113 protein-coding genes, 1 tRNA gene and 1 pseudogene (2 of these 115 running past the window's edge) are annotated in these 110,832 nt (G+C 73.0%); 41 read left to right on the top strand and 74 right to left on the bottom strand.

What is annotated here, in order from left to right:
- On the top strand, positions 1-1,074 hold the 3' portion of the coding sequence (locus QP089_RS13490; RefSeq protein ID WP_285911898.1) for an alpha/beta hydrolase. 450 nt of this gene lie to the left of the window's left edge; the window shows 1,074 of its 1,524 coding nt (coding positions 451-1,524); its start codon lies off the left edge, out of view; it ends in the stop codon at positions 1,072-1,074.
- Here QP089_RS13490 and QP089_RS13485 read toward each other — a convergent pair.
- The 3 genes from QP089_RS13485 to QP089_RS13475 form a co-directional block, all read right to left on the bottom strand.
- Positions 1,068-1,760, bottom strand: coding sequence for a maleylpyruvate isomerase family mycothiol-dependent enzyme (locus QP089_RS13485; RefSeq protein ID WP_285911897.1), 693 nt, complete (start codon positions 1,758-1,760; stop codon positions 1,068-1,070). The two genes, QP089_RS13490 and QP089_RS13485, sit on opposite strands and share 7 nt — an antisense overlap.
- Positions 1,761-1,771: 11 nt before the next feature.
- Entirely contained in the window at positions 1,772-2,443 is a 672-nt protein-coding gene (locus tag QP089_RS13480; protein ID WP_285911896.1) for an SDR family oxidoreductase, read from the bottom strand.
- Between the two features lie 83 nt (positions 2,444-2,526).
- Positions 2,527-3,144 (bottom strand): alpha-ketoglutarate-dependent dioxygenase AlkB, encoded by a 618-nt coding sequence (locus QP089_RS13475; RefSeq protein ID WP_285911895.1) that lies wholly within the window; start codon positions 3,142-3,144, stop codon positions 2,527-2,529.
- 105 nt (positions 3,145-3,249) lie between these two features.
- On the opposite strand from QP089_RS13475, the gene QP089_RS13470 reads away from it, so the two are divergent.
- Entirely contained in the window at positions 3,250-4,398 is a 1,149-nt protein-coding gene (locus QP089_RS13470) for an MFS transporter (RefSeq protein WP_285911894.1), read from the top strand.
- A gap of 16 nt (positions 4,399-4,414) precedes the next feature.
- Here the strand turns inward: QP089_RS13470 and QP089_RS13465 are convergent, their stop codons facing one another.
- Together QP089_RS13465 and QP089_RS13460 are read right to left on the bottom strand one after the other, a co-directional pair.
- Complete coding sequence (locus QP089_RS13465) at positions 4,415-5,980, bottom strand: DEAD/DEAH box helicase (protein WP_446474026.1); 1,566 nt, start codon at positions 5,978-5,980, stop codon at positions 4,415-4,417.
- A gap of 206 nt (positions 5,981-6,186) precedes the next feature.
- The gene (locus QP089_RS13460) at positions 6,187-6,390 is read right to left on the bottom strand and encodes a cold-shock protein (protein WP_067460243.1); all 204 of its coding nucleotides are present in this window, start codon (positions 6,388-6,390) and stop codon (positions 6,187-6,189) included.
- A gap of 256 nt (positions 6,391-6,646) precedes the next feature.
- Here QP089_RS13460 and QP089_RS13455 point away from each other — a divergent pair, with 256 nt between their 5' ends.
- On the top strand, positions 6,647-6,874 hold the full coding sequence (locus QP089_RS13455; protein ID WP_285911892.1) for a hypothetical protein: 228 nt from the start codon (positions 6,647-6,649) through the stop codon (positions 6,872-6,874).
- 82 nt (positions 6,875-6,956) lie between these two features.
- On the opposite strand, the gene QP089_RS13450 is transcribed toward QP089_RS13455, so the two are convergent.
- From QP089_RS13450 to QP089_RS13425, 6 genes are all read right to left on the bottom strand, one after another.
- On the bottom strand, positions 6,957-7,568 hold the full coding sequence (locus QP089_RS13450; protein WP_285911891.1) for a GAF domain-containing protein: 612 nt from the start codon (positions 7,566-7,568) through the stop codon (positions 6,957-6,959).
- A gap of 91 nt (positions 7,569-7,659) precedes the next feature.
- On the bottom strand, positions 7,660-8,076 hold the full coding sequence (locus QP089_RS13445; RefSeq protein WP_285911890.1) for an STAS domain-containing protein: 417 nt from the start codon (positions 8,074-8,076) through the stop codon (positions 7,660-7,662).
- A 430-nt stretch (positions 8,077-8,506) separates the two neighbouring features.
- A complete protein-coding gene (locus QP089_RS13440) occupies positions 8,507-9,586 on the bottom strand; it encodes an XRE family transcriptional regulator (RefSeq protein WP_285911889.1) in 1,080 nt (359 codons plus the stop codon).
- Positions 9,586-10,227 carry a hypothetical protein gene (locus QP089_RS13435; RefSeq protein WP_285911888.1) on the bottom strand — a complete coding sequence of 214 codons (642 nt, stop codon included), beginning with the start codon at positions 10,225-10,227 and terminating at the stop codon, positions 9,586-9,588. Before QP089_RS13435 ends, QP089_RS13440 begins: the two co-directional genes overlap by 1 nt.
- Before the next feature lie 10 nt (positions 10,228-10,237).
- On the bottom strand, positions 10,238-10,819 hold the full coding sequence (locus QP089_RS13430; RefSeq protein WP_285911887.1) for a hypothetical protein: 582 nt from the start codon (positions 10,817-10,819) through the stop codon (positions 10,238-10,240).
- Between the two features lie 59 nt (positions 10,820-10,878).
- Positions 10,879-11,166 (bottom strand): hypothetical protein, encoded by a 288-nt coding sequence (locus QP089_RS13425; RefSeq protein WP_285911886.1) that lies wholly within the window; start codon positions 11,164-11,166, stop codon positions 10,879-10,881.
- A 172-nt stretch (positions 11,167-11,338) separates the two neighbouring features.
- Between QP089_RS13425 and QP089_RS13420 the strand changes: the two genes are divergently transcribed.
- Together QP089_RS13420 and QP089_RS13415 are read left to right on the top strand one after the other, a co-directional pair.
- A complete protein-coding gene (locus tag QP089_RS13420) occupies positions 11,339-11,914 on the top strand; it encodes a dihydrofolate reductase family protein (RefSeq protein WP_285911885.1) in 576 nt (191 codons plus the stop codon).
- Positions 11,915-12,223: 309 nt separating this feature from the next.
- Complete coding sequence (locus QP089_RS13415; protein ID WP_285911884.1) at positions 12,224-15,832, top strand: WD40 repeat domain-containing serine/threonine protein kinase; 3,609 nt, start codon at positions 12,224-12,226, stop codon at positions 15,830-15,832.
- A gap of 7 nt (positions 15,833-15,839) precedes the next feature.
- Here the strand turns inward: QP089_RS13415 and QP089_RS13410 are convergent, their stop codons facing one another.
- The 3 genes from QP089_RS13410 to QP089_RS13400 all read right to left on the bottom strand — a co-directional run bounded on the left by QP089_RS13410 (position 15,840) and on the right by QP089_RS13400 (position 19,086).
- Positions 15,840-16,382, bottom strand: coding sequence for a TetR/AcrR family transcriptional regulator (locus QP089_RS13410; protein ID WP_285911883.1), 543 nt, complete (start codon positions 16,380-16,382; stop codon positions 15,840-15,842).
- Positions 16,379-17,578, bottom strand: coding sequence for an acyl-CoA dehydrogenase family protein (locus QP089_RS13405; RefSeq protein ID WP_285911882.1), 1,200 nt, complete (start codon positions 17,576-17,578; stop codon positions 16,379-16,381). The genes QP089_RS13410 and QP089_RS13405 overlap by 4 nt, the downstream gene beginning before the upstream one ends.
- An 80-nt stretch (positions 17,579-17,658) precedes the next feature.
- Entirely contained in the window at positions 17,659-19,086 is a 1,428-nt protein-coding gene (locus QP089_RS13400) for an alkyl sulfatase C-terminal domain-containing protein (protein ID WP_285911881.1), read from the bottom strand.
- A gap of 186 nt (positions 19,087-19,272) precedes the next feature.
- On the opposite strand from QP089_RS13400, the gene QP089_RS13395 reads away from it, so the two are divergent.
- A complete protein-coding gene (locus tag QP089_RS13395; RefSeq protein ID WP_285911880.1) occupies positions 19,273-19,698 on the top strand; it encodes a DUF7144 family membrane protein in 426 nt (141 codons plus the stop codon).
- 645 nt (positions 19,699-20,343) lie between these two features.
- Positions 20,344-21,333, top strand: coding sequence for a YihY/virulence factor BrkB family protein (locus tag QP089_RS13390; protein ID WP_285911879.1), 990 nt, complete (start codon positions 20,344-20,346; stop codon positions 21,331-21,333).
- A gap of 27 nt (positions 21,334-21,360) precedes the next feature.
- On the opposite strand, the gene QP089_RS13385 is transcribed toward QP089_RS13390, so the two are convergent.
- Genes QP089_RS13385 through QP089_RS13375 form a run of 3 tightly spaced genes read right to left on the bottom strand, consistent with a single transcriptional unit; the run spans position 21,361 to position 22,615 of the window.
- On the bottom strand, positions 21,361-21,528 hold the full coding sequence (locus QP089_RS13385) for a hypothetical protein (RefSeq protein WP_285911878.1): 168 nt from the start codon (positions 21,526-21,528) through the stop codon (positions 21,361-21,363).
- A 36-nt stretch (positions 21,529-21,564) separates the two neighbouring features.
- On the bottom strand, positions 21,565-21,924 hold the full coding sequence (locus tag QP089_RS13380; RefSeq protein ID WP_285911877.1) for a PRC-barrel domain-containing protein: 360 nt from the start codon (positions 21,922-21,924) through the stop codon (positions 21,565-21,567).
- A gap of 25 nt (positions 21,925-21,949) precedes the next feature.
- Positions 21,950-22,615: a hypothetical protein gene (locus QP089_RS13375; protein ID WP_285911876.1), complete on the bottom strand. Its 666-nt coding sequence runs from the start codon at positions 22,613-22,615 to the stop codon at positions 21,950-21,952.
- 437 nt (positions 22,616-23,052) lie between these two features.
- Between QP089_RS13375 and QP089_RS13370 the strand changes: the two genes are divergently transcribed.
- Together QP089_RS13370 and QP089_RS13365 are read left to right on the top strand one after the other, a co-directional pair.
- Positions 23,053-23,631, top strand: coding sequence for a DUF5994 family protein (locus QP089_RS13370; protein WP_285911875.1), 579 nt, complete (start codon positions 23,053-23,055; stop codon positions 23,629-23,631).
- Positions 23,632-23,805: 174 nt separating this feature from the next.
- Positions 23,806-24,246, top strand: a complete 441-nt coding sequence (locus QP089_RS13365; RefSeq protein ID WP_285911874.1) for a hypothetical protein — start codon at positions 23,806-23,808, stop codon at positions 24,244-24,246.
- Positions 24,247-24,349: 103 nt separating this feature from the next.
- Here QP089_RS13365 and QP089_RS13360 read toward each other — a convergent pair whose 3' ends face one another.
- Entirely contained in the window at positions 24,350-24,661 is a 312-nt protein-coding gene (locus QP089_RS13360) for a DUF6458 family protein (RefSeq protein WP_285911873.1), read from the bottom strand.
- A 382-nt stretch (positions 24,662-25,043) separates the two neighbouring features.
- Complete coding sequence (locus QP089_RS13355; RefSeq protein WP_285911872.1) at positions 25,044-25,289, bottom strand: hypothetical protein; 246 nt, start codon at positions 25,287-25,289, stop codon at positions 25,044-25,046.
- A gap of 116 nt (positions 25,290-25,405) precedes the next feature.
- On the opposite strand from QP089_RS13355, the gene QP089_RS13350 reads away from it, so the two are divergent.
- Positions 25,406-25,636 (top strand): hypothetical protein, encoded by a 231-nt coding sequence (locus QP089_RS13350; protein ID WP_512699680.1) that lies wholly within the window; start codon positions 25,406-25,408, stop codon positions 25,634-25,636.
- A gap of 173 nt (positions 25,637-25,809) precedes the next feature.
- Here the strand turns inward: QP089_RS13350 and QP089_RS13345 are convergent, their stop codons facing one another.
- On the bottom strand, positions 25,810-26,088 hold the full coding sequence (locus tag QP089_RS13345) for a UBP-type zinc finger domain-containing protein (protein WP_285911870.1): 279 nt from the start codon (positions 26,086-26,088) through the stop codon (positions 25,810-25,812).
- 82 nt (positions 26,089-26,170) lie between these two features.
- Positions 26,171-27,268: a fatty acid desaturase family protein gene (locus QP089_RS13340; RefSeq protein WP_285911869.1), complete on the bottom strand. Its 1,098-nt coding sequence runs from the start codon at positions 27,266-27,268 to the stop codon at positions 26,171-26,173.
- Between the two features lie 246 nt (positions 27,269-27,514).
- Between QP089_RS13340 and QP089_RS13335 the strand changes: the two genes are divergently transcribed.
- The 3 genes from QP089_RS13335 to QP089_RS13325 all read left to right on the top strand — a co-directional run bounded on the left by QP089_RS13335 (position 27,515) and on the right by QP089_RS13325 (position 29,838).
- The gene (locus tag QP089_RS13335) at positions 27,515-28,486 is read left to right on the top strand and encodes a LysR family transcriptional regulator (RefSeq protein WP_285911868.1); all 972 of its coding nucleotides are present in this window, start codon (positions 27,515-27,517) and stop codon (positions 28,484-28,486) included.
- Positions 28,487-28,701: 215 nt separating this feature from the next.
- Entirely contained in the window at positions 28,702-29,325 is a 624-nt protein-coding gene (locus QP089_RS13330) for a hypothetical protein (protein WP_285911867.1), read from the top strand.
- Positions 29,326-29,328: 3 nt separating this feature from the next.
- On the top strand, positions 29,329-29,838 hold the full coding sequence (locus QP089_RS13325; RefSeq protein WP_285911866.1) for a hypothetical protein: 510 nt from the start codon (positions 29,329-29,331) through the stop codon (positions 29,836-29,838).
- Between the two features lie 142 nt (positions 29,839-29,980).
- Here QP089_RS13325 and QP089_RS13320 read toward each other — a convergent pair whose 3' ends face one another.
- The 3 genes from QP089_RS13320 to QP089_RS13310 all read right to left on the bottom strand — a co-directional run bounded on the left by QP089_RS13320 (position 29,981) and on the right by QP089_RS13310 (position 31,994).
- The gene (locus tag QP089_RS13320) at positions 29,981-30,805 is read right to left on the bottom strand and encodes a serine/threonine-protein kinase (RefSeq protein ID WP_285911865.1); all 825 of its coding nucleotides are present in this window, start codon (positions 30,803-30,805) and stop codon (positions 29,981-29,983) included.
- A 68-nt stretch (positions 30,806-30,873) separates the two neighbouring features.
- Positions 30,874-31,143 carry a hypothetical protein gene (locus QP089_RS13315; RefSeq protein ID WP_285911864.1) on the bottom strand — a complete coding sequence of 90 codons (270 nt, stop codon included), beginning with the start codon at positions 31,141-31,143 and terminating at the stop codon, positions 30,874-30,876.
- A gap of 509 nt (positions 31,144-31,652) precedes the next feature.
- Positions 31,653-31,994: a GlsB/YeaQ/YmgE family stress response membrane protein gene (locus QP089_RS13310; protein ID WP_285911863.1), complete on the bottom strand. Its 342-nt coding sequence runs from the start codon at positions 31,992-31,994 to the stop codon at positions 31,653-31,655.
- Positions 31,995-32,393: 399 nt separating this feature from the next.
- Here QP089_RS13310 and QP089_RS13305 point away from each other — a divergent pair, with 399 nt between their 5' ends.
- Together QP089_RS13305 and QP089_RS13300 are read left to right on the top strand one after the other, a co-directional pair.
- Positions 32,394-33,398, top strand: a complete 1,005-nt coding sequence (locus QP089_RS13305; protein WP_285911862.1) for an acyl-CoA desaturase — start codon at positions 32,394-32,396, stop codon at positions 33,396-33,398.
- A 101-nt stretch (positions 33,399-33,499) separates the two neighbouring features.
- On the top strand, positions 33,500-34,195 hold the full coding sequence (locus tag QP089_RS13300) for a hypothetical protein (protein ID WP_285911861.1): 696 nt from the start codon (positions 33,500-33,502) through the stop codon (positions 34,193-34,195).
- Positions 34,196-34,288: 93 nt separating this feature from the next.
- Here QP089_RS13300 and QP089_RS13295 read toward each other — a convergent pair.
- Together QP089_RS13295 and QP089_RS13290 are read right to left on the bottom strand one after the other, a co-directional pair.
- A tRNA-Glu gene (locus QP089_RS13295) sits at positions 34,289-34,361 on the bottom strand.
- A gap of 71 nt (positions 34,362-34,432) precedes the next feature.
- Positions 34,433-36,019, bottom strand: coding sequence for a metallophosphoesterase family protein (locus tag QP089_RS13290; protein WP_285911860.1), 1,587 nt, complete (start codon positions 36,017-36,019; stop codon positions 34,433-34,435).
- A 31-nt stretch (positions 36,020-36,050) separates the two neighbouring features.
- Between QP089_RS13290 and QP089_RS13285 the strand changes: the two genes are divergently transcribed.
- On the top strand, positions 36,051-36,392 hold the full coding sequence (locus QP089_RS13285) for a metallopeptidase family protein (RefSeq protein WP_285911859.1): 342 nt from the start codon (positions 36,051-36,053) through the stop codon (positions 36,390-36,392).
- A gap of 112 nt (positions 36,393-36,504) precedes the next feature.
- Positions 36,505-37,839, top strand: coding sequence for an MFS transporter (locus tag QP089_RS13280; protein ID WP_285911858.1), 1,335 nt, complete (start codon positions 36,505-36,507; stop codon positions 37,837-37,839).
- A gap of 27 nt (positions 37,840-37,866) precedes the next feature.
- Here QP089_RS13280 and QP089_RS13275 read toward each other — a convergent pair whose 3' ends face one another.
- A complete protein-coding gene (locus tag QP089_RS13275; RefSeq protein WP_285911857.1) occupies positions 37,867-38,184 on the bottom strand; it encodes a PspC domain-containing protein in 318 nt (105 codons plus the stop codon).
- Positions 38,185-38,440: 256 nt separating this feature from the next.
- Between QP089_RS13275 and QP089_RS13270 the strand changes: the two genes are divergently transcribed.
- Both QP089_RS13270 and QP089_RS13265 read left to right on the top strand, forming a co-directional pair.
- Complete coding sequence (locus tag QP089_RS13270; RefSeq protein WP_285911856.1) at positions 38,441-39,460, top strand: aspartate-semialdehyde dehydrogenase; 1,020 nt, start codon at positions 38,441-38,443, stop codon at positions 39,458-39,460.
- 108 nt (positions 39,461-39,568) lie between these two features.
- A complete protein-coding gene (locus QP089_RS13265; protein ID WP_285911855.1) occupies positions 39,569-40,180 on the top strand; it encodes a hypothetical protein in 612 nt (203 codons plus the stop codon).
- A 53-nt stretch (positions 40,181-40,233) separates the two neighbouring features.
- Here the strand turns inward: QP089_RS13265 and QP089_RS13260 are convergent, their stop codons facing one another.
- Positions 40,234-40,452 carry a DUF2277 domain-containing protein gene (locus tag QP089_RS13260; RefSeq protein ID WP_285911854.1) on the bottom strand — a complete coding sequence of 73 codons (219 nt, stop codon included), beginning with the start codon at positions 40,450-40,452 and terminating at the stop codon, positions 40,234-40,236.
- 451 nt (positions 40,453-40,903) lie between these two features.
- Positions 40,904-41,938, bottom strand: a complete 1,035-nt coding sequence (locus QP089_RS13255; RefSeq protein ID WP_285911853.1) for an alpha/beta hydrolase — start codon at positions 41,936-41,938, stop codon at positions 40,904-40,906.
- Between the two features lie 230 nt (positions 41,939-42,168).
- Here QP089_RS13255 and QP089_RS13250 point away from each other — a divergent pair, with 230 nt between their 5' ends.
- Together QP089_RS13250 and QP089_RS13245 are read left to right on the top strand one after the other, a co-directional pair.
- Positions 42,169-42,900: an isocitrate lyase/PEP mutase family protein gene (locus tag QP089_RS13250; protein ID WP_285911852.1), complete on the top strand. Its 732-nt coding sequence runs from the start codon at positions 42,169-42,171 to the stop codon at positions 42,898-42,900.
- Between the two features lie 104 nt (positions 42,901-43,004).
- Complete coding sequence (locus QP089_RS13245; protein WP_285911851.1) at positions 43,005-43,835, top strand: oxygenase MpaB family protein; 831 nt, start codon at positions 43,005-43,007, stop codon at positions 43,833-43,835.
- A gap of 25 nt (positions 43,836-43,860) precedes the next feature.
- Here QP089_RS13245 and QP089_RS13240 read toward each other — a convergent pair whose 3' ends face one another.
- Positions 43,861-44,736 carry an alpha/beta fold hydrolase gene (locus QP089_RS13240; RefSeq protein WP_285911850.1) on the bottom strand — a complete coding sequence of 292 codons (876 nt, stop codon included), beginning with the start codon at positions 44,734-44,736 and terminating at the stop codon, positions 43,861-43,863.
- Positions 44,737-44,821: 85 nt separating this feature from the next.
- Between QP089_RS13240 and QP089_RS13235 the strand changes: the two genes are divergently transcribed.
- A complete protein-coding gene (locus tag QP089_RS13235; protein WP_285911849.1) occupies positions 44,822-45,382 on the top strand; it encodes a CGNR zinc finger domain-containing protein in 561 nt (186 codons plus the stop codon).
- A 35-nt stretch (positions 45,383-45,417) separates the two neighbouring features.
- On the opposite strand, the gene QP089_RS13230 is transcribed toward QP089_RS13235, so the two are convergent.
- From QP089_RS13230 to QP089_RS13220, 3 genes are all read right to left on the bottom strand, one after another.
- The gene (locus QP089_RS13230; protein ID WP_285911848.1) at positions 45,418-45,765 is read right to left on the bottom strand and encodes a VOC family protein; all 348 of its coding nucleotides are present in this window, start codon (positions 45,763-45,765) and stop codon (positions 45,418-45,420) included.
- 94 nt (positions 45,766-45,859) lie between these two features.
- Complete coding sequence (locus tag QP089_RS13225; RefSeq protein ID WP_285911847.1) at positions 45,860-46,405, bottom strand: hypothetical protein; 546 nt, start codon at positions 46,403-46,405, stop codon at positions 45,860-45,862.
- The gene (locus tag QP089_RS13220) at positions 46,402-46,524 is read right to left on the bottom strand and encodes a hypothetical protein (protein ID WP_285911846.1); all 123 of its coding nucleotides are present in this window, start codon (positions 46,522-46,524) and stop codon (positions 46,402-46,404) included. Before QP089_RS13220 ends, QP089_RS13225 begins: the two co-directional genes overlap by 4 nt.
- A gap of 247 nt (positions 46,525-46,771) precedes the next feature.
- Here QP089_RS13220 and QP089_RS13215 point away from each other — a divergent pair, with 247 nt between their 5' ends.
- Complete coding sequence (locus QP089_RS13215) at positions 46,772-47,335, top strand: dihydrofolate reductase family protein (RefSeq protein WP_285911845.1); 564 nt, start codon at positions 46,772-46,774, stop codon at positions 47,333-47,335.
- Positions 47,336-47,863: 528 nt separating this feature from the next.
- A complete protein-coding gene (locus QP089_RS13210; RefSeq protein ID WP_285911844.1) occupies positions 47,864-48,613 on the top strand; it encodes a class I SAM-dependent methyltransferase in 750 nt (249 codons plus the stop codon).
- A 110-nt stretch (positions 48,614-48,723) separates the two neighbouring features.
- On the opposite strand, the gene QP089_RS13205 is transcribed toward QP089_RS13210, so the two are convergent.
- The 3 genes from QP089_RS13205 to QP089_RS13195 all read right to left on the bottom strand — a co-directional run bounded on the left by QP089_RS13205 (position 48,724) and on the right by QP089_RS13195 (position 51,415).
- Complete coding sequence (locus QP089_RS13205) at positions 48,724-49,998, bottom strand: HNH endonuclease signature motif containing protein (protein ID WP_285911843.1); 1,275 nt, start codon at positions 49,996-49,998, stop codon at positions 48,724-48,726.
- Positions 49,999-50,516: 518 nt separating this feature from the next.
- On the bottom strand, positions 50,517-50,963 hold the full coding sequence (locus QP089_RS13200) for a nuclease-related domain-containing protein (RefSeq protein ID WP_285911842.1): 447 nt from the start codon (positions 50,961-50,963) through the stop codon (positions 50,517-50,519).
- Positions 50,882-51,415: a hypothetical protein gene (locus tag QP089_RS13195; protein ID WP_285911841.1), complete on the bottom strand. Its 534-nt coding sequence runs from the start codon at positions 51,413-51,415 to the stop codon at positions 50,882-50,884. Before QP089_RS13195 ends, QP089_RS13200 begins: the two co-directional genes overlap by 82 nt.
- Positions 51,416-51,570: 155 nt before the next feature.
- On the opposite strand from QP089_RS13195, the gene QP089_RS13190 reads away from it, so the two are divergent.
- On the top strand, positions 51,571-52,008 hold the full coding sequence (locus tag QP089_RS13190) for a hypothetical protein (RefSeq protein ID WP_285911840.1): 438 nt from the start codon (positions 51,571-51,573) through the stop codon (positions 52,006-52,008).
- Positions 52,009-52,105: 97 nt separating this feature from the next.
- On the opposite strand, the gene QP089_RS13185 is transcribed toward QP089_RS13190, so the two are convergent.
- Complete coding sequence (locus tag QP089_RS13185; RefSeq protein WP_285911839.1) at positions 52,106-53,233, bottom strand: cytochrome P450; 1,128 nt, start codon at positions 53,231-53,233, stop codon at positions 52,106-52,108.
- Between the two features lie 119 nt (positions 53,234-53,352).
- On the opposite strand from QP089_RS13185, the gene QP089_RS13180 reads away from it, so the two are divergent.
- A complete protein-coding gene (locus tag QP089_RS13180) occupies positions 53,353-54,216 on the top strand; it encodes an SAM-dependent methyltransferase (protein WP_446474027.1) in 864 nt (287 codons plus the stop codon).
- A gap of 1 nt (position 54,217) precedes the next feature.
- Here the strand turns inward: QP089_RS13180 and QP089_RS13175 are convergent, their stop codons facing one another.
- From QP089_RS13175 to QP089_RS49025, 9 genes and pseudogenes are all read right to left on the bottom strand, one after another.
- Positions 54,218-55,114, bottom strand: coding sequence for a coiled-coil domain-containing protein (locus QP089_RS13175; RefSeq protein ID WP_285911838.1), 897 nt, complete (start codon positions 55,112-55,114; stop codon positions 54,218-54,220).
- Positions 55,111-56,235 (bottom strand): hypothetical protein, encoded by a 1,125-nt coding sequence (locus tag QP089_RS13170; RefSeq protein WP_285911837.1) that lies wholly within the window; start codon positions 56,233-56,235, stop codon positions 55,111-55,113. The genes QP089_RS13175 and QP089_RS13170 overlap by 4 nt, the downstream gene beginning before the upstream one ends.
- Complete coding sequence (locus QP089_RS13165; RefSeq protein ID WP_285911836.1) at positions 56,232-58,805, bottom strand: hypothetical protein; 2,574 nt, start codon at positions 58,803-58,805, stop codon at positions 56,232-56,234. Before QP089_RS13165 ends, QP089_RS13170 begins: the two co-directional genes overlap by 4 nt.
- Positions 58,802-59,938 carry a hypothetical protein gene (locus QP089_RS13160; RefSeq protein WP_285911835.1) on the bottom strand — a complete coding sequence of 379 codons (1,137 nt, stop codon included), beginning with the start codon at positions 59,936-59,938 and terminating at the stop codon, positions 58,802-58,804. The genes QP089_RS13165 and QP089_RS13160 overlap by 4 nt, the downstream gene beginning before the upstream one ends.
- 32 nt (positions 59,939-59,970) lie before the next feature.
- Complete coding sequence (locus QP089_RS13155) at positions 59,971-61,800, bottom strand: hypothetical protein (protein WP_285911834.1); 1,830 nt, start codon at positions 61,798-61,800, stop codon at positions 59,971-59,973.
- Positions 61,787-64,285, bottom strand: coding sequence for an AAA family ATPase (locus tag QP089_RS13150; RefSeq protein WP_285911833.1), 2,499 nt, complete (start codon positions 64,283-64,285; stop codon positions 61,787-61,789). Before QP089_RS13150 ends, QP089_RS13155 begins: the two co-directional genes overlap by 14 nt.
- The gene (locus QP089_RS13145) at positions 64,275-65,648 is read right to left on the bottom strand and encodes a hypothetical protein (protein WP_285911832.1); all 1,374 of its coding nucleotides are present in this window, start codon (positions 65,646-65,648) and stop codon (positions 64,275-64,277) included. The genes QP089_RS13150 and QP089_RS13145 overlap by 11 nt, the downstream gene beginning before the upstream one ends.
- The gene (locus QP089_RS13140) at positions 65,645-66,214 is read right to left on the bottom strand and encodes a 4Fe-4S single cluster domain-containing protein (RefSeq protein ID WP_285911831.1); all 570 of its coding nucleotides are present in this window, start codon (positions 66,212-66,214) and stop codon (positions 65,645-65,647) included. The genes QP089_RS13145 and QP089_RS13140 overlap by 4 nt, the downstream gene beginning before the upstream one ends.
- Positions 66,215-66,234: 20 nt before the next feature.
- A pseudogene (locus QP089_RS49025) lies at positions 66,235-68,207 on the bottom strand (DUF4407 domain-containing protein).
- A gap of 670 nt (positions 68,208-68,877) precedes the next feature.
- On the opposite strand from QP089_RS49025, the gene QP089_RS13125 reads away from it, so the two are divergent.
- Positions 68,878-69,561, top strand: coding sequence for a class I SAM-dependent methyltransferase (locus QP089_RS13125; protein WP_285911829.1), 684 nt, complete (start codon positions 68,878-68,880; stop codon positions 69,559-69,561).
- Between the two features lie 305 nt (positions 69,562-69,866).
- The gene (locus QP089_RS13120) at positions 69,867-70,634 is read left to right on the top strand and encodes a glucose 1-dehydrogenase (RefSeq protein WP_285911828.1); all 768 of its coding nucleotides are present in this window, start codon (positions 69,867-69,869) and stop codon (positions 70,632-70,634) included.
- Positions 70,635-70,704: 70 nt separating this feature from the next.
- Here the strand turns inward: QP089_RS13120 and QP089_RS13115 are convergent, their stop codons facing one another.
- From QP089_RS13115 to QP089_RS13100, 4 genes are read right to left on the bottom strand one after another with little or no spacing between them, the layout of a single operon-like run.
- A complete protein-coding gene (locus tag QP089_RS13115) occupies positions 70,705-72,165 on the bottom strand; it encodes a cytochrome P450 (protein ID WP_285911827.1) in 1,461 nt (486 codons plus the stop codon).
- Between the two features lie 58 nt (positions 72,166-72,223).
- Positions 72,224-73,003 (bottom strand): ABC transporter permease, encoded by a 780-nt coding sequence (locus QP089_RS13110; RefSeq protein ID WP_285911826.1) that lies wholly within the window; start codon positions 73,001-73,003, stop codon positions 72,224-72,226.
- Entirely contained in the window at positions 73,000-73,905 is a 906-nt protein-coding gene (locus tag QP089_RS13105; protein WP_285911825.1) for an ATP-binding cassette domain-containing protein, read from the bottom strand. The genes QP089_RS13110 and QP089_RS13105 overlap by 4 nt, the downstream gene beginning before the upstream one ends.
- Entirely contained in the window at positions 73,905-74,069 is a 165-nt protein-coding gene (locus tag QP089_RS13100) for a hypothetical protein (protein WP_285911824.1), read from the bottom strand. The genes QP089_RS13105 and QP089_RS13100 overlap by 1 nt, the downstream gene beginning before the upstream one ends.
- A 236-nt stretch (positions 74,070-74,305) precedes the next feature.
- Here QP089_RS13100 and QP089_RS13095 point away from each other — a divergent pair, with 236 nt between their 5' ends.
- Positions 74,306-75,091, top strand: coding sequence for an SDR family NAD(P)-dependent oxidoreductase (locus tag QP089_RS13095; RefSeq protein ID WP_285911823.1), 786 nt, complete (start codon positions 74,306-74,308; stop codon positions 75,089-75,091).
- Between the two features lie 42 nt (positions 75,092-75,133).
- Here the strand turns inward: QP089_RS13095 and QP089_RS13090 are convergent, their stop codons facing one another.
- Positions 75,134-76,546, bottom strand: a complete 1,413-nt coding sequence (locus QP089_RS13090; protein WP_285911822.1) for a GntP family permease — start codon at positions 76,544-76,546, stop codon at positions 75,134-75,136.
- Between the two features lie 172 nt (positions 76,547-76,718).
- Here QP089_RS13090 and QP089_RS13085 point away from each other — a divergent pair, with 172 nt between their 5' ends.
- Both QP089_RS13085 and QP089_RS13080 read left to right on the top strand, forming a co-directional pair.
- Positions 76,719-77,426: a FadR/GntR family transcriptional regulator gene (locus QP089_RS13085; RefSeq protein ID WP_285911821.1), complete on the top strand. Its 708-nt coding sequence runs from the start codon at positions 76,719-76,721 to the stop codon at positions 77,424-77,426.
- Between the two features lie 28 nt (positions 77,427-77,454).
- The gene (locus tag QP089_RS13080) at positions 77,455-78,102 is read left to right on the top strand and encodes a nitroreductase family protein (RefSeq protein ID WP_285911820.1); all 648 of its coding nucleotides are present in this window, start codon (positions 77,455-77,457) and stop codon (positions 78,100-78,102) included.
- Positions 78,103-78,138: 36 nt separating this feature from the next.
- Here QP089_RS13080 and QP089_RS13075 read toward each other — a convergent pair whose 3' ends face one another.
- Positions 78,139-78,597, bottom strand: a complete 459-nt coding sequence (locus QP089_RS13075; protein WP_285911819.1) for a hypothetical protein — start codon at positions 78,595-78,597, stop codon at positions 78,139-78,141.
- 219 nt (positions 78,598-78,816) lie between these two features.
- On the opposite strand from QP089_RS13075, the gene QP089_RS13070 reads away from it, so the two are divergent.
- The 4 genes from QP089_RS13070 (at position 78,817) to QP089_RS13055 (ending at position 81,577) form a co-directional block, all read left to right on the top strand.
- Positions 78,817-79,683 (top strand): helix-turn-helix domain-containing protein, encoded by an 867-nt coding sequence (locus tag QP089_RS13070; protein ID WP_285911818.1) that lies wholly within the window; start codon positions 78,817-78,819, stop codon positions 79,681-79,683.
- Positions 79,670-79,879, top strand: coding sequence for a DUF397 domain-containing protein (locus QP089_RS13065; protein ID WP_285911817.1), 210 nt, complete (start codon positions 79,670-79,672; stop codon positions 79,877-79,879). Before QP089_RS13070 ends, QP089_RS13065 begins: the two co-directional genes overlap by 14 nt.
- Positions 79,880-79,964: 85 nt before the next feature.
- The gene (locus QP089_RS13060; RefSeq protein ID WP_285911816.1) at positions 79,965-80,798 is read left to right on the top strand and encodes an SAM-dependent methyltransferase; all 834 of its coding nucleotides are present in this window, start codon (positions 79,965-79,967) and stop codon (positions 80,796-80,798) included.
- Positions 80,799-80,845: 47 nt separating this feature from the next.
- Positions 80,846-81,577, top strand: coding sequence for a TetR/AcrR family transcriptional regulator (locus QP089_RS13055; protein WP_285911815.1), 732 nt, complete (start codon positions 80,846-80,848; stop codon positions 81,575-81,577).
- Here the strand turns inward: QP089_RS13055 and QP089_RS13050 are convergent.
- From QP089_RS13050 to QP089_RS12970, 17 genes are all read right to left on the bottom strand, one after another.
- Positions 81,571-82,326: a maleylpyruvate isomerase N-terminal domain-containing protein gene (locus QP089_RS13050; protein WP_285911814.1), complete on the bottom strand. Its 756-nt coding sequence runs from the start codon at positions 82,324-82,326 to the stop codon at positions 81,571-81,573. The two genes, QP089_RS13055 and QP089_RS13050, sit on opposite strands and share 7 nt — an antisense overlap.
- Complete coding sequence (gene carB, locus QP089_RS13045) at positions 82,323-85,508, bottom strand: carbamoyl-phosphate synthase large subunit (protein ID WP_285911813.1); 3,186 nt, start codon at positions 85,506-85,508, stop codon at positions 82,323-82,325. Before carB ends, QP089_RS13050 begins: the two co-directional genes overlap by 4 nt.
- Position 85,509: 1 nt before the next feature.
- Positions 85,510-86,559: a glutamine-hydrolyzing carbamoyl-phosphate synthase small subunit gene (carA, locus tag QP089_RS13040; RefSeq protein WP_285911812.1), complete on the bottom strand. Its 1,050-nt coding sequence runs from the start codon at positions 86,557-86,559 to the stop codon at positions 85,510-85,512.
- Between the two features lie 43 nt (positions 86,560-86,602).
- Positions 86,603-87,823, bottom strand: a complete 1,221-nt coding sequence (locus QP089_RS13035) for a pyridoxal phosphate-dependent aminotransferase (protein ID WP_285911811.1) — start codon at positions 87,821-87,823, stop codon at positions 86,603-86,605.
- Between the two features lie 65 nt (positions 87,824-87,888).
- Positions 87,889-89,301: an MFS transporter gene (locus QP089_RS13030; RefSeq protein WP_285911810.1), complete on the bottom strand. Its 1,413-nt coding sequence runs from the start codon at positions 89,299-89,301 to the stop codon at positions 87,889-87,891.
- A 60-nt stretch (positions 89,302-89,361) separates the two neighbouring features.
- Positions 89,362-90,300 carry an aspartate/ornithine carbamoyltransferase family protein gene (locus QP089_RS13025; RefSeq protein WP_285911809.1) on the bottom strand — a complete coding sequence of 313 codons (939 nt, stop codon included), beginning with the start codon at positions 90,298-90,300 and terminating at the stop codon, positions 89,362-89,364.
- Positions 90,297-91,184 carry a ThiF family adenylyltransferase gene (locus tag QP089_RS13020; RefSeq protein ID WP_285911808.1) on the bottom strand — a complete coding sequence of 296 codons (888 nt, stop codon included), beginning with the start codon at positions 91,182-91,184 and terminating at the stop codon, positions 90,297-90,299. The genes QP089_RS13025 and QP089_RS13020 overlap by 4 nt, the downstream gene beginning before the upstream one ends.
- Before the next feature lie 465 nt (positions 91,185-91,649).
- Positions 91,650-92,006 carry a monovalent cation/H(+) antiporter subunit G gene (gene mnhG, locus QP089_RS13015; RefSeq protein WP_285911807.1) on the bottom strand — a complete coding sequence of 119 codons (357 nt, stop codon included), beginning with the start codon at positions 92,004-92,006 and terminating at the stop codon, positions 91,650-91,652.
- Complete coding sequence (locus QP089_RS13010; RefSeq protein WP_285911806.1) at positions 92,003-92,296, bottom strand: MrpF/PhaF family protein; 294 nt, start codon at positions 92,294-92,296, stop codon at positions 92,003-92,005. The genes mnhG and QP089_RS13010 overlap by 4 nt, the downstream gene beginning before the upstream one ends.
- Positions 92,293-92,850, bottom strand: coding sequence for a Na+/H+ antiporter subunit E (locus QP089_RS13005; RefSeq protein ID WP_285911805.1), 558 nt, complete (start codon positions 92,848-92,850; stop codon positions 92,293-92,295). Before QP089_RS13005 ends, QP089_RS13010 begins: the two co-directional genes overlap by 4 nt.
- Positions 92,847-94,364, bottom strand: coding sequence for a Na+/H+ antiporter subunit D (locus QP089_RS13000; RefSeq protein WP_285911804.1), 1,518 nt, complete (start codon positions 94,362-94,364; stop codon positions 92,847-92,849). Before QP089_RS13000 ends, QP089_RS13005 begins: the two co-directional genes overlap by 4 nt.
- On the bottom strand, positions 94,361-94,912 hold the full coding sequence (locus QP089_RS12995; protein ID WP_285911803.1) for a Na(+)/H(+) antiporter subunit C: 552 nt from the start codon (positions 94,910-94,912) through the stop codon (positions 94,361-94,363). Before QP089_RS12995 ends, QP089_RS13000 begins: the two co-directional genes overlap by 4 nt.
- Positions 94,909-97,779, bottom strand: coding sequence for a Na+/H+ antiporter subunit A (locus QP089_RS12990; protein ID WP_285911802.1), 2,871 nt, complete (start codon positions 97,777-97,779; stop codon positions 94,909-94,911). The genes QP089_RS12995 and QP089_RS12990 overlap by 4 nt, the downstream gene beginning before the upstream one ends.
- An 85-nt stretch (positions 97,780-97,864) precedes the next feature.
- Entirely contained in the window at positions 97,865-98,434 is a 570-nt protein-coding gene (locus QP089_RS12985; RefSeq protein ID WP_285911801.1) for a GNAT family N-acetyltransferase, read from the bottom strand.
- Positions 98,435-98,538: 104 nt separating this feature from the next.
- The gene (locus tag QP089_RS12980; RefSeq protein ID WP_285911800.1) at positions 98,539-99,312 is read right to left on the bottom strand and encodes an ABC transporter permease; all 774 of its coding nucleotides are present in this window, start codon (positions 99,310-99,312) and stop codon (positions 98,539-98,541) included.
- Positions 99,309-100,280, bottom strand: a complete 972-nt coding sequence (locus QP089_RS12975) for an ATP-binding cassette domain-containing protein (protein WP_285911799.1) — start codon at positions 100,278-100,280, stop codon at positions 99,309-99,311. Before QP089_RS12975 ends, QP089_RS12980 begins: the two co-directional genes overlap by 4 nt.
- Before the next feature lie 31 nt (positions 100,281-100,311).
- Positions 100,312-100,974 carry a DUF4097 family beta strand repeat-containing protein gene (locus QP089_RS12970; RefSeq protein WP_285911798.1) on the bottom strand — a complete coding sequence of 221 codons (663 nt, stop codon included), beginning with the start codon at positions 100,972-100,974 and terminating at the stop codon, positions 100,312-100,314.
- Positions 100,975-101,209: 235 nt separating this feature from the next.
- Here QP089_RS12970 and QP089_RS12965 point away from each other — a divergent pair, with 235 nt between their 5' ends.
- Positions 101,210-101,950, top strand: coding sequence for a GbsR/MarR family transcriptional regulator (locus QP089_RS12965; RefSeq protein WP_285911797.1), 741 nt, complete (start codon positions 101,210-101,212; stop codon positions 101,948-101,950).
- A gap of 38 nt (positions 101,951-101,988) precedes the next feature.
- On the opposite strand, the gene QP089_RS12960 is transcribed toward QP089_RS12965, so the two are convergent.
- Positions 101,989-102,828 carry an EamA family transporter gene (locus tag QP089_RS12960; protein ID WP_285911796.1) on the bottom strand — a complete coding sequence of 280 codons (840 nt, stop codon included), beginning with the start codon at positions 102,826-102,828 and terminating at the stop codon, positions 101,989-101,991.
- Between the two features lie 73 nt (positions 102,829-102,901).
- Between QP089_RS12960 and QP089_RS12955 the strand changes: the two genes are divergently transcribed.
- From QP089_RS12955 to argG, 3 genes are all read left to right on the top strand, one after another.
- Entirely contained in the window at positions 102,902-103,810 is a 909-nt protein-coding gene (locus tag QP089_RS12955; RefSeq protein WP_285911795.1) for a LysR substrate-binding domain-containing protein, read from the top strand.
- A 68-nt stretch (positions 103,811-103,878) separates the two neighbouring features.
- Entirely contained in the window at positions 103,879-104,271 is a 393-nt protein-coding gene (locus QP089_RS12950; RefSeq protein WP_285911794.1) for a styrene monooxygenase/indole monooxygenase family protein, read from the top strand.
- Between the two features lie 44 nt (positions 104,272-104,315).
- Positions 104,316-105,767 (top strand): argininosuccinate synthase, encoded by a 1,452-nt coding sequence (gene argG, locus QP089_RS12945; RefSeq protein WP_285911793.1) that lies wholly within the window; start codon positions 104,316-104,318, stop codon positions 105,765-105,767.
- A gap of 75 nt (positions 105,768-105,842) precedes the next feature.
- Here the strand turns inward: argG and QP089_RS12940 are convergent, their stop codons facing one another.
- Complete coding sequence (locus tag QP089_RS12940; protein ID WP_285911792.1) at positions 105,843-106,268, bottom strand: ChaB family protein; 426 nt, start codon at positions 106,266-106,268, stop codon at positions 105,843-105,845.
- A 170-nt stretch (positions 106,269-106,438) separates the two neighbouring features.
- On the opposite strand from QP089_RS12940, the gene QP089_RS12935 reads away from it, so the two are divergent.
- Positions 106,439-107,233 (top strand): FHA domain-containing protein, encoded by a 795-nt coding sequence (locus QP089_RS12935; protein ID WP_285911791.1) that lies wholly within the window; start codon positions 106,439-106,441, stop codon positions 107,231-107,233.
- A gap of 32 nt (positions 107,234-107,265) precedes the next feature.
- Here the strand turns inward: QP089_RS12935 and QP089_RS12930 are convergent, their stop codons facing one another.
- Together QP089_RS12930 and QP089_RS12925 are read right to left on the bottom strand one after the other, a co-directional pair.
- Positions 107,266-109,101 carry a serine/threonine-protein kinase gene (locus tag QP089_RS12930; protein WP_285911790.1) on the bottom strand — a complete coding sequence of 612 codons (1,836 nt, stop codon included), beginning with the start codon at positions 109,099-109,101 and terminating at the stop codon, positions 107,266-107,268.
- A 105-nt stretch (positions 109,102-109,206) separates the two neighbouring features.
- Complete coding sequence (locus QP089_RS12925; RefSeq protein WP_285911789.1) at positions 109,207-109,800, bottom strand: TetR/AcrR family transcriptional regulator; 594 nt, start codon at positions 109,798-109,800, stop codon at positions 109,207-109,209.
- A 62-nt stretch (positions 109,801-109,862) separates the two neighbouring features.
- On the opposite strand from QP089_RS12925, the gene QP089_RS12920 reads away from it, so the two are divergent.
- Positions 109,863-110,330, top strand: coding sequence for a nitroreductase/quinone reductase family protein (locus QP089_RS12920; RefSeq protein ID WP_285911788.1), 468 nt, complete (start codon positions 109,863-109,865; stop codon positions 110,328-110,330).
- Between the two features lie 79 nt (positions 110,331-110,409).
- Here QP089_RS12920 and QP089_RS12915 read toward each other — a convergent pair whose 3' ends face one another.
- Positions 110,410-110,832: the 3' portion of an SAM-dependent methyltransferase gene (locus QP089_RS12915; RefSeq protein WP_285911787.1), read on the bottom strand. Its footprint extends 315 nt past the window's final position; only the last 423 of its 738 coding nucleotides appear in the window; its start codon lies beyond the right edge, outside the window; the stop codon is at positions 110,410-110,412.

The following is a 110,832-nucleotide window of genomic DNA, read 5'->3' as shown; positions in this document are numbered from 1 at the left end:
AGCAACCCGGTGACGTGCTCGGCCGCACTCCTCGCGGCCCGTCCCGATCCGAACATCACGAGCCCTCGCGAGTTCAAAGCGACCCTCGCCTACAACGAGAAGCTCAGGGACGACTGCCGCAGGCGCACCGGTCCGCTGTACGACCATGCCGACACGATGAGCACCGTCCGTGACGTGGACGCCATCCGTGCCGCGCTAGGCGAGACGCAGCTGAGCTTCCACGGCAGCTCCTACGGGACGCTTCTGGGCGCGGAGTACGCGGAGACGTACCCGGGCCGTGTGCGCGCGATGGTGCTGGAAAGCGTCATCGACCACAGCGTCCGCTCCGCGCAGCCGTTCCTGGGGGCGGAGATGGACGCCGCGCAGGACTCTTTCGACCAGTTCGTCGCGTGGTGCGACCGGACGGCGAACTGCGCCCTGCACGGTCGCGATGTCCGGGCCGTCCTGCATGACCTGCGGGAACGTGCCGCACGCGGGGAACTCGCGGACCCGCAGACGCCGGGCCGCGCGCTGACGGAGTTCGAGCTGCTCGTGGTGACGTACAAGACGTTCTACGGGCCCGACTGGGCGAAGCTGGCCTCGCTGCTGTCCGCGCTGGAGGCGAGCAAGCCCGTCCAGCCCGCCCCGGCGAAGGCCGAGGGAACCGGGAACGATACCTTCACCGCGCAGTTCTGCTCCGACTGGAACCTGCCGGTCCGCGACTACCGTGAGTTCGCCCGCCTGTCCCGGCACAGCGAGCGGATCGCGCCCGACATGCACGGCACCCGTCCCGTCATGGCGCTCACCGCGTGCCTCGGCTGGCCGAAGCCCGTCGCGAACCCCCAGCACCGCGTGAAGGTGCGGACGGCCGCGCCGATCCTGTTGCTGAACGCGGTGCACGATCCCGCCACCCCGTACGCGTGGGCGCGGAACGTCGCGCGCCAGATCGGCCCGAAGGCGACCCTGCTCACCTACGCGGGCTCCGGTCACGGCGTCTACAACAGCGGCCCCTGCACGCGGAACGCGATCGACGGCTACCTGACCTCGCTGAAGGTCCCGGCGCGCGGGACGGTGTGCCCGGCCGTGCCTCAGTAGAGGAACGGCAGCGCCACGCCCTCGGCGCCGGTGAGCTCGCGGCCGTCCGTGCGGCCCATGAGCCACGCGAGCAGGGACGACGCCGGCCCGGACACCGCGACCTCGCCGTCGCCGTGGACGGCGCCGGTGTCGGTGGCGTGCACGCGCAGGCGCAGCGCGGCGTCGCGGCGGGCGTAGGACGCGACGATGTTCGGCAGCATCCGGGCGACGTAGTCCGCGGGCCAGTCGGCGGGCCCGAACCCGGCGTCGAGGTCGACGTGGTGGGTGAGCACCTCGGTGAGCCGCGCGTCCGAGGCCCGCGCGGCGGGGCGGCGGGCGCCCGACGTCCACTGGACGACGCGCTCCCACGCGTCGTCCGGCATCGCCGCGTACGCCTCGGCCCACCGCTCCGCGCTGTCGCGGACGTCGGCGACGAGGACGGCGGCGGGACGTCCGGCACCGGCCTCGATCTCGGCGGCGCGGGCGTCCACGCTCGGGTACTCCCGGCTCTCGACGCCGGTGCGCGCCCAGGTCAGCAGGCGGGTGCCGCCGTCGGCGTTGCGGGCGACGTGGGTGAGGACGTGGCCGCGCGTCCAGCCGGGCAGCAGCGACGGCGCGCGCATGGCGGCGTCGTCCAGCCGTTCGGCGGACGCGAGCAGGCCACGGGTCGCCGCGGTGATCGCGGCGAGCGGCTCCACGCGGGTCATGTCCGGTCCTCTCACCAGGGGAGCGGGCGGCCGTCCCGGAAGAAGCCGCCGGTCGGGCCGCCGTCGGGCAGCGTCGCGGCCCACACCACGCCCGCCGCGCCGTCGGCGACCGGCCGCCCGCCGGGACCGCCCATGTCGGTCGCCACCCAGCCGGGGCACACCGCGTTCACCAGCACCCCATCCGCCCGCAGCTCGGCCGCGAACATCCTGGTCAGCGCATTGAGCGCGACCTTGGACGCGCTGTAGGCGGGAGTGCCGGAGCCCATGCCGGCCAGCGAGGCGGCCTCGCTGGAGACGTTGACGATCCGGCCGTGCGGGCTGCGCCGCAGCACCGGCAGCAGCGCCTGCGTCAGCCGCCACGGCCCGTACAGGTTGGTCTCCGCGGCCTCCCGGACGACGTCCAGGTCCGCGTCCGACGCCCGCTGCCAGGTGTCGTAGGTGATCGCGGCGTTGTTCACCAGCACGTCCAGCCGCCCGACATCGGCCGCGACGCGTGCGATGTCGGCCTCGGACGTCACGTCCAGCCGGACCGGCGTCGCGCCGGCCTCCTTGGCGGCGCGCTCGGCGGCGCCGGGGTCGCGGGCGCCGAGCAGCACCTCGTGCCCGCGCTCCGCGAGCTGCCGGCACACCTCCAGCCCGATGCCCCGGTTCGCCCCGGTGACCAGCGAGATCGTCACGTCCATCGCCTCCCCGAACGGATACCGGAAATGATCACGTGCCGGAGGGGCGCGCGTCCACCGCGGAGGCGCGTTGGCGGATGCCTCAGTCAGCGGACGCCGCGCGGGCGGAACTGGACGCTGATCCGCGGGCCCACCGCGCGGGTGCTCTTCGGGATCGCGTGCTCCCAGGTCCGCTGGCAGCTGCCGCCCATCACGATCAGGTCGCCGTGCCCCAGCTCCCGCTTGATGGTCGGGCCGCCGCCGCGCGGCCGCAGCAGCAGCGGGCGCGGCTCGCCGACCGACAGGATCGCGACCATCGTGTCCTCGTGCGCGCCGCGCCCGATCCGGTCGCCGTGCCAGGAGACGCTGTCGCGGCCGTCCCGGTAGAGGCAGAGCCCGGCCGTCCGGAACGGTTCGCCCAGCTCCGCCGCGTAGTGCTCGTCCAGCGCCGCCTTCGCCTCGTCCAGGACGGGGTCGGGCAGCGCGGCGCCCTCGTCGTAGAACGACAGGAGGCGCGGCACGTCCACGACCCGGTCATACATGCGTCGCCTCTCCGCACGCCAGGGGACGGACGTGGAGAGCCGCTCGAACAGCGCGTCCGCACCGGGAATCCAGCCGGGTAGCACGTCGATCCAGGCGCCGTGGGCCAGCCGCGTCCGCCGCGCCTCGCTCAACGGGCGGGGGCCGGTCTCGTCGGCACGGTCCAGCAGCGAGCCTTGGAACATGCCTTCACTGTACCCATCGAGTCAAACACATGTTCGATCAGGGTGTGGATGTCAGTCGAGGTAGGAGCCCCCGAGACCGTCGGACGCGCCGCATAGCCTGCGCGGGTGACAAGGGGACTGCCGCGCCCGGTCAGGGCGCTGATCGGCGTGCGCGTGATCAACCAGCTCGGCGCGTACGTGATGGCGTTCCTGGCCGTGCTCGCCGGCCCGGACCTCGCCTCGGCGGCGCTGGCCGCCTTCGGCGTCGCGGCGCTCGCGTCCCGCTGGCTCGGCGGCGTGCTCCTCGACCGGATGGCGCCCCGCACGCTCATCGCCCTCGGCCTGGCCTCCACGGGCGCCGCACTGCTCGTCCTCGCCGCCGCGCACGGGCCGCCGCTGACGCTGGGCGCGGCGGCGCTGGTCGGCCTCGCCTTCGAGATCTACGAGCCCGCCACCCAGGAGGCGCTCGCCCGCGCCGCCCCGCCCGGCCGGCACGGCGACGTCTACGGCGCCCTCGGGACGTCGCTGGTCGCGGCCGGAGCCGTCGGCGGGCTGCTCGCCGCCGTCCTGCTGCCGCTCGGCGCCCGCTGGCTCGCCGTCGCTGACGCCGCGAGCTGCTTCGCCGCGGCCGTCCTGGCGCTGGCGTTCCTGCCGCGCGAACCCGTCGTCCGGCGGCGTGCGCGGGACGGCGCGTGGCGGCCGTCCGCACGGCTCGTCCGGCTGACCCTCGCGGGGACCGCGTTCGCCGCCGGCTACCTCGCCGTGGTCATGTACCTGCCGTTCGTGCTGCTCCAGCGCGGCGCGCCCGCCTGGCTGCCCGGCCTCGCCCTGACCGGCGCCGCCGTGCTGTCGCCGCTGACCGGACGCCTCGGCCGCCGCGTCCTCGACCGCCTGCCGCACGAACGCGCCCTCGCCTGCGGCACGCTCTTCCTCGCCGTGGCCGCCTTCGTCCTGGCCGCCGGGCGGTCCGTCCCGCTCACCGTCGCCGCGTACCTGGCCTGGGCGGTCGCCGACAGCGCGCTCCAGGGCCGCTGGCAGGCCCTGATCGCGGAGATCGCCCCGGAGCCCGAACGGCCCCGCTGGTTCGCGTTCTTCGGCTCGTCGTGGGGCGTCGCGCAGCCCGCCGTCCCCGGCCTCGCCGCCCTGGCCGGTGGCGCGATGCCGGTCGCGGGCGCCGCGTTCCTGCTCGTCCCGCTCGTCCTCCGCGGTCCGTCGTGCAACGGGCGCAAAAGAATCGCCGCCCCGCCCCGAATAGCTCGGAGCGAGACGGCGTGACGGCACTGCGGGTGCGTCAGGTGTTCAGGGTGGACGCGCGTCGTCGCGGCTTGCGCTGAGAGCCGCTGCCCTGGCCGTCCGCGCGCTGCGAGCTCCGGCCGCCGGCCTTCCGCACGCCGCCGGAGTCCCGGCCCGACGTACGGACGGTCTCGGCGTCGCGCTTGGGCGTGGTGCCGCGCGCGGAGGTGCGAACGGACGTCGTGTTCCGTCCCGAGCCGCGGTTGGACGCGGTGGCGCGTCCCGAGGTGGTGTCGCGCGCCGGGGTGCCGGGCTGCGCGGCGGCGTGGACGGGCTGCCGGGCGCCGGTGATGCGGGCCAGCTCGCCGTCGCCGGGGCGCACCTGCGTGACGCGCGGCGTGATGCCCGCCTTGACCATCAGGTCGGCCATCTCGCGCCGCTGCTCGGGCAGGACGAGCGTGACGACCGTCCCGGCGCGGCCCGCGCGGGCGGTGCGTCCGCCGCGGTGCAGGTAGTCCTTGTGGTCGGCCGGCGGGTCGACGTTGACGACGAGGTCGAGGTCGTCGATGTGGATGCCGCGGGCGGCGACGTTGGTGGCGACCAGCACGGTGACGTCCTCGGTGCGGAAGCCCTCCAGCGCGCGGTTGCGCTGCGACTGCGACTTGCCGCCGTGCAGCGCGGCCGCGCGGATGCCGCGGGCGGCCAGCTTGCGGACGAGCCGGTCCGCGCCGTGCTTCTTGCCGACGAACATGATCACCCGTCCGGCGCGGGCCGCGATGTGGGCGGTCGTGTCCTGCTTGTCGTCGTCGGCGACGTGCAGCAGGTGGTGCTCCATCGCGGTGACCGCACCGGCCGCCGGGTCGACGGAGTGGGTCACCGGGTCGTCGAGGTAGCCGCGGACGAGCCGGTCGACGTTGCGGTCGAGCGTCGCGGAGAACAGCATCCGCTGCCCGCCGGGCGGGGTCTGGTCGAGGAGCCGGGTGACCTGCGGCAGGAAGCCCATGTCGGTCATCTGGTCGGCCTCGTCCAGCACGGTGATCCGCACGTCGCCGAGCCGGCAGTCGCCGCGCTCGATGAGGTCGGCGAGCCGTCCGGGCGTGGCGATCAGGACGTCCGTGCCGCGCTTCAGCGCGTTCGCCTGGCGGGAGAGCGCCATGCCGCCGACCACGGTCGCCGTCCGCAGGCCGACGGCGTCGGCGTACGGCGCGAGCGCCTCGGTGACCTGCTGGGCGAGCTCGCGGGTGGGCACCAGGACGAGGGCGAGGGGGGCGCGCGGCTCGGCGCGGCGGCCGGCGGTGCGGGTGAGCAGCGCCAGGCCGAAGGCGAGGGTCTTGCCGGAGCCGGTGCGGCCGCGGCCGAGGACGTCGCGTCCCGCGATCGCGTTCGGCAGCGTCGCGGCCTGGATGGGGAACGGGTCCGTCACCCCTTGGGCGGCCAGCGCGGTCAGGATGCGCGGCGGCAGCGCCAGCTGGTCGAACGACTCGACCGGGGGCAGCGGCGGGGTGCGGGTCACGGGAACCGTGAACTCGGCGTCCGGCCGCTGCGCCTGTACGGCATTCGCCGGGCGGCGGCGGCCGCCGCGACGCGGTCCGCCACGAGTGGACGGACGATCGGCATGGGTCATTGCGAGGCCTTCCTCGGAAGCGGTGCGTTTCGAGGAAGTGCTCCGCTGCGGGGCCCGCCAACGGGGCCGGGCGAAGAGCTCACAAGAACGAACCGACGCGCGCGGGCCGTGTTCGCTCCGCGCGACTTCGATGTGGGGGGTCGTCCCCCTGGAAACAAGCATGACGGCGGGCGGCCTTGCCGGCGCGCCCGCCGCCTCGTCCGCGACTAGGCGGGGACGATGTTCTCCGCCTGCAGGCCCTTCTGGCCCTGCGTGACGTCGAACGACACCTTCTGGCCCTCCTGGAGCTCACGGAAGCCCTGGGCCGCGATGTTGGAGTAGTGGGCGAAGACGTCGGCGCCGCCGCCGTCCTGCTCGATGAAGCCGAAGCCCTTTTCCGCGTTGAACCACTTGACGGTGCCGGTGGCCATGGTCGTCTCCTTCTGGGTCGGTTCCCGGCCCGCACACCGTGCGCGGGCCGGACGCCGCGATGGCCCATCCGGAAGATCCAGAACAACAAAAAATGCGCCCGAGGTGGAACCGTCAGGCGCACATACATGTCTATGGGAACCGCAACTGCTCAAACGCTACCACAAGGTCCGGCGGACGGAACCTGCGCTGCGAATTTTCCCGCCATCTGCCGGGGAGACTCCCCGTCACCCCGCGGCGGGGCGCATACTGGCAGGAATGAAACCCTTCCGGCCCGCACAGCGGCGACACCTGCCCACCAGCCCCTTCGCGCCTCCGGCCGCGGCCCCGCCCGCCAAGGAGTTCGCCCCGGACGACCAGGTCACCCACGACAAGTACGGCCTCGGCCGCGTCCTGGAGGTCGAGTCCGGACGCGCCGTCCTGGTCGACTTCGGGACGCGCAAGGTCCGCATTCTGGCCCCGTACGCCAAGCTTTTCAAGCTCTGAGACCCGCCGTTCACCCGACCCGGCCATGGCGCAGATCACACCGCGGCCGGAAAGATCTACCCGGCATCCCGCCGGGCCCCGTTCACGTTCCCCGGGGCCGCGGCGGACGAAGGCCGTCGACGACGTGCGCGCCGTCCGCGGTGGCGCCCCCGCGGGAAGCGGGGCGCTCCTCGGCCAGCTCGACGAGGCGGGCGGCCATGTCGGCGAACAGCAGTAGCTGACGCGCGGTGCCAGGCCCGAACGGCTGCGCGCCGGGGTGGCCCAGCACCGCGAGCACCCCGCGCGTCGTCTCGCCGGTCTCCAGCGGCAGGATCAGGATCGGGCCGGCCGGCAGCCGGCTCAGCGTCTGGTCCGCGACGATCCGCGCCGACAGCGCCCGGCGCGAGGCGAACGCGCGGCCGAGCATGGACCGGCCGCGCCGCACCGTCAGCCCGCGGATCCGGTCGCCGCCGACGCCGTCGGCGACCTCGATCCGGAGCATGTGGCCGTCGTCGACGGGCAGGGCGATGAACGCCAGCGGGACGTGCGCCAGCGCCTTGGCCTGCGCGGCCACCAGGTCCAGCAGGTCGGGGAGGGGCGTCCCGTCCAGCACCGCCGCCATCAGGTCGAACGACGCCGCGAACCGCTGCCCGTCCGCCGCGTCCCGGGGCATCCGCGGCGGCCCCCACGTGCTCGTCGCCAGGTCTTCGCTCATCCCGCTCTCCTCATGCGCTCGGAGTTCCCTCTCGCATCAGCCGATCCCGGCCCGCGGCCGGGCTCGCCGGGCTGGGCGGCGGCCGCCGCGGTCAGGCCGCGGCCGATCGGGAGCGCGGCACGGCGACCTGGCCCGTAGCGGCGCTCTGGCCCGTACCGGCGGCCTGGCCCGTACCGGTGGCCGGTCGGACGGTGAACGTCCGGTCGAGCCCGGTGACGTTCAGCAGCCTGGCCATCGTCGGGCGCGGCGAGGCCAGGACGACGGTGCCGTCCGGGCCGGTCCGGCGGCGCGCGCCGACCAGCAGCCCGAGCCCGGACACGTCGCAGAACGTCACCCCCGACAGGTCGATGACCACGCGCGGGCCGGCGTCCGCCAGCGCGGCGCGCAGCCGTTCCCGCAGGGACGGCGCGGACGCGATGTCGAGCTCGCCGCTGAGGGCGATGACGGTGTGGTCCGCGAACCGCTCGCGGCTCAGCCCGGCCTCGGACGAGGCGGTGAGAGCGGGCATGGGGATCTCCGATCCGGAAAAGTCGGTGGGCGCCGGTCTCCCGGCGGTGATGGGGAAGGTCAGCGCGCGACGGCGGCGTCGCGTCCGCGCGACGGCCTGTCGACCACGGCGCGGGCGGCGCACGTCCGCGTGAGGGCGGGACGGTGTTGCGGCGTCATGAGCGCCGGACCTGTCTGGCCTCCCGGGGAGGCCGAGTAGCGGGGAACCAGGGGGACGCGGGCTTGGGCGCCGGCATCGCAGACCCCTTGTTCACCCACACCCTACGCCCACCGGCCCCCGCCGCCCATGCGCTTCACCGCCGCGCCGCAGTCAACGCCGCAGTCAGCGCGGCGGCGACGCGGGCGGTCAGTGCGGTGGTCAGTGCGGTGGCCTGCGCGGCGATCGACGTGGTGGTTTGTGTGGCAATCGACGTGGGCCGTTTGCGCGGTGGTCAGCGTGGGGGGACGAGGAGGTCCAGGTCGGCGCGGGTGACCCGGGCGCGTTCGGCGAGCGCGTCGCGGTCCGTGCCCGCGGCGGCCACCAGCTCCAGCGCCCGCGTGAGCATCGTCGGCTGCTCCAGCGCGCGGACCGGCCCCGGCTCCTGCCGCCGCCACCCGCGCGAGCTCAGCGTCCCCATCGCGGTGCGGTACGCGCCCTCGTCCATGACCCGCAGCGTGCGGGCCCGGTACAGCAGCGCCGCGATGCTGACGCCCCACTCCGCCTTCAGCGCGCCGAACCGGTCCCAGTCGGCGGACCGCGGCAGCTCGCCCGCGATCTCCTCGGCGGGCATCAGGAACTCCGCCGCGAACCGGTGCGCCTGGTCCTCGACGATCTTCCCGCCCGGTTCGGCGTCGGCGTGCATCACCAGGTGCCCCAGCTCGTGGGCCCCGTCGAACCGGTTCCGCCAGTAGTCGCCCTTCGCGGGGTTGAAGAACACCATCGGACGCGGATGCAGGTCGACGCTGAACGCGTCCACCCGGTCGGCCGCGTCGGGCAGGACGAGCACCACCACGCCCCGCGCCTCCAGCGTCCGCACCACATGCGGCACCGGACCCGGCTCGCCGAGCAGCGCCTTCCGCGCGACCCGCGCCGCCTCGACCGGACCGCCGCCCGCGATCTCATCCGGTGACACCACGTACTCGGGCAAATCGACCATCGGAAGATCGACGAAATCCTCCAGCGCTGTGACGACATCCGCCGCGATCCGCCCGTACGCCAGCGCCTGGTCGCGCTCGATCTGGCTGGTCGAGCGCAGCGACCGGAAGTGCGCGCCGTCCAGTGACACCGAACCGCGCCCGCCGCGGAAGAACTCGACCGGCACCCCGAGCGCGATGGCGAGCCGCGACACGACACGGTCCTCGGGCCGCTGCACCCCGGCCTCGTACTGCCCGATCGCCCGCGGCGTGCTCCCCACCGCCTGCGCGAGCTGGTTCTTGCGCAGCCCCCGGAGCCGCCGGGCCAGCGTCAGCCGCTCGCAGTCGAACAGCAGCCGCGCCTCGGCGACCCGCCGAGCCGTTCGCTCATCGTCCACTATGCCGTTTCAGTGCTCGTCTCTCCGCGCAGCCGCATCGGGACGTCGGCCTCGTCGTCCCAGAGCGGCATCGTCCGTTCGACGAGCTTACGGCGTGGATCACCTCCAAGCGCGTCGTCCAGCTCCCGGACCCAGTGCCACGCCGTCCCGCCGTCGGCGTTCCACCGGGGACGCCCCAGGAAGAGCTCCATCTCCAGCGGCTCGTCGCTCGCACTGTGCGCGAGCACCAGCGTCACGACCTCGGGCGTGTCGGCACCGAACCCGATGTCCAGCGCGAGCTGCCGGTCCTCGGCGTACTCCTGCCGCGCGACCGCCTGCTTGGTGGGACTGTCCCGGTCCCACCGGATCTTCCGCACGGCCCCGAACTCATGCCGCTTCAACAGCACCCGGTAGCGGCCGTACCGCCACCCGGGCGAACCGTTCAGGTCGTCCCGCGCCACCCGGTGGTCCCCGTCGAAGACCCGGTCGATCCAGGACGTCAGCACATCGAACGCGGTCACCCCGTAGGACCGCTCCGTGAACCCCGCCGCCCGGCTCAGCCCCCCGAACACGGCCAGCGTCGCTTCCCGGTGGGCCTCCCGCACCCCGTGCAGGAACCCGCCGGCCTTCAGCTCCCCCCAGACAACGGTCTCCTCGCTCACGTCCCGCACCTTAGAACCCGCCACCGACAGAACGTCCGATGGTGACCAGCCGGACCTCCCGCAGCCGCGGCACCGGCCCCGCGCGTCCCTCCCGCACCCACAGCGCCCGGACGGTCGTCAACACCAGGGTCCGCGCTCCGACGAACATCAGCACCGCCAGCGGCAACTCGCCGAGCAGCGCCGTGGCCACGCTCACGATGAACTCGCCGGATCCCCACGACAGCATCACGTCGAACCACGCGTCGCACACCAGCAACGTCCCGGTGATGATCTGCCCCAGGATCGCGATCTGCAGCCGTCGCCACACCGCGAACGCCGTGAACGCGAACGCGGCCGTCAATGCGACGTCGAACCCGATCCACGCGGCCCCCCACTGCTCCGCCTTGTAGTGCTGCGGCAACGTGAACCCCAGCACGACCGTCCAGGGAATGAGCCAGGCACAACAGGCCACGAGAAACGCCAGCACCAACCCGCGGCGCCGCCGATAGCGCGGCTGCTCCAGCGGGTCCTCGTCGCTCAACGCGATGAGCGCCCGCAGCAACTCGGCCCGCTCCTCGCTCGGCAACCGCCGCAACTCGTCAACCGAGACCACCCCGACCACCACCCTCCAGCCGTCACCAGCATAAGAAGGGCGTCCAGGACGAAGCGGCGCTACTTCACCGCCGCGTTCTTGACCGGCGTGGCCTTCCCCTCGGCGACGAGCCGCTCATGCTGCTGCCACCCCTGCAACCACTTCCACCCGGCCCCGAGCGCCGCCGTGGTCGCCGCGATCATGAACGAGGTCACCTGCGTCTCGTCCAGATGGGCCCCCGGCACCCAGTGCGCGACGACCCCCGCCAGCCACCCGGCCGCCACGGCGAACACCGGCGTGAAAAGCGCGACGCCCCGACCCAACCAGGACCCCTCGCTGACCGGCCCGGTCACCTCGACCTCGCTCACACGAATCACCATCCCGCTTCAGACGCGAACCGACATCGCCCCCATGGTGATCCGCAACCCGCCGCTCCACCCCCAAAAACCCCAAATCCCGCGCAACACCCTCGGCGATGAGTCTCACCGTGACGGCCAGTCAGTACGTCCAACACACTCAGATGCATCCGAGGAGAGCACCATGGCCACGTACACGTTCGACGTCTTCTCCAGCCTCGACGGCTTCGGCGCCGCCGGCGGCGACTGGACCGGGTACTGGGGCAAGCAGGGCCCCGAACTCCTCGACCACCGCCTCGCCCTCTACGACGAGGAGCAGCGAATGGTCTTCGGGGCCAACACCTACCGCGCGTTCGCGCAGATGCTGGCCGCGAGCACCGACGACTCCGACGTGCGCGACCCATGGGTGACCCGCATGAGGAACCTGCCGGCAACGGTGGTGTCGTCCACGCTGAAAGAACCCCTCGACTGGCCGGACGCGGAAGTCGCGAACGGCGACGCCGTCGAGGTCGTCGCCCGCCTCAAGCAGGAGTCCGACGTACCGCTGCGCTCGCACGGCAGCCTGGCGATGAACCGCGCCCTGATGGCCGCCGGCCTGGTCGACCGCGTCCAGGTGACGCTCTTCCCCGTAATAACCGGCCGCACCGGCCTGGACCCGATCTTCCAGAATGCGGCCGACTTCGACCTGGAACTGATCGAGAGCCGCACCCTGGACGGCCACATCCAAGAACTCACCTACCGCCCCACCCTGCACCCCTGATCCCAGCAGGCAACGCGGTCACGCCCCGCACCACTGCGTCAAGCAAGCCCCTTCAACCGCCGAACGAGCGCCGCGAACCGCTCGGGGACAGGGCAAGGTGACCGCCGTCCGGATTCTTGCCGTTGAGCTCGAAACCGGGCAGTTCCCGGGGCTCGGCGACCGGGTTATCGGATGCCGGTCTTCGCGGTGTGGGGCAGGGATGGGGTGGGTCACATTGCGGGGATGGGGGAGCAAAAGAACAGTGGTGTCTGTATATGCTGGCGGCCTTGAGGGCGCCCGGGGGGCGTCCCGGTTGCGAAGGGTGCCCGCATGCCTGCTCCTCTTCTGGACGGTGATCCGCGGCAGCTCGGTGGGTATTGGCTGGCCGGACGGCTGGGGGCCGGAGGGCAGGGGGTCGTCTACGAGGGGTACGACGCCAAGGGGCGCCGGGTCGCCGTCAAGGCGTTGCATGCCGAGACGGTCAGCGAGGCGCTGCGCAACGGGTTGCGCAAGGAGGTCGCGACCCTGCAGCGGGTCGCGTCGTTCTGCACGGCGCGGATCCTCGGCGCGGATCTCGACAATGCGCCGCCCTACGTCGTCAGCGAGTACGTGCCGGGGCCTGATCTGGCCGGGTGGGTCGGTGAGCGGGGGGCTTACGGGCCGGACGAGTTGCATCGGCTGGCCATCGGGATCGCGACGGCGCTGGCGTCCATCCACAGGGCCGGGATCATTCATCGCGACCTGAAACCGGCGAACGTGCTGCTGGGGCCGGACGGGCCGCGCGTCATCGACTTCGGCATCGCCAAGACGGACGAGATGTCGCGGAGCGCGACGGGTGCGCTCAAGGGGACGCCCCGGTGGATGGCGCCGGAGTTGTTCCGCGGGAAGCGGGCCACGCCGGCGGTGGACGTGTGGGCGTGGGCGGCGGTGGTGCTTTTCGCCGCGAACGGACGGCCGCCCTTCGACGGCGAGACCATGGCCGGCCTGCACCACCAGATCTTGAACGAGCGGCCGAAGACCGATGTGCTCGCGGAGCCGCTTCGGGGGCTCGTCGAGGCGGCGCTCAGCCAGGAGCCCGAGCAGCGGCCGAGTGCGCAGGAGGTCCTGGACGGGCTGCTCAGCGGGGTGAGCGGCGATGCGCTGGAGGCCGGCACGAGGGCGGCCGGGGCGGGGGAGCGGCCGTCGGTGACGTTGCCGCCCGCGCTCGGGGACGTCGCCGAGCACGTGTACGGGCGGCTCGACCGGGAGGCGCAGCAGGCCGTCCCGCGGGTGCTGCTCAGGATGGTCGCGGCGCCGGCGGACGCGCAGGGCGCGCTGCGTCCGGTGCCGGTGAGCGATCTTGTGGACGGGGTCACGAGCGAGCGTGCGCTCCAGGAGGTCCTCGACGGTTTCTGCGGCGCCGGCCTGGTCAGGCGGGACGGCGCCATGATCTCCATCGCGACGCCCGCACTGCTGCGGGCCTGGCCTCGGCTCGCCGACTGGGTGAGTGCGGAACGCGACGGGCTCGCCGCTCATCAGTCGCTGGCGGGCGCCGCGCGGTTGTGGAACGCGAACGGGCGCAAGCAGGCCGACCTGTATCAGGGGTCCGCGCTGGACGGGGCGCTGGCGTGGGCGTCGGTCGGGCGGCGGCAGCTCACGCTGAACCTGGCGGAACGGGCATTCCTGGACGCGTCGGTCCGCCAGACGCGCGACCGGGCCCGGACGCGGGCGGCCGTCACCGTGACGCTGGCCGTCCTGCTGGTCCTGGCCCTGGGGGCGGGGGCGGCCGTCGCCGTGCAGAGCCGCAGCCTGAGGAAGACCAACGCGACCGTCGCCCAGCAGCGCGACGCGGCGGTGGGGCGGCAGCTCGCCACGCAGGCCGTCCAGCTGCGCCGGACTGATCCGGTCCTGGCGCGCAGGCTGGCGGTCGCCGCGTCCGACCTGGCCGGGAACACGTTCGAGACGCGCGACGCGCTGCTCACCCTGACCGAGCAGTGGGAGGGGGGCATGTACCGGCCGGCGGGGGCGGGGACCGACTGGAACACCCTGAGTCCGGACAAGTCCGGCCCGTACGCCTGGGTCAAGGACAACACCATCATCCTCGGCAATCCCGACACGAAAAAGGCGCTGACCCTCCGCGTCGCCGGGGCGCCGGTGGCCGGCATGGGCATCACCCTGGACGGCAAGCGGCTGCTCACCCTGCAGAAGGACGGGACGCTCGCGCTCTGGGACACCGCGTCCGGAGCCCGCACCGGGCTGCCGTTCAAGCACGCGATGGGGGACGGCCTCTGGTTCAGCCCGACCGGTGCGCGGCTGGTCACGACCCACAGCGGGACGGTCAAGATCCTCGACACCGCGACCGGGAGGGTGCTGTTCACCGCCAAGGAGGAGTTCAGCATCACCGGCCCGGCCTTCTCCCCGGACGAGCGGTCCCTGGTCGGCGTCGCCAAGGACGGCGGGCACTGGCGGCTGGTCGGGCGCGATCTGACCACCTTCAAGCGGATCAAGATCCCGGACCCGGTGAAGGAGCTCACCCAGACGTCCAGGATCGCCTACAGTCCCGACGGCCGCCTCTTCGCCGCCACCGCCCCGGGCGGGGCGAAGGACCAGATCGCGGTGGTGGACACCAAGACGGGCGAACTGCGCACCTCGCTGATACGGCCGAAGGACAACGACGACTACGAGAACGAGATCGTCTTCAGCCCGGACGGCCGCTTCCTCGCGTCCGGCATGGCGCTGTGGAGCACCGACGTCGGCACGAACGAGCCGCCGTACCTGTTCTACAAGCCCGACGACATGTGCACCGACACGCGGTTCAGCGCGGACGGCCGGAAGCTGCGCTGCATGGACACCGAGGAGCGCGTCCAGTCCATCGACGTCACGGTGTTCGTCCGGCCCGTCCAGGTGTCGCGGCCGTACGGGGAGTCGGCGATCAGCGGCGACGGGTCCACGCTGGCCACCGTCGACCCCTCGCCCTCCAACGGCGTCCAGATCTGGGACACCGCGAAGGCGACCCGCCGCACCATCCTCCCCATCACCTACTCGAACAACTACGGCGGCGACCGGATGGCGCTGTCCCACGACGGGAAGCTCCTCGTCCTGCTGCGGCAGACGAGGACGGTCGAGATCTGGGACGTCCGGACGCGCACCAAGCGGACCACGTTCGACCTCGGGCCCGTCGCGTCGCCGGTGTCGCGTCCGCTGCCGTCCTTCTCGCCGGACGGCAAGGCCATCGCCACCGTCACCCTCGGCGGCCCCGCGACACCCGCGAACCAGAACCAGCCGCAGACCACCCTGCTGCAGTTCTGGGACACCGCGACCGGACGGCAGCTCGGCCAAGCGCGCGCGGCGAACCGCACCGGCGCATCGGACGGCACTCCCGACCTGAAGATCGTCTGGAGCGCGGACGGGAAGAGCGTCGTCTCCGCCAACGACCTCGGCGTCATCGCGTTCCCGTCGGGGAAGACGCTCGCCCCGCCGAACCCGCTGGCCACGACCGTCCAGGCCGTCAGCCGGCAGGGCACCCTCGTCACGGTGCAGGACCGGTCGGACCGGCGCTCGCTCTCCTTCTGGAACGCCCGCACGCTCAAGCAGATCGGCAGCCCCGTCGCGACGCCGGACGGCAAGTCCCCGATCGCGGCGATCTCGCCGGACGGCGCCCTGCTCGCCACGACCGACATGAAGGGCAAGATCGACCTGTGGGACGTGCACGGGCAGCGGCGGCTCGGGCTGCCGCTCACCGGCCACACCACGTCCTCGATCGACGCGGTGATCGAGTCGCTGGCCTTCAGCCCGGACGGCACCCGGCTCTACAGCGTGAGCGGTGAGGACGGCAAGCTCGTCGCCCACGTCGTCGCGCCGCGCCTGCTCGAGGCCGGGCTGTGCAAGCGGGTCGGCGCGCTGACGCGGCACGAATGGTCGCAGTACGTCCGGGAAGTCCCGTACCGGAAGACGTGCTGACGCCGCCTCACCGGGCCAGGAGGATCTCCAGCATGCGGTCGCCCGGATCGGCGCCGCCGCTCTTCCCTGAAGACGGGATCAGGTAGCCGCCGACCCACGAGCGCAGCATCAACTGCGCCCGCAGCCGCGCGTCCTCGGCGTCGAACCCGAGGTCCTCCAGGCACGCGGCGATGTGCCCGAGCAGGGCCCGGTCGGCGTGCCGAACCGCCTCCTCGGCCGCCGGGTCGTGCTGCGCCCACAGCCGCATCGCCCGGTCGATCGGCGAGATCTCCCGGCCGAGCGCCTGGATGCGGCGCAACCGCTCGCGCGGGTCGTCCGTGCTGCCGAGCGCCAGGCCCAGCACCTCGTCGGTCCGCTCGTGCGCCCACCGGTCCAGCAGCGCCCGCAGCAGCTCGCCGCGGTCCTTGAAGTGCCAGTAGAAGCTGCCCTTGGTGACGCCCAGCCGCGCCGCCAGCGCGTTGATCGCGACGCCCCGCTCACCGGCCCGGGCCAGCTCCTGGTAGCCGGCCTCCACCCAGTCCCGCCTGGCCAGCCTCGTCCGGGCCGTCATCGCGCTCCCCACGCTCGGTTCCGGACGCCGTCACACGAGCACCGTCGGCCCCTGTCCATCCCCAGCTCGATCCTGCCGTACAGGGCATACGCCGCGTCCGGGTCGAACACCACATGCCCGCTGATCGTATTCACATCGCGCTGCGCCCGCTGGAACGGCGAGTCCGCGAACTGGGTGCTCGCTCCGGCCGCCGAGCACAGCTCGTTCACCACCCTGCGGGCGGTGCCGGCCACGTGCGCGGCGACGAGCCGGGCCCGCGCCCGCCGGTGCATGTCGATGCCCTCGTCCGCCGCCGCGGCCTCGGACACGTCCCGCAGCGCGTCCTCCAGCAGCAGCCGCGCCGCCGCGAGGTCGGCGGTCGCCGTGGCCAACCGGATCTGGCCGCTCATCAGGTCGCGCTGCCGCTCGCCGCTGTAGGCCATCCTCCGGCCGCGCATCCGCTCGCCGAACCGCGCCAGCACGCCCTCGGCCATCCCGAGCACGGGCGCCGCGCTGGTCAGCGCGAACACCGGCACGAGCGGGACCCGGTACAGCGCCGCCGGATGGACCCGCGACCCGGGGGAGCGCCCCTCGGCCAGCGCGGTCAGCGGCACCGACCGATGCTCCGGGACGAACACGTCCGCGACCTCGATGTCGTTGCTGCCGGTCCCGCGCATCCCGCTGGTGTGCCAGACGTCGTGGACGGTCACGTCCGCCCGCGGCAGCAGGAACAACCGCGGCTCGATCGCGCCGTCCTTGCCGACCAGGCCCATCACCATCGCGTGGTCGGCGTGCATGACGCCGCTTCCCCACGACCAGCGGCCGGTCACCCGATGCCCGCCGTCCACCGGCTCCGCGGTACCGGTGGGCGCGAGGACGCACGGGATCAGCGCGTACGGCCGCTCCGCCCAGACCTCCTCCTGCGCCCGCTCGGGGAACAGCGCCACCATCCAGTTGTGGAGCGTGTAGATGACCGACAGCCATCCGGTGGACCCGCAGCCCGCCCCGGCCTCCCGGCACGCCGCCGCCATCGCCCCGAACCCGAGCTCCGCGCCGCCGTACCGCTTCGGCACCAGCATGCCGAACAGTCCCGTCCCGGCGAGGTCCTCGATGGTCCGATCCGGCAGCCGCCGGAGCTCCTCGGTCTCCCGAGCCCGCTCCACCAGCACCGGCCCCAACTCCCGAACCCGCCGCACGATCTCATCCCCATACTGCATGGTATGGAACCGTACTCTCAGGTATGGAAGCTGTACACCCGTGCCGCCGAGGAAGGCGCGAAGCCCTGAACGGGCGGCTGCTACCCCTTGATGGCCAGATGGACGACTTCGGCGATGTTGTAGCCGAGGATGCCCGCCACGTCGGCCAGCCCGGGAGTGCTCAGCACCCCGTGGGCGTCACCGGCGTTGATGCTGTTGTGCCAGCGGGTGTCCTCCTGCGGCTTGTCGTCGTTCCAGTACGCCCGCGCGTGCCTGATGAAGTCCTCGGCGTCCGTGCGGCCGGACCCGTGGAGCTGCTGGATGAACTTCTCGAGCTGGTCCCTGCCGACGTACGGGACGAAGGAGCTCCAGTTGCCGCCCGTGTCGTGGATGCTGGTGTTGTCCGGCTTGGGGCTCAGCGGAAGGTGCAGGAAGGCGGCCAGGCGTTCCAGCGAGCGCTCCCGGTCGGCCATGTAGTCCTCGTAGCGCATGACCAGCTGCGGGAGCCCGTGAGCATTGGCGGTGCGGAGGGCGTCGACGTAGGTGTCGCGCCAGATGCCGGCGCCCCTCCACAGCGGTTCGCCCGTCCGGTTCCGGTAGCTGATCGCGAAGGCGATGGGGTTCCGCACCGTGATGATCGCGCTCACCGCCGTCCGGCTCGCGGAGTCGGCGCCGCGCTGCTCGACGGCGCGCCGCATCCAGGCGACGAACTTGCTGCCGTCGACGATCGCCGAAACGCCCAAGGACCGCGCGAACTGCTCGTGCATGCCGAGAATGTCGTCGTAGGAGACGCGGTCCCGCAGCGCGTCCGTGAAATGCCGGCACTGCTTGCCGAGCAGTGAACAGGGCCCGCATCCCCGTCCGGAGTCCTTGTGGCTGAAATCGGGGACCTGCGTGAAGTTGTTCAGCTCGCCGACGTAGTGGGCCATCTTGATGCGGGTCGTCATGTCGCGCCCCATCAAGGTCGAGCCCGAGAACAGGGTGCCGACGACGAAGACCGACGTCAGAGACCGCTCCTGCGGTTTGGGGAGCCTGGATCGGAGGTTCGTGAGCCTTCCAGGCAGTACGGGAGCCGCTTGCGTCTCAGCGTCCATGTTCACGTCCACGAGAATGATGTACGGAATTCTGTGTTTCTGCCCGGTTTTCGGCTTGCGGGGCGCCTCGCCGCGGCGCGATCCGGTCGCCGCGCGCCCCTCCCGGCCGGCCCGGAAGGAACGAGATGACGGTACCGGACATTGCGCCCGTAGCCGGAGAGGACCTCGGGCTCGGGGGTCGCCGTCGGCTTGGGTATCGCCCAGGTCGTGGGTCGCGACCAGGTGGAGCAGTTGCGGCTTGGTCGGGGTGAGGGTGAGGTCGGCCGGGGTGCCGTCGTGCGCGCGGGACTGGGTGAGGACGCCGTTGGCGAGGCTGAGCCTGACCTCGTCCTTGAGGTCGGTCAGGGTGCAGTCGATGGTCAGGCGGGCGTCCCAGGCGCGCGGGCCCTTGAGGCGGATGGCCAGGGAGTCGAAGATCCGCTCGACAAGCCCCAAGAGGCCACGAACCCGATCGGGCCGGCCGTGGTGTGGGGCGCCTCGGTTGGTCCGTCAATCGTCGCCCACATTTCCCTCCATAGTCGGGCAAATGAGTGTCCGCCCCGGTTTGCGGCCGACCGGGAAACGGGGACCTTCCAGGGCATCCCGACACGGCCGGACCGGCCGCAGGGGTGAGGAGGCCCAATGACGACCCGAATGGCGCACGACTCCGGCCCGACCACGACGCGGCAGCACCGGCGGATGTCCGGGTGGCTGACGTTCGCCGGCACCCTCGCCATGGTGATCGGCGCGTTCAACGTCATCGACGGGCTGGTCGGCCTGTTCAACGACGACTACTACCTCGTCGGCGACAACAAGATCATGGTGTTCGACTTCACCGCCTGGGGCTGGTTCTGGCTCGTCCTCGGCGTCGTCCAGCTGGCCGTCGGCGCGGGGATCATCGCCGGACGGATGTGGGCGCGCGCCGTCGGCGTGCTGTTCGCCGTGCTGGCGGCCATCGGGCACCTGGCGTTCCTCCAGGCATTCCCGCTCTGGTCGGTGCTGACGATCGCGATGTGCATCCTGCTGATCTACGCCCTCACCGCACCGCCGTCCGGCTCGCGCGGATAGCCGACGCGCAATCCGGACAAGGCCGTCGCTCCCCAGGAGCAGCATCTGCGCGACGCGGTCGAGGCCGCCCTCAGCCCTCAGCCGGCGTGAGGGCGGCTTCGTGGTTCTCATGCCGGTTCGCTGTTGTGGTGGCGGCGATCTCCTCGTTTGCCTGGGAGAGCACGCCCCGGACCCAGCGGCGGACCTTCCCCTCCGGTGCCGGTTCCTTGGTCATCTGGTGGGCGACGTAGCCGTACAGACGCTCGGTCCCGTCCTCGAGGAGTGCTGCGACCAGCGCGTCCTTCGAGGGGAAGTGCCGGTAGCAGGCGGCGCACCTCGCCGGCGTAGTCCGCGCCCCGTTTGGCGAGGGCGCGCTGAGCGATGCGGCTCGCGACGTCGTCCGCCTGGTTCTGGTTCATCGGACCACTCCCGCGCGCCTCATGCCGCTCGCCCATCGCCAGGATCAGAATTACATTCTCGTTGGTAAGAATAATATTTTCAGGTGTTCCACGGCTTCCTGCGCCCAGGGGGCTTGGCAATGACGAGGAGGGGCAGAGTCCGCCGACGACGCCGCGCCGTTGGACGAGGCCGCGGCGCAGCATTGGAATCGGCGTGGGCGAAGTGGCTGCCGCAGGGCGGAGCGCTGGCCGGTGGTAGAGAGGGAAGATGGACCGTGTGGGAGTGGTCGGCCGTGTGGACGCCTATCAGAGGCGGCATCGTTGGGTGGGGTTGCCGCTGGCGGTGGTGTACAAGTTCGTGGACGACCAGGGCGCGTACCTGACGGCGTTGATCACCTATTACGGGTTCGTGTCGCTGTTTCCGTTGCTGCTGCTGTTGGTCACCGGTCTGGGGTTCGCGTTGGAGGGCAATCCGGGGTTGCAGCAGCGTGTGCTGGATTCGGCGCTCGCGCAGTTCCCGGTCATCGGGGATCAGATCGGTGCGAACGTCCATTCCTTCCACGGCAGCGTCCTGGCGCTGGTGACGGGTGTGGCGGGCAGTCTGTACGGCGGTCTGGGCGTCGTGCAGGCCGTCCAGAACGCCTTGAACAAGATCTGGGGTGTGCCGCGCAACTCGCGCCCGAATCCGGTCGCCGCCAGGGTGCGCAGCCTGGTGTTGCTGGCGGTCGGCGGTGGGGTGGTGCTGGCGACGACCCTGCTGTCGGCGGTGACCGCGTCCGGTGGCGTCTTCGGTGCCGGCGTGCGGGCGGGCGCCATCGTGGTGGCGGTCGCGATCAATGTGGTGCTGTTCACGGTGACGTTCCGGGTGCTGACCGCGCGGCCGCTCACCGTCGCGCAGGTCCGGACCGGCGCGATCGTCTCGGCGCTGGTCTGGCAGACCTTGCAGTGGGCCGGCGCGTTCCTGCTCGGTCACATGCTCAAGGGCGCGACCGCCACCTACGGCATGTTCGGCATCGTGCTCGGCCTGCTGACATGGATCTATCTGGGCGCGGTCACCTTCGTGGCCGGCGCGGAGATCAACGTGGTGCGCGAGCAGCGGCTGTGGCCTCGCAGCCTGCTGACGCCCTTCACCGACAATGTCGAGTTGACCGACGGGGACCGGAGGGCCTACTCCTCCTATGCCGAGACCGAACGCCACAAGGGGTTCGAGAACGTCGACGTCGACTTCGAGCCGCCCGGGCGCGACGGCGCGGACTGACGCCGGGAACCGGTCGCGTGCGGGCGGTCAGCGAAGCGGCCGTTTGCGCCTGGTCGAGCGCACGCCGAGGAACACCAGGTCGGCGACGAGAACGATGACGCCGATGATCAGCAGGTAGAACAGGCCGTGGACGAGGATGCCGAGGATGCCCAGCACCAGCGCGGCGATGATCACCACGAGGGCGAAGACCATCATGTGCCTTGACTCCTTCGGTCGGGGGACGGGGGGCGCTCAGCGGCGGGCGAGCTGGCGTTCGCCGCCCGTGCCGGGCCGGTAGTCCAGGCCGTAGTGCCGGAAGAGGGCCTCCTCGTCCTCGGCGGGCAGGACGTCGTCGGTGCCGATCGCCGGGCAGTGCTTGACCAGCGACCTGTCGTGGGCGACCCGCACGTAGTCGGGTCCGGCGGTCGCGCCGTCCAGCGGCACGAAGGTCAGCCGGTGGCGGGTGGGCAGGCCGACCCGCACGGTGGCCATGGCGGGTCGGTCGGTGCTGGTGTCGACGTAGATCGATTCCAGTGTGCCGATCTTGTGTCCGCCGGAGTCGAGGACGGCGCGGGTGCGCCATTCCCGGATGTCGGCCAGCTGGATCATCATGGCTCCTTCCATCGACGCGATTGGGTCATCCTCCCCAGTCATCATCGTCCGACTCGTCCCAGGACGGCCGGTCCCCTCGCGGCCGGCGGAGGGGCGCGTTCCGGGCGGTGGTGCGTCCGGCCGGCGGCGGCGACGGTGCGGCGGCGGGTTCGTCCAGGCGGGGTTCGAGCTGCCGGTGGCGTTCCTCGGCCTCCTCGACGCTGAGGTCCAGGACGGCGGCGATCTGTTCGAAGCCCATGCCGGCGGCCCGCGCGGTGTTGAGCAGGCGCGCCTCGGTCTGGTCCAGGGCCAGGCGGACCGCGCTCAGCACCAGCAGTGCCGCGGCGACCTCGACCGGCTCGGGGCTGTCGCCGGTGCCGTGCCGGGCCCGTTCGCCGGCGGTGATGACCGCGTCGATGGCGTCGCGGTCGGGCATCGGCCGTTCCCTGGACTGCCAGAGGAGTCCGTCCACGCCGGTCGCGTGGCGGGGGGTCAGGTAGGCCCGCGCCTGCTGGACGATCTGGGGTGCGGGCGCGGGCAGGCCGACGGACACCACCACGGGCGGGCGGGGAACGGCGTCCGCGCTCGGGGACCGCCGCTCGCGGTCCGCGCCCGGGGACCGCCGCTCGCGGCCGGCCCGGTCCGGGGCGGCGGGAGGGGGGCGGCATTCCGAGGTCCGGTTCGCGGGGACTCGGTCTGGGATGATGGTCATAGGGCTCATTTCCGGTTCACCGACCCTGCCGATGTCCTCGTTCGCCAGAAAAAAAAGGGGGCGGTTCAGGGCCGCCCGGCTCGGGGAGGAGCGGACGGCCCTGGACCAGCCGGCGCAGCCCCCTGCAGCGGCTGGCCACTTCTCATTCAACCCGGACGGCTCGAGGGCGGAAACAGGCGATGCGTGCACACGCCATCACTTGCGCCGATGACCGTCGTCCTGGAGGGAAATGAATGCCGGCGCCGGACCCCTGGCCGCCGCCCGGGAAACATTTCCGAATAATCACGGAACTTAATGATTTGACGAGTAGAATCAAATTATCCGGCCACGGCGAGATCCTCGTTCCGAGGTTGCTCCGTCGCCCCGGCTCTCCCCCCGAGGGCAGCCGTGCCGACCTCGTACGAGCCTCGTACCCAGCGGAACAGAAGGTGCCGGCCATGTGGACCACCACCGAACGCCGCACGACGATCAGCCTGTCACCCCCCTCGGCTCCGCGGCTGCGGCTGCGCGGCCCGGCCTCTCCCGGCTCGGCGCGGACCGCGCTGGACGGCGCCTGGTGGCCCCGCTCGGCCGACCCGGTCGCGGAGCTGCCGGGGCTGGTCCTCGCCCTGCAGGACCACGGCCCCATCGACGACCACCGGCCCATCACCCATGTCCTGCTCCGGGCGGGCGACTGGGACGGCCGGCCGCGGCGGCTGCGGATCGACGGTCCGGCCGACGCCCGGGTGGTGCGGCTGAGCTGGTTCGACTCCCTTCCCGCCGGGCTGCTCATGGCGATCCATGCCGACGGGCGGCGCGTCGACCTGCTCACCGTCCCGGCCGCCACGTCCCGCGCCGAAGCCGAGGCGGTGATGGAACTGGCGTCCCACCCCGCCAACCACCTGCACACCCCCGGCCTGCTGGCCGCCCTCACCGCACCGCCGGGCCGGACGGACCGGCCCGGCGGTGGGGAGGACTCCGAGGGCGCCTGGGAATCCGAGGGCGGACGGCTTCGGGGAGACCGCGCGACACGGTGACCCGGCCCGTCCGCGAGTCGCCGGCCCGCTCGGGAAGTCCGCGCCTGATTCACCGCATGACCGCATGCGTGCCGGGCACAGGAGGGGCGAGGTAAGCAGACCGCGCCCGGTTCCGCAGACGCCGACCCTACGGCGCACGTTCCGGTCCGGGCCCGCTTCTGATCGGAGAGCACTGTGACCGCCCCCGCCGAGAACGACGTCGATGCCGCCGCGCGTCCCGGTCTGCGCACCGGCCGGTGGCGGTTGCCCGCCGGCCGGGCGGCGGCCGGACAGGTCCGCCGGGTGGTCCACGATGCGCTGCGGACGTGGGGTCTGGGGCCGGCCGCAGGCGAGCTCAGCGATCATCTGACGGCGCTCGTGCAGGACCTTCTCACCCGTGCCGCCGCGCGCGGCCCGGTCGATCTGCGGCTGGAACTGCGCGCATCCGCCCGCCTGCTGCTGGGGGAGATCCGCGACGCCGCGCCCGCCCCGTCCGGGGCCGCCGACCGGCCGTCCGGCCACGCGGACGGCCACGGCATCTTCGCCTTGACGTATGGACGCCGGCCCTCCCGCAAGCGCGTCCGGTACATCCACTCCTTCGCCTGGTGGCAGCAGGACCCCGTCACCGACCGGTGATCCCCGTCAGGAAACGATGACGGCGACCACCGCGATGAGCGCGCAGACGAGGGCCACCGCGACGGCCATGCCGCCGATGAGTCCCATCATCAGCCGAAGGTATTCATCCTTCATGGTCATCGGGCACCCTCTGCCGTCCTTGCCCGGCGTCCGCTTCGTCGATGGCGTCCTGGCGGCTGCGGGCCGGCCATCGCCTCGGACGCGGCCCGCCGCGCAAGATCGGCAGAAGCAGCAGCAGGGCCACGCCGGTGATTATGAAGACGGTGCCCACCACGTGCAGATCGATACCGCTTATGGATCCGGTGACGGCGAATTCGAGGATCGCGCCGATCACGAGGAGGGTGATACCGGCCATCGGCGTCACATGGGCGCCTTTCGGTGAGGTCAAAACATGAACCAGAAACCGCAGGTTCACCCGCCATTCAACCAACACCGACCGCCCGGGGAAACAGTGGATTTCCGAACATCTCTTCTCTTCAGGAGATGACCGGCCGGCGCAACCGGGAGGTCTCTGGTGGGAAAACCGTCCATGGGCTTCGGGACGGCGCCGAAGAAGGTGGCGCCGCGGGTGCCGTTGCGGCAGGGGGAGGGCGACAAGGATCACCTGACGAGCTTCGGGGGCCTGGCGGCGCTGTCGCTGGACGCGCTCAGTCGGTGGCGTACGGGCCGGAGGGCATCGTCCTGGTGCTGGCGCCGGCCGCCAACACCAGCTTCGGCGGGCTGCCGGTACTGATGAGCCTGCTGTCCGCCGACGACCGGCTGCCCCATCTGTTCGGACTGCGGGCCGAACGGCCCGTCTACCGGTACGGCGTGGTCGCTCTGGGCCTGCTCGCGGCCGTGCTGCTCGTCGCGACGTCCGCCGACACCCATCGGCTGATCCCGTTGTACGCGATCGGGGTGTTCATCGGCTTCACCATCAGCCAGACGGGGCTGGTACGGCACTGGTACGGCCTGCGCTCCCGGCGTTGGAGAACGCGAGCCGTGCTCAACGGCACCGGTGCGGTCATGACCGCGACCGCCACCGTCGTCTTCGTCGCCGGCAAGTTCACCTCCGGTGCCTGGGTCGTGATCCTCGCGATGGCGGTCAGCGTCCACCCCGGACCGGAGGAGAGCGCCGCCTTCCGCGCGCGGTGGGACGCATGGGAGCCCCGGCGTCCGGCTGGACACCATCGACAGCCCGCACCGGTCGCTGGTCCATCCGATCGTCCACTACGTGAGACGAGCTCAGCGAGGGGACCGGCAGGTCGCCGTCCTCGTCCCCGAAGTCAGACCGCGCCGATGGCGCCACCGGATCCTGCAGAACCAGCGAGGTCTGCTCCTCGCGACCGTCCTGCGCGCCAGTACCGACGTCATCATCTGCACCATCCCGCACCGCCTCACGGCCCGCTAGCCCGGACCGCGCCGGCCCCGGCCGGAGCGCCGCGGTCACAGGAACGGCCTGGTGAGGTGGCCGGCGGTGCCGCCGAGCCATTCGATGAGGAAGAGGGTGGCGTCGCCGATGGTGATCCCTCTACTTTCTCGCAGCCGACGGCAGCGTGCCGGGGCGCAGAGGGTCGGGAGACCTCAGACCTTGCGTTCGTGGACGTAGCACCATCTCCAGGACGAATCCGGGTCCATGGCGCCGGCGAGCGGATGGTCGGTCTCCTGGTAGTGCTCTCGCGCGTGCCGGTGCGGCGAGTCGTCGGAGCAGGCCACCCAACCGCAGGTCAGGCAGATCCGCAGGGCCGTCCACCCGTCGCCTTGTTTCTCGCACGCCTTGCAGCCGGGCGAGAGCGGCGTGACGGGTGTCAGGCCGTCCACGTGGCCGCAACGGGGTGCCGAGCCGTTCGTGCTGTACGGCACCCCCGAGCTCATTGCGTTGAATGACATTGCGTGCTTCATCGGGAGCCTCTCTTTCTGAGCGCTGCGGTGTGCTGCCGTCGGGTCAGTACTCCAGTTCCGGACGCAGGGGACCGCCGACCGCGTGCAGGTGCCGCAGTACCTGGGCGTAGGAGTCGGCGAGACTCGTCTCGCAGTAGGCGATGTCGTTGCGGGCGCAGAACGCGCGCACGACGGCTTGGGCGCGGCGCAGGTTGGGGCGCGGCATGGAGGGGAAGAGGTGGTGCTCGATCTGGTAGTTCAGCCCGCCGAGCACGAAGTCGGTGATCCGGCCGCCGCGGATGTTGCGTGCGGTCAGCACCTGCCGGCGCAGGAAGTCGGACCTGTGGTCCTTGCCGAAGATCGGCATGCCCTTGTGGTTGGGAGCGAACGAGCAGCCGAGATAGAGCCCGAAGAGCCCTTGCTGGAGCAGGAGGAAGCCCACGGCCTGCGCGGGGGCCAGCACCCAGAACAGGACGGTGAGGTACCCGGCGGCATGGGCGAGCAGCAGGCCGCCCTCGACCAGCCGGATCGTTCCCGAGGTGTTCGCGTGCGAGGCCGCGCCGCGGCCGACCAGGGCGCGGGCTCCCGCCACGTGCAGGTGGAACCCCTCCAGCAGCAGCATGGGGAAGAACAGCCGGGCCTGGTGCCGGGCCAGCCACACGCCGGGCGCGCCCCGGGCTTGGACGGTCGCGCGGGTGAAGGCGATGGCGCCGGGGGCGATGTCGGGATCGCGGTCGACCTGGTTGGGGTGGGCGTGGTGCCGGTTGTGCTTGGCGACCCACCAGCCGTAGCCGAGGCCGACCAGCAGGTTTCCGTGCAGCCGTCCGAGCAGGGCGTTGACGCGCCTGGAGCCGGAGATCTGCTGGTGGCCCGCGTCGTGGCCGAGGAACGCGGTCTGGGTGAACGCGGCCGCCAGGAACGCCGCCACCGCGAGCTGCCACCAGGACCGGCCGACCAGCATGAAGGCCGCCCATCCCGCGGCCAGAAGCACCAGGTTCGTCGTGGTCTTCGCCCAGTAGTAGCCGGGCCGCCGGGCCATCAGTCCGGCCCGTTTCACCTGCCGTGACAGCACCGCGTAGTCGCTGCCCCGCGGGCTCCCCGCGGCGTCGGCCCGGTCCGGTGCGCGGCTCTGGGGGCCGCCTGCGGGAACGATCGTGGTCATGTCTCCGACTCCAGATGAATGCCCTCCGGTGAGGGACGACCGGCTCGGACGCCGCCGGCGGGCTCGGGCGCGTGGAGGCGCCCACTACCAGTTGAGCCCGACTTTCGGCCGGACCGAACCGGGCAATGCAGGCAAGAGTCATCAGCAGCGGCGATAACCGTCGGCCGGCGACGCGGGTCTGCGGGCGCGCGCCGCGATGTACGCTGCTGGAGGGGGCTCGCTGTTTCGGCCCGGAAGGCGGAAGACGTGGAACTGCGCCAGCTCCGCTACTTCGTGGCCGTTTCCGAGGAGCTCAATTTCGGGCGCGCGGCGGCCCGCGAGCACATCATGCAGTCGGCGCTGAGCCAACAGGTGCAGCGGCTGGAACGGGAACTGGGTGTGCGCCTGCTGGAGCGCACCACGCACTATGTCGCGCTGACCCCGGCGGGAGCGGCGTTCCTGGTCGAGGCGCGGCAGATCCTCGCCCACGTCGAGCGCGCCGCCCAGGTGGCCCGGACCGCGCAGGGCACCTCGCCGACGCTGCGGGTGGGCATCATCGACGCCAGCTACGACTCGATGCCGCAGATCCTGCACGAGGCCCAGGCCCGCTACCCGGACCTCGTGATCCACCAGGTCGAGGTCGGAGTCCCCGAGCAGTACCAGCAGATCGCCGACGGGCGGCTCGACGTGGGCATCGGCCGCGCCGCACTGGCGCCGAGCGGGATCGCCTCCCACCTGTTCCGCCAGGACCGCCTCGGCGTCCTGGTCCCCCGCGGGCACCGGTTCGCCGACCTGGACGCGGTGCCCGTCGAAGCCCTCGCCCGCGAGCCGCTGCTGCTCGCCGAGGAGATGAAGGCCCCGGAGTTCAACCAGTTCACCGTCGAGATGTGCCGCGCCGCCGGCTTCACCCCGACGGTGCACCAGGGCACCGTCGACAGCATCCGCGCCGCGTCCACCCTGGTGGCCCAGGGCCGTTGCCTGTACTGCGTGCCCTCCTCCTGCATCTCCGCCCTCCCGGGAACGATCTGGCGGCCGCTCGCCGAACCGGTCTCCTTCTACCCTGGTCGATCCTGTGGCGCGCCGCCGACGACTCCGACCATGTCCGCGCCGTCGTCTCGTGTGCCCGCGGCATGTCCGAACGGCTCGGCTGGCTGCCCACCGCCGGCCAGCCGGCCCGCTGACCCGGCCGCCGCCGATCCGCCCGGCCCCGCGCTTTTCCAGTGTGATCGGCCTTCGTGATGAACCTTGCTCGACCCGCTCATTTCCATATGGACGGGGACGGTCTTTGATGAAGTCATGAGCGGTGAACTTCACCGGCATAAGCGCCGGGAAGGTCGTCATCGGCGCATGATTTCTACCCGGCCCCTTGCAGGGTGCCCGGGTTCCGGATGCGGAACAGAGACGTTCCTGATCTGACAATTGGATTGATGTTTTCGGAAGGGCAGGCAGATCGTATGACCGTTTTCCTGGTATTCGTTGTCATCGCCGTAGTGATCGTCGTGGTCGCGGTGGTGGCGCTCGTCGCGTGGACGATGCGGCGGCGCGCCAGGCTGCGCGGGCAGTTCGGCCCGGAGTACGACCGCACCGTGGGGGCCGTCGGAAACCGGCGCGAGGCCGAGCGGCAGTTGGTGAGCAGGCGGAACCATGTCGAGCACATGGACCTGCGTCCCCTGGACCCGTCGGCCCGCAAGGCCTACCACGCGGAGTGGGCCCGCCTGCAGGAACGGTTCGTGGACGCCCCCGAGGACGCCCTGTCCGGGGCCGACCGGCTCATCAGGCGCGTGATGGCCGACCGCGGATACGGAACCCCGGGCTACGAGCAGCGGGTCGCCGACCTGTCGGTCGGGCATTCCCGCGCACTGGACCACTACCGGAAGGCCCACCGGGTCAGCGCCCGCGCGGCCGGAAAGGACGCCTCGACCGAGGACCTGCGGCAGGCCACGATGCACTACTGGGCGCTCTTCGAGGAGCTGCTCGACGGCGACGCCGCCCGCACGGCACCGTCCACCGCCTGTGCCGGGGGCGACTCGCGGCACGGGACGGCCAACGATCACACCAACACCCCCAAGGATGGCTGAACCATGACCCAGTACGACCGCCTCACGCCGGAGAGGTCCACCGCCGTGGAGGACCTCGCGGAAGGCTCCGCGGACAAGCCGGCCGAGACCGGGCCCCGAGGACCGTCCGCGAGCGACGACGAGAGCGCCGTGGAGAACCCGACCGAGCGCCCGACCGAGCGCCCGACCGAGCGCCCGACCGAGGAGACCGGGGCGCAGGGCCGCGATGACGGGGGCGCGGAGGGCGCCCCGACGAACGGCGGGACGGAAGGTCTCGGATCGCTGTTCGAGAGCCGGCACACCACGGAGATCCAGCAGCGCTGGCATGACCTGCAGGCCGCCTTCGTCGACGACCCCCACCAGGCTCTGCGTCAGGCGCGCGAACTCAACGACGAAGTGGTGAGCCTGCTGGCGAGCGCGCTCGAAGCGCGCAAGCAGACGCTCGAGCAGGAGATCTCCAGCGGCGACACCGAGCGGCTCCGTATCGGGCTGCGGCGGTACCACCAGATGCTGGACCAGATCCTCGCCCTCTGAGCCGCCCCAGCGGCGTGAACACGGCCGGTATGCGGCGACGCCGCATACCGGCCCTCTCGTGCCGGGCGCCCGGACCGATCGGCGAACCGCGACGCGGGACCCGCGACGCGGGACCCGCGGCGGCAGGGATCGCCGGCGGCCTTCACCCGGGCGCGAACGCGCGCCGGGAACCGGCACCGGCCGAAGACAGGTCGCGCATCACCCGGCCGGCGTCGGGCCGCAGGGCCGGATCCTTGGCCAGGCACGCGGTGGCCAGGGCGCGCAGCCGTCCCGACAGCCGGCCCAGTTCGGGGTCCTCGTTGAGGATCCGCTGCATCACGGCCGGAATCGTGTCGTCGCCGAAGGCGGGGGATCCGTTCGCCGCGTAGGCCATCGTGGTGGCCCAGGCGAACATGTCGGCGGGCGGCCCGGCGCGTTCGCCGAAGAACTGCTCGGGGGCCATGTAGGAGGGGGTGCCGATCACCTGGCTGGTGGCGCTCGTGCTCGCCTCCAGCGCCCGCGCGATACCGAAGTCGATCACCCGGGGCCCGTCCGGGCCGATCAGCACGTTGGACGGCTTGAAGTCGCGGTGCACGATGCCGGCCTGATGCACGGCCGCCAGAGCGGCGGCCGTGCCCAGCGCCAGCCGGTCCAGTTCGCCGCTGTGGCGCGGACCCTGCCGGCGGACCAGCTCCCGGAGCGAGGGTCCGGCGATGTACTCGCACACGATGAAGGGGCGATCGCCGTCGGCTTCGGCGGCAAGCACGGTGGCGGTGCAAGAACCCGCCACGCGCTGTGCCATGGCCGCCTCGCGGGCGAACCTCGCCCGTGCCCGCTCGTCATCGGCGCGGTGCATCACCTTGACGGCGACCGGCTTCCCAGCGCCGGTCTCGCCGAGATAGACCATCCCCTGGCCGCCCTCGCCCAGCCGCCCGAGGATCCGAAAACCGCCGAGCCGTGGTGGGTCGCCGGGTCGCAGCGGCTCCATGATGTCCCACTCCCGTCATGCCGTGCGCGGTACGCCTTCCGCAGGAGCATGGGAACGGCTCGGTGGGCCTATGACCACAGTCCCGCGTCCTTCAGGTCCTTGCGGGCCCGCTGGAGGAGTTCGATCGTCGGGCCGTCCGGGGTCGCGGCGCGGTTCTCGGCGGAATCGGGATGGACGCGCCGGAGCGCTTCCCGGAAGACCGCGGGGAGGCGGCGGCCGTCATCGGTGATCCCGGCCGTCCGGAAGATGAAAGCGCGCGCCTTCGTCCCCGGCCCGGCCGCCACCGGTCCGCTCGCGGCGGGGCGGCCCGCCGGTGTCTCGGCCGTCGGGGCGAACACCCGCGGGCGGGATCGGCCGGCCGAAACCCGGGCCCCCTGCCGGCGGAGGCGTTGAGCGCGGATCCGGGCGGCCCCCTGGTCGGCGTCGCGTGCCCAGCGGCGGCGCTGCTGAGCCCGCCTCCAAGCGGCCTGCTCGAAGGCGTTCCGAACCCAGCGGCGACGCTGTTGCGACGCGGTTTCGTCGGACGCACTGAACGCCGGTGCGTAGCTGTCGGGTGCTTCTGGTTCGCTATGTAATGGTTCAGTGTGTTCTGGCTCGGTTCGCAATGGTTCGGTGTGCAGCGGTTCGGTATGCCTTGGTTCGGTGTGCATGAGATAGCCCTGCAGTAAATGGCGCATCGATTTGGTCTGCGGTAGCCCGGTGTGCCGGACTCGCCGCCCTGGTCGAGGACGCCAGGGCGGCGATTCCGCCGGCGATGGGCATTACGCGCCGCACTCGCCGGAGGCGGGGCCGGAGCGCGGGTCCATCGGTGTTCGGGCCGCCATGGTCCGCCGCCACGGGGGCCGTCTCACCTGCGGCCTGCCCAGCTGCGCGAGCGGCCGGAGCGCTGGCCGTTCCGGCGTCCGCCGTTCCCGCGCCCGCCGTGTCCGGCGCGGCGTGCGGTGATGAGGTGGTAGGCGAGGAGCAGGAGCACGGCTCCGGCGATGGCGGTGATCCAGGTGGAGATGTTGAAGAATCCCTGGACGCCGTCGACGTTGAACAACCGGGTGGCGAGGAAGCCGCCCAGCAGTGCTCCGGCGACGCCGATCAGAGTGGTGACGATCAGTCCTTGGTGGTCCCTGCCGGGGGTGATGAATTTGGCGATCACTCCGGCGACCAGGCCGAGGATGATCCAGGCGATGATGCCCATGACCGAACTCCTAGACGAGCCTTGAATCGGTGGCTGCCGGGAAACGGTCTTCCGGACCGGTCGAGGCAGGGGCCCCGGGATACGTTTTTCCGCAGGAGCGCGGAAAGGGGGCCGCTCGTTCACCCCTCAGCCAATCCCGCCGGCGCCGGGCGGGAAACAGCCGATCCGCGACAAGTGTCATCACCGCGACCGATGACCGCCTGGGCGTCGGAAGTCAGGTGATCGGCCCTGGTGATGACCTTTGCGCGAATCGCCCGTTTCCAATGACCGGCCGGTGGCCTTGACTAAGAGACGGTCGGCCATCCGCTGGAGGCCGCGCCGATATCCCGGGGTCGCCCGATGGTCCGAAGGCGGGCCGCCCCGGGGCCAGCAATCGTCTCGCTGCCGGATGAGGGGCTCATGAGCACCGATCAGGTCATTGCTCTACGACCGAGAGAACGGCGGCCCCGCCGCGACGACCCTTATGACGGCACCGCCGCCTTTCGCCCCGAAGCCGCGGCGCCCCGGACGGGCGCCCAGCGCGTCCAGATGGCGCTGACCGGGGCGATCGTGGTGGCGCCGCCGGCCGCGCTGGCGGCCGGGGTGTGGCTGGCCTGGGGACGCGCGATCACCGTCACCGACGTGCTGCTCGGCCTGGCCCTGTACACGGTGACGGGCCTGGGCGTGACGGTGGGGTTCCACCGGCTGATCACCCACCGCAGCTTCACCGCCCGCCGATGGCTGAGGGTCGCCCTGGCCGTCGCCGGGTCGATGAGCTTCCAGGGCGGCGTGATCGACTGGGTCGCGATCCACCGGCGCCACCACGCCTTCACCGACCGTCCCGGCGACCCCCACTCCCCCTACCGGTACGGCACCGGGCTGCGGGGGCAGCTCCGCGGTCTGGCGCACGCCCACCTGGGCTGGATGTTCGCGAACGATCCCACCGCCACCCGCCGCTACGCCCCCGACCTGCGAGCCGACCCGGCCATGATGCGCGTGGGACGGGCCTTCCCCGCGCTGTGCGCACTGTCGCTGACACTGCCGTTCGCGGCCGGATGGGCACTCGCCGGCAGCTGGCACGCAGGGGTGACCGCCTTCCTGTGGGCCGGGCTGATCCGTGTCGCGCTGCTGCAGCACGTCACCTGGAGCATCAACTCCCTGTGCCACATGATCGGCACGCGCCCGCACCCCACCCGCCGCCACGACCGCTCCACCGACCTGTGGCCGCTGGCCCTGCCCTCGTTCGGGGAGAGCTGGCACAACGGCCACCACTCCGACCCGTCCTGCGCCCGGCACGGCCGCGAACCCGGTCAGATCGACCTGTCCGCCGAACTGATCCGCCTCTTCGAGCGCCTCGGCTGGGCCACCGACGTCCACTGGCCCGATCGCGGCCACCGCCGCACGACCCCGCCGAGCCCGTCGTGACCGAGTCTTTGCGCGGCCGTGCCCGTCGTGCGGTGGCGCACCGGGTAGACCGTCTAAACGGCACAAAATTGGGCAATTCGACCTAACCGGGGAGGGTTCCTATGACGGGGAGCAGGAGCACGCCGCGCACCCGCATGTCGGGGATGCTGAAGACTCCGCGCAGCCGGGGCCTGCTCAACGGCCTGCTGCTGACGCTGCTGGCGCTGTGGGGAGGGTTCATTCCGTTCGTCGGCCCCTACTTCGACTTCGGGTTCGGGTCGGGCGACGCATGGGTCTACAACTCCGACCGCCTGGTGCTGTCCATCCTTCCGGCGGTCGCGGTGTTCGTGGGCGGGCTGTTCCTGCTGGCCAGCGCCAACCGCCCGGTCGCGGTGCTCGGTTCCTGGCTGGCCGCCCTCGGCGGCCTGTGGTTCGTCGTGGGCACCACGATCGCTCCACTGTGGAACGCCGGCGCGGGCAGGCCGCTCGGCGGCCAGACGCGCCAGATCGCCGAACAGCTGTCGTTCTTCCAGGGCCTCGGCGCCGTCGTCATCATGCTCGCGGCCGTGGCTCTGGGGCGCTTCCTGGTCGTCGGCGTGCGAGAGGCGCGGCGAGCCGAGGCGGGACAAGTGGAGAGGGAACGCGCCGCCCCGGCAGAAGACCGCGCTCACGGCTCGACCGCCGCTCCCCAGTGGGAGGACCAGGAACGCCCGCGCCACGACGGCCGACAGCCGGCAGGCCACGGGGGGCATGCCGGACCGGGCGCGCAACTCCGCCGTCGCCTCAGCGGCATGGGGCGCACCCGCGGTCATGAGTAGCAAAGGCGGTCGAACGACCTGACCGGTGAGCGCGGCGGCCCAATCGCAGAGATCGTCGTCCTGATACTCGCCGAACGCGCGCGGTTCCCGAAGTACCCCCTACCGGATTCGAACCGGCGCTACCGCCTTGAAAGGGCGGCGTCCTAGGCCGCTAGACGAAGGGGGCCCGTGGTGGCGATAACGCTGCCACTCAACCCGGTCAAGTGTAGAGGACATGGCGGGGCGGTGCGCAAACGGTTACCCCGGTTCGCGCGTGGGGGTGGGGGACGGGCTGCGGGACGGCCAGTCGGAGGGGAACCGGGACGGGAACGGCGCGGACGGCGAGGCGGGCAGAGCGGTGGCCGGGGGCTGCGGCTTGACGGCGCGGTCGGGGTCGGGCTCCAGGTGGCGCTCGATCTTGGCGGAGGTGAGGCCGAGGCCGCCGAGCTGCAGGTCGTCCCAGCCCTGGAGGCGGTGGGAGGCGCGGTTGAAGTAGAGGACGGACAGCTCGATGGGGGTGGGCTGCTCGTGTTCGAGGCCCCGCAGGCCGGCGCCGCCGGTGGAGCCCTGGACGAACAGGCGGGTGCCGGTGGGGAGGAGCCTCGTCTGGCGGGCGTGCAGGTGGCCGGAGAGGACCAGCGGGGTGAGGCCGGAGAACGCCTCGCCCTCGGCGGGGTCGTGGGTGAGGACGATGTCGGGCGTGGTGCCGGTCCTGCGGAGCCGGTCGGCGAGGACGCCGCCCTCGGCGCGGACCTGGTCGGAGCCGACGAGGTCGTCGCGGGTGCTCTTGTCGGGGGTGAAGCGGGGGTCGCCGACGCCGTAGACGCGCAGGCCCTGCACCTCGCGGGTCCGGTCGTCGAGGACGATCGCGTTCTTCTGGCGGGCCACGGCCTTCTGGGTGCTCTTGGAGTCGTGGTTGCCGCGGATGTAGACGTAGGGGATCGTCAGGTCGGAGATGGAGCCGGCGAACCTGTCCTCGGGCTTGCTGCCGTGGTCCATGAGGTCGCCGGTGTCGATGACGAGGTCGGCCCGGAACTGGGCGCTGACGGACTTGATCACGTTCCAGGCGGTCGGGTTGAGGTGGATGTCGGAGACGTGCAGGACGCGGATGGTGGACGGGTCCGGCTCGTAGGTCGGGAGGCTGGAGGTCGCCGCGTACAGCTTGGAGGCGTTGCCGACGAGGCGGGCGAGCTGGGCGCGGTAGTGGGAGAAGCGGGTGAAGACGCTCTCGGCGTTGCCGACGACCTGGGGCGCGTTGGCCAGCAGGCCGGTGTAGCGGGGCTCGGCGGCGGACTGCGGGTCGAAGGTCGTCCAGGCGAGGAGGGCGAGGGCGAGGACGTCGGCGGCGGACGAGCCGAGGGCCGCGAGGGCGCGCCGCCACGAGCGGAACAGGACCAGCGCGGCGACGAACGCGAAGACCAGCGCGAGGACGGCGGCGCGGATGAGCAGGACGGTCACGCCGTGCCGGATCTGGTCGGCGATCTTGTCGGTGAGGCGGTCGAGCGCGGAGTCGTCCTCGATGAGCCGCTGCACCTGGTCGGGGCGGACGTCGGTGAGGTGGGCCTCCACCGACACCGGTCCCGCGTGGGTGTCGAGGCGGACGGCGCCGAGCGGCGGCAGTTCGAGGGTGGTGCCGCCGTGCAGGGACGGGTGCAGGACGAGCTGGACGTTCGCGGGCCCGACGGGGGTGACGGTGCGTCCGCCGACGAGGAGGCCGACGTAGCCGCCGGCGAGGCCGATGACGACGGTGAGGACGACGCGCGCCCAGCGGCTGCGGGCCGCGCGGGCCGCGCGGGCGGCGAGGGTGCGGAGCCGGGCGGCGAGGGCGGTCGGCCGGGGCGGCAACGATGCTCCTTCCGTCGAGCAGAATGGCACTGTGATCGAGATGTCGCGGGAGGCGTTCGAGGACCTCGTCGGGGAGGCCCTCGACACCATCCCGGCCGAGCTGACCGCGCACATGCGCAACGTCGTCATCGTGGTCGAGGACGACGCTCCGGAGCCCGGCCTGCTCGGCCTGTACCAAGGCGTACCCCTCACCGAGCGCGGTGACTGGTACGGCGCCGTCCTGCCCGATCACATCTCGATCTACCGGCGGGAGATCCTCCGGATCTGCGACACCGAGGACGACGTCGTGTCGGAGGTGCGGATCACGGTGATTCACGAGATCGCGCATCATTTCGGGATTGATGACCGTCGGCTCCATGAGCTGGGGTATTGAGCCTCCCCGGCAACCGGTTTCAATAATTGGGCACGGTAGGTCACATAACTGCCACGCAGCGTGAGTTAATAGGAGGGTCGTCCACCCCTGGACGAGCCGAACTGGAGCGCGCGTGGCGGGAAGGCAGACCGGCCGGCATCGGCGTCCGGCGGAGGAGCAGGCGACCTACCGCGAGGTGTTCGCGGTGGGTGAGTTCCGCGCCCTCTGGCTGGCGCAGGCGCTGTCGTTCGTCGGGGACCAGCTGGCGCAGGTCGCGCTGGCCGTGCTGGTGTACCACCGCACCGACTCGGCGCTGCTGACCGCCCTCACCTACGCGATGACGTACCTGCCGCCGATCGTGGGCGGGCCGGTGCTGTCCGGGCTGGCCGACCTGTTCCCGCGCCGCACCGTGATGATCGTCTGCGACGTGCTGCGGGCGTGCCTGGTGGCGCTGATGGCGCTGGTCGAGATGCCGTTCGCGGGGCTGTGCCTGCTGGTGTTCGCGACCGTGCTGCTGGGCGCGCCGTTCACCGCCGCGCGCGCCGCCGTGCTGCCGGACGTGCTGGAGGGCGACCGGTACGTGGCCGGGACGGCGATCAACAACATGACCCACCAGGGCACGCAGATGCTCGGGTCGCTGGCGGGCGGCTGGATCGTTGTCGTGGTCGGACCGTACGAGGCCCTCGCGATGGACGCGCTGACGTTCGGCATGTCCGCGGTGATCCTGGTCGGCGGGCTGCGGCCGCGCGCCGCGCCGAAGCGCCGGGAGCGCGAGTCGCTCGGCCTGTGGCGCGGGACGCGCGACGGGGCACGGCTGGTGTTCGGCGACCCGGTGCTGCGGTCGCTGGTGGCGTTCGCGTGGCTGTGCGCGTTCTACGTGGTGCCGGAGGGGCTCGCGGCCCCGTACGCGGCGACGTTCGACGACAGCGCGGTGACGGTCGGGGTGCTGATGTCGGCGATGCCGACCGGGATGGTGATCGGCGCGTTCCTGTTCAGCCGGTTCGTCCGGCCGGGGAACCGGCTGCGGCTGATGGGCTGGATGTCGATGGCCGCCTGCCTGCCGCTGGTCGGCGCCGGGGTGCACCCGCCGCTGTGGGGCGTGGTGGTCCTGTGGGCGCTGGCCGGCGTGGGCAGCGCCTACCAGCTCGCGGCGAACGCGGCGTTCGTCGCGGCGGTGCCGCCGTCCGGGCGCGGCCAGGCGTTCGGCCTCGCCCAGTCCGGCATCCTCGCCGGCCAGGGCCTCGGCATCCTGGCCGGCGGCGCCGGGACGCAGCTCCTCGGCCCCGAGACGGTGGTGGCCCTCGCGGGCGTCACGGGGCTGTCGGTCGCCGCGATGCTGTCGCTGTCGTGGAACCAGGTCCGCGGCGGCGTCCTGTCCGCGATGAACGGGCCGGCCGAACCCGTCGAGGTCGCCGCGCCCCGCGACGACGACCTGCCCGGAATCCGCCGCTCCGCCCCCGCGCCCTGAGGCCCTGCGCGCGCCCTGGCCGTCCGGTCAGGCGTGCGTGCGGTTCTTGTTGACGGCGTCCTTGGTGCGCTGGACGGCGTCCTGCACGTTCGGGTTCTCCTGGGCCTTCTTGAACAGGTCCTCGGCGACGGTCGTCGCGGCGCCCTCCTCGGGGATCAGCAGCCAGGCGATCACGTAGAGCGCGATGCCCGCCCCGCCGAAGATCGTGAAGACGGCCAGGACGAGCCGGACGATGTTGGCCTCCACGCCGAGGAACTCGGCGGCGCCGGAGCAGACCCCGGCGATCATCCGGCCGTCGCGGGTGCGGCGCAGCCGCCGTTCGGTGGTGCCCTTGTTCATGTCCATGCCTCGATGATGCCCATCCACCGCGGAACCCGACATCAGGAACCGCCCTGATTCACCCCTGACCCGCGTCCCTGAGGGGGATCCCCGGGGTCGCGGGCACGGTTCTCGCAGGACGGTCCGGTACCCGCGTCCGTTGAGCGGCGCTTAAAGTCGGTGTGAAGGATTAATGGCTGGACGTCCCGGACCGGCCCTCGGCAGACTCGTCTGCCCAGGTCACGGGACGCACGGGCAGAGCATGACGAGCAGAGGGAGCGGCATGAGGATCGGGATCGTCGGGGCCACCGGCCAGGTCGGGGGCGTGATGCGCCGCATCCTGGCGGAGCGCGGGTTCCCGGTGGAGGAGCTGCGGCTGTTCGCCTCGGCCCGCTCGGCCGGGCGGAGGCTGCCCTGGGGCGACACCGAGATCACCGTCGAGGACGCGGCGGAGGCCGACTACGCGGGCCTCGACATCGTGCTGTTCTCCGCCGGAAAGGGCTCGTCGAAGGAGCTGGCGCCGAAGGTCGCCGCCGCGGGCGCCGTCGTGATCGACAACTCGTCCGCCTGGCGGATGGACCCGGACGTCCCGCTGGTGGTCGCGGAGGTCAACCCGCACGCCGCGACGGACCGTCCGAAGGGGATCATCGCCAACCCGAACTGCACGACGATGGCGGCGATGCCGGTGCTGCGGCCGCTGCACGCCGAGGCCGGGCTGAGCGCGCTGGTCGTGTCGACCTACCAGGCGGTGTCGGGCAGCGGCCTCGCGGGCGTGGCGGAGCTGCACGAGCAGGCGCGCAAGGTCGTCGAGACCGCCGACCGGCTCACCCACGACGGCGCGGCGGCGGAGTTCCCCGAGCCGCAGGTGTACGTGCGGCCGATCGCGTTCAACGTGCTGCCGATGGCCGGCTCGATCGTGGACGACGGGCTCGCCGAGACCGACGAGGAGCAGAAGCTCCGCAACGAGAGCCGCAAGATCCTCGAGATCCCGGACCTGAAGGTGTCGGGGACCTGCGTGCGGGTGCCGGTGTTCACCGGGCACTCGCTGCAGATCAACGCCCGGTTCGAGCGCCCGATCGGGCCGGAGCGGGCGAGCGAGCTGCTGTCGGGCGCGCCCGGCGTGGTGCTGACGGACGTCCCGACGCCGCTGCAGGCCGCCGGGCAGGACCCGACCTACGTCGGCCGGATCCGCCGCGACGAGACCGTGGAGAACGGGCTCGCACTGTTCTGCGCGGGCGACAACCTGCGCAAGGGCGCCGCGCTCAACGCCGTCCAGATCGCCGAGCTCGTCGCCGCCGAGTAACGTCGGTCAAGCCGGATAATTCCGGCGAAACCGGGCGAACTGAACCGATCACGTGCCGGCTCCGTCTGACTGCCGGCACGTGATCGTTTGTTCGTGGGGGGTGCCCGGATGAGGCGTTTGGTGATCATGACCGCGGGGGCGGCCGGGGGAGCGCTGCTGCTCGCGGCCTGCGGCGGCGGAGGCGGTGGCGGGGACGTCAAGGGGGCGGCGACCGCGGCGGTGTCTGCGCCGGCGATCGGCGCGACCAGCACCCCGGACCTCGGCGGCGGGCAGCCGCCCGCGCCGCGCAGGACGGCCGTCCAGCCACGCGCCGCCACGCTCGGCCCGCTCGGCTACGGGCCGCTCCGGCTCGGCATGAAGGCCGCCCAGTTGCGCGGCAGCGGGCTGCTGGTCGGCAAGGTCCGCGGCCCCGCAGGCGGCTGCACCGGCTACGCCCTGCGGACGCAGCGCACCCCGAAGGGCTCGGCCGGCGCCTACTACTCCGCCCGCCTCGGCATCGCGACGATCGTCGCGGTCGGCGGGATGCGCACCCCGCAGGGGATCGGGGTCGGCTCCCCGCTGCCGCAGGTCAAGCAGGCATACCCGAAGCTGGCCACCGGCGCGAACGGCTCGTCCGCGGCCGTCCCGGGCAACCCGAACGCCGTCTACAGCCTCCGGTTCAAGGGCGGCCGCGTCGCCTCCCTCGCGCTGGACCTGGTCGGCCAGAACTGCCACAACTGACCGGGAGCGGCGGGCGCGGCGGGTGCGGTGGGCGGTGGGCGCGGTGGGCGCGGCTACCCGGCGCGGCGGCCCCTGACCTCCAGGGAGTCCAGCAGCGCGGCGGTGGAGCGGGCGATCTCCTCGACGGCGCGGTCGAACGCCTCGGCGTTGTGGGCCGCGGGCGAGCGGAACCCGGAGATCTTGCGGACGTACTGGAGCGCTGCGGCCCGGACGTCCTGGTCGGTCACGTCCTCGGCGAACGGCGGGCGGAGCGTCTTGATGCTGCGGCACATGCCTCCATTGTGACCCGCGCCTCCGACAGATTCGCCGCGCACGCGTGAGGCCCCGGCGCCCAGCAGAGGTGGGGGCGCCGGGGCCCGGCGGGGGGCGGGTCCCCGGGAGGGCGGCGGCCGCGCGGGACGGGCCGAGATCCCGTCCCGCGCGGTCCGCCGGCGGCCGGCCCGGCGCGGTCGGCCGGCCACCGGCTACGGCGGCGCGGATACGGCCGGGCGGGGACGGCCGCATCCGCGAGCGTCCTGTCCAGAGGCGCGCGGTGGGGGCCGCGCGGACGTTCTCGGTGGACTGCCCAAAGCGTCCTGTCGGCGCCCCGCCGGTGTCAACGAATCCACCGGGCACTGGATTTTCAATCCCTGTGGACGGGCCCGCTGAAATCACTGAAAAGCCCGCTCGACCAGCGCGGACGGCATGCCCGGCGGGCCGCCGTCCGCGCTGGCCGCGAAGCCGCTACCGCTCGGGGGCGATGCGCTGGCAGAGCCAGGCGAGCGCGAGCGGGTAGCGGTAGTCGATGCCGCCGTGCCCCGCGTCGAACAGCTCGAAGTGGATCACGTCCTCGGAGACCCCGGCGTCCAGCAGCGCGTGGTGGAAGGCCTCGGCGCCGACGTCCAGGAACCACTCGTCGCGGGTGCCGCCGTCGATCCAGATCGCGCGCTGCGCCCGCATGGCGTCGGCGTGGTCCGGCACCATGCGCACGGGGTCCCAGGCGAGCCAGCGGTCCCAGACGTCCGGGCGGAGGACGCCGGTGACGGGGTCGAACGGCAGGTCCGGCGTGCCGTCCTCGCGGGCGGAGTAGCAGACGGCCATGCCGAGGATGTTGAGCAGCTCCATGTCCTCGGGCTTGGTGAACGCGACGCGCGAGTTGAAGTCGTCCCACCAGCGCGCGATGTCGCCGCCGTACTTGCGCAGGTGCCGGACGCACTTGGGGAACTCGGGCAGGTAGCAGTACTCGAACAGGGCGTCGCCGGCGTGCGTGGCGAGCGCGCCGAACAGGTCGGGACGGAGCATCGGCGTGATCATCGCGCCGTAGCCGCCGCTGGACTTGCCGCTGATCGCCCGGTGCTCTGGCGCGTCGAGCGTCCGGTAATGGGCGTCGACCCACGGGACGATCTCGTCGCAGATGTAGGAGTGGTACCTGCCGGTACCGGGCGAGTCGACGTACTGGCTGCCGCCGTGCGCCGTCCACGCGTCGACGAAGACGACGATCGCGGGCGGGGCCTCGCCGGAGGCGAACACGGCGTCGGCGGTCTCGGGGAACGGCTGGCGGTACGGCGTCCGGTTCCGCCAGATCCCGACATGCCCGGTGAAACCGGTGATGACGTAGACGGACGGATAGCGGCGCTCCGGCTCGTCGTCGTAGCCCGGCGGGACGTACACCAGCAGCGGGCGTTCGTGCGGATCCTTCAGCGGGTTGCCGCGCAGCAGCTCGCTGCCGACGACGTGCTCCTCAAGGCGTCCGGCGAATTCGGCGGACCACGGCAGCATGCGCACTCCCTCGTGTCACGGGCCACTCGATCATCTCGACGCTAGCCCAGCCCCCCGCCTCCCGCGAGACCGCATCCCGCCATGTGCGGGAGGATGCCGGGCGGGCAGGAGTCACACAGCCGGGCGGGTAGGAGTCACACAGCCGGGCGGGCAGGTGTAACACAGCCGGGCGGGCAAGTGTCACACAACGGCCCCCGCGCCGGTCCACCTCCTGACGGAAGGAGACACAGATGACCGAGAACGCCGCGCGGCTGCGGGACCTGCACCGTCCCGGAGACCCGCTGCTGCTGCCGAACGTGTGGGACGCCGCGAGCGCGAAGACCGTCGAGGAGGCCGGGTTCCCGGCGCTCGCCACGGCCAGCGCCGCGGTGTCCGCGATGCTCGGCTACCCCGACCACGAGGGCGCGCCGGTGGAGGAGATGCTCGCCGCGGCCGGCCGGGTGATCCGCGCCGCGTCCGTCCCGGTGACGGTGGACGCCGAGGCCGGGTACGGGCTGCCGGCCGATGAGCTGGTGGAACGGCTGCTGGCGATCGGCGCCGCCGGCTGCAACCTGGAGGACACCCGCGCGGGGACGCTGGCGGAGCCGGAGAGGCAGGCCGAGTACCTCGCGGCGGTCCGCGCCGCCGCGGGCGACGCCCTGGTGATCAACGCGCGCGCCGACACGTTCGTCGCCGGCCTGCCGGACCCGGTGGAGGCCGCGATCGCCCGCGGCCGCCTCTACCTCGAGGCGGGCGCGGACTGCGTCTACCCGATCGCCGCGCCGCCGGACACGGTCGCGACGCTGGTCAAGGGCATCCCGGGTCCGGTGAACGTGAACAACTTCCCGGGCTCGTCGCTCGCCGACCTGGCCGCCGCGGGCGCCGCCCGGGTGTCGTACGGGCCGGTGCCGTACCTGCGCGCCCTGGACTCGCTCAAGGAGTTCGCGGGACGCGTGCTGCGCAGGGAGGATCCGCACGCCTGACCGGGGCGGGGGCGCCCGGGTCCGCCGGGCGCCCTTGCAAGTGCTTGCTTACTGATGGCACAGTGATACGGAAATCGCTTCTCTGTACCAGGAGTGAGGCCCGGATGACCGCGACCGCCACGTCCACGGAACGCCCGCCGAAGATCGTCTTCGACGCGATCTCCGGCATGGCCCTGTCCGCCGCCGCCGCGAACGTCGTCATGCAGCTCTCCCGGCTGCCCGTCGGCCACGGCGTCGCCGAGAGCACCGTCGACAGCGGCCGCGTCGACAAGCACCCGCTCAAGCGCGCCCGCACCACGCTCAGCTACATCGCCGTCGCGATGCTCGGCAGCGAGGACGAACGCCTCGCCATGCGCCGCGAGGTCAACCGCTCCCACAAGCACGTCCGCGCGAAGGAGCCCGTCCCGTACAACGCCTTCGACCGCGAGCTCCAGCTCTGGGTCGCCGCGTGCCTGTACTGGGGCACCGAGATGATCTACACGATGCTCTACGGCGAGCCGACCGCCGAGCAGGTCGACGCCCTCTACCGGCACGGCGCCCGGTTCGGCACCACCCTCCAGATGACCGAGGACATGTGGCCCGCCGACCGCGCCGCCTTCGAGGAGTACTGGACCGAGTCCCTCAAGAAGATCGAGATGGACGACGTCACCCGCGGCTACCTGCGCGACCTCACCGACCTGCGCTTCTTCCCCGCACCGGTGCACTGGACGCTCGGCCGGCTGCACCGCTTCCTGACCCTGGGCTTCCTCCCGGAGCCCTTCCGCGAGGAGCTCGGCTACGCCTGGACGCGGCGCGACCAGGCCCGCTTCGACCGGTTCGCCCGGCTGCTGGCGCGCGCCAACCGCGCCATGCCCCGCCCGCTCCGCGAGTTCCCCTTCAACGTCTACCTGTGGGACGTTCGGCGGCGCATCAGGAGGAACCGGGCGATCGTCTGACCGGGCGATCGCCCGACCGGGCGCGTCACTTCCAGGCGCGGTCGAGGAAGCCGGCGACGAGCGGGGCGATCTCCGGCAGGTGGTCCTCGAGGGCGAAGTGGCCGGTGTCGAAGAGGTGGAGTTCGGCGTCCGGGACGTCGCGCAGGTAGGCGCGCGCGCCCGGCGCCGGAAAAAACGGATCGTTCGCGCCCCAGACGATCAGCGTCGGCGGGGTGTGCTTGCGCAGCCACGCCTGCCAGGCGCCGTAGTGCTCGACGTTGGAGTGGTAGTCGAACGCCAGCGCGACCTGGGCCTCCTTGCGTCCGGGCAGGTCGAGGAAGTGCTGGTCGAGCGTCCAGCCGTCCGGTGCGATCGCGGCGGGGTCGGCGACGCCCGACTCGTACTGGCCGCGCGTCCCCTCCGGGGTGAGCAGGCCGCGGATCGTCTCCTCGGCGCCGTCCTTGTGGGGGCGCAGGGCGATGAAGTCGCGCGCGCCGTCCGACAGGCCGTCCTCGTAGGCGTTGCCGTTCTGGACGATCAGCCCGGCGATCCACCCGGGGTAGCGCTCGGCCAGCCGGAAACCGACCGGCGCGCCGAAGTCGAAGACGTACATGACGAACCGGGACAGGCCGAGCCGCCGCACGAAGTTCTCGGTGACGTCGGCGAGGCGGTCGAACGAGTACGGGAAGCCGTCCGGGGCCTCGGTGTGCCCGAAGCCGGGGTAGTCGGGGGCGACGAGCCGGTAGCGGGAGCCCAGCACGTCGATGAGGCGGCGGAACTGGTGCGATGCGGACGGGAACCCGTGCAGGAGCAGCAGCACGGGCACGTCGGCGCGGTCGGGGACCGACTCCCGGTAGAAGACGCGGACGCCGTCGACGTCCAGGTGCCGGTGGACCGTCCGGGTCGCGGTGGGGAACGTCATGGCTAACGCCTTCCTTGGGTGAAGTTGCGTTAGTTATAGCCATGGACGATCTAACGCGTCAATTGGGAGATGTAGCATTAGGCGCATGAGCGATGTCATCCCGCTGACCGGGGAGCCCCTCGCCCTCGACCTGGTCAACACCCGCACGGCGGTCGGTGACCTGCTCGCCGCCCCGGACGACCTGCGCGCCTGGCTCGACCTCCAGGCCGATCGCCTCCCTGAGGCGCGGGATGCCGGCTCGCTCGACATACACGACGTACGTGCCATACAGGCCGTACGAGAGCACGTGGCGAACGCGGTCGAACGCGCCCGGCGCGGCGAGCGCCCGGACGGCACCGACCTGGACGCGCTCAACGACGCCCAGCGCGCCGCACCCGCCATCACCGAGCTGACCTGGGACGGCTCCGCGGTCGCCGCCCTGCGCCGCCGCTCCGGCCCGTGGGGAGCGCGGCTGGCCGCGGGGCTAGCCGAGGCCGCCGCCGGCCTGCTCGCCGACCCGGCGGTCACCCGGATCCGCCAGTGCGCGGCCGACGACTGCGTCCTGCTGTTCCTGCCCGCCCACCCGCGCCGCCGCTGGTGCTCCGCCGCCCGCTGCGGCAACCGCGTCCGCGTCGCCCGCCACTACCGGCGCCACAAGTCCGGCTGACGCGGTCGCGGTGCCCGGCGGGTGCCCGGCGGGTCTCAGCGGTGGGCGAGGACGTTGATCACGCGGCCGTCGGGGTCGCGGACGAAGAACCGCCGCACGCCCCACTCCTCGTCCTGCAGCGGATGGACGATCTCCGCGCCCCTCTCGCGCATCGCCGCGTAGGCCGCGTCGACGTCGTCCACCTCCACGCTGATGTCCGGGTTGACGGGTGCCGTCTTGTCCGCGGACATGAAGCTGATCTGCGCCGCCCGCTCCTCCGGGGACGCGAGCGTCATGATCCAGCCGTGGTTCATGACCTCCTCGAAGCCGAGCAGGCCGTAGAACTCGCGATTCTCCTCGACGGCCTCGGAACGGACAACGGGCATGACGCGGCGAACGGTCATTGGGCTGCTCCAGGGAAGACGTGTTCTCAGGGACGACGCTATGCGTCCGCGGCCCGACCGTCTTGGACGAATGGGAGCCGTGTCGCCTGGGCGCTCAGCCGTGGCGGTGGCGGCGTGCGGCATAGGCGGCCGTAACGGCGGCCAGCAGCGGACCCCACGCGACCAGCGGCAGGTAGCAGGCGTAGAGGATGGCGGCCTTGGCGCCGTGCGGCATCTCGGGGTCGCCGTCGCTCGCGAACCCGAACGCGAGCGGCGTCCAGATGAGCATCAACGCGATCGAACCGAGCGACGCGGGAACGATCGCGGCGAGCGGCCGGATCCGGCGGCCCCGCAGGACCGGCACCCAGCGCGGCCACACCTCGCCCCACGGCCGGACGAGACCGAGGCTGAGGAAGGCGAACGTCTCGGACGCCGCCGTCAGCGCGACCACGTACGGCAGCATGAACGAGGGGCCGTTCGCCGGGTCCTGCGACCCGGTGAAGCCGGCGGGCAGGCCGAGCGCGAACAGGATCCGCCAGATCCCGGCCGGAACCGCGCACCACATCGTCGCCTGCGCCGCCCAGTCGGCCCAGCGCGGCACCGGCCCCCGCGTCGCCGCGCCCGCGGCGTTGCCCGCCCGGCGCGTCCCGACGGCGGTCATCGGACGGCCCCGAGCGCGTGAGCGGTCGGCTCACCGGACCCGGTGGCCAGCATGGCTCCGGCGATGAGCGCGATCAGTGCGCCGACCACCACGATCTTGATCTTGGCTTTCCGGGACATCGCAGCCTCCAGTTCCTCGCGATGCCCCCAACACTCCCGCCCGGCCCGCCGCGCCCACCTCCCCCGCACGGGCGATCCCCTTCCCCCGCGCGGACGGCCCTGGGCCGCATTCCAAGGGTCACATCGTGATGATCTTCGTACGGGAATCAAATCTTCGTACGGGATCCGAGGGGATTTCGCGAGCAGCGATGAGTCGTGCGGCTTTCGGCGGTCGTACTGTCGAACCCGTTGCCGAGGAGGACTGCCGATGCGCAGCGTGACCTATTCGATGAGCGCCTCACTTGACGGCTACATCGTCGGACCGGACGGAGGCTTCGACTGGTCCGCGCCCGACGAGGAGGTCTTTCGCTTCCACATCGACCAGATACAAGAGGTCGGCGTCCACCTGCTGGGACGGCGGCTGTACGAGACGATGCTGTACTGGGAGACCGCCGACCAGGATCCGACCTTCGACGACTCCATGCTCGAATGGGCCGCGCTCTGGAATCCGCTCCCCAAGGTGGTGTTCTCCACCACGCTGTCGGCGGTCCAGGGCAATGCCCGCCTGGCCTCCGGCGGCCTGGTGGAGGAGATCGAGCGGCTGCGAGCCGAGCCGGGCGAGGGCGACATCGCGGTCGGCGGCGCGACTCTCGCTGCCGAGGCGGCCGCGTCGGACCTGATCGACGAGTACCGAGTCGTGGTGTACCCGGTGCTGGTCGGCGGCGGCCGTCCGTTCTTCCCCCAGCACGAGCGCCGGGTGGATCTCGACCTCGTCGAGACCCGCACCTTCACGTCGAAGGCCGTCTACCTCCGCTACCGCGTGGCGCGCTAAGGCTGCCGTCTCGGTTCGTTGACCTGGGCTGCTCCGGTTGTTGAGCCGGGAGCTGTTCTCGTGCGCTTGCCCTGGTTGCGCTCCAGGTCTTCTTCGTGGCGTTGGTGGTGCTGTGGTGTCACATTCCCGGGGGCCGTCATGGCGGCGGATGCATGGCGGTGGACGTCGTGCATGGCGTTCTGGGTGCGCTTCTGTGCTGGTGGGGTGTGCAGTGTTCGGGCAGCGGGAGTGGGCATGCGTAATGCGGGCAGAAGGGTGTTCGTGTCATAGGCGGAGGGGTTGGCCGTGCGGTGGGGTGGCGCTGGCGTACGGGGCCGCCCCTCCAAAGTCAAGGGCGCCTTCGGCGTCGCTTCGCGATGGACTTCGTCCACCCTTGACTTTGGAGCCTCTGCGGCCCCTGAGGCAGCGCCAAAGGGGCAGGCTCCGCCTGCCCCGCCCGGGTCGCGCCACCCCACCGCCCCCGAACCAGAGGACCAAGACCTGGGAGCGAGAGTGATGCAAGGAGAGGCTCTGACAAGCACGACGGACTTGGACCCCGCCGATTTCTACACGGGCATCGTCGCGGAGCTGTACCGACCGCTGAGGGCATTCTCTCCGGAGCCCGGGCCGTACGCGGCCTTCATAAAGGAAGCCGGAGGTCCGGCGTTAGAGCTGGGCTGTGGAGATGGCGATCCCTTACTTGAGCTGTGCCGACGCGGCCTGGAGGTCGACGGGGTCGACTCCTCGGCTGACATGCTGGACCGGCTTGGCCGCCGGGCACGCGAATACGGGGTTCGTGCCACCGTTTTCCACCAGCGCATGGAGTCGTTGAAGCTGTCGCGTCGTTATCGGGCGATCTTTCTGGCCGGGCCGACCTTCACCCTCCTTCCCGACGACGACGCCGCACTGGCCTCGCTGCGTGGCATCCGCGCCCACCTTGCCGAGGACGGCACTGCCCTGGTGCCCCTGTTCGTCCCCACGCTGACGCGGCTTGAGGAGATAGGCCGGGTGCGCACGGCGGTCGGCCCGGACGGCGCCGAGCTCCGGGTGTCCGTCCTTGCCGAGGAGCGTGACGAGGCCGCGCGGACCCAGACGGCACTGCTGCGCTACGAGCGCCACCACGGCGAGGACCACTCAGTGGAGGAGCGCCCCTGGATTCTGCACTGGTACTCCAGGTCCGATTTTCAGGCACTTGCTGCGGCTGCGGGACTGGTTGTTACTGCCGTTACCGATGCCCACGGAGCCCCTGCTCCCGCGAGTGCCTCCGACCTCAACTTCCGTCTCAAAGCCGCCGCCTGATCCAGCTCGCTCATCTCTCCTTCTCCCGGGAGAACTGACGCGGGCATGCCGACCCGCCCGTGATCCAGGGGGACCCGGGCGAGCCGGTGCTGTGGGGAGTGGCCGACTGGTTATGCGGCCCAGGTGATGGCGGGATCGGGTGGGCCGAGTGCGCCCGGCGGTCCGCTCCCGAGTTTGGTTCTTGATCTGGCGTCGGGTGGTGGCAGTAGCCGGTACACATACCGCCCGTCGGGATCTTTGCTGATGCCGATCTGGCGTGGGCTGCTGTGTTTGAAGCGGTTGTGCCACCCGCAGGTGAGCGTGAGCTGATCGATGTCGGTGGGGCTGCGGCCGAGGGCCCAGCCGTGGACGTGGTCGACCTCGCACAACGTCCCCGGGATCTCGCACTCGCGCACCGCGCAGGTCGGGTAGAGGGTTTCCAGGACCCGGCGTTGGGCGGGGCTGGCGAACCGTTCCCGATATCCCAGGTACAGGGGGTTGTGGCCGCGTCCCAGGATCAGGGGTGAGACTCCGGCCGCCAGGGCGATGCGGCGTACCTGCTCGGCCGGGATCGGCGTCCCGTCGATGAGATGGCCCGGGGCGTTGCCGCCGGTGAGGGTTTCCAGGTCGCAGATGACGGTGACCTTGGTGGCCTTGTGTCCGCCCGACAGCACACTCGACAGCGCCGCCGCCGTCCGCTCGGCGACATCGCGGTGGTCCTCGGGCCCGGCCGGCTTGGCCAGCGGAGCGAGTGTGCCGTCCCAGATGGCGGCGTCTTCGGCGTTCAGCCAGCCTTTGATGTAGCGGCCGCCGTCCAGCGAGCCGGTGCTGGTGATCCAGGACTTGGCGTAGCCGCGCTTGGCTTCCTCGGGTTCGCGGTCGGTGCCGTTGTTCTCGGCGATCACATCGCGGATGCGATTGCCGAACACTCCGACTTTCCCTGGTGAGAAGCCCTGGTCGACGAAACCCAGCAGGGTCCGTTCGGCCTCGGCGCACTCCTCCTCGTCCAAGCGGGCCACCGAGTCGCTGATGGTGGCGGCGTAGCCGTAGGACAGCTCCCCGGAGATGAGCCGCTCGGTCACCTGCGGCAGGCGATGCCGCTGCCGCGCCAACACGAGGCGCTCCTTGGCGCGGTTCTCGCGCATCCCCAGCCTCGACCGCAGCCACGCCCGCGTGGAAGGAAACCCCCAGCGTTGTTGTTCGCCGGTGGCGTCGACGCGGCCGATGAAACCGGCCAGTGCGCTTTCTTGCAGATCGCAGGCGGCGGCCAGGTCTTCGGTGAGTTCCAGGCACGCGGCCGCCGATTCCGGAGCCTCTCGCTGGGCGAGTTCAGTGGCGATCGTTGAGAGCGCGTTCACCAATTCCATGGTGGACGCGCCCGCAAGGTCGACCGTCACTGACTGCATACCTAAAGTGTACCCCAAGTGACCGACAATTGCGCGCCGAGAGGGGGGCTTCTTCTTTGCTGATCAGTGGAAAAATATTGCTCAGTGCGCCCCGGCTTCCTCCGCCTTTACCTGGTCGGCGAATTGTTCCTTTGGGGCGCTTTGTCGAGCACGCGTACGGATGGGGGCGGTGGGGTGGCGCGACCCGGGCGGGGCAGGCGGAGCCTGCCCCTTGGCGCTGCCTCAGGGGCCGCAGAGGCTCCAAAGTCAAGGGTGGACGAAGTCCATCGCGAAGCGACGCCGAAGGCGCCCTTGACTTTGGAGGGGCGGCCCCGTACGCCAGCGCCACCCCACCGCACGGCCAACCCCACCACCTATGACACGAACACCCATCTCGCGAACGCCAATCTCACGCGCACCCATCACGCGGAGACCCATCACATGAACATCGTCACACGCACGACCATTACACCCCGCACGAACAAACGAGCAGACCTGATGACGACTTCCCGCACAATCAAGCTTCATCAACGCATCGTTCATGACCTCCAAGTATTAGGTCGTCGGGCCGCGGCGTGTACGTCGACGACCTGTTCTGGGCTGAGTACGCGGCCGCGGCGGCGTAGCCAGCGGCGGAGGGCCTTCACGTTGGGCAGGACGGTGACGTCTTTCGGGCCGCCGTTCCGGACGGTGAAGTCTTTCGCGCCGACGAACACCACGACCGCATGCACCGGAACATGGCGTCCGCAGGCGGTGGCGAGCAGTGTCCGCGCGCGCTTGGCCTCGTGGCGGGAATTGCGCAGGTAGTCCACCTTGGTGGCGCCGACCATCATGCCGTTCTCCGCGACCCAGACCTTTCCGCGGGTGCTCTTGGTGTTGATCGTGACGACGCCGAACGGGCCGATCAGTACGTGGTCGATGTCGGCGCGCCGTTGCGTCCTACGGGAACGGCGTGCAGGACGTGCCAGCCGTGCTTGCGCGCCCATTTGTCGAGCTTGCCGCCCACGGTCCGTTCGGCCTTCGCGCCTACCGCGAAGTCACGGGACTCCGTGCGAGCGCCGAACATCGCGGCGAGCCATGCACGCCAATCGCGCAGCTCGTCGGAGCGGGCCTGGGCTGCGGCGCCGGCTCGGTTGAGTCCCAGATCGTCGTCAGGTTCGTCCGTGACTGCGGGCGACGGGATGGTCAGTGCCGACTCGGGATTGGCCGGGGGCGGCGGCGCGATGAGGTGCGGCGGCCCGGGTATGGACGGCGGGGGTTCGTTGAGGTTGTGGCATTCGGTGCGGACGGCGTCCCAGAACGGTGCCGCGAGTTCGGGAAGGTCGATCTCGTGGCGGCCCGTGCGAACGTCGTACCAGCCGACCTTCTGCTCGCCGCGTGACACGTAGATGCGCAGGTGGCCGTAACGGCGCCAAACCTTCGCCTCGAGATCGTCCACGACGTCCCCTAACGCGATCGTTGACGGAGATTGGCAGCCTATGTCATGGAGAAGCAGGGCGCCGGGGCTTCTGGACGGGCCAGACCGTCGAATGGTTACGGCCGCCGTCGGTAGCGTGGGCGCCGGAATCCCGGTCGGCGCCTTGGAGGCGGAAGATGGGCACGGTCGTTGTCGGCATCGTCGGGACGCTGCTCGGTGTCCTGGTCACCGGGACCCTGCAGCAATTGCAGGCGGCGCGGGCCCGGAAATGGACGCGAAGCGACTCGCTGACCGACGTCAAGCGGCGCGTCTACACCGAATACCTGCGGGCCGTCAGCGCGAGTTACGCCCAGGCGCTGTCGGGGAAGAGAGGCCGCCCGGACGATGCCGCGCTGCTCGTCGCGACGGCGGAGATCGAAATCCTCGCGGACGCCAGGGTGGCCGAGCCGGCCCGAAGGCTCGCGGACACCGTTCTGGAGGTGCACGCGCGGATCGCACGCGACGACGGCGTGACCGCGTCCGAGGTGGAGGACGTCGACCAGCGCCGCCGCGCACTCATCGGCCTCTTCAAAACCGATCTCGGCATCCCGACCCAGGCCGTGCCCACCGACTGAGGGTCTGGGCGTCGGCCGGGGGCGCGCCCACCGACTGAAGCCCTGCGTGTCGGCCGGGGCGTGCGCGGTGGCTGAGCGGCGCGCCCCGGCCTGCGGGTCAGTGGCGGGCGGTGATTCGGGTGGGCAGGGAGGCGAAGCCGCGGTCGTTGGAGGAGTGGATCCGCTCGGCGGCCGCCTCGTCGATCTCGTAGTCGGCGACGATCGCGGTGACCTCCTGCAGCGCGATGCGGGCTTCGAGGCGGCCGAGGTTGGCGCCGAGGCAGTGGTGGCGGCCGTTGCCGAAGGCGAGGGACGGGCCGGTGTCGCGGTCGAGGTCGAAGCGGTCCGGGTCGGGGAACACCGACGGGTCGCGGTTGGCGGCGCCGGTCAGCAGCAGCACCTTCGCGTCCGCGGAGATCTTGACGCCGTGCAGCTCGACGTCCTCGGTGGTGGTGCGGGCGAGGACCTGGGTGACCGGGTCCCAGCGGAGGGTCTCCTCGATCCAGTCGTCGATGCGGCCGCCGAACGCGCGGGCGCGCTGGTCGGGGTGCAGCCAGGCGGCGTGCCAGGCGTTGCCGAGCGTCAGCATGGTGGTCTCGATGCCCGCGCCGACGAGCAGGATCAGCACTCCGACGATCTCCTCGGGGGTGAGGCGGTCGTCGCCGTCCGCGGCGTCCAGCAGCCCGGAGAGCAGGTCGCCGCGGCGCTCCTTGGCGCGCTCGATCGTCAGGTCGGTGTAGTAGCCGACGAGGGCGCCGATGGCCTGCAGCGCCTCGGGCGGCAGGTCGTCGCCCTCCTCGCCGCGGTACATGATCGCCATGCCGAGGTCGCGGACCAGGCCGCGGTCGGCCTCGGGCACGCCGACCAGCTCGGAGATGACGTCGGTGGGGAAGCGGCCGGCGAAGTCGGTCATCAGGTCGAACGCGTCGCCGTCCAGGTGGGGGAGCAGGCAGTCGCGGGCGATCTCACGGATGCGCGGTTCCAGTTCCTGGACGCGGCGCTGGGTGAACGCGCGGGCCACCAGGCCGCGCATCCGGGTGTGCTTGGGCGGGTCCATGGCGACGAAGGAGAAGAACTTCTCCGCCTCGGGGCCCCAGAACGCCGGTTCGATGCGCAGCCCGTTCCGGCTGGAGAAACGCGCGGAGTCGCGGAGTGCCGACAGAACGTCGTCATACCGGGACAGCGCCCAGAAGCCGTCCGTTTCGTTGCGATGGACCGGTGACTTCTCGCGCAGTTCCGCGTACACCGGGTAAGGGTTTTCCTGAATCGCGAAGTCGAAGGGGCTGTAGAGGGGTTCCACCGTGTGCCTTCCCGGGTAGCCGATGCGCGATGGACCGATCCTGCCACGCATAATGGGGTCCTGGCATTTCACTTCCGTCGCGGTTTCGCGGCGGGCGACGAAGCGAGGCCGCCCTGGACACCGAGCGAGTTCCACCGGGCATCGACCCGACGAAGGCGCATCCCTCCCGCAGGTACAACTACTGGCTCGGCGGCAAGGACAATTTCGCGGTCGACCGGGAATCGGCGGAGATGGTCGCCTCGGCGTTTCCCACGGTCGGCCTGGCCGCGCGGGAGAATCGCGCGTTCATGCGCCGGGTGGTCGGCCACCTGGCGGGCGAGGCGGGGATCGGGCAGTTCCTCGACATCGGCACCGGGCTGCCGTCGGCGGGGAACGTGCACGAGATCGCGCAGGCGGTCGACCCGTCGGCGCGGATCGTGTACGTCGACAACGACCCGATCGTCCTGGTGCACGCCCGCGCGCTGCTGACGGGCGAGCCGGAGGGGCGGACGGCCTATATCGACGCGGACCTGCGCGATCCGGAGAAGATCCTCGCCGATCCGGACCTGCGGCGGACCCTGGACCTGTCGCGTCCGGTCGCGCTGATGCTGGTCGCGACGATGCATTTCATCACCGACGACCACGACCCGTACGGGATCGTCCGGCGGCTGCTCGACGCGCTGCCGCCGAGCAGTTACCTGGTGATGACGCATGCGACCGGTGACTATCTGACGCCGGAGGAGTACGCGGTGAGCGTGGAGGCGAACGAGCGGAGCGGGGTGCCGTTCCGGTTGCGCAGCCACGAGGAGTTCGCGCGTTTCTTCGAGGGGCTGGAACTGCTGCCGCCGGGTGTCGGCTCGGTCGTGGAATGGCGTCCGGAGGTGCCGGCGGAGGACCGTCCGGCGATCGAGGACGTCTCGATGCTGTGCGCGGTCGCCCGCGTCCCCTGACTCAGGTGAGGGGGAGGACGCGGCGGGCCTCGGAATGGGCCTGGTCGTGGATTTCCAGCGCGGTGGCGAGGGCGGCGTCCAGGTCGTCGAGGGTGCGTTCGACCAGGTCGAGGGCGTCGCGGGCGCGCTGGAGGCCGGACGTTTTGACGAGCGAGCCGCGGGCCAGGCCGTCCAGGAGGGCGCGGTCGGCGTCGCGGTAGAGGGTCAGCGCGGGCATCAGCCGTTCGGTGTCGGCCTGGAGCGCGGTGAAGCCGTCGGCGGCGGTGGCGAGTTCGGCGTGCTTCGCCTCCAGGGCGTCGCGTTCGGCGGCGAGGCGGCGCCGCGTGTCGGTGAGCTCGGCTTCGGTGGCGGCGGCCTTCTCGACGGTCTCCCGGAGCCGCTCGTCCAGTTGCTCCAGTTGCGCGCCGGTGAGGCGGAGCAGGGCGGTGGCGGACGCGGAAAGCTCTTCCTCCGCGTCGCGGGCGTCCTGCAACGCGGGCAGGCGGGCCTCGAACGCGTCGCGCTGGGCGCGGAGCGCGTCGAGTTCGACGCGTACGACGTCCAGGCGGTGCAGTTCGGCGAGTTCGGCGCGGACGGCGGCGTGCTCGTCGGCGGTCGCCTTCATCGCGTCCACGGCGGGACGCAGCTCGGCCAGCCGGCGGCGGTCGGCGGTGAGGTCCGCGCGCATCCGGGCGAGCTCGGCGGTGGTCTCTTCGAAGTGCGCGACGAGGTCGCGGCCGAGGTCGCCGCCGCGGGCGAGGGCGGGCATCGTCTCCAGCAGTTCCGGCAGGTCGTGGAGCGCCTCGTCCAGCTCGGAGACGAACCGGAACGCGGCGAGGTCGTCGCACGGCGGGACGGCGCGGGCCTCCTCCAGCGCGGCGGCCAGCGCGGCCTTCAGTGCGGCGAGCGCGTCGGTCATCGGGCGGGCCTTTCGAGGGGGACGGGCACCGGTTCGGCGTCGGGTGCGAGGGGGAACAGCACGACGACGGGCCCGCGGGTCGCCGCGCGCAGCCCGATCCGGTACGCGCCGGGCGGCAGCGCGCCGGCACGGCAGGGGGCGGGACGGCCGTCGACCTCGACCGGCAGCGTCCCGGCGTCGTCGAGCATGAGCGCGGGGGCGCCGAGCGCGGGCTCGCGGCGGTGGCACAGCAGCAGGTCGCGGCCGTTGAGGGCGGCGAACCGGCCGGGCCGTCCCGGCACGCCGATCTCGGCCTCGGTGGGCAGCCCGTCCCGGATCCGGTGGATCGGCAGCCGGACGTCGGGCAGCGGCGCCTCCCGGAACAGGCCGCCGGCGATCAGTGCGGCGCCCTCCACGGCGGCGTGCGGGCCGAGCCGGACGGCGTCCGGCAGCGCCTCGGCAACGAGCGGGAATTCGGCGAAACCGCCGGTCAGCACCGCGCGCGCGGACCCGGAGGGCCAGCGGGACGCCAGGGCCGCGAGCCGCGCGCCGACCGGCTCGAACGCCTCCAGCAGCGCCCCGGCGGTGATCTCCAGGTCGCCGGCGCGCAGCGCGAGCGCGTTGCGGAACAGCGCCTTCTCGCGGGCGGTGGCGAGCACGGTGGCGAGCCGCTCGGCGTGCTCGGCGGCGGACGCCGCGAACTCCCGGCGCCGCCCCGGCGCCACGGCCTCGGCGAACGCGTCGCCGCCCGCGCCCGCGTCGAAGGCGCCGTCCACGAGCCGGACGGAGTCGCCGAAGACCTCGCACAGCCCGAACCCGGTGCCGGACGCGCCCGCGTCGCAGACCAGGTAGCGGCCGGGGCCGGTGCGCGCGGCGGCGTGCGCGGCGACGGCGGCGAACCGGCCGATCAGCGTGGTCGGCCCGGCCGGCAGGACGGTCGCGTGCAGCAGTTCCTGCCGTGCGAGGCCGGCGCCGTGGTCGCGCCAGTGGTCGGGGACCACGCAGGTGACCGGCCGTCCGGTGCCGGCGGTCCGGGCGAGCACGGCCGGGATCGCGTCCGGTGGCGGCGTGCCGATCACGGTGAGGCCGGCGGACGTCCGGATCCGGGTGGTGGCGGTCCCGACGTCGACCGCCGCCGTCACGGCTTGCCGCCGCGGATCCACCGCCCGGGCTTGGACGCCTTGACGAGCTGCTGCGCCCACTCGGAGATCCGCCGCAGCCGGTCCCGGGTGTCGTCGCCGATCAGCACGTCGTCGTCCTCGCCGGGCCCGGCGGTGACGTCGATCAGCAGCAGCCAGAAGTCGATCTCGGCGACGGCGGTGGCGGCGGCCCGGGTGCGCAGCTCCGGGCCGAGGGCGTCCACCCGCGCGAACGTGCGGGCCAGGTCGAGGGCGCGGTTGACCGCGTCGGGCGCGCCGAGCTCGCCCAGCGACAGCCGGACCTCGTCGACGATCTGGACCACGGCGGCGCCGGTCAGCTCCAGCGGGCCGTCCAGCAGCATGCCGACGATCCGGTCGTTCGGCACGCCCCGGTACATCTCCTCCGCGCACAGCCTGCCGACGTGGTCGGCGGGGGCGTTGTGCGGCAGGTTCGTCAGCACCGTCATCAGGGACTCCTTCGCGAGTTCCGGGAAGCGTTGCGCGGCCTCGTGCCACCAGACCTGGTACTCGGCGACGCCGTCGAGGCCGGGCACGCGCGCGCGGGCGGCGAGCATCGCCTTCGCCAGCGGCCGCCCGTCGGCGACCGGCCCGGCGGTCAGGTCGCGGACCAGCGGCAGGACGGCCTCGGTCCCGCCCGGCGTCGCGGCCCAGCCGCCCGCCCGCAGCCAGGTCGCGAGGGCCTGGCGGCGCCGGTCGGCGCGCCCCTCCGGCATGGGCAGCCCCCATACCGAGCGGAATCCCTCCCGGTAGCGGGGGTGGTCCGCGGCGGAGCCGCCGGTCACGTGGTGCGGCGGCTCGCCGAGCCACAGCAGCAGGCCGTCCAGGACGCCCCGGTCGGCGGGGTCGGACGCCCGCACGCTCGCCAGCCGGCCGGTGAGCCGCAGCGCGTCCCCGGCGGGGATCCGGTCCAGGGAGGTCAGCCAGCCGGTGATGCCGCCCAGCACCAGGCCGAGGCGCCGGGCCTCGGCGGCCAGGGCGAGGACGTCGCCGACGCAGGCGGGGTCGTGCCCGGCGAGCCCGGCGAACCGTCCCGCGTCGACCGGGGTCAGCGGCACGAACAGCAGGTGGCGGAACAGCCCGAGCAGCGACTCGGGCAGGTGGTGGGTCAGCCGCGCGTACCAGTCCTGGAGCGGCTGCGCCGCGCCCCGCCCGAGGGCGGTCATCAGCGCGCACACGACCCGGGGGGCGCGGGGCAGCTCGCCGAGCGTCGCGGGCCACTGCGGGTCGGCCGGGGCGACCGACGCCGGGCCGATCACGTCCAGGACGAGCTGCCCGGCGGCCTCGGCGCCCGCCTCGTCCGCGCCGCGACCGGGCGGGACGACCAGCGACGCGAGCAGCGCGTCGGCGCCCCCGAGGTCGCCGGCGAGGTCGAAGTACGGCAGCGCCCGCTTCGCGCGCTCGGCGGGCGGGACGTTCCCGCCGTCCCAGACGAGCCCGCGCACGGCCGCGCACAGCTCCCGGAACGGCGTCACGGTCGTGCCCGCGATGTCCGTCCAGCACTTGCGCAGCAGCGGGACGTCGCCGGGTGCGCGCTCCTGGACGAGCGCGCGCAGGATCTTGCGGGCGTCCGCGTCGCCGAGTTCCCGGTACCGGCCGCCGTTCAGCAGTTCCCGCAGGTCGTCGGGGTCGTGCGCGCCGCGCTCGACCGCGCGCAGCACCGTGACGGGCCAGTCGAGCGAGCCGAGGATCCGCACCGCCGTGCCCGGGTCGGCGTCGGCGAGCGGCTCGGTGGCGTGCGCGAGGTGCGCGATGACGTCCTCGTGCGTGCGGCCCCGCTCTCCGAACAGGCCGGCGAGCATCTCCGCGTACGCCTTGCCGGCCGTGTCCTGCTCCGGCAGCCGCGGCGCCTGCCAGTCCAGTTCGGCGGTGCGCTCGCGGACCTGCCGCGCGAACGCCAGCGACACGTTCCGGTTGCCGCTCTGGTCCCAGGTCGCCGCGCTGAACCGGGTCCGCCAGCCGTAGGGCAGCAGGCTCGCGACGGCGTCGAGGAACTCCAGCCGGTCCCCGACGGCGAGGTCGCCCGCCCCGGTCACGGTGACGGGGCCGTCCAGCAGCAGCGCCGCCGCCGCGGCGACCCGCTGGACGCCGAACCGCCGGACGGCCTCGGCGGGCCGCGCCGGGTCGAGCGGCGGGACGCGCAGGTCGAGCCCGCCGGACGGGAACGGCGGCGCCAGCGCGGCCAGCGCCTCGCTCAGCCCGGTGAACGACACGGGCGTCCGCCGCATCGCCTCGTACGGGACGCACAGGTAGCGGGTCTCGGCGATGGGGCGGCCCGCGCCGTCGGCCTCGCCCGTCCAGTCCTCCAGCGCGACGCCGATGCGGGTGCCGTCGTCGGCGCCGCGCACCTCGCTGATGGTGATCCACGGCAGCGCGGCCGGGCCGGACCGTCCGGGCGACGGGGTGCCGAGCGCGTAGTGCCGCAGGATGTGCGCGTAGTCGGCGGCGGAGAAGTCGGGGCCGCCGCAGCCGGTGACGCGGTACTCGTCGTAGCTGCCCGGCGGCTTCCCGCGGATCGCCCACCCGGCCCGCAGCGCGGTCACCGGCCGGGTCATCGCGGTTCGCCCACGTTCCCGGCCAGCCACATGACCGGCTCCAGCACGTTGATCGGGGCGACGTCGCCGCGGATCCGGAACCGGTCCTCGCCGGCGAGGCCGTCCCCGCCGTCGGAGCGCTCGGCGATGTTCAGGTAGTCCTCCGGCAGGAACCGGTTCTCCAGCGGGTCGCGGTAGAAGCCGATCGCGGACGTCACGAAGTACCGGGTCCGGGACTCCCCGAAATGCGACCGGATGCCGTTGAGCAGCGAGTTCACCGGGTCGTGCGCGTGCGTGCCGCGGTAGAGGTCCTGGAAGAACTCCAGCGCCCGCGTCTCGTCCACCCGCGGCATCCCGAAGATGCTCGCCGGCGGCGTCACGTAGCCGAGCCGCACGGCCCGCTCGTACACCTCGGGGTGGTCGAACTTGGTGATGCAGACGGCCAGGTGGTGCGGGAGCTTGTGGTCGACGCCGCTGGTCCCGGCCAGCTCGGAGATCTGCAGGACCGTCCGCTGGAAGAACGCGTACGCGTCGTTCATCTCCCGCTCGCGGGTCGGGTCGAACAGGAACAGCAGCCCGTCGCAGCCCGCCAGGTGCCGGACGAGCCGCTCCTCGGCGTCGCCGCCCCCGCCGCCGTCGCCGGACCCGCCGTCATCGGATCCGGCGGAGCTGCTGAACCGCAGCCCGGACGACGGCGCGGGCGCGGCCCGGTCCTCCGGGCGGCTGCTGAACATGCCGCCGGGGGCGTCCATCAGGTCCAGCATCACCGTGTACGGGACGGGCCGGCGGCGCTTGAAGCGGAGCTTTCCGGTGTCCGGGCGGACCTTCTTGACGTGCGTGCCGTGCAGCTGCCAGGCCAGGTTCGGCGGCAGCTCCCGGGTCGCCGGGACGAACCGCCGCTCGATCTTCAGCTGCCGGGTGGTGTCGGCGAGGAACTCGGTGGACGCGCGGTTGCAGCCGACGAGCCGGACGTCGTGCTCGCCCTCCTCGGCGGCGATCCGCAGCGCCGCGAGGAAGGTGGTCTTCCCGCAGGTCGGCGCGCCCCACAGCCCGATGCGGCGGGGCCGCTCGGGCGCGGGCGGCGGCGGCCCGGCCGGCTCCTCGGGGCCGGCCTCCCCGGGCCGGGCTTCGTCGGGCGGGGTGGGTGCGGTCATGGCGGGCCTTTCACGGGGTCGCGCGGGAGAGGTCAGGGGACGAGGGGGAACGGCAGCGGCGGGGCGTCGTCGCCGGGCAGCACGCCGAGGATCTTGGCGAGGGCGGCGGCGTCCACGGAGTCGAGCCCGGTGCGGTGCGCGGCGCCGAGCACCTCCCATTCGGGGGCGTCGCCGCGCCCGCGGCCGGGCGCGGCGTGCGGGCCGGGCGCGTCGCGCGGGGCCGGCGCGTCGGTCACCGCGACGAGCCGCACCCCGGCCGCCTCCATCCGGGCCACGGCGTGCCGCCAGCTCAGCCGCCGCGGGCACGGCTCGACGGGCCGGAGCACGTCGCCGTGCCCGCTGCCCGGATGCGGCGGGCGGCCCGCGACGGTCAGCAGGACGCGGGCGCGGCCGTCGCGGGGGCCGGCCAGCAGCGCGGCGGCCCGGTCGAGGGAGTCCTCCAGCGGCGCCGCGCGCGGCCCGAACCGCTCGGACGGCGGGGACGGCAGGTCGGCGAGGGTGCGGGCGGCGTCGTCGGGCGGTTGCAGGGGGCCGCCGAACACCACGTCGCGGTCCTTGTGCTTCGGCTCGATCGGGTGGTCGAGGTGCCCGACGACGGCGACGCGGGCGGTGCCGCCCAGCTCGTCGCCGAGCAGTTCGAGCAGGTCGGCGACCAGGTCGCGGCGGCGCCGGGCGGTCTCGGGGCGTCCGCCCAGCTCCAGCACGCAGACCAGCTCGGTGGTGAACGCGGTGGCCGGCAGCCGGGCCGGGACGCGGCGCAGCAGCTCCGGCCAGGACGGCGCGTCGTCGCTCACGTCGTCCGGTTCGAGGAAGCGGACGCGGCCGGGGCCGTCGAGCGCCACGCGGACCATGCCGGACGCGCCCCTCGGCATCCGCGCCGAGACGATCCGGATCGGCTCGGGCGGATCGTCCCAGGTGACGACCGCGAGCGCGGTCTTCTGGTCGGGGACGCCCGGCACGCGGCGCACCCGCACCGCGGTCTCGTCGCCGGCGCGCGCCCCGGCCGGGAACAGCGGCAGCCGGACGACCTCGGCGGAGCCGTCGGCGGGCCGCGCCCGCAGCGCCGCGAGCCCGTAGGGGCGGGCGATCGGGCGTTCCGCGACGATCCGGCCGAGCAGCGCGGCGGCGTCGCCGTCCCCGGCGTCCGGGCCCGCCGCGATCCGGACGTCCGGCAGCAGGTCGGTGAACGCCCGGACGACCGCGTCCGGGAACGGCATGCCGGGCATCGCCGTCATCACCGCGGTGTCGACGGACGTGCAGTACCGCCGCACCAGGTCGCCGACCGCGCCGCCGATCGTCGCGTCCGCCCACGCCGGGTCGATGCCGGACGGCCCGCCCGCGAGCTGGAACCGGCGCCGCACCGCGTCCCGCGCCAGGCCGGGCAGGAGGCCCGGCCACGGCACCGACGCCAGCTCGCGGAAGCCGAGCGGGCCCGCCGCCGGGACGCCGCCCGTCACGAACAGCCGGACCCCGGCGTCCTCCACGGCGACGACGACGAGCGCGCGGTGCGGGCCGAGCGCGTCCAGCACCGCCGCCAGCGGCGGGCGCACCGCCTCCCGGCCCGCGGCCGCCGTGCGCCGCGCCGCCTGCCACTGCGTCTCGCTCGGACGGCCCCGCAGGTGGGAGGCGTACGGCAGCCAGTCGTCCCCGGCGCGCGCCGCCGCCCGCAGGTCGAACTCCAGCCGCGCCTCCGACAGCGCGGCCTCGGCGGCGGCCCGGTCCGCGCGGCCCGGGCGCCACGGACCGGCGAGCGTCCACCCGCACACCGCGCACCGGACGTCCCGCCGCGCCGCCGCGTCGTTCACCGCGGTCGCGTCGACGGGCACCGTGCACAGCGGGCAGCGGCCGTCAGCCGAGTTCATCGGGCACATCCTCCGGCAGCAGCAGGTTCAGCATCCGCGCGTCGGCGTCCGGGCGGTCCACCACCCGTTCGGCGAGCCGCGCCTCCATCCGCTCCAGCAGCCGGCGGACGGTCCGGCCGTTGCCGAACCCGGGCCGCCGCGCCGCGCCCGCCAGCCACGCCCGCGCCGCCGGGAGCGTCGCGGGATGCAGCTCGTAGCGCTGCCGTTCCGCCATCGACCGCAGGATCTCCAGCAGGTCGTCGACCTCGTAGGCGGGGAACTCGATGGTTTCGGAGAACCGGGAGCCGAGCCCCTCGTTCGCCGCGACGAACCGGCGCATCGGCTCCGGGTAGCCCGCCGCGATCACCGCGAGCCGGCCGCGATGCCGCTCCATCTCCTCGACGAGCGTGTCGATCGCCTCCTGCCCGAAGTCGTTGTCGCCGCCGCCGGTCAGCGCGTACGCCTCGTCGATGAACAGCACCCCGCCGAGCGCCCGCTCCACGGCCTTGCGGGTCAGCGGCGCGGTCTGCCCGACGTAGGACGCGACCAGCCGCGACCGCCCCGTCTCCACGACGTGCCCGCGCTCCAGCAGCCCCATTTCCTTGAAGATCCGGCCGAAGTGCCGCGCCACCGTCGTCTTCCCGGTGCCGGGCGGGCCGGTGAACAGCAGGTTCGGCGCGACGACCTCGCCGTGGCCGCGCAGCCGACGCAGCCGCAGCCGCTTCACCAGCACGTCCGCGCTCCGCTTCACCTGCGCCAGCCCGATCATCGCGTCCAGCTCGCCGAGCAGCTCGGCAGTGTCCTTCGGCACGGGGCGCGCGTCGCGGCGCAGCCGTTCGGGCAGGTCGCGCGGCTCGAGCGGCCGGTCGCGGTCGTCCTTCACGCGCCGCGCCCAGCGCGCGGCCGTCTCCTGCGTGACGTCCCGGACGGCGCGCGCGTTGCCGAACCCGCGGCCGCGCGTGCGGTGCAGCTCCGCGATCGCCTCGCCGAGCGCCGTCTCGAACCCCTCGCCCCACGCCATCCCCATCGGACGCAGCTGCCGTGCCGCGATCTCCGCCAGCTCCGCGGGCTCGTAGTCGGGGAACGCAATGACGTTCTCGTGCGGGAACCGGCTGCGCAGGCCCGGGTTGCTGTCGAGGAATTCCTGCATCTCGTCGGGGTAGCCGGCGACGATCACCACGAGTTCGGCGCGGTCGTCCTCCATCCGGGCGAGCAGCTCGGTTATCGCCTCGCGGCCGAACCCGTCCGCCTGGTCGCTCAGCTCGTACGCCTCGTCGACGAACAGCACCCCGCCGAGCGCGCCGTCGACCACTTCGCGGGTCTTCGTCGCCGTCTGCCCGACGAACCCCGACACCAGGTCGCTCGCCCGCACCGACCGGACCCGACCGTGCCGCAGGATCCCGAGCTCCCGGTACAGGTCGCCGACGATCCGCGCGACCGTCGTCTTGCCCGTGCCCGGATTGCCGGTGAAGACCAGATGGTGCGACACCGGTTCCGTGCCGGCGGGCGGCCGGTACCGCAGGCCCTCCAGGTGCCGCTTCACCGGCTCCAGGCCGACCAGCTCGCCGAGGCGGCGCATCACGTCGCCGTCCGCGACCGTCCCGGCGATCCACCCGTACCGGTGCAGCTCCTCCTGCCCGAGCGGCGTCCCCTCCGCCGCCATCCGCCGGCCGAGCCGCCGCTCCCAGGTCTCCAGCGGGACGTCCTGCGCCGCCATCGCGCGGATCGTGCCCGCGAGCCTTGTCCAGTCCGCTATCTGGAGGTTCTTCTGGATCCTGAGGCGGTGCACGAGCCGCGCCAGCTCCGCCTCGCCGGGCGGGCGCAGCAGGCCGGGACGCGCCGGACGCCGCTCCTCGCCCTGCACCACCTGCACGAGCCCCGGCAGGTCGCGGCTGCCCTCGGCGAACGCGCGGACCTCCGCCAGCGACGCCCCGCCGAACACCAGCACGCAGATGTTGCGGCTCCCCGGCCGGAACTCCAGCCACCGCTCCAGCGCGGCGGCGAACGGCGCCCGCGCCTCCTGCCAGCGCTCCAGCACCTCCAGCTGCTCGACGACGACGGCCGTCGGCGTCGACTCGTCCAGCATCAGGCTCCGCAGCATCCGCACCGCGAACGCCCCGGACATCGCCCGGTTCTCCGCCCGCGCCGGCGCGGCGGGCGGGCGGCGCAGGCGGCGGCGCCCGAGCGGGCCGCTGAAGCCGGGGCGCATCACCGACGCGTCATTCTCCGATCGGTCTTCTGCTTCGGGGTCGGCGGGGAGGCGCCGCGACGCCGCGTCCCGGACGGTCAGCGTCGCGTCCAGCGAGAAGAACACGATGCGCTCGTAACCGGCGTCGTGCAGCGCCTCCCACACCGCGCTGCCGAGATCGTGCTGGCGGTAGAGGCCGTCCACGAACGCGTCCTTGACGCCCGGCCCGTACAGCGGCAGCACCGACTCGCCCTCGCGCGCCGCGTCGCGCAGCGCCCGCAGCCGCTCGGGCACCGTGTCGCGAGGGTCAGCGCTCATCGGCCCCTCGGGCGCGCACCTCGGCCCGCTTCGCCGCCGCGCGCTCGCCCGCCGCATGCTCGGACGCGGGACGTGACAGCGCCGCGAAGTCGCGCAGCCCCGGATCGGGCTCACCGCCCTCCTCCGCCGGGTCGCCCGCGTCGAGGCCCTCCGCGCGCAGCGCCCGGCTCACCGCCATCGACCGCTCCCGCCGCGCCGCCTCGTCCGGATCGTCCTCGTACGACAGGATCCGCAGCGTGAAGCCGGACCCGTCGCCGTCCGGCGCCACCTCCACCACGACCTCGCCGCCGTCCGCGCGGTGCCGCAGCCGGCTGAAGAACGCGCGCCGCTCGTCCCCGGCCGCGTAGGTGTTGTCCGACCAGGCGAACCCCTGCCCCTCCAGCACCTCCACCACCTGCTCGGCGACGTTCACCCGCAGCTGCGACGCGACGATCCGCGCCGCGGCCCGCTCGACCAGCGCGTCCAGCCGTCCCTCGTACTCCGGCGCCGCCTCGGTGATCAGCGCGCGCAGCTCGGCGGCGTCCAGCGGGCAGGCCGGGTCGGCGACCAGCTCGACCCGCCGCGCCACCTCGTCGCGCAGCTCGCCGAGCCCGCCGTCGGTCCAGTGGTCGACGTCCAGGACGGTGCCCGGGTCGGCCTCCGGCACGGGACGCTCGGCGTTGTCCTCGATGGTCGCCGCGACCGTCCGCAGCACGGCCAGCGCCTCCGCCCGGACCGCCTCCCACTCCAGCGCGAGCCGCTCGACGTCCGCGCGCAGCTCGCTCAGGTCGAGATAGAGGTCCTGCACCTGGCTCAGCGAGTACCCGGCCGCGTGCGCCTCCAGGTTCCCCCGCGCGACGGCCAGCCGGGACGCCAGCCGGGCCAGCCGGCCGGGGGCGAACCGGTCGTGCGGCAGCGTGTCGCGGATCGCGTCGTGCATCGTCCGCGCGTCCTCGAACAGCCGCCGCGCCGTGGCCGCCGCCGCGTCGCTCTCGCCGCGCAGCTCGCCGACCCGCGCGTCGACCGCCGCGAGCCCGGCGCGCCGTTCCGCCCGCTCCCGCGCGATCTCCGCGGCGAGCCGTTCCCCCTGCTCCGCCAGCCGCTCGCGGCCTTCCGCCAACTGCCTGCCGTGCTCGCGCAGCCGCCGGCCGGTCTCCTCCTCCAGCTTCGCGGCCTGCTCGCTCAGCCCGGCGAGCGCGCGGCCGGTGCCGTCCTGCCGGGCCTCGGTCTCGCGCCGCACCCGCTCCACGTCCGCGCGGGCGGCCCGCTCCACCTGCCGCAGCAGCCGCGGCATGTCCCGCCGCACCTTCGCCAGGTCGCGGGCGGACGCCTGCGCGTCCCGCCACGCCGCCGCGTCCACGGAGATCACCTTCGCGCCGCTCATCGGGACTCCTCGTCGCTCGTGGTGAAGCCTTCGGCCAGCGCGCGGGGCGGCACGCCGACCAGCAGCGCCTCCCCGCCGCGGACCCGCACCTCCGCGCGGCGCGGGCCGTCCCCGAGGGCGCCCGCCGCGTCCGCCAGCCGGGCGGTCAGGTGGTGGACGCGCTGGTTGGCGCTGCCGCGCAGCCCCCGGTCGTCGTTGCGGGACCGCACGTACCGGCCGTCGATCAGCACGTCGACCTCGGCGAGCAGCGCCTCCGCGTCCGGGCGTCCGGCCAGTTCCTCGCGCCGGAACCCGGTGAAGCAGATGACCGACAGCTCGCGTCCGGCCCGCGCCGCCCGCACCATCGCCGCGAGGCCGTCCGCCTGCGCCATCGGCTCGCCACCCGACAGCGTGAGGCCGGTGACGTCCGGGTCGGCCAGCAGCTCACGGGCCAGCTCGTCCGGCGCCACCTCGCGGGCCTGGCGGAACGGGATCCAGTCCGGCGCGATGCAGCCCCGGCAGCGGAACGGGCAGCCCTGCACCCACACCACCGAACGCAGCCCCGGCCCGAGCGCCCGCGTGCCCACGCACGTCTCCGCCACGTTGATCACTGGCGCCGGCCCTGCCACCAGTTCGTCAGCGGCCCGAAGAGCTGGTCGCGCCGCGACCGGCGCGTGGCGTCGCGCAGATGACCCTCGTAGCCGGACGGCTCGAACCGCGGCGCCTCCGCCGGCGTGCCTCCGAGCCGTCCGCCCGCGCTCGGGCCGGCGCCGTAGGGAGCTGCGCCACCGAACGAACCGCCTCCGTTCGGAGCGCCCCCGTACGGCGCCGCGCCGCCAGCGTCGACGTTGCCGCCGTACGGCACCGCGCCACCGGCGTCGACATTGCCGCCGTACGGCGTCGCGCTGCCGCCTGCCCCGGCTCCAAAGGAGCCGCCGCCTCCGAAGGGCGCCGCGCTGCCGCCGGCACCGGAACCGTACGAACCGCCGATCGGATCACCGGCGCTGCCGCCGCCGAACGGCGCCGCGTTGCCGCTTGCGCCCGCGCCGTACGAGCCGCCGGGCATGCCGTTCACCACGCGCACGTTCGAGCCCGCGCCGTTCGAGCCGCTGCTCGCGAAGCCGCCGTTCCCGCCGGACGGCACCGGAGGATCGAACGCGAGACCGCCCGGGCTCCCGGACGGCATGCGGCGGTCGTAGCCCGGCTCCGTCCGGACGTACCGGTCGAGGTCGGCGGGGATCCGCGCCATCTCGCGCCGCTTCCACTCCTCCAGCGCCGCCTCGCCGACCTCGCCTTCGGCCATGGCCGTCCGCTGCGCGAGGTCCGCCAGCACCGCGCGGCGCGCGTCGTAGACCAGCCCGGCGTACTTGACGTCGTCGGCGGCGCGGACCCGCGCCACGTCCGCGTCGCGCCGGGCGAGGTGCGCGCCGGTCTCCCGGTTCTCCCGCTCGTGCGCCGCGACGAGATCGTCGTAGACGGTCGGCGGGCCGAGGATCTGCATCATCTTCACCAGCACCGGCAGCAGCTCGATCGCGATGAACATCAGCGTGACGAACAGGTGCGCGGTGCCGATCGTCCCGTTCTTCTGCGAGAGCCGGTCGAGGGCCTCCAGCCGCAGCGCCATGCCGTCGGAGTCGCGGGTGTCGGCCGCGTGCTGCGCCTGGAGCGCGGACTGCTGCTTCTTCAGCCGGGTCAGCTCCGCCGTCACGCCTCGGCGCCGCCCTGCCCGTTCAGCTCGTTCCGCGCGTCCTGGACGCCCTTGGTCTTGAGCTGCGCCATGTAGTTCTTGAGCTGGGTGTCGGCGGTGTCGAAGTCGCGCTTGGTGTCGTTGTAGTCCTGGATGCGCTTGCGGGCCTCCGGGCCGAGGCCGGCGCGGCCCGTCCCGCACTGGCCGAGCTGCTCGCAGGTCAGCTTCTCGCGCCGCTGCTCCAACTCCTTCTGCAGCCGGTCGCGCTTGTCCTGGAGCTGCTTGAGGGTGGGGTCGGCGTCCGGTGTCGCGGGCAGGCCGCCCGCGGTGATCTGCGCCTCGAGCTGCTGTTTGCGCTTCTCCAGCCAGTCGATGCGCTTGCCGACCTGGTCGCCCGCGGTCTGCGCCTGGTACTTCGACTCCGCCTCGGCGTGCAGGACGTTGACCTCCTGCGAGATCTCCGGCGCGAAGATCTGCAGCACGATCGGCATCGACAGCACGAACCCGAACAGCAGCGCGAGCAGCAACCGGGGCAGTGCCAGGAAGACCACGCCCATCTTGCTGGCGGTCCGCGTCATGGAGGCGACCAGCCAGCGGTCCAGCGACAGGATGCCGAGGAACCAGCCCGCCGTCAGCAGCACGATCACCGGCCACGGCGCCTTCAGCGCGATGTGCAGCGCCGCCGCCATCGACACCCCGGCCAGCGCCGCCGTGAAGATCACCACGCTGCCGAGACCCTGGAAGCGCGCCTTGTCGGTGGGTGTCTGCCGCAGGATGTCCCGGTTGACGCCGGACGCCCACAGCAGCGGGGAGAACCGCTCCCCGCCGCGCCGCCGGCCGGGCTCCGGGGGTCGGCGGCCGGGCTCCGGGGCGGGCGTGCTCGCTTCGGTCATGTGCTCGGCCCTCACTGGACGCTCGGTCGGGGGGACAGGGGGGAGCCGGTCCGCGGTGGGAGGGGAGGCGCGCCGGAGCGCCGCGCGCAGCCGGCCGGGCGCGCGGCGGCGCAGGACGCCCGCGCGCAGCGGTTCGGCGCGCTCGTCGGCGTTCTCTACGGGAGCATCGGGCGCGCGCACGTCCGCGCGGACGTGCGGGGGTACGACCCGTGCACCCGGTCGTTCCGGTATCGGCACCCCGTCATTGGGCATCCCAGGCCGCGGGACCCCTCCCGGTGAGCCCCCTCCGCCTGGTGCGCCCGGGTCGCGCATGCCCCAGGACGGGGGGCGCGGGTGCCCGCCCGGCTCGTCCTCCAACGCCATTCGCACCTCCGCCGTGGCGTTCGGCCACCGGTCCGCCGGACATCCACCGGACGGCATGCGCGGGCCGCGATGCCACCGGCTTTCAGTTGTGACGCATCCCTTACCGAGAGGGTTCGTTAGATACTGGCAGTTAACACACGAACCTTGTGAGTCTCCCGACACACACGGAAGAAGTGGCCGAAGTCGGCCGCGACTGACCGCTTCCGGAACCCCGCCGGGGGTTGCGCCCCGGTCTGCGGCGCGTCGATCCGCCGGTCGCGGTGGCCCCGCCCACAATCGGGGTAGCGTCCGCGAAGGAGGAACGCCGATGAACCGCCGAACGCGACCCGCCGCGTCCAGTCCCCGCGACGGTGTGCGGCGGCGGCGCGGCCATCCCCTCTTCGCGCGCTTCTACGCCCGCGCCAGCCCCGCCATGGACCGCAGCGGCGGCACCGAGCACCGGCGGGCGCTCCTGTCCGGTGCCGCGGGACGGGTGCTGGAGGTCGGCGCCGGCGCGGGCGCCAACTTCGCGCACTACCCGCCCGAGGTCACCCGGGTCGTCGCCGTCGAACCCGAACCGCACCTGCGCCGCCTGGCCACGGCCGCCGCCGGCGCGGCACCGGTGCCGGTCGATGTCGTCGACGGCGTCGCCGAGCACCTGGACGTCCCCGACGGCGACTTCGACACGGTGGTCGCCTGCCTGATGCTGTGCTCGGTGACCGACCGGGCCGCCGCCCTGGCGGAGATGCACCGCGTGCTGCGCCCGGGCGGGCGGCTGCTCTTCTTCGAGCACGTCCGCGCGGAGTCCCCGGGCCTGCGCCGCGTCCAACGCACCCTGGACGCCACCGTCTGGCCGCTCCTGACCGGCGGCTGCCACCTCGCCAACGACACCGAGTCCGCGATAGAACGCGCCGGCTTCACCTACGAGCAGGTCACCCACATCAACTGGCCCGACTCGAGACCGTCCCTGCCCCAGACCCCGCACATCCTGGGCACCGCCACCCGCCTCTGATCCGGGCAGGCGTCAGACCGCGAGCAGCTCATCCTTGATCGACATCGACGGAGAGGACGTCGTGGGCGCCTCGCGGACCTCTTCACGGTTGTCCACCCCTCGACGGCACGTCCTCCCCGCGGCCCTAGGGATGTACTGCCGGTACACCCTTTGACCGTGCCTGGTTATGCCCTCTCACCTGGGGTTATCTAGAAAGCGCGGCGCCGGATGTGAAGCCGGTGCGCCCATTCCATGGCCATGGACGAGCGCCGCGCCATCAAGACCCTCCTCCAGCCGTAACGAGCCCGATGAAGGAGCACCAGGAAGTGAATCCCACCTACGACTTCTCCGGGCAGGCCGCCTTCGTCACCGGCGCCTCCTCGGGCATGGGCTTGGCCGCCGGCCGGGCCTTCGCCGCCTCCGGCGCCGCCGTTGCCCCGGTTGACGTCAACGCCGCCGCCGTCGAGCAGGCCGCCACGGAGCTCACCGGCGCCGGCCACCAGGCTCTGGCCCTGGCCTGCGATGTCACCGACGAAGACCAGGTCGCCGCCGCCGTCGACCGCACCGTCTCGGCCTTCGGGCGCCTGGACATGGCCTACAACAACGCCGGCATCCAGGCCCCTCCCGCCGACGCCGCCGACGAGACGGCCGCGGACTTCGACCGTGTCAACGCGGTCAACCTGCGCGGCATCTGGGCCTGCCAGAAGCACGAGCTGCGGCAGATGCGCGCCCAAGGCTCCGGCGCGATCGTCAACTGCTCCTCCCTGGGCGGGCTGGTCGGCCTGCCCGAACGCGCCGCCTACCACGCCTCCAAGCACGGTGTGATCGGCCTGGCCCGCAGCGCCGCGGTCGAGTACGCCTCCCGGGGCATCCGCATCAACGCCGTGTGCCCCGGCGTCATCGAGACCCCGATGGTCGCCGACATGCTGGAAGGCCAGGCCGAGGCCATGGCCGAGATCATGAAGCAGCAGCCCATCGGCCGTCTGGGCACCGCCGACGAGATCGCCGACGCCGTCCTGTGGCTGTGCAGCCCGGCCGCCGCCTTCGTCGTCGGCGTCGCCCTGCCCGTGGAGGGCGGTTTCACCACCCACTGAGATCGCCCTCGCAGCTCAGGCAGGCGGCCAGGCCGCGGTCGAGGCGGCGGCCCATGGCGATGCCGATGGTTCAAGGCTTTCGGGTGAGGTGGATGGGGAGGGCGGTGTGGCCTCTTAGGGTCAGGCGGTTTTGGCGGGTGGGCGGGGCGGCGGGAGAGAGGGCGGGGTAGCGGGCCAGGAGGCGGGGGAAGGCGATGGTCGCTTCCAGGCGGGCCAGGGCGTTGCCGAGGCAGATGTGCGGGCCGGCGCCGAAGCTCAGGGGTTTGTTGTCGCGGCGGGACGGGTCGAAGCGGTCCGGGTCGGGAAAGCGGGACGGGTCGCGGTTCGCGGCGCCCAGGAGAAGGACGACTTCGCTGCCTTCCGGAATGGGAGTGCCGGCGATGGTGAGGTTTTCGGTGCGGGCCGTCCGGGTGGTGATCTGGACGGGGGAGTCGTAGCGGAGCACTTCTTCGACGAATCGCGCGGCGGGGAGTTCGCCGGAGCGCAGGGCGGACGCGGTTTCGGGGTGGTCGAAGAGGAGGGCGAGGCCGTTGCCGAGGAGGTTCGTGGTGGTCTCGAAGCCGGCGACGAGCAGCAGGACGAGGTTGGCGAGCAGTTCGTCGTCGGTGATCCGGGCGGTGACCAGGGCGCTGACGAGGTCGTCGCGGGGATGCGCGCGGCGCTCGCGGATGAGCGCGGTGAAGTATTCGCCGAGTTCGCGGGCGGCCGATTCGGCGGAGGCGGAACGCGACGTGAGGGCGGGCAGTTCCAGTGCTTCGGTGAGGTCGGTGGCGAGCGGGCGGAAACGGTGGCGGTCGGACGGGGGGACGCCGAGCATTTCGCCGATGACGGTAATGGGCAGCGGGAAGGCGAACCGGTCCATGAAATCGACGGGGTCGCCTTCGAGGCCGTCGAGCAAGGACTCCACAGCGGTTTCGATCGCGGGGCGCAGGGCGGCGACGCGGCGGGGCGTGAACACCTGCGATAGCTGCGAACGCATGCGTCCGTGATCGGGTGGATTGGCCCACAGGATCGACCGGCTCATCGAGGGGATATCCGGGTTCGAGGGTGACGATGAGCGGGGCGAGGGGCCGAAATCGGGATTGCGGAGTACCTGGTCGACGGCGGCGTAGCCGGGGACGAGGAACCAGGTGTCGTCTATTGCGGAGACCGGCCCGAGTTCGTGGGCTTCGGCGTAAAGGGGGAACGGGTCGGCGCGTCCGGCGGGTGAGGTCAGGGCTTCGACGATGGACGCGGCGCTCCTCGTCCAGGAGACGGTGAGCGCGTCGCGGCGGCCGATCGTCCGCAGGCGGGCGGCGATGGCGTCCTGGACGCGCCGGAGCCGCTCTTCGTTCTCGGCTTCGGCGTGCAGCGTCAGTTCGTCGCGGCCGGCGCGCAAGGTGCAGCGTCCCCAGGGCAATTCGATGGTGCCTTCCGCATCCGACCATTCGGCGGGCCCCGTGTGGTGCCGGAGACGGTCGGTGTGCTTGCGCAATTGGGTGAGATAGCGGGTGGCGCGGTCGGTACGGACGCTGGCTCGTGATGTCGGCATGCCCTCTCCCGATTCAAAGGGGTACTCAACGGCGACGACGCCTAAGGGACGTTTCCGTTCAGGCGTCTCGGCGGGTGGTGAGGACGAGTCCGGCCGCGACCGCGGCGGCGGCGTAGAGGCAGAACACGCCGAAGCCCGTCCAGGGGCCGAGGGCGACGGCGTCGCGGTGCGCGGCGATGTAGATCTGGTCGCCCGACTGCATCGGGATGTAGGGGCCGACGGTGTCCTTCCAGGTCCGCGGCAGCAGGTCCAGCAGCAGCGGGGGCACGAAGAGCAGGCCGAACAGGGCGGCGATGGCGCCCGCCGAGGAGCGCAGGACGGCGCCGAGCCCGAAGCCGAGCAGGCCGAGCGCGGTCAGGTAGAGGCCGCCGCCCGCCACGGCGCGCGCGACGCCGGGGTCCGACAGCGACGTCCCGGCCAGCGTGTGCGCGGGCAGCGCCGCCTGGAAGGCCAGGTAGGCGGCGAACGTCGACGCGGTGGACGCCACCAGCGTGAACCCCGCGAGCACCAGCGCCTTCGCGGCGAGGACGGCGCGGCGGCGCGGGACGGCGGCGAGCGTCGTGCGGATCATGCCGCTGCCGTACTCGCCGGTGATGACGAGCGCGCCGAGGACGCCGAACGCGATCTGCGACAGGTGCAGCCCCGCCAGCGCGACCTGGACGGCGTCGACGCGCGCCCGCTCGCCGGACCCCAGCCGGGGCGCCAGCACGGTCGCGGTCAGGACGGCGAACCCGATGTTGGCGGCGAACGCGGCCAGCAGCACCCAGAGGGTGGAGCGGACGGTGCGCAGCTTGCACCACTCGGCGCGCACGATGCCGGTGAAGCCCGCGGCGTTCATGACGCGGCCGCCTCGGACCGGTATTCGGCGGCGTCGCGGGTCAGTTCCATGTAGCGCTCCTCCAGCGACGTCCGCTGCGGCGACAGCTCCAGCAGGCCGAGGCCGCGGGTGCGGGCGAGGTCGCCGATCTCGCCGGCGGTGGCGCCGGTGACGCGGAGCGCGCCGTCGGTGCCGCGGGCGACGGTCGCGCCGCGCGCGGCGAGCAGCCCGGTCAGCGCGTCCGGTTCGGCGCAGCGGACCCGGACGTGGTCCTCGGCGAGCAGGTCGGCGATGCCGGTCTCGGCGATGAGCCGGCCGCGGCCGATGATGACGAGCCGGTCGGCGGTCAGCGCCATCTCGCTCATCAGGTGGCTGGACAGGAACACGGTGCGGCCCTGGCCGGCCAGCGACCGCAGCAGCGTCCGGATCCAGGCGACGCCGTCGGGGTCGAGGCCGTTGACGGGCTCGTCGAACATCAGCACCGGCGGGTCGCCCAGCAGCGCGGCGGCGATGCCGAGCCGCTGCGCCATGCCGAGCGAGAACCCGCCGACGTTCTGCCGGGCGGCGGAGGCGAGCCCGACCCGGCGGAGCACCTCGTCCACCCGCGAGCGCGGGAGGCCGTTGCTCAGCGCGAGCCACATCAGGTGATTGCGCGCGGACCGTCCGCCCGCGACGGCCCGGGCGTCCAGCAGCGCCCCGACCTCCAGCAGCGGGCGCCGGTGGCCGGTGTAGGGGCGGCCGTTGACGGTCACGGTGCCCGCGGTGGGCGCGTCCAGCCCGAGGATCATCCGCATGGTCGTCGACTTCCCGGCGCCGTTCGGGCCGAGGAAGCCGGTCACCGAGCCGGGCGGGACGGTGAACGACAGGCCGTCCACCGCCGTGACGGCCCCGTAGCGCTTCACGAGCCCGTCCGCCTCGATCATCAGTGCCCGCCCATCTCGATGACCCCGGTCAGGTGCAGTACCGCGACCAGGACGACCACGGCCGCGGCGGCGGCGAGGGCGAGCAGCGTGCGGCGGCGCGACCGGCCGGCGATGGCGGGGCCGTCGCCGCGCTCGGTGTCGGGGTGCGAGGGCAGGTCGGGCATGGCGCGTCTCCTTCGGCGAGTTTTGCGAGACATAGTGTCACGCAAGCGGCATGCTGTCTATTCAGAGATCGTCATGGCCGCGTCCGCTTGCGGCGCGGCGGGGCCGGGCGTCCAATGAGGGGGTGACCAGGTTTCTGCGCATCGAGGACGACGTCGCCGGCGCCCGCACGGCCTTGACAATGAGTGAGCGCTCACTCAAGCTGGGAACGAGCACGCACCCAGCCCTGGAGGCACCCATGTATCCCGAGCTCAACGGCAAGGTCGTCGTCATCACCGGTGGATCGCGCGGCATCGGCGCCGGCACCGCCCGCGCGTTCGCCGCCGAGGGCGCCCGGGTCGCGGTGCTCGGACGCGACCGGGACGCCCTCGACGGGGTCGCCAAGGAGACCGGCGGCATCGGCGTGGTCGCGGACGTGACGAGCCTCGCCGCGATCGAGGACGCCCGCCGCCGCGTCGAGGCGGAGCTCGGGCCCGCGGCCGTGCTCTGCGCCTTCGCCGGCGGCGGCATCGCCCGTCCCGGCCCGACGGCCGCCATGACGCCGGAGGAGTGGCACTCGGTCGTGGACGGGAACCTGACCGCGACCTTCCTGACGCTGAAGAGCTTCCTGCCGGGCATGCAGGAGCGCGGCGCCGGCTCGATCGTCACGATGTCGTCCTCGGCCGGGCGGATGCCGTCGAACCTGCCGAACGGCGGCGGGCGCGACCTCGGCAACCCGTGGGGCGCGCCGGTCGCCTACGAGGCGGCCAAGGCCGGGATCCAGGCGCTGACCAGGCACGTCGCCGCCGAGATGGGCGAGCACGGGGTGCGGGTGAACTGCGTCGCGCCCGGCACGATCCGCACCGAGCGGACCGGCCGCTTCATGCCGCAGGACGTGCAGGACCGGGTCGCCGCCGCGCACCCGCTCGGCCGCCTCGGCGAGATCCGCGACGTCGCCGGCGCCGCCCTGTTCCTCGCCTCCGACCAGTCGTCCTGGCTCACCGGCCTGACCCTCGACATCGCCGGCGGCAAGGTCATGCTGTGACCGCGACGGCGCCGCGCGGGACGCGGCGCCGTCGCCCGCGGCTCAGATGACCAGGTTCAGCGCGAGGACGAACGCCAGCCCGCAGACCGAGATCACCGTCTCCATCAGCGACCACGACCTGATCGTCTGCCCGACGCTCAGCCCGAAGTACTCCTTGACCAGCCAGAACCCGGCGTCGTTGACGTGCGAGAAGAACAGCGAGCCGGCGCCGACCGCGAGCACCAGCAGCGAGGTGTCGCCGGTGCTCAGCCCGGTGACGAGCGGGGCGAGGATGCCGGAGGCGGTGACGGTCGCCACGGTCGCCGACCCGGTCGCGAGCCGGATCAGCACCGCGACCAGCCAGCCGAGCAGCAGCACCGAGACGCCGCTGCCGTCCACCCAGTCCGCGACGATCTTGCCGATGCCGGTGTCGACGAGCGTCTGCTTGAAGCCGCCGCCGGCCGCGACGATCAGCAGCACGCCGGCGATGGGCGGCAGCGACCGCTCCAGCGTCCTGGTGATCGTCGAGCGGTCCATGCCGGCGGCGCCGCCGAGCGTGAACATCGCGACGACCACCGCGATGAGCAGGGCGATCAGCGGGGTGCCGAGGTTGTCCAGGACGGTGTAGAGCCCGGTGCCCTCGTCCAGCACGATGTCGGCGAACGCCTTGAGCAGCATGAGCACGACCGGCAGCAGCACGGTCGCCAGCGTGAGCGCGAACGACGGGCGGCGCCCGCCCCGCGCGTCCTCGGCGGCCTCCTCGCCCTCCTCGGTCTTCGCGCCCTCCGCGTCCTCGGCGGTGGTGAACAGCTCGGGCGGCCGGACGTCCACCCAGCGGCCGGCGAACCGGGCGAACACCGGGCCGGCGAGGGCGATGGTCGGGACGGCGATGAGCACGCCGAGGCCGAGCGTGACGCCGAGGTCGGCGTGCAGCGCGTCGATCGCGACGAGCGGACCCGGGTGCGGCGGGACGAACCCGTGCATCGCCGACAGCCCGGCCAGCGCCGGGATGCCCACCGCGATGATCGACAGCCCGGAGCGGCGCGCCACCAGGTAGATCACCGGCATCAGCAGCACGAGCCCGATCTCGAAGAACATCGGCAGCCCGATCAGCGCGCCGACCAGCGCCATCGCCCAGGGCAGCGCGCGCCGCCCGGACCGTCCGACGAGGGTGTCGACGATCCGGTCGGCGCCGCCGGAGTCGGCCAGCAGCTTGCCGAACATCGCGCCGAGCGCGATCAGCGCGCCCACGCTGGAGGCGGTGTCGCCGAACCCCTTGCCGAAGCTCTTGACGGTGTCGGCCATCGCCAGTCCCGCGACGGCCCCGACCAGCAGCGAGCCGAGGGTGAGGCTGAGGAAGGGGTGCAGCTTGAAATAGGTGATCAGTACGACGATCAGCGCGATGCCGACCAGCGCGGCGGCCACCAGCCGCCCGCTGGACGCGGCCGGTTCCGCGGCCAGCACGATCGAGTGCATGTGCGGTCATCCTCCTCGGTGGCGGGCTGGGGGACCCCAGGGGGTGGGGGATCGGGCGCCACCCGCCGAGTGCACCTTATTGACCAGCCGTAATCAAGAGGTCGAGCGGAAAAAACATACCTTTGACATCGCGGTGTGCCCGCATCGAGGCAATCATGTGATGATTGGCGGCATGGTGGCAGACAGTCGGGCCGGCTTGCACGGCAGCGTCGTCGACCGGCTCGGCGTGCAGATCAGCTCGGGGGACGTCCCGGCGGGCGCGGTGCTGCGGATCGAGCAGCTGGAGGCCCGGTTCGGGGTCTCCCGCTCGGTGGTCCGGGAGGCGATCCGGGTGCTGGAGTCGATGGGCATGGTCACCAGCCGCCGCCGCGTCGGGATCACGGTGGCGCCGCGCCGCTGCTGGAACCTGTTCGACCCGCAGATCATCGGCTGGCGGCTGGCCGGCCCCGGCCGCGACGAGCAGCTCCGCGAGCTCGGCGAACTGCGGCGCGGCCTCGAACCCGTCGCGGCCCACCTGGCGGCGCAGCGCGCCACCCCCGCGCAGTGCGGCACGCTGACCGGCGCCGTCATGCAGATGGCGGTGCACGGCAAGGCGGGCGACCTGGAGGCCTACCTCGAGGCGGACGTCCTGTTCCACCGGACGCTGCTGGAGGCGTCCGGCAACGAGATGATGGGCGCGCTCAGCGGGGTGGTCGCGGCCGTGCTGGCGGGCCGCACCCGCCACCACCTCATGCCCGCGCACCCGGAACCGGCCGCGATCCGCTGGCACGCCGAGGTCGCCCAGGCCGTCCAGGCGGGCGACGCGGGGGCCGCCGAGCGCGCCATGCGCGACATCGTCGACGAGGCCACCCGCGCCATGCTCGACCCCTCCGAGACCTGACCCGCGCCCGGCCGTCGATACTGGGATCATGACTCTTCCGCTGAGCCCGGACGAACTGCTGACCACCACCCGTACGGTGCGCAAGCGCCTCGACCTGGCCCGCCCGGTGCCGATGGACCTCGTGCGCGAGTGCCTGGAGATCGCCGTCCAGGCGCCGAGCGGGAGCAACCGGCAGGGCTGGCACTGGATCGTCGTCACCGACACCGAGAAGCGGAAGGCGATCGGCGAGTACTACCGGCGCGCGTTCGCCGCGTACGCCGCGTCCGGCGGCACGGCCGCGAGCCTGTACGCCGGCGACCCGGACCGCGAGCAGGTGCAGCGCCGGGTCGGCGACAGCGCCGCCTACCTGGCCGAGCGGATGGGCGACGTGCCGGTGCTGGTGATCCCGTGCCTGCGGCTGCACGGCGGGAAGCTGCCGGAGGGCAACCAGGCCGGGCTGTGGGGGTCGCTGCTCCCGGCGGTCTGGAACTACGCGCTGGCGGCGCGGGCGCGCGGCCTCGGCACGGCGTGGACGACGCTGCACCTGGCCTACGAGCAGGAGGTCGCGGACGTCCTCGGCCTGCCGGACGACGTGCGGCAGGGCGCGCTCGTCCCGACCGCGTACTACACCGGCGAGACGTTCCGCCCCGCACCGCGCGTCCCGCTGGAGGAGATCCTCCACGTGGACCGGTGGTGAGCCGCAGGTAGTCCGGAGGATGGGCGGCCCGCCGCGCTAGCGGCGGCGCCGCCTGCGGACGTCGGCGAAGATCGCCTCGGAGATCGCGGTGGCGGCCTTCTCCGGGTCGGCCGCCGGGCAGAACGGCTGGAACCAGCGGGCGATCGGGTGGCCGCGGCGGTTGCGGCGGGGCCGCTGCCAGTGCCAGTACAGGCCCGCGTCCCGGTCGCCGGCCGGGTCGCCGGGCGGCGGCAGCAGCCACACGGTGCGCCCGACGTAGGGCTCGACCTGCACGCACTGCGCCGAGACCGCCATCGGGGACGGCGGGTCCGGCGGCGCGGGGCTCTCCCACGGGCCCGAGGTGCGCAGGCCGAGGGCGGCGAGCCGGGACATGAGCCGGCGCGCGTACTCCTGCGCCCCGTCCGGGCCGGCGCCGCCGTCCGCGCCCCCGCCGTCCGCCGCCGCGCGTCCGCGCGGGACGGGGTGCCGGGGCTCGGCGAGTGCGCTCATCGTCATGCGGGCTCCCGTGACCGGTGGCGATGTCTGACGGCCAGGTCGGGCGACGCTGACTCCTTGCGAAAGACATTCCTACGCGTCGCGCAGTGTGTCAAGCGCTTCATGTCAATTGACACGGCGCCCGGCGCATAATGATCATTTGCGCGCGATAAAGATCGCCGGGCAAAAGCTGCATAATGCGGGTTGCATCGTGTGATGACCGCGGTGTAGACACGGAGCATGACTCCCGGTGACGACGGGCCGGTGCTGTCGGGCTGGCTGCTCGGCAATGCGCTCGCCAATGCCCGCAAGGCGTCCGGAGAGTCGGTGGCCGGTATCGCCAAGGATCTCGGCGTCCATCCGCAGACCGTCAGACGGTGGGAGAACGCCGAGGTCACGCCCAGTGTCATCGTGCTGCGCGGGCTCTGCGCGCATTACGGAGTTCCGCCCGACAAACAGGACGAACTAGAAGAATTGCGCGATCGGGCCAGCCGGCCGGGCTGGTGGAACGGCAACGGGGACTGGCCCGACGCCACCGCCGAACTGCTCGGCATGGAGATGGCGGCCGTCCGCATTCGCGCCTGGGACCTGACCGCAATTCCCGGCCTCCTGCAGACCCCCGAGTACGCCCGGCAGGTCATCCAGGCCGTCGACCCGAGCGTCTCGCCGCCCCGCGTGGACTCCGGTGTCGAGCTGCGGATGGGGCGGCAGGCCGCGGTGTTCGGCGGCTCGGTCCGCGAGGCCGTCTTCATGATCGACGAGAGTGCGCTGCGGCGGATGCCGGGCGGGCCCGCGCTGCGCCGCGCGCAGATCGCCCGCCTGCTGGTGCCGCCGCCCGCCGCGACCATCCAGGTGATGCCGTTCGGCGCCGGCCCGCACCCCGCGCTCGGCTCGTTCATGGCCTTCGACTTCGACTCGCCGGTGATCGGCGCCGGGGTGTTCGTCGAGGGCTCGGTCACCGGCCGCTCCCGGGTCGAGACCGGAACGGGCGTCGCCCGCTACGAGCAGGTCTGGGCCTGGCTCCAGGCCAAGGCGCTGACCCCGAAACAGACGACGGAGTTCCTCGAGAAAGAGATGGAAGGGATTACCCCGCATGAGGAATCGTGATGTGATCACCCCCGGGACCTGGCGGAAATCGTCGCGGTCGAATGCCGCGCAGGACGCCTGCGTTGAGGTCGGCGGCGGCGACCGGGTCATCGGAGTCCGCGACACCACGGACCGCGACGGCGGCACGCTGGTGTTCGACGACGCGAGCTGGCGCGAATTCGCCGACCGGGTGAAGGCGGGCCGTTTCGACCTGTGAGCGCCTGACGAGGGACGAAAGGGCACCCGGGGACGCCGTCGCCGGGTGCCTCCCCCCATTTCCCCGATCCTCCCCAAGGAAGACGATGGACAGCCATTCCCACCCCAAGGGCGCATCGCGAAGCGGTCCCGGCGTCGCCTCCGCGGGACGGATCTACGACTACTTCCTCAATGGCCGGCACCACACCCCCGCCGACGAGGAGGCCGCCCGCAAACTGCAGGAGAAGGTTCCGGAACTGCATTACATGGCGCAGGCCAACCGCATATTCCTGCAGCGGGCGGCGGGCGTCATCGCGCGGGCCGGCGTCGACCAGTTCATCGACCTCGGCTCCGGCATCCCGACCGCGTGGAACACCCACGAGGTCGTCCAGGTCGTCCACCCGGACGCGAAGGTCGTCTACGTCGACAACGACCCCGTCGTCCTGGACATGTCGCGCGACATGCTCCGCCGCAGCGGCGAGACCAACGTCGCCTACGTCGATGCCGACATCGCCGACCCCGCGTCCGTCCTCGGCGACGCCGAGGTGCGGCGGCTCATCGACTTCGACCGGCCCGTCGGCTACATGCACGTCGCCATCTGGCATTTCGTCGACCCCGGCCAGGACCCGTGGAAGCTGCTGCGCCAGTACCTCGACGCGGTCCCGTCCGGCAGCTACCTCGCCCTGTCGCACGTCACCGCCGACGGGCAGCGTCGCGACAAGATCGAGCGGTTCAACGAGGTCTACCGCAACGTCACCGCGCGCCTGAACTTCCGGACGTTCAAGGAGATCGACCGGTTCTTCGACGGCTGGGAGTACCTCCCGCCGCACGAGGACGCCCCGCCCGGCCTGTCCTACGTCGACGTCTGGGGAAGCAAGAACCCCGCCGAGGTCGACCCGTCGCACACCTGGATCCCGGCGGGCGTGGCCCGCAAGCCCTGACACGCGCGTAGTGCCATGTCAGGGCGGGGTGGCCGTAAGGTGAACGCGTGTCGGACTCATCGCCGCGCCGGCTGCCCAGAGGGCGCTCGGCGCTGTCACCCGAGGAAGTGGAACGGATCCAGCGGTCGCGGCTGTGCGCCGCGATGGCCGAGGTGATGGCCGAGAAGGGATACGTCGCCACCTCGGTCGCGGACGTCCTCCAGCGGTCCGGGGTGTCGCGGCAGAGCTTCTACCAGGTGTTCGACAGCAAGCTCGACTGCTTCATGGCCGCCTTCGACGTCGCGCGAGACCTGCTGCTCCAGCACCTGCTGGAGATGATCGGCGCCGGCGGGGACGGGGTGCCCGCGCCGGGCTCCGGCGGCGGACCGATGGACCGGTTCGAGCAGGCGTTCACCGCCTACCTCGAGGCCCTCGCCATCGAGCTGCCCTACACCCGGCTGTTCCTGGTGGAGGTGTACGCCGCCGGACCGGAGGCGGTCCGGCGGCGCGCGGACCTCCAGAACACGATCACCGACGTGCTCGCCGACATGCTCGGCGCGCGGGACGAGGCGGGCCGCTTCACCTGCCGGATGATCGTCGCGGCGACCAGCACCCTGGTGACGAACGCGGTCGCCGACAACGACGTGGACGCGCTGCGCGCCGTCGGCCCGCCGCTCGTCCGCAACGTCCGCACCCTGTGGGACGCCGGCGCCTTCGGGAACCGGCCCGCCGCGCCGGACCCCGCCGCGACGGATCCGACCGCGACGGGTCCGACCGCGACGGATCCCGCCGGTCAGTAGCCGGCGAAGAGCGCCTGGAGCCGGTCGCTGTCGTCCTGCGGCCCGACGCGGCGCAGCCGCATCGGCGGCGAGGGGACGCGCCCCCACACCATGAGCAGCCGCGCCGCCTGGTCGCCGACGACGGTGGCCTCCCCGGACGGCTCGGCCAGCGACAGCGCCGGCTCGCCGCCGTCGACCTCGACCAGCAGGTCCGGCTGCCCCTCGGTGCGCAGCCGGGCCGAGAACGGGCCGGACCCGTCCACGGCGCGCAGGCCGCGGGCGCACAGCGGCCCCGCGCCCACCGCGGTCACCGAGTGCTCCAGCAGCTTCGGGTCCGACAGCAGCTCGACGCTGGTCTCGTCGTCGCCGACCAGGTCCCAGCGGTGCAGGGCGCACTCGTTGCGCATGTGGGAGGGGAAGTCGGCGACCCGGAAGCGGCGGCCCGTCCAGGTCAGCTCGGCGTCGGGGTCGTCGGCGAGGACGGCCTCGGCGGCGCGGCGCATCCGCTCCTCGGCCTGCTCGACGGTGGCGAGCAGCCGCTCGTCGGGCAGCGCCCGCAGCGGCGGCTCGCGCTCCTCGAACGAGCGGGTCGAGGTCAGCGGGCTGCCCTCGGCGTAGGCCTCGATGTGCCGCAGCGCCTCGATGTAGTTGCCCGCGATGTGCGCGCCGACATGGTGGACGGTCCAGCCGCCGCACCAGGTCAGCGCGTGGGGCGGCAGGTCCTGGAGGGCGGTGAGCATCGCCTCCGCCGCGCGCGGCCGCTCGCTCACGGCCGCTGCTCCTGCAGGGTGGACACCTCGGGCGGGCCGCCGTCCCAGGAGGCCATCGCGGTGGCGAAGGAGCGGGCCGCGGCGAGGGTCGTCAGGTAGGGCACCCCCTGCCTGCGCGCCGCGGTGCGGCGGCGGACCCGCTCGTCGTCGAGCGGCGCGGACGGTGAAGGCGGAACGTCCAGCATGAGCTGGACAGTGCCCGGGTCCTCCAGCGGGAAACCCGCGCATTCGCCGACCGGCCCGCCGAGCGCCCGCGCCGTCGCGGGCGGCGCCACGACCTTCAGGCCGAGCTCGGCGAACCGCTCGGCGACCTGCCGCGCCTCGTCGGCGAGCCGCTCGGGGACGCAGACGAACGCACGGCCGCCGGACGGCATCGTCGCGCCCGCGGCGATCTGGCTCTTGGCGTAGGCGGCGCCGAAGTCCCCGGCGATGCCCATCACCTCGCCGGTGGAGCGCATCTCCGGGCCGAGCGCGTCGCGCGCCTCGGCCAGCCGGTCGAACGGCAGCACCGCCTCCTTGACGCAGACGCGCCGCACCGCCGGCTCCGGCATGCCCTCCTCGCGCAGCTGGGCGAGGGTGGCGCCGGTCATCACCCGCGCCGCCGCCCGGGCCAGCGGGACGCCGGTGGCCTTGGACGCGAACGGGACGGTGCGGCTGGTGCGGGCGTTGGCCTCGATGACGTGGACGCGGCCGTCCGCGACCGCGTACTGCACGTTCAGCGGACCGACGACGCCGAGCGCGTCGGCGAGCGCCCGGGTGTGCTCCTCGATCGTGGCGATGGTGCCGGCCGGCAGCCCGACGGGCGGGATCACGCAGGCGCTGTCGCCCGAGTGCACCCCGGCGGGTTCGACGTGCTCCATCACCGCGCCGATGAGCACCTCTCCCGCCGCGTCGCGCACCGCGTCGACGTCGACCTCCGTCGCCCCGGCGAGGAACCGGTCGACCAGCACGGGCCGCTCCTGGGCGAGGCCGCTCTCGGCGCGCACCTCCGCCAGCGCCGCGCGCAGCTCGCCGGCGTCGCCGACGATCCGCATCGCGCGTCCCGACAGCACGTAGCTCGGGCGGACCAGCACCGGGTATCCGAGCCGGTCGGCGATCCGCACCGCCTCCTCCTCCGTCGCCGCGGTGCCGCCCGGCGGCTGCGCGATGCCGAGGTCGCGGCACAGAGCGTTCCAGCGCTCGCGGTCCTCGGTGACGTCGAGGGCGTCGGGCGGGGTGCCGAGGACGAGGCGCTCCGGCAGCCGGTGCGCGAGCTTCAGCGGCGTCTGGCCGCCGAAGGTGAGGACGACGCCCGCGGGGTCCTCGGCGTCGATGACGTTGCGGACGTCCTCTGCGGTCAGCGGCTCGAAGTAGAGGCGGTCGCTGGTGTCGTAGTCGGTGGAGACCGTCTCGGGGTTGCAGTTCACCATCACCGCCTCGAACCCGGCGTCGCGCAGCGCCCCGGCGGCCTGGACGCAGCAGTAGTCGAACTCCACGCCCTGCCCGATCCGGTTCGGCCCGGAGCCGAGGATCACGACGCGGGGACGGTCGCCGCGCCGCACCTCGTCGGTGTCCTCCCAGGTCGAGTAGTGGTACGGGGTGAAGGCCTCGAACTCGGCGGCGCAGGTGTCGACCGCCTTGAACGTGGCGTGCACGCCCGCGTCGGCGCGCATTTCGCGGACCCGGTCCTCGTCGGTGCCGAGCAGGTGGGCGATCTGCGCGTCGGAGAAGCCGAGCCGCTTGGCGCGCCGCCAGTCCAGGACGCCGGACTCGATGCGCTCGCGCTCGGCGGTGATCTCCGCGATCCGGTCGAGGAACCACGGGTCGATCCCCGTCGCGCGGGCGGTCTCCTCGACCGACGCGCCGCGCCGGATCGCCGCCTCCACCCAGAAGATCCGGCCGGGCGCGGGCCGGGATGCCTCCTCCAGCAGCGCGGCGGTGTCGGGCCCGGTGTAGCGGGCCTCGCCGGGGTCGGCGTTGAGGCCGAGCCGGCCGTCGTCGAGGGACCGCAGGCACTTCTGCAGCGACTCGGGGAACGTGCGGCCGATGGCCATCGCCTCGCCGATCGAGCGCATCCGCGTGTCCAGGGTGTCGTCGACGCCCTCGACCTTCGCGAAGTCCCAGCGCGGCACCTTGGTGACGACGTAGTCCAGCGCCGGCTCGAACCCGGCGGGGGTCTCGCGGGTGATGTCGTTGCGGATCTCGTCCAGCGTCAGCCCGGCCGCCAGCAGCGTCGCGATCTTGGCGATGGGGAAGCCGGTGGCCTTGGACGCCAGCGCGCTGGAGCGCGACACCCGCGGGTTCATCTCGATGACGATCATCCGGCCGGTCTCCGGGTCGATCGCGAACTGGATGTTCGAGCCGCCCGTCGCGACGCCGATGCGGCGGATGCAGGCGAACGCGGCGTCGCGCATCTCCTGGTACTCCACGTCCGACAGCGTCTGCGCGGGCGCGACGGTGATGGAGTCGCCGGTGTGGACGCCGACCGGGTCGAAGTTCTCGATCGCGCAGACCACCACGCAGTTGTCGGCGGCGTCGCGCATCACCTCCAGCTCGTACTCCTTCCACCCGGCGATCGACTCCTCGATGAGGATCTCGCCGGCGGGGCTCGCGGCGATGCCGTCCTCGGCGAGCCGGGCGAGGCGGTCGCGGTCGTGGGCGATGCCGGTGCCCTCGCCGCCGAGGATGAACGACGGCCGGACCACCACCGGGTAGCCGATCCGGTCGGCGATCTCCAGCGCCTCGTCCACGCCGTGCGCGAAGCCCGACTCGGGGGTCTCCAGCCCGATCTCGGTCATCGCGTCCTTGAACAGCTCGCGGGTCTCGGCGGTGCGGATCGCCTCGGCGCTCGCGCCGATCGCCTCGACCCCGTAGCGGTCCAGGACGCCGGACTCGTGCAGCTCGGTGGCGAGGTTCAGCGCGGTCTGCCCGCCGAGCGTGGCGAGCAGCGCGTCCGGCCGCTCCCGCTCGATGATCGCCTCCAGGAACGGGGCGGTCAGCGGCTCGACGTAGGTGCGGTCGGCCATGTCCGGGTCCGTCATGATCGTGGCCGGGTTGGAGTTGGCGAGCACGACGCGCAGGCCCGCCTCGCGCAGGGCCCGGCACGCCTGCGCGCCGGAGTAGTCGAACTCGCAGGCCTGGCCGATCACGATCGGCCCGGAACCGATGACCAGGACGCTCTTCAAATCGTCGCGCAGAGGCATGTCAGGCGTGCTCCATCATCGTGCGGAACTCTTCGAACAGGTAGCCGGCGTCGTGCGGGCCGGGCGCCGCCTCCGGGTGGTACTGGACGGAGAAGGCGCGCGCGTCGCGGCACTCCAGGCCCTCGACGACGCCGTCGTTGAGGTTGACGTGGGTGGTGCGGGCACCGGACAGGCCGTCCGCGGAGACGGCGTAGTTGTGGTTCTGGCTGGTCACCTCGACCTGCCCGGTCGCGACGCGGCGGACCGGATGGTTGCCGCCGTGGTGCCCGAACGGCAGCTTGTAGGTCCGCGCGCCGAGCGCGCGGGCGAGCAGCTGGTGGCCGAGGCAGACGCCGAAGAGCGGGACCCGGCCGAGCAGCCCGGCGACGTCGACGTCCACGGCGGCCGGGTCGCCGGGGCCGTTGGACAGGAACACCCCGTCGGGGCGCCGGGCGAGGACGTCGCCGGCGGGCGTGCCGGCGGGCACCACGTCGACGGTCGCGATGCGGCCGAGCCGCCGCAGCATGTCCTGCTTGATCCCGAGGTCGTAGGCGACGACGCGCAGCGGGCCGTCGCCGACCCGGTACGGCTCGCGGGTGGTGACGCCCGACACCAGGTCGGCGCCCTCGGTGCCCGGTTCGGCGCGGGCCGCCGCCAGCAGCGCGTCGTGCTCGTCGGCCGGCCCGAACGCGCCGCAGAGCGAGCCCGCCTCGCGCAGGTGGCGGGTGAGGCGCCGGGTGTCGATGCCGGTCAGCACCGGGACGCCGTGCCGGGCCAGCCAGGGCCGCACCGCCTCCGCGGCGCGGCGGTTGCTCGGCCGCTCGGTGACCTCGCGGGCGATGACGCCGCGGCAGCGCGGCCGGCCGCTCTGGTCGTCGGCCGGCGTCACGCCGTAGTTGCCGATGTGCGGGTAGGTGAAGCAGACGATCTGCCCCGCGTAGGAGGGGTCGGTGATCACTTCCTGGTAGCCGCTGTGGACGGTGTTGAAGACCACCTCGCCGGTGGCTGTGGCGGGGGAGTCCACGCGGCCCTCGAACGTCTCGCCGTCGGCGAGCACCAGTAGCCCGTCCATGGGCGTCCTCCTCTGGTCGGTCGGTTCGGGGGGATGGAAGGGGTCAGGAGGCGAGCGCGGGCCGCCGCTCGAGGAAGCGCGCGATCCGCGCGGCCGTCTCGTCGAGGTCGCCGACGGGCGGCAGCGTCACGATCCGGAAGTGGTCGTGCCGCGGCCAGCCGAGCCCGCTGCCCTGGACGATCAGCACCTTCTCCTCGCGGAGCAGGTCCAGGGCGAACCGGCCGTCGTCGGCCAGCGGGTGGACGCGCGGGTCCAGCCGGGGGAAGGCGTAGAAGGAGCCCTGCGGCTTCACGCAGCTCACGCCGGGGATGGCGGTCAGCAGCTCCCAGCACCGGTCGCGCTGCTCGGCCAGCCGGCCGCCGGGCGCGGTGAGCGCGCGGATGCTCCCGGTGTCGCGCAGCGCGGCGGGCACCGCGTGCTGCGCCACCACGTTCGGGCACAGCCGCAGGCACGCCAGCGTCTCCAGCGCTTCGGCGTAGTCGGCGGTCAGCGCGCGCGGGCCGGAGATCGCCATCCAGCCGCACCGGAACCCCGGCACCCGGTAGCGCTTGGACAGCCCGCCGAAGGTGAGGCAGGGCAGGTCGGGCGCGAGGGTGGCGGCGGGCACGTGCGCGGCGCCGTCGTACAGGATCTCGTCGTAGATCTCGTCGGCCATGACGACCAGCCCGTGCGCGCCCGCGAGGGTGGTGATGCGCTCCAGCGTCTCGCGCGGCCACACCGCGCCGGTCGGGTTGTTCGGATTGATGATCACCACGGCCCGGGTCCGGTCGGTGATCTTGGCGCTGAGATCGGCGAGGTCGGGTCGCCAGTCCGCGCCCTCGTCGCACAGGTAGTGCACGGGCTCGCCGCCCGCCAGCGTCGTCGCCGCCGTCCACAGCGGGTAGTCGGGGGCGGGGACGAGGACCTGGTCGCCCGGGTCGAGCAGGGCCTGCAGCGCCATCGACACCAGCTCCGACACGCCGTTGCCGAGGAACACGTCCGCCGGGGTGACGCCGGACAGGCCCTTGCGCGCGTAGTCCGCCGCGATCGCCTCCCGCGCGGGGAGCAGGCCCTGCGCGTCGCCGTAGCCGGTCGAGTCGGCGACGCCGGCGCGCGCCGCGTCGACCACCTCCGGCGGGACCGGGACGCCGAACGCGGCCGGGTCCCCGATGTTCAGCTTGACGACCTTCTCGCCGTCGCGTTCCAGTTGCTGGGCCAGCCGCAGCAGCGGGCCCCGTATCTCGTAGGTGACGTCGGACATGCGGGCAGAGCGCAGCGTCCGCACCGGATCCTTCCTTCCTGGTGAGGCTGGGGAACGAACTCGTGGGGGTGGGGGCCGGGGCGGGCCGGTCAGCGGCGCGCCCCGGCCATCTCCGCCTCCTCGGCGGCCTCGCGCCGCGGCCGTGGCACCGACAGCGCGAGCAGCGCGCCGAGCGCGTACGCGGCGCCGGCGACGACCACCGCGACGCGCAGGCCCGGGACGAAGTCGGCCTTGCCGCCCGCGACGAACGCGCCGAGCAGCGCGATGCCGATGGCGCCGCCGACCTGCCGGGCGGCGTTGAGCGTCCCGGACGCGATGCCGGTGCGCTCGGGCGGGGCCCCCTCCACCACGGCCGCGGTCGCCGCGGGCATGGTGAAGGAGATCCCGAACCCGGTCGCCATCATCGGCACCACCAGCTCGGCGTACGGGACGGTCCGGGTGGTGACGGTGAGGGCGAGGAACCCGGCGGCGCCGGTCGCCATCCCGACGATCATCGGCAGCCGCGGCCCGCCGCGCGCGGTCACCCGCCCGCCGAGCCAGGAGCCGAACGCGATGACGCCGGTCTGCGGCAGCAGCGCCAGCCCCGTCATCAGCGGCGAGTAGTCGCGGATCTGCTGGAAGTACAGCGTCAGCACGAACAGCTGGCCGTAGAACCCGAGGTTCATGAGGCCGCCGACCGCGGTCGCCGCCGACAGCTCGCGGCTGCGGAACAGCGACAGCGGCAGCATCGGCGCCCGCACCCGCGCCTCGGTCGTCACGAACAGAGCGGCCGCCACCGCGAACAGCGCGAACCCGCCGAGCACCAGCGGGTCGAGCCAGCCGGAGCGGCCCGCCCGCACCATCGACGCGGTGATGGCCAGCAGCGCGACGGCGCTGGTCAGCTGGCCCGGCACGTCCAGCCGCCCGCCCTCGCGCCCGTGCCCGCCGGTGTGCACCCAGCGCGCGGTCAGCAGCATCCCCAGCAGGCCGACGGGGACGTTGACGAAGAAGATCCAGCGCCAGCCGAGGCCGTCGGCGAGCAGCCCGCCGAGCAGCGGGCCCGAGCCGGACGCGAACCCGCCGACCATCGCCCAGATGCCGATGGCGCGGGCGCGGGTGCGCCGGTCGTCGTAGCTGCCCTGAAGCAGCGCCAGCGACGAGGGCACCAGCAGCGCCGCGCCCACGCCCTGCACCACCCGCGCGCCCACGAGGAACGCCAGGCCGGGCGCGAGGCCGCAGGCCGCCGACGCCGCGATGAACAGGGCGAGGCCCGCCTGGAAGACCCGCTTGCCGCCGAGCCGGTCGCCGAGCCAGCCCGACGACAGCAGCAGCCCGGCGAACACCACCGTGTAGCCGTCGACGACCCACTGCAGCCCGGACACCGAGGCGCCGAACTCGTCGCCGAGCTTGGGCAGCGCCACGTTGACGATCGTGGCGTCCACGATCACCATGAACCAGCCGAAGCAGACCGCGATCAGCGGGCGCCACGCGAACCCGCCGCCCGTCTCGTCACCGCCGGTCATCGAACCGGCCCCCCTTCCTTCTCCGTCGTACCGGGTGTCTCTCATCGGCCTACCCGCGTCTCAGCCCCGGCCGAGCATCAGCCGGAGCAGCGCCATCCGCAGGGAGACGCCGTTGGCCGCCTGCTGGAAGTAGGCGTTGTGCCGGGTGCCGTCCACGTCCGTCGCCAGTTCCCCCTTGCGGGGCAGGGGATGCAGGACGGCCAGCTCCGGCGGCGCCACCGCGGCCAGCAGGTCGCCGGTGAGGGGCAGCTCGCCCGCCGGAGGCCGCGCGCGGTCCGCGGCGTCCAGCTCGGCGGCGACGGTCGGCGAGGAGTACACGACGTCCGCCTCCGGCAGCACGCCGATGAGGTCGTCGTGGAACCGGATCGTCCGGCCGGCGCCCTCGAACTCGGCGCGGGCGAGCGGGTCCAGGTCCATGCCGGGCGCGGCCACGCCGACGACCTCGCAGTCGTACTTGGCGAGGCCGCGCAGCAGCGACTTCACGCAGCGCATCCGCAGGTCGTTGACCAGCACGATGCGCAGCCCGTCGATGCGGCCGAACCGCTGCCGGATCGTGTACAGGTCGGTGAGCGCCTGCGTCGGGTGCTCGCCGGTGCCGTCGCCCGCGTTGATGATCAGCGCGCCGTCGATGGCCTCGGCGGCCCGCGCGGGCTCGCCGGTGACCGGATGCCGCGTGACGATGACGTCGCCGTACAGCGCGAGCATCCGGAACACGTCCGCCGACGACTCCTGCGTCTTGCCGGACGCGCGGGTCACCTCCGCGTCGGCGAACCCGGAGACGCTCCCGCCGAGCCGCAGCATCGCGGTCTCGTGCGCGAGCCGGGTGCGGGTGCTCTTGTCGAAGAACGCCGACATCAGGATCTTCCCGTGCAGGTCCTGCTCCACCTCGCCCTTGGCGAGCTCGCGGCCCGCCTGGTCGGCCGCGTCGAACAGCGCCTCCAGGTCGCCGCGGCCGAACGGGGCGAGCGACAGGACGTGCCGGCCGGCGAACCCGCTCATCCCTTCCCCTCGACGATCGTGGCGGTCCAGGTGCGCGAGTCGACCATGGCGTAGCCGGGCGCGACGGGCAGCCGCGCGCTGTCGGCCTGGTCCTCGATGCCGGTGATGCCGAGCATCAGCCGCTCCAGGATCAGGCCCTGCGACATCGGCGGGGCGCCGGGGGTGATCGGGCAGGTCTGCTCGTCGATCAGCCAGCGGCGCTGCATCGTCGCGTCCGGGTAGCCCGGCTTGTCGGGGATGAGGCGCTCCATCAGGTGCTCGGCGACCTCGGGGTTCATGCCGGCGTCCTCCGGCAGTCCGATGAACTCCTCGATCGGCATCGAGTCGTGCGTCCACTTCCAGAGGAAGGTCCGGTTGCCGAACACGTAGCCGGTGAGCATGAACCTCACCTGCGGCGCGTCGCGAAACGCCCGGTGCAGCGCGTACCGCGCCGGGTACTCGTAGGGTTCGATCTCGTCGAGGATGTAGTCGCAGCCCTGGACGAAGTCGGGCGCCGACTCGGGCGTGATGCCCTCGGGGAAGACCTCGATCGTGACGTCGGGCGTCATGTCGTGCACGTACTCCGCGACCACCTCGGCTTTGTTGCGGCCGACGGTGCGGACGCCCGCGCCGAGCTGGCGGTTGATGTTGGAGTACTCGAAGGTGTCGAGGTCGGCGACCTTGAGGTGCAGCACGCCGAGCCGCGCCAGCCGTTCGACCATCGAGCCGCCGATGCCGCCGGCGCCCGCGACGCCGACCGTCGCGTCGCGCAGCGTGCGCTGCCGCTCGCGCGCCTCCTCGTCGGTGTCGCCGAGCCAGCCGAGGTTCCGCTTGACCCGCTCCCAGTAGACGGCGTCGTCGTACTCGCCTGCGTGCTCGATCCTGCGTACGGTGTTCTTGCCCATGCCCGTGGACGCTCCCTTCGCTGTGGGGGAATGGGGGATCGGAACATCCAGGGCGGTGTTTCGCCTGAGTGAACGGAGCCAAACACCGGCCCTTCCGGACGGGCCCGGAATGAAACGGTTCGAGCATCGCCTGACCAGCACTTTGACCGACTAAATATTTTCTGTGTCACACCGCGTCCGGGCGCCTGGAACGCTCTCACCCCGGGTGGGCGGGAGGCGCGGCCGCTCCGCGGCTTCCGCGGCCGCGCCGGAGGTGCGTCAGGTTTCGGTCATGCCCTATCCGGCCGTATTCGGATGTCTTCTTTCGGCAGGCGGAACAAATGATCGCCATTCCGCCGTGAGCTGCACATTCGCTTTTCTTTCGGATGGTCGCAGGAACGGCATCGGGTAACCATTTCGTGAATGGTCGGCGGTAGGGCGGCGGCCGAAGGCTACGGTTCCTTCGGCGAAGGCCCGGCGGGCCCGTCAGTCCGTTTCCGGAGGGGCGTCGCCCGACGATTCGAGGGCGCGCTCCAGCTCGTCGACGTGCAGCAGGTCGCGGTCGACGCGGCCGGTGCGGTAGGCGGCGCGGCCGACCAGGTGCGCCGCCACCGGGACGGTGATGATCTGCAGCAGCGCCACCAGCGCCAGCGACGTGAGCACCTCGATGGTCGGGAACCGGATCCCGACCCCCACCAGCACCAGCAGCAGCCCGACGGCCTGCGACTTCGTCGCCGCGTGCATCCGGGTGAACAGGTCGGGCAGCCGCAGCACGCCGAGCCCGGCGCTGAACGAGGCGCCCGCGCCGAGCAGCAGGAACGCCGCCGTGAACGCCGTGGTCACGCGTCCGCCCCCTGGTCCGGCTCGTCCGGGCGGGGGACGTGGTGGGTGAGGAACCGGGCGACCGCCACCGACCCGACGAAGGCGAGCAGCGACAGCGCCAGCAGCGTCGGCAGCACCCAGGTGTCGCCGTCCGCGACCGCCGCGGTGCCGAGCCCCGCCATGATCACGGCGAGCAGGACGTCCAGGGCCATGGCGCGGTCGAGCATCGACGGGCCCTGCGCGACCCGGGCGAGCGAGCACGCGGCCGCCAGGGACAGCACCGCCGTCACGATGTACAGCACGATCGTCATGACCGGGCCTCCGCGAGGGCGCGCAGGTCGGCGCGGGTGCCGAAGGCCCGGACCGTCCGGCGTTCGAGTGCCAGCACGTCCCGCCGGGCCCTGTCCACCGCCGCGTCGTCCGCTGCGCCGAGCACGTGCAGGAAAAGCGTCGCGTCGGAGCGGCGGACGTCCAGCACCAGCGTGCCCGGCGTCGCCGACAGCGAGATCGCCATGATGGCGAGGATCAGGTCGGAGCGGGTCCGCAGCGGCACCGCGATCACCGAGTTCCGGCGGGCCCGGCCGCGCCCGCCGGCCGCCTGCCAGGCCAGCGGGCCCGCGCTGTGCAGCAGGTCGGCGGCGGCGCGCAGCGCGAACACCGCGAGCCCGGCGGGCCGGAGCCGCAGGTGGTGGCCGACCGGCGGGAGCGGGAACACCAGCTGCAGCACGACCGACAGCACGAGGCCCGACAGCATGTTCGCCACGGACGGCTTGTCCCACAGCAGCATCCACACCACCGTCAGCCAGACGACGGCGGACGGGCGGATCGCGCGGCGGCGTCCGACCCGGACGGTGAAGTCCCTCATGAGGCGCCTCCGGAAGGGAACACGGCCCGCACGTAGGACTGCGGGTCCAGCAGTTCGGCCGCCGCCCGCTCGCAGAGCCCGTACAGCGGCCCGCCGCCGGCGGTGTAGGCGAGGCTGAGCACGACCAGCGCGGCGCTCCCGGCGACCATCGCGACCGGCATCGGCGCGGTCGAAGCGCCGTCCGGCAGGTCGTCCGGCGGGGCGCTCCAGAACGCCTGGTTCCACACCTTCACCAGCGCGTACAGGGTGAGCAGGCTGGTGACGACGGCGCCCGCGACGAGCGTGTCCACGAGCGGGCCGCCCTGCGCGAGCCCCGCGCGCAGCAGCCCGAGCTTGCCGAGGAAACCCGACAGCGGCGGGATCCCGCCGAGGTTCATCGCCGGGACGAAGAACAGCGCGCCGACCAGCGGCGCGCTGCGCGCCAGGCCGCCGAGCCGGGCCAGGGACGTCCCGCCGCCGCGCCGGTCGATCAGCCCCGCGACCAGGAACAGCGTGGTCTGGATGGTGATGTGGTGCAGGACGTGGAACACCGTCGCGGCGAGCCCGGCGGCCGAGTCCAGCCCCACCCCGAAGATCATGTAGCCGATGTGGCTCACCAGCGTGAACGACAGCAGCCGCCGCACGTCGATCTGCACCATCGCGCCCAGCACCCCGGCCAGCATGCTGAGCAGCGCCGCCACCAGCAGCACCGTGCGCAGGTGGCCGCCAGGGAACAGCAGCGTCTCGGTGCGGACGACCCCGTACACGCCGATCTTGGTGAGCAGCCCGGCGAACACGGCGGTGACGGGGGTGGGCGCGCTCGGGTAGGAGTCCGGCAGCCACATCGACAGCGGGAACACCGCGGCCTTGGCGGCGAACGCGGTCACCAGCGCCGCCTCGCCGATCCGCGAGACCGGGGCGGGCAGTTCGGCGATCCGCCACGACAGCTGCGCCATGTTGACGGTGCCCGTCGCGGCGTACAGCACGGCGATCGCGACGAGGAACAGCATCGACGACAGCAGCGCCACGACGATGTAGGTCGTCCCGGCGCGGACGCGGGCCATGGTGCCGGCGAGCGTGACCAGCACGTAGCTGGCCATCAGCATCATCTCGAACCCGACGAACAGGTTGAACAGGTCGCCGGCGAGGAACGCGTCGCAGACGCCGGCGGCGAGCAGCAGGTACGTCGGGTGGAACACCGACAGCGGGGTGTCCCGGTCGCGGTCGGCGCCGTCCTGACCGAACGCGTAGACCAGCACGCACAGGATGACGGCGGACGACACGACCAGCATCAGCGCCGACAGCCGGTCGGCGACCAGCGTGATGCCGACCGGGGCGGGCCAGCCGCCGAGCTGCACGGCCTGCGGCCCGTCCCGGTCGGCGCGGACCAGCAGCACGACCGCGACGCCGAGCACGGCGGCCAGCGCGACCACGCTGATCGCGCGCTTCAGCAGCGCGTGCCGCGGCCCGATGATGATCTTGATGCCGGCGGCCAGCACGGGCAGCAGCACCGGCATCGGGAGCAGCGCGTTCACCGGTCCCGCCCGTCCCGCCGGGTCCGGCCGGGCCGTGCGGGTCGTCCGGGCCGTCCGGCGCGCCCGTCGCGGGGGACGCCGCCGGGGAAGTCGCTGTCGGGCTCCTCGCGGGCGCCGAGCTCGGACGGGTCGGCGACGGCGCGCCGCTCGCGCTCGGTGCGCAGCCGCACGTCGTCCTCGCCCTCCCGGCGCACCCGCAGGTCCTCGATGTCGTCGCGGACCTCGTCGTCGCCGCTCAGCCGGCCGCTGCGGTAGGCGATGGCCAGCACGAACGCGGCCGACGCGAGCGAGATGACGATCGCGGTGAGGATCATCGCCTGCGGCAGCGGGTCGCTGAGCGGGCGGCCCGGCCGCCCGTGCGGCTCGTGCGCGGCGAGGATCGGCGCGCGGCCGGCCGGGCCGCCGCCGGTGAGGATCAGCAGGTTGACCCCGTTGCTCAGCACCAGCACGCCGACGACGAGCCGGGACAGGCTGCGCTCCAGCAGCAGTACGACGCCGGCGGCGACGAGCGTCCCGCCGGTCGCGGCCAGCACCAGCGACGGGCTCACCCCGGGACCCCGCCGCCGGCCCGGTCCGCCCCCGTCTGCCGGTCGATCTCGGCGCCGAGCACGTTCAGTACGGTCAGCACCAGCCCGACGACGATCAGGTAGACGCCGATCTCGAACAGCAGCGACGTGAAGAAGTGGACGTGGCCGAGCAGCGGCAGATGCGGGTCCAGCGACGCGCTCTGCAGCACCGCGCCGCCCCAAACCAGCCCGCCGAGCGCCGTCCCGGCCGTCGCGACCACGCCCGCGCCGAGCAGCGCGCCCGCCGACACCGGCGCCGCCTCCCACAGCTCGTAGGGCCCGCCGGCCAGGTACCGGACGGCGAGGGCGAGCCCCGCGACGATGCCGCCCGAGAACCCGCCGCCCGGCGCGGAGTGCGCGGTGAACAGCAGGAACAGCGAGTACAGCAGGACGGTGTGGAAGATCGTCCGGGCGACGACCTCGAAGACGATGGAGCGCCGCTCGGCGGCAAGCGTGGACCCGGCGGCGATCCAGCGGTCCGGTTCGGTGTCGGCGTCCAGCGCGGTGACCTCCCGGACGCCCCACACCTCGGTGTCCTCGTCGGGCGCGGGGGGCACCGACACCGGCCGCCGCGCGAACACCATGCTGGTCACGCCGAGGGCGGCGAGCGCGATCACCACGGTCTCGCCGAGGGTGTCCCAGGCGCGCAGGTCGACCAGCACGGTCGCGACGATGTTGCTCCCGCCGGCCTCTTTCGCGGCGGCCGGGTAGGCGCCGGAGATCGGCGCGGCGACGCGGGACCGCGCCGCGAGCAGCGTGACGACGGTCGCGGTCAGCCCGGCGAGCGCCCCGGCCGCCAGGTGGACGCCGCGCTGCGCCGGGGACCGGGTCGAGAACCGCGCGGGCAGCCGCCGCAGCACCAGCACGAAGACGATCAGGCTCGCGGTCTCGACGAGGAACTGCGTCAGCGCCAGGTCGGGGGCGCCCTGCAGGACGAACAGGGTCGAGACCCCGAACCCGGACGCGCCGGACAGCACCACCGTCTTGCCCCGGTCGCGGGCCCGGATCGCCGCGGCAGCCGCGACCACCGTCAGCAGCGCGACGAGCCCCTGCGCGGGGCCGTCCCAGACCCGGCCGCCGAGCGGGACCGGCCACGGCAGCGCCGCCAGCACCGACCCGCCCGCGAGCCCGACGGCGGCCAGCAGGATGATCAGCAGGTAGTCGGGCAGCGACCCGCGCTGCACGAACCCGGTGAGCTGCAACGCGAACGTGTTGAGCCCGTGCATGAACCGCAGGTAGACGTTCTCGGGCTCGAAGAGCCGGGGGACGCGCGCGACGAGCCGTCCCGCCGCGAACAGTCCCGCGCCCAAGGCGAGCGACACCGCGGTGAGCAGCAGCGGAAGCCCGAACCCGTGCCACGCCGACAGGTGGTAGCCGCCGTGGCCCCGCACCGGGAAGGGCGCGGCCTCCCGCCCGATCGGCGCGTCCAGCTTGGCGGCGAGCAGCCCGACGACCACGCCCGCCGCCGCGAGCAGGACCACCGGCGCGAGCAGCGGCACGCCGGGGCGGTGCACCTCGCGCGGTTCGACGCCCTCCTTGCGCGCGAACGCGCCCCACAGGAACCGCAGGCTGTAGCCGGCGGTCAGCGCCGACCCCACCGTGACCAGCGCCACGAGGGCGGCGTCGCCGCCGAGGAACGCCTCGTAGGCGGCCTCCTTCCCGGCGAACCCGAGCGTCGCCGGGACGCCCGCCATCGACGCCGCCGCCGCGACCGACGCCCCGTACAGCACCGGCGTGCGGCGTCCGAGACCCGACAGTTTCCGCAGGTCGCGCGTGCCGGTGGAGTGGTCGACGACCCCGACCGCCAGGAACAGCGCCGACTTGAACAGCGCGTGCGCCAGCAGCACCGTGAACCCCGCGAGGGCCGCGACCCGGTTCCCGGCCCCCAGCAGCACGAACATGAACCCGAGCTGGCTGACCGTCCCGTAGGCGAGCAGCAGCTTCAGGTCGTGCTCGCGCAGCGCCCGCCAGCCGGCCAGCAGCATCGTCGCGACGCCGCAACCCAGCACGACCGGCCGCCATCCCGGCGTGCCGGCGAACGCGGGCGCCAGCCGCGCCACCAGGAACACGCCCGCCTTCACCATCGCGGCGGCGTGCAGGAACGCGCTGACCGGCGTCGGCGCGGCCATCGCCCCCGGCAGCCACAGCCCGAACGGGACGAGCGCCGACTTCGACAGCGCCCCCACCAGGATCAGCGCGACCGCCGCGGTGACGGCGCCCCCGTGCGGCGGCGCCGCGACGATCGCCGACAGCCGGTGGGTGCCCGCCGCCTGCCCCAGCAGGACGAGCCCGACCAGCATCGCCAGCCCGCCGAACGTGGTGATCACGATCGCCTGCGTCGCGGCCCGCCGCGCCATGCCGCGCTCCGCGTCATACCCGATCAGCAGGTACGACAGGACGGTCGTCAGCTCCCAGAACACATAGAGCAGGACGAGGTCGTCCGCCAGGATCAGGCCGAGCATTGCGGCGGCGAACGCGACCAGCTCACCGGCGAACGCGGCGAGCTTCGGCTCCGCGCCGGTGAAGTAGCGGCCGCAGTACAGCACGACCAGCGCGCCGACGCCGCCGACGATGACCGTCATCATCCAGGTCAGCGGGTCGGACCGCAGGTACGGGTGCAGGCCGAGCCCGGGGATCCACGACCACGACTCGGTGCGCGGGGCGCCGCCGTCCAGCCACGGCAGCGCCGCCCACCCGGCCGCCGCGGCGAGCACCGCCGCCAGCGGCGCGAACGCGTCGCGCCCGATGGCCCGCACGAGCACCGGCGCCGCCGCCGCGGCCGCGCAGTACGCGGCGAGCAACAGCAGCAAGGGGGCCTCGGCAGGATCGGACGGCGGACGGACGGTCACTCACGGTGATCGCTTCGTGCTGGACCGTCACACTAGTGCCGGGCGCCTGCGCGGCCACGCGCCCCACCCCGCCCACACGATGGCTTTACCCGGCGTCTCCGGCGACGTGCCGCCAGGTCAGCAGCCGGTCCCGGACGGTCCCCCGGCTCATCGGAGCCAGGTCCGTCAGCTCGAAGCCGCTCGCCTGCGCGACGCGCTCGCTTCCGGCGTTGTCGGGATCGATCCGCAGCACCACGGTGCTGAACCCGAGCGTCTCGCGCGCGTACCCGGCGAGGAGCCGGACGGCCCGGGACGCCAGGCCCTGGCGGCGGTGCCGGGGACCGATGGCGTAGCCGAGTTCGGCGGCCGGCCCGCCGAAGCGGTGGGCGGGGTCGTCGGCGACGCAGCGGAAGAGGAGGACCTCGCCCTGCGGCGCGCGCCCGTCGCTGGTGATCGCCAGCTGGAGCTTGCGGTCCTCGGCGCGCGCCCGCCGGGCCGCGTCGAGGTAGTCGCGGGCGGCGTCCCGGTCGAACGGGGAGCGCAGCGGGGTGAACCGCGCGACGTCCGGATCGTCGAACAGGTCCGCCATGGCGGGAACGTCGTCGTCGGTCCACTCGCGCAGGGTCAGGCCGAGCCCGCTGATCGTGATGTCGGTGCCGAACCGAGGGGAGAGCATGAGGACATCCTCCGTGAGCCGCTGGGGGCGCGGGTCGTCCAGGGCCCGCCAAAGCGTCAGGGCCGCCGGACCCGGGTGGTCCGACGGCCCTGGGAGCCGGATGGTCAGGCCTTGTTGAAGGTGTGCTTGGCCCAGAGGTAGGAGAGGAGGGCGATGCCGGCGCACCAGGCGACGGCGATGGCGGCGCTGTTGCCGATCGAGGTGCCGAGCAGGAGGCCGCGGACGGTCTCCATGATCGGAGTGAAGGGCTGGTAGTCGGCGAACCAGCGCAGCGCGGCGGGCATCGAGTCGGTCGGGACGAAGCCGCTGCCGAGAAAGGGCAGCAGGATCAGCGGCATCGGGGCGTTGCTGGCGGCCTCGGGGGTCGGGGACCTGAGGCCGAGGGCGACCGCGAGCCAGGTGACGGCCACGAAGAACAGGGTCAGCAGGCCGACGGCGGCGAGCCACTCCAGGGGCGTGGCGTTGGGGCGGAAGCCGATCGCCAGGGCGATGCCGACCAGGACGGCCATCCCGAGCAGCTGCTGGATCACGCTGCCGACGACGTGGCCGGTCAGGACCGACGCCCGGGAGATCCGCATGGTGCGGAAGCGGGCGACGATGCCCTCGGTCATGTCGGTGGCGACCATGACGGCGGTCCCGGTGGCGGCGGTGGCCGCCGCCATGAGCAGGATGCCGGGGACGACGTAGTTGACGTAGGCGCCGCGTCCGCCGCCCAGGCCGTTGCCGAGGGTGCCGCCGAGGACGTACACGAACAGCAGCAGCAGGATGACGGGCGTGATGATCAGCTGCACGGTCATGGACGGGTAGCGGATCAGGCGCTTGAGCTGGCGGCGGACCATCGTGTTGGAGTCGCGCATGGCGAGGGCGAGGGCGCTCATCGGGTGGCCTCCTGCTTCTGGTCGGTGTGCTGGCCGGTGAGGGTGAGGAAGACGTCGTCGAGGTCGGGGGTGTGGACGCCGAGGCCGGCGGGCTCGATCCCGGCCGCGTCCAGCCGGGCGAGCAGGCCGCGCAGGGACGCGACGCCGCCGTCGGAGGGGACCTGGAGGGTGAGCCGGTCGTCGTCGGAGGGGTCGACGAATCCCTCGCCGAGCGCGCGGAGGGCGTCGCCGAGCGCGTCGTCGTCGGTGAACCGCAGCGACACGTGGCCGCCGGGGATGAGCCGCTTGAGCTCGTCGGCGGTGCCCTCGGCGATCAGCCGCCCGTGGTCGAGCAGGGCGATGTGGTCGGCGAGCTGGTCGGCCTCCTCCAGGTACTGGGTGGTGAGGAAGATGGTGACGCCGCCGGCGACCAGCTCCCGGACGATCTGCCACATGGAGCGGCGGCTGCGCGGGTCCAGGCCGGTGGTGGGCTCGTCCAGGAAGATGAGGCGGGGGTCGCCGACCAGGGTCATCGCCAGGTCGAGGCGGCGCCGCATGCCGCCGGAGTAGGTGGAGGCGGGCTTGCGGGCGGCCTCGACCAGGTCGAACCGCTCCAGCAGTTCCCCGGCCCTCCGCTTGCCGTCCTTGCGGGACAGGTGCTTGAGGTCGGCCATGAGGAGGAGGTTCTCCTCGCCGGTGAGCAGCTTGTCGACGGCCGAGTACTGGCCGGTGACGCCGATCGCGCCGCGCACGTCGTCGGGCTGCCGACCCAGGTCGTGGCCGGCGACGCGGACGGTGCCGCCGTCGGCGGGGATCAGGGTGGACAGGATCTGGACGGTGGTGGTCTTGCCGGCGCCGTTCGGGCCGAGCAGGGAGAAGATCGTTCCTTCGGGGACGGCCAGGTCGATGCCGTCCAGCACGACCTTCTCGCCGGTCTTGTCGCGGTAGGACTTGCGCAGTCCGTTCGCTTGGATGGCCAGGTTCGTCATGGGGGGTGCTCCTCGAGGCGGGGTGTGCGGGTCAGAGGCTGCGGGCGGCGATGTCGCCGTGGGAGGTGGCGGCGTCGATGGTCAGGGCGGCGGTGCCGTCGTTCTTGAGGCTGTTGGTGACGCGGCCGTAGGAGGTGCGGGCGTCCAGGGAGGCCGAGACGCCGGGGGCGGCGCCGACCGTGATGTCGCCGGACCGGGTGCGCAGCACGACCGCGCCGCCCGTCGCCTCGGCGATCCGGATGTCGCCGCGGGCGGTGCTGATCTCGGCGGGGCCGGCGAGGCGGCCGACCTCGACGTCGCCGTCGGTCGCGGTGAGCCGGACGCCCGCCGCCTCGTCGATCTTGATCTGCCGGTACGCGCCGTCGAAGGCGACGTCGCCGAGCCGTCCGACGGCGCGGAACTCGGTGCTGGCCGCCGTGGCCTCGACCCGGGAACCGGCGGGCAGCTGGACGGTCACCTCGATGGCCCCGGAGCCGCCGAGGTACCGGTCGCCGGTCGCGGCCCGGACGGTCAGGACCCCGTCGGCGAACTCGACCGCGGCCTGCTCGGCGGCCTTGACGTCGCGGCCCTTGGCGGCGTTGGCGGGCCGGACCTCGACCACGGTGTCGGTGCGGTCGGCGGCGATGACCTCCACGCGGCCGGCGGGGACGTCGAAGGCGGCGGTGATCGGGGCGGGGGTGGCGAAGGCGTTCATCGTGTGCTCCTTGCGGCGTCTCGTTTCTGACATCGCAAACGCTACGTTGCTTTCCAGATAGCGGCAACAGTTTCGTTGCATGATTTCACTATTTTCACAGGTCAAGCCGCGAAAAGTGTTGCAACGATCCTGAAAGTAATGCAACGCAACGCCCTCGCTCGTTGCATTGGATGGGAAGTGAACGCTATCGTGGGGCCTGTCGGGGACCAGGGGAAGCGGCACGGAGGAGAACGCGATGCCCGGAGGCAGGCTCACCCAGCAGGACCGCCAGCAGATCGCGCTGGGGCTGGCCGACGGGCTCGCCTACGCCGAGATCGCCCGCCGCCTCGATCGTCCGACCTCGACGATCACGCGGGAGGTCATGCGCAACGGCGGCCCCGCCGGCTATCGCGCCGACCTCGCCCACCGCGCCACCGAACGGCGCGCGCACCGGCGCCGGCAGGCCGCGCCCCGCGGCCCGCAGGCGCCCCCGCAGGCCCACGGGCGCGACCCCGAGGCCGTGCGGGAGCTGCAGGAGACGTTCACCACCGTCTTCATGGCCTCCGGCACGCCCAAGATGATGGCCCGGGTGATGGCCTGCCTCTACACCACCGATTCCGGCTGCCTCACCGCGTCCGAGCTCGTCCGGCTCCTCCAGGTCAGCCCGGCGTCCATCTCCAAGGCGATCACGTTCCTGGAGAGCCAGGGCCTGGTCCGCCGCGAGCGCGAGGAGGGCCGCCGCGAGCGCTACGTCGTCGACGACGACGTCTGGTACCAGTCGATGATCGCCAGCGCGCGGGCCCTCGTCCCGATCATCGAGACCGCGCAGCAGGGCGTCTTCGTCCTCGGCGCCGGCACGCCCGCCGCCGCCCGCCTGGAGGGCGCCGCCCGCTTCCTCGACTACGTCAGCGAGAGCATCACCCGCGCCGCCGAGCAGGGACGCGAGGTCCTGCACACCGGCGCCGAAGCGTCCCCGGACGGAACCGCGGGGGCTTGAAAAGCGATCATTGATCGGTTTTGGTGCTAGGGTGCGGATCACACCCGCCTGAAACACGAAGCGCCGCCGGACGCGGCGCAGACGCAGGCGATCGCGGCCCACTGCGTCCAGGCCAGGTGCTCGCCGAGCAGGACGAGGCCGGCGACGGCGCCGGCGGCGGGTTCGAGGCTGACCATGACGGCGACCGCGCGCTCCGGCATCCGGCGCAGCGCGGCCTGGTCGAGCGACCACGGCAGGACGGCCGACAGCACGGCGAGGCCGAGGCCCGCCGCGAGGATGCCCGGATGCGCGAGCGCGCCGCCGGCCGCCGGGGCGAGCGGCAGGACGAGCACCGCCCCGAACGCGACTCCCCAGGCCAGCGGCGACCCCGGCTGCTCGCCGGCGCGCTTGTTCAGGACCAGGTAGGCCGCCATGCACGCGCCCGACCCGACCGCGAGGGCGACACCGGACGCCGAGACGGGCGCGCCGCCCGGGCCGTCCATCAGGAAGACCCCGGCCCCGGCGAGCGCCGCCCACAGCAGGTCCACCGGCCGCCGCGCCTTCACCAGCGCGAGCGTCAGCGGGCCGAGGAACTGGAACGCCGACGCGACGCCCACCGGCAGCCGCTGCATCGCCGGATAGACGAGGTGCATCCCGGCGATCGCCGCGCCCAGGGCGGCGGTCAGCCCGAGCGAGCCGCGCGGGAACGGCGGGCGCCCCAGCAGGAGCAGGACGGCCGCCGCGAACCCCAGCCGCAGGACGACCACGCCCGCGGTGCCGGCGATCGCGAACATCCCCTTCCCGCAGGCCTGGCCGGCCTGGATCGAGACGACGCTGCCCAGGACGAACAGCGGGGCGGGGACGGCGTACCGCTCGGGATGGTCGGTTCCGCAGGCCATACGGCCAGTCTGTGATCACCAGATCGTTCGGGTCCATCGGAAGATTTCGCGGAGAACCATGTTGAATGGCCGAATGATCGACCACCGGTTGCAAACCCTGCGGGTGCTGCGCGAGCGCGGCACCGTCACCGCCGCCGCCGAGGCGCTGCATCTGACGCCCTCCACGGTGTCCCAGCAGCTCAAGCAGCTCGCGCGCGACCTCGGCGTCGAGCTGCTGGAGGCACAGGGGCGCAGGGTGCGGCTCACCCCGGCGGCGCACACCGTGCTGCGGCACGCCGACGTCCTGTCCGCGCAGTGGGAGCGGGCCCGCGCCGACCTCGCCGAGCACCGGTCCGGGACGTCGGGCCAGGTGCGGTTCTGCAGCGTGTCCAGCGCGCTGGCGATGCTCGTCGCGCCCGCCGCCGCGCGGCTGCGGGCCGAGCATCCGGGGCTGAACGTCCGCATGTCCGAGCAGGACAGCGAGGACGCCGCGCACCTGCTGCTGGCGCACCGCGCCGACATCGCCGTGGTGATCCCGAGCGAGGAGGTCCCCGGGCCGGACGACGCCCGGTTCACCCTGTCGACGTTGCTGGACGAGCCGCAGGATCTCCTGGTGCCGGCCGGGCATCCGCTCGCGCGAGGCGCGGCGGCCCGGCTCGCCGACGCGGCGGGGGAGGCGTGGATCGGGTATCCGGACCGGCGCGACCAGCACCAGCTGCTGCTCGCCGCCTGCGCCGCCGCCGGATACGTCCCGCGCATCGCGCACGAGGCCAACGAGTGGTTCGCGGTGTCGTCGCTGGTCGCGCACGGGTTCGGCGTCGCGCTGGTGCCCCGGCTCGCGCCGCTGCCGCCGCGCGACGAGGCCGTCCGCGTACCGCTGCGCGGGAGCCCGGTTCCGAAGCGGCGGCTTGTCGCGTGCGTGCGGCGGGGCAGCGAGCGGCAGCCGCCGATCGCGCACGGCCTGGCGGCTCTGCGGGGCGTTGCGGGTGGCCGGTTGTCCTGATCGTCGGAGCGGGACAGGCGGGTCTGCAACCGGCGCTGTGCCTGCGGGCCGAAGGCTACGAGGTCACCGTGGTCTCGGCGCGGACGCCGGAGGAGACGCGGCGCGAGTACCACACCGCGACGGCCGCCGACCTGGAGGGATTCGCCGCCCGGTACGACCTGACGATCGTCGCGGCGGGCCGCGGCGACCTGGTCGAGGTGTTCGAGCGGGACGCGAGCCGCTCGCCGTACGACCGTCCGCAGCGGCACCTGTCGTGCATCTACCTGCACGGGATGACGCCGTGGCCCGGCTATCCCGAGCCGCACGTCCGGATCAACGCCGCTCCCCAGATCGGCGAGCTGTCCTCCATGCCGGGCTGTGCCGGCACCGGGCCCTGCGACATCGTGTTCTGGGAGGCGGTCCCGGGCGGCCCGTTCGACTGCTGGGACGACCGCCCCGACCCCGCCGGCCACCTCGCCTGATCCGGGTGTTGCATGTTCATGCAATGGGGTGCATACTTCTTCTCATGTCCAAGGTGCTCACCTCTCTGCCTGTCGGCCAGCGCGTCGGGATCGCCTTCTCCGGCGGCCTCGACACCTCCGTAGCGGTCGCGTGGATGCGCGAGAAGGGCGCCGTGCCCTGCACCTACACCGCCGACATCGGCCAGTACGACGAGCCCGACATCGCCTCGGTGCCGGGCCGCGCCACCGACTACGGCGCGCAGGTCGCCCGGCTGGTCGACTGCCGGGAGGCCCTGGTCGAGGAGGGGCTCGCGGCGCTGGCGTGCGGAGCGTTCCACATCCGCTCCGCCGGCCGCGCCTACTTCAACACCACCCCGCTCGGCCGCGCCGTCACCGGCACCCTGCTGGTGCGCGCCATGCTGGAGGACGACGTCCAGATCTGGGGCGACGGCTCCACCTACAAGGGCAACGACATCGAGCGGTTCTACCGCTACGGCCTGCTCGCCAACCCGTCCCTGCGGATCTACAAGCCGTGGCTGGACGCCGACTTCGTCAGCGAGCTCGGCGGCCGCAAGGAGATGTCGGAGTGGCTGCAGGAGCGCGGCCTGCCCTACCGCGACAGCACCGAGAAGGCCTACTCCACCGACGCCAACATCTGGGGCGCCACCCACGAGGCCAAGGCGCTGGAGCACCTCGACGCCGGCATCGAGATCGTCGACCCGATCATGGGCGTGCGGTTCTGGGACCCCGAGGTGGAGATCCTCGCCGAGGACGTGACGATCGGCTTCGCGCAGGGCCGCCCGGTGACGATCAACGGCAAGGAGTTCGCCTCCGCCGTCGACCTGGTGCTGGAGGCCAACGCCATCGGCGGGCGGCACGGCATGGGCATGTCCGACCAGATCGAGAACCGGGTCATCGAGGCCAAGAGCCGCGGCGTCTACGAGGCGCCCGGCATGGCGCTGCTGCACGCCGCCTACGAGCGGCTCGTCAACGCCATCCACAACGAGGACACCCTCGCCACCTACCAGAGCGAGGGCCGCCGGCTCGGCCGGCTGATGTACGAGGGCCGCTGGCTCGACCCGCAGGCGCTGATGCTGCGCGAGTCGCTCCAGCGCTGGGTCGGCACCGCCGTCACCGGCGAGGTGACGCTGCGGCTGCGGCGCGGCGAGGACTACTCGATCCTCGACACCTCCGGCCCCGCGTTCAGCTACCACCCGGACAAGCTGTCCATGGAGCGCACCGAGGACTCCGCGTTCGGGCCCGTCGACCGCATCGGCCAGCTCACCATGCGCAACCTCGACATCGCCGACTCCCGCGCCCGGCTCGAGCAGTACGCGGGGCTCGGCATGGTCGGGGACGCCGCACACCCGGCGCTGATCGGCGCCGCGCAGGCCGCCTCGACCGGGCTGATCGGCGCGATGGACGCCGGCGGCGCCCAGGCCATCGCGTCCCGCGGCGAGACGACCACCGGCGAGGAACTCCTCGACGCCGCCGCGATGGAGTTCGGCACCGACTGAGTCACGGCACCGACCGGCCCCACGGCATGCGCGAGGCCCGTCCGGTTCGCACCGGACGGGCCTCGCGCATGCGTGTCAGGACCTCGCCTTGGCGGTCTTGCGGTTGTTGGCCTTCTCGATGGCCTTGACGAGTTCCTTCTTGCTCATGGTGGAGCGGCCCGAGACGTCCAGCCGCTTGGCGACGTCGTAGAGGTGCTTCTTGGACGCGTTGGCGTCCACGCCGCCCGCGGTGCTGCGCGAGGTGCCGACGCCGCCCTCGGCCTGCTTGTCCGAGGGTCCCTTGGCGCCCTTGGCCTTCGGCTCCCAGTGGTCCCCGACCTTCTCGTGGGTGTGCTTGAGCGCGGAGTAGGCGACGCGGTGCGCCCGCTGCCCCTCCCCGTACTCCTTGGCGGCCGAGTCGTGGGCCTTGGCGAAGGTGCGCTGCGCCTTGGCGTCCGAGCGCTTGATGGTGTCGGGCAGCTCCTCCTTCTTGGCCTTGCCCTTGCTGGTGGTCTTCGGCATCGTGCTGCTCCTCCGTACGCGTATCGCGTCCTTGTGCACGGCGTACCCATCCAGAGCGAACATCCACATGTGCGGGAGAGGCTCCGGGAACGCCATCGGCCGAAGCCGGGACCCCTCCCGTGCCCGCGCGGTTAGCGTGACCTCCGGAACGCGCGGAAAGGACAGGGGACATGACGCTGACGGCGCAGAACCGGGCGAGCAAGGTGCAGATCCTCCCCAAGGAGACCGGGAGCCTCGCCGCGGGACTCCCGCCGGCGCAGCCCGGCACGCTGTTCGTCATGGGCCCCGAAGGCGGGATGCGCGTCGCGCCCGACGCCGGGTTCGACGTGGTGTTCGGCCGCTGCGAACCGGACGTCCACGTCTGCGTCGGCGGCTCCGACACCCACGTGAGCCGCCGGCACGGCCGCATCGCCCGCGAGCACTCGCGGTGGGTGCTGTACAACGCGGGGCGGCTCGCGATCCGGATGAGCGGCGCGCCGCTGCTGCTCGGCGGGCACCGCACCGAGCTGCCGGCGTCGTACACGGCGCTGTTCATCGTCGCGCCGCGGCAGGAGCACCTGATGGAGGTGCGGATCGCGGCCGGTCCGGGGGCGGGCCGCGGCCGGCACGAGGACCCCACGCACGACCCGGCGGGCTTCGATCTGGACGCGGCGGAGCGGCTGGCGCTGACCTGCCTCGGCCAGCGCTACCTGCGCCGGGAGCCGTGGCCGCAGCCGCTCACCTGGGAGCAGGTCGCCGACGAGCTGCACCGGCTGCGCCCGCGCGAACGCTGGAGCGCCAAGCGCGCCGCCCGGATCGTGGAGAAGGTCCGCAGGCGGCTCAGCCCGGACGTCGACGGGATCCTGGAGCGGGACGTGCCGCCGCCGCTCGGCAACACGATCAACCACAACCTGATCACGGCGCTGCTGCTCGGCACCGCCCTGACCGTCGACGACCTGGAGCTGCTGGACGGCCCGTCCCGCTGAACCGGCTCCGTGCGGATCAGGCGGCGCGCGGGTCAGGCGGCGCGCGGCAGGGCGGCGGCGGCCGTGCCGGCGAGGCCCGTCGCCATCGAGCAGAGCCGCCGCATGCTCGGCTCCCCCTGGACTACGAGATGCACCACCTCGGCGATCTCGTCGCCGTGCGGGCCCGGATAGGTCCGGTGGACGATCAGCACCAGGCACGACCTTTCCTCGCCGCCGTCGCCGTCCGGCTGGACGAAGGCGGGGTGGCCGTTCAGCCGGGTCGGGCGGCCGTCCCGCGCGTCGAGCGGCCCGCCCTGGTCGAACCGCAGCTTGACCTGGACGTCCTGGGTGGTGCTGTGCCATTCGCACCGCCACCGGCCGAACCCGACGTCGGGATCGTCGGCGTCGATGCCCGGCACGGCGTCGAGGGCCCGGGCGTCCAGCAGCAGGCAGGTGTCGCGCTGCGCCAGCGAGGTGGCGGCCGGCGGCGGCGACCGCCGGGCGATCGGGCCGCGATGCAGGACGCCGACGGCGCTCGCGGCCGCGGTGTCGGCGATGGCGCACAGCGGCGCCGTCCCGCCGTCCTGCCCGGCGGTGATGTAGACGCTCGTGTCCTGGTCGGGGGCGGGTAGCAGCAGCGTGCGCTCGCAGGAGTCGTGCTCGGCGGGCTCCCGCACGACGCCGATTCCCCGGTCGTACGTCACCAGCCCGGTCGCCTCGGGGGCGGAGGCGTTGTCGAGCTGCACCTCCACGTCGACGTAGTCGTCGTGCCCGCCGCGCGACACCAGCACGTCGCACCGGTTGAAGTTGCCGTAGTGCGCGTCGATCCGGGGCTCGCCGAACCGGCCGAGCGCGCCGGGTGCGGTCAGCGCGCAGGGGTCGGCGCCGCGCTGGTCGCCGATGCGGGACGCGGGGGTCGTCGACGAGGCGGCCGGGCGGCCCTTCCCCGTCGACGGCGCGAGCATGAGCGCGAGCACGACGGCGGCGGCGAGCGCGAGCGCTCCGAGCGCGCTGAGCCCGCGGTGGGCGCTGACGAAGTTCAGCGTCCCCCGCACCAGCGAGTGGTCGGGGCGCGGGTCGTCCGGTGCGGTGTCTGGAGCGCCGAGCGTCGGGGCCGCGTAGTCCGGCAGTTCCACGCGCGCCGTACCCGCCGCCTCGTCGAGCCGCTGCCGCACTTCCGCGGGCGCGGGCCGCGCCGCCGGATCGTCCTGGAGCATCGAGGCCAGCACGTCGTGCAATGGTTCGGCCTCGGCTGCGAGGGCCGCTCCGGGCCGCGTCGGCGCCCCGCTGATCAGCGCGTGCAGGGTGGCGCCGAGGGAGTACACGTCGGACGCGGGTTCGGGTCGGCCGAGCGCGACCTCCGGCGCGGCGTAGGCGGGGGTGTGCGCGACCCCGCTCGGACGGGTCGCCGCCCCCTCGGCGCGGAACGCGGCGCCGAAGTCGGCCAGCTTCGCGGTCCGGTCCTCGGTGACGACGATGTTGCCCGGCTTGACGTCGCAGTGCACGATCCCCGCGGCGTGCAGCGCCTCCAGCGCGGCGGCGATCTGCGCGCCGATGCGGGCCGCGACCGCGGGCTCGACCGGCCGCCATTTCGCCAGGCTGCCGCCCGGCACGTACTCCATCACCAGCCACGGCGTGACGCGGCCGCGCCTGCGCACCGGGACCACGTCGTACAGCGTGACCACGTTCGGATGGTTGAAGGCCGCCAGCGCCCGCGCCTCGGCCCGGACCCGGCCGAACGCGGCGCCGCGCCCGCCGGTCAGCGCCCGCTTGAGCACCACCTGCCGGTGCAGCTCGGTGTCCTCGGCGAGCCAGACCTCGCTCGACCCGCCGCGCGCGGGCCCATGGACGAGCCGGTACCGTCCGGCGATCCTCGCTCCCCACCGCACCGTGCTTCCTCCCGCCACACCGAAAGCCGCGCATGACGAACCTACTGCGTGACTCCCCGGTCACACGCCGTCCGGCGGAAGACCCGCGCCGGCGGACGGCCGGGCTCAGCGCCCGGGCGCCGCCGCCGGGCCGAGGGCGGCGGCGAGGGTGGCCCGCATGCGCTCGGCCAACTCCCGTTCGGTGGCGGCCTCGGGGCTGCGGAGCCACTCGATCACGGTCGCCTCCAGGCCGCCGATCCAGCCGCGCAGCGCGATGCGGACCCGGGGCTCGGCCAGGTCGAGCCCGAGGCCGTCCGCGATCAGCTCCATGGTCGTGCGGCGCGCCCGCTCGACCAGCTCCCGGACCTCGGCGAAGCGGGACGTGGCGTTGATCAGCGAGGCGAAGCCGCGCGGATGCCCGGCCGCCCACCCGATGTACCCGGCCAGGCCCGCGTCGAGGCGTTCGCCGGCGGGAAGGTCGTCGCGGGGCGCGACGCAGTCGAGGAAGCCGTCGAGGAGGTGCTCGACGATCGCCAGGTAGAAGCCCTTCTTCGTGCCGAAGTGCTGGAAGACGACCCCGTGCGAGACGCCGATCGCCCTGGTGACCTGGTCGAGCTGGACGTCGTCGTAGTCGTGGTCGGCGAAGTGCTCGAAGCCCGCCTCGATGAGCTGGCGGCGGCGCGCGAGGGCCCGGGGGGTGTCCAGAGGTCGCTTCGCCATGACGCCGAAGGCTATCAAGAGGTATGTTGACGTCAGGTCAACACTCGTGCGACGGTGGCGGCATGACGAAAGCGGCAGAGCTCCACTCGCGCATCACGCCCCGCCTCGCGCACGGCCCCGGCGCCGTCCTGGCCCGCCGCGCCCACGCCTGGGTGCTGAGGCGGTTCAAGGGACGCGTCGCCGGGACCCTCTTCGGCGCACCGCTGCTGGTGGTCAGCACGACCGGCCGCAAGAGCGGGCGGGTCCGGGACGCGACGCTGGCCTACGTCGGCCACGGGGACGGCTACGCCGTGGCCGCCACCAACGCGGGCTCCGAGCGCCCGCCGGCCTGGTGGCTCAACCTCCAGGCCGACCCCGGCTGCCAGGTCCTCGTCCGGGGCCGCCGGCAGGCGATGGTCGCCCGCGCGGCGACCCCGGAGGAGACCGGGCGCCTGTGGCCAGAGCTGATCGAGGTCTATCCCGGTTTCCGGCACTACCTGCGCATCGCGCGCCGCGAGATGCCGATCGTCCTCCTGGAACCGGCGTCCTGAACGAGGCGGGCGGAGGACTGGGTCAGGCGGAGGACTGGGTCAGGCGGACGTCGTCCGGGTCAGGCGGACGTCGTCCGGGTCAGGCGGACGTCAGGCGGAGGACCAGGCAGACGAAGCCGAAGGAGTCCCGGTAGACGCGCAGCCATTCGTCGCGGTGCTCGGCGGCCGCCGCGAGGGCCTGCGAACTCTCCGGATCATCCCGGTGCTCCAGCGCCCATGACGCCAGGGACCCCGTCCACGCCCATTCGTAGTCGTCGAGTTCGCGGCGCGTGCTGACGTGCCCGTAGACGGGCGTCCACCCGTCGGCGACGACGCGGTCCACCGTGGTCGCGAGATCGGCGAAGTCGCCGAGCATGGCCACGGCCGCGGGTGACGGCTCGCGTTCCCAGTACCCGTCGCCGATCAGGACGCGCCCGCCGGGGGCCAGGTGCTCGCGGGCCGCCGCGAGCGCGGGCAGCAGGCCGCCGAAGGCATGCGTGGCGCCGACACTGAGCACCAGGTC

Origin of the sequence: Actinomadura opuntiae (assembly GCF_030283205.1) — a bacterium.
GTDB lineage: Bacteria > Actinomycetota > Actinomycetes > Streptosporangiales > Streptosporangiaceae > Spirillospora.
The sequence above is the reverse complement of the archived record's forward strand: the minus strand, read 5'-3'. Positions and strand labels throughout refer to the sequence as shown.

Coding starts and splice junctions, on each gene's coding strand:
- argG (WP_285911793.1), top strand. CDS start 104,316: ATGTCCAAGGTGCTCACCTCTCTGCCTGTCGGCCAGCGCGTCGGGATC.
- QP089_RS13150 (WP_285911833.1), bottom strand. CDS start 64,285: ATGAGCGCTGACCCTCGCGACACGGTGCCCGAGCGGCTGCGGGCGCTG.
- QP089_RS13370 (WP_285911875.1), top strand. CDS start 23,053: ATGTGGACCACCACCGAACGCCGCACGACGATCAGCCTGTCACCCCCC.
- QP089_RS13110 (WP_285911826.1), bottom strand. CDS start 73,003: ATGAACGCCGCGGGCTTCACCGGCATCGTGCGCGCCGAGTGGTGCAAG.
- QP089_RS13190 (WP_285911840.1), top strand. CDS start 51,571: ATGGGCACGGTCGTTGTCGGCATCGTCGGGACGCTGCTCGGTGTCCTG.
- carB (WP_285911813.1), bottom strand. CDS start 85,508: ATGCCTCTGCGCGACGATTTGAAGAGCGTCCTGGTCATCGGTTCCGGG.
- QP089_RS13410 (WP_285911883.1), bottom strand. CDS start 16,382: ATGACGGCCCGGACGAGGCTGGCCAGGCGGGACTGGGTGGAGGCCGGC.
- QP089_RS13160 (WP_285911835.1), bottom strand. CDS start 59,938: ATGACCGCACCCACCCCGCCCGACGAAGCCCGGCCCGGGGAGGCCGGC.
- QP089_RS13215 (WP_285911845.1), top strand. CDS start 46,772: ATGCGCAGCGTGACCTATTCGATGAGCGCCTCACTTGACGGCTACATC.
- QP089_RS13480 (WP_285911896.1), bottom strand. CDS start 2,443: ATGGACGTGACGATCTCGCTGGTCACCGGGGCGAACCGGGGCATCGGG.
- QP089_RS13390 (WP_285911879.1), top strand. CDS start 20,344: ATGGACCGTGTGGGAGTGGTCGGCCGTGTGGACGCCTATCAGAGGCGG.
- QP089_RS13225 (WP_285911847.1), bottom strand. CDS start 46,405: ATGACCGCCGTCGGGACGCGCCGGGCGGGCAACGCCGCGGGCGCGGCG.
- QP089_RS13455 (WP_285911892.1), top strand. CDS start 6,647: ATGAAACCCTTCCGGCCCGCACAGCGGCGACACCTGCCCACCAGCCCC.
- QP089_RS13095 (WP_285911823.1), top strand. CDS start 74,306: ATGTATCCCGAGCTCAACGGCAAGGTCGTCGTCATCACCGGTGGATCG.
- QP089_RS13010 (WP_285911806.1), bottom strand. CDS start 92,296: ATGACGATCGTGCTGTACATCGTGACGGCGGTGCTGTCCCTGGCGGCC.
- QP089_RS13300 (WP_285911861.1), top strand. CDS start 33,500: ATGACGGGGAGCAGGAGCACGCCGCGCACCCGCATGTCGGGGATGCTG.
- QP089_RS13255 (WP_285911853.1), bottom strand. CDS start 41,938: ATGCTGCCGTGGTCCGCCGAATTCGCCGGACGCCTTGAGGAGCACGTC.
- QP089_RS13325 (WP_285911866.1), top strand. CDS start 29,329: ATGACCCAGTACGACCGCCTCACGCCGGAGAGGTCCACCGCCGTGGAG.
- QP089_RS12975 (WP_285911799.1), bottom strand. CDS start 100,280: ATGACGAACCTGGCCATCCAAGCGAACGGACTGCGCAAGTCCTACCGC.
- QP089_RS13125 (WP_285911829.1), top strand. CDS start 68,878: ATGAACCGCCGAACGCGACCCGCCGCGTCCAGTCCCCGCGACGGTGTG.
- QP089_RS13395 (WP_285911880.1), top strand. CDS start 19,273: ATGACGACCCGAATGGCGCACGACTCCGGCCCGACCACGACGCGGCAG.
- QP089_RS13450 (WP_285911891.1), bottom strand. CDS start 7,568: ATGAGCGAAGACCTGGCGACGAGCACGTGGGGGCCGCCGCGGATGCCC.
- QP089_RS12940 (WP_285911792.1), bottom strand. CDS start 106,268: ATGCCGAAGACCACCAGCAAGGGCAAGGCCAAGAAGGAGGAGCTGCCC.
- QP089_RS13200 (WP_285911842.1), bottom strand. CDS start 50,963: ATGGGCGCGCAAGCACGGCTGGCACGTCCTGCACGCCGTTCCCGTAGG.
- QP089_RS12985 (WP_285911801.1), bottom strand. CDS start 98,434: ATGCTCTCCCCTCGGTTCGGCACCGACATCACGATCAGCGGGCTCGGC.
- QP089_RS13445 (WP_285911890.1), bottom strand. CDS start 8,076: ATGCCCGCTCTCACCGCCTCGTCCGAGGCCGGGCTGAGCCGCGAGCGG.
- QP089_RS13155 (WP_285911834.1), bottom strand. CDS start 61,800: ATGAACTCGGCTGACGGCCGCTGCCCGCTGTGCACGGTGCCCGTCGAC.
- QP089_RS13175 (WP_285911838.1), bottom strand. CDS start 55,114: ATGACCGACGCGCTCGCCGCACTGAAGGCCGCGCTGGCCGCCGCGCTG.
- QP089_RS13080 (WP_285911820.1), top strand. CDS start 77,455: ATGACTCTTCCGCTGAGCCCGGACGAACTGCTGACCACCACCCGTACG.
- QP089_RS13085 (WP_285911821.1), top strand. CDS start 76,719: ATGGTGGCAGACAGTCGGGCCGGCTTGCACGGCAGCGTCGTCGACCGG.
- QP089_RS13025 (WP_285911809.1), bottom strand. CDS start 90,300: ATGAGCGGGTTCGCCGGCCGGCACGTCCTGTCGCTCGCCCCGTTCGGC.
- QP089_RS13460 (WP_067460243.1), bottom strand. CDS start 6,390: ATGGCCACCGGCACCGTCAAGTGGTTCAACGCGGAAAAGGGCTTCGGC.
- QP089_RS13380 (WP_285911877.1), bottom strand. CDS start 21,924: ATGATGATCCAGCTGGCCGACATCCGGGAATGGCGCACCCGCGCCGTC.
- QP089_RS13115 (WP_285911827.1), bottom strand. CDS start 72,165: ATGCCGACATCACGAGCCAGCGTCCGTACCGACCGCGCCACCCGCTAT.
- carA (WP_285911812.1), bottom strand. CDS start 86,559: ATGGACGGGCTACTGGTGCTCGCCGACGGCGAGACGTTCGAGGGCCGC.
- QP089_RS13260 (WP_285911854.1), bottom strand. CDS start 40,452: ATGTGCCGCAGCATCAAGACGCTCCGCCCGCCGTTCGCCGAGGACGTG.
- QP089_RS13060 (WP_285911816.1), top strand. CDS start 79,965: ATGGACAGCCATTCCCACCCCAAGGGCGCATCGCGAAGCGGTCCCGGC.
- QP089_RS13230 (WP_285911848.1), bottom strand. CDS start 45,765: ATGACCGTTCGCCGCGTCATGCCCGTTGTCCGTTCCGAGGCCGTCGAG.
- QP089_RS13475 (WP_285911895.1), bottom strand. CDS start 3,144: ATGTTCCAAGGCTCGCTGCTGGACCGTGCCGACGAGACCGGCCCCCGC.
- QP089_RS13100 (WP_285911824.1), bottom strand. CDS start 74,069: ATGCCCGACCTGCCCTCGCACCCCGACACCGAGCGCGGCGACGGCCCC.
- QP089_RS12980 (WP_285911800.1), bottom strand. CDS start 99,312: ATGAGCGCCCTCGCCCTCGCCATGCGCGACTCCAACACGATGGTCCGC.
- QP089_RS13405 (WP_285911882.1), bottom strand. CDS start 17,578: ATGCAGTATGGGGATGAGATCGTGCGGCGGGTTCGGGAGTTGGGGCCG.
- QP089_RS13465 (WP_446474026.1), bottom strand. CDS start 5,980: ATGACCCATGCCGATCGTCCGTCCACTCGTGGCGGACCGCGTCGCGGC.
- QP089_RS13090 (WP_285911822.1), bottom strand. CDS start 76,546: ATGCACTCGATCGTGCTGGCCGCGGAACCGGCCGCGTCCAGCGGGCGG.
- QP089_RS13240 (WP_285911850.1), bottom strand. CDS start 44,736: ATGACGTTCCCCACCGCGACCCGGACGGTCCACCGGCACCTGGACGTC.
- QP089_RS13320 (WP_285911865.1), bottom strand. CDS start 30,805: ATGGAGCCGCTGCGACCCGGCGACCCACCACGGCTCGGCGGTTTTCGG.
- QP089_RS13235 (WP_285911849.1), top strand. CDS start 44,822: ATGAGCGATGTCATCCCGCTGACCGGGGAGCCCCTCGCCCTCGACCTG.
- QP089_RS13205 (WP_285911843.1), bottom strand. CDS start 49,998: ATGCAGTCAGTGACGGTCGACCTTGCGGGCGCGTCCACCATGGAATTG.
- QP089_RS12925 (WP_285911789.1), bottom strand. CDS start 109,800: ATGGCGAAGCGACCTCTGGACACCCCCCGGGCCCTCGCGCGCCGCCGC.
- QP089_RS13070 (WP_285911818.1), top strand. CDS start 78,817: ATGACTCCCGGTGACGACGGGCCGGTGCTGTCGGGCTGGCTGCTCGGC.
- QP089_RS12965 (WP_285911797.1), top strand. CDS start 101,210: ATGCCCGGAGGCAGGCTCACCCAGCAGGACCGCCAGCAGATCGCGCTG.
- QP089_RS13340 (WP_285911869.1), bottom strand. CDS start 27,268: ATGACCACGATCGTTCCCGCAGGCGGCCCCCAGAGCCGCGCACCGGAC.
- QP089_RS13265 (WP_285911855.1), top strand. CDS start 39,569: ATGAGGCGTTTGGTGATCATGACCGCGGGGGCGGCCGGGGGAGCGCTG.
- QP089_RS13275 (WP_285911857.1), bottom strand. CDS start 38,184: ATGGACATGAACAAGGGCACCACCGAACGGCGGCTGCGCCGCACCCGC.
- QP089_RS13310 (WP_285911863.1), bottom strand. CDS start 31,994: ATGGGCATCATCGCCTGGATCATCCTCGGCCTGGTCGCCGGAGTGATC.
- QP089_RS13145 (WP_285911832.1), bottom strand. CDS start 65,648: ATGAGCGGCGCGAAGGTGATCTCCGTGGACGCGGCGGCGTGGCGGGAC.
- QP089_RS12920 (WP_285911788.1), top strand. CDS start 109,863: ATGACGAAAGCGGCAGAGCTCCACTCGCGCATCACGCCCCGCCTCGCG.
- QP089_RS13220 (WP_285911846.1), bottom strand. CDS start 46,524: ATGTCCCGGAAAGCCAAGATCAAGATCGTGGTGGTCGGCGCACTGATC.
- QP089_RS13305 (WP_285911862.1), top strand. CDS start 32,394: ATGAGCACCGATCAGGTCATTGCTCTACGACCGAGAGAACGGCGGCCC.
- QP089_RS13105 (WP_285911825.1), bottom strand. CDS start 73,905: ATGATCGAGGCGGACGGGCTCGTGAAGCGCTACGGGGCCGTCACGGCG.
- QP089_RS13075 (WP_285911819.1), bottom strand. CDS start 78,597: ATGACGATGAGCGCACTCGCCGAGCCCCGGCACCCCGTCCCGCGCGGA.
- QP089_RS12960 (WP_285911796.1), bottom strand. CDS start 102,828: ATGGCCTGCGGAACCGACCATCCCGAGCGGTACGCCGTCCCCGCCCCG.
- QP089_RS12970 (WP_285911798.1), bottom strand. CDS start 100,974: ATGAACGCCTTCGCCACCCCCGCCCCGATCACCGCCGCCTTCGACGTC.
- QP089_RS13385 (WP_285911878.1), bottom strand. CDS start 21,528: ATGATGGTCTTCGCCCTCGTGGTGATCATCGCCGCGCTGGTGCTGGGC.
- QP089_RS13030 (WP_285911810.1), bottom strand. CDS start 89,301: ATGACCGGCGGTGACGAGACGGGCGGCGGGTTCGCGTGGCGCCCGCTG.
- QP089_RS13065 (WP_285911817.1), top strand. CDS start 79,670: ATGAGGAATCGTGATGTGATCACCCCCGGGACCTGGCGGAAATCGTCG.
- QP089_RS13420 (WP_285911885.1), top strand. CDS start 11,339: ATGGCCACGTACACGTTCGACGTCTTCTCCAGCCTCGACGGCTTCGGC.
- QP089_RS13485 (WP_285911897.1), bottom strand. CDS start 1,760: ATGACCCGCGTGGAGCCGCTCGCCGCGATCACCGCGGCGACCCGTGGC.
- QP089_RS13330 (WP_285911867.1), top strand. CDS start 28,702: ATGACCGTTTTCCTGGTATTCGTTGTCATCGCCGTAGTGATCGTCGTG.
- QP089_RS13270 (WP_285911856.1), top strand. CDS start 38,441: ATGAGGATCGGGATCGTCGGGGCCACCGGCCAGGTCGGGGGCGTGATG.
- QP089_RS13250 (WP_285911852.1), top strand. CDS start 42,169: ATGACCGAGAACGCCGCGCGGCTGCGGGACCTGCACCGTCCCGGAGAC.
- QP089_RS13005 (WP_285911805.1), bottom strand. CDS start 92,850: ATGAGGGACTTCACCGTCCGGGTCGGACGCCGCCGCGCGATCCGCCCG.
- QP089_RS13020 (WP_285911808.1), bottom strand. CDS start 91,184: ATGGGCAAGAACACCGTACGCAGGATCGAGCACGCAGGCGAGTACGAC.
- QP089_RS13415 (WP_285911884.1), top strand. CDS start 12,224: ATGCCTGCTCCTCTTCTGGACGGTGATCCGCGGCAGCTCGGTGGGTAT.
- QP089_RS13165 (WP_285911836.1), bottom strand. CDS start 58,805: ATGACCCGGCCGGTGACCGCGCTGCGGGCCGGGTGGGCGATCCGCGGG.
- QP089_RS12935 (WP_285911791.1), top strand. CDS start 106,439: ATGACGCTGACGGCGCAGAACCGGGCGAGCAAGGTGCAGATCCTCCCC.
- QP089_RS13245 (WP_285911851.1), top strand. CDS start 43,005: ATGACCGCGACCGCCACGTCCACGGAACGCCCGCCGAAGATCGTCTTC.
- QP089_RS13375 (WP_285911876.1), bottom strand. CDS start 22,615: ATGACCATCATCCCAGACCGAGTCCCCGCGAACCGGACCTCGGAATGC.
- QP089_RS12955 (WP_285911795.1), top strand. CDS start 102,902: ATGATCGACCACCGGTTGCAAACCCTGCGGGTGCTGCGCGAGCGCGGC.